This is a genomic window from Nonomuraea sp. NPDC049400 (assembly GCF_044466425.1).
GTDB lineage: Bacteria > Actinomycetota > Actinomycetes > Streptosporangiales > Streptosporangiaceae > Nonomuraea.
This window is the reverse complement of the sequence record NZ_JBITMP010000004.1, coordinates 227479-338347: the sequence shown is the minus strand read 5'-3', so window position 1 is coordinate 338347 and position 110869 is coordinate 227479. Positions and strand designations below refer to the sequence as shown.

Below are 110869 nucleotides of genomic sequence, written 5' to 3'. Positions count from 1 at the left end.
TCGGTCTTGTCCAGCTCGCGCCTGGCGAACAGCTTGAGCAGGTCGTGGAAGCGGTAGCGGCCGGGCGCGGGGGCCTCCAGCAGGCTCGCGTCCACGAGGAACTCCAGCACGGACTCCGCCTCCAACTCGCTCACCGCCAGCACGGCGGCGGCCGCGCCGGTCGAGACGTCGGGTCCGTTGGGCAGCGAGAGCAGGCGGAAGGCGCGTGCCGCGGGGGGCTCCACCTGTCCGTACCCGAGCGCGAACGTGGCCTCGACGGCCAGGTTGCCCACCCGCAGCTCGTCGAGGCGGCGCTGCTCGTCGGCCAGCCTGGGCACCAGCGAGGCGATCGTCCATGAGGGCCGCGCGGCCAGCCTGGAGGCCACGATCCGCACCGCCAGCGGCAGGAACCCGCAGGCCGCCACCACGTCCATGGCCGCCCCGTGCTCGGCCGACACGCGCTCGGCCCCGGCCACCGACGCGAACAGCGACAGCGCCTCGCCCGGCTCCATCACGTCGAGATCGATCAGCCTTGCGGAGGGCAGATCAGCCAGTTTGCCGCGGCTCGTCACGATCGCCGCGCACCCGGGCGAGCCCGGCAGCAGCGGGCTGACCTGCTCGGCGTCGCGGGCGTTGTCCAGCAGTACGAGGATGCGGCGCTCGGCCAGGATCGACCGGTAGAGGGCGGAACGTTCCTGCAGCCCCGCGGGGATGACGTCAGGCGGGATGCCGAGCGCGCGCAGGAACCCGCCGAGCGCCGACTCGGGCGCGGTGGGCTCGTCGGTGTAGCCGCGCAGGTCGGCGTAGAGCTGGCCGTCCGGATACAGGTCATCGGCCAGGTGGGCGACGTGCACGGCCAGCGCGGTCTTGCCGACGCCGCCGATGCCGGAGATCGCCACCAGAGGCACGCCCTCAGGCGTCGACAGCTGGGCACGCAGGCGTGCGGCGAGCTCCTGGCGGCCGGTGAAGTCGCTGACGGCGGCGGGGAGCTGCGCGGGGCGCGGAAGCTGGGGCACCGGCCGCGGCTCTTGAGCTTCGGCGGGCTGCTCCTCCTCGGTCACCCCGGAGTCGGCCGGCACAGGAGCGGCCAGCGTGGGGTCGGCGGCCAGGATGCGCTGGTGCAGCGCGGCCAGCTCCGGGCCGGGCTCGATGCCCAGCTCGTCGATCAGGGCCTCGCGCGTCTCCGTGAAGACGTTGAGTGCGTCGCCCTGCCGCCCGCACCGGTAGTAGGCCAGCATGAGCTGGGCACGCAGCTTCTCGCGCAGCGGGTGGTCGGCGGTCAGCGCGATCAGCTCCGAGACGATCTTCGCGTGGTTGCCCAGCTCGAGGTCCACGTCCATGAGCGTCTCGACGACGTTGATGCGGCGCTCGACCAGCCGGTCGCGCTGGTGCTCGGCGTACGGGCCGACGGTCCCGGCCAGCGGCTCGCCCTCGAACAGCGACAACGCGGTCCGCAGCGCCCGGGCGGCCTCGGACAGCCGGCCCGCCTTGCGCGCGCTCTCGGCCTCCTGGACGCCGCGTTCGAAGCGGACCAGGTCGAGCGAGCCGTCGGGCAGTCGCAGCGCGTAGCCCCTGCCGATGGACGTGAGCAGCTCCGGGCGGGAACGGGCGGGCCTGTCCGGCTCGAGCACCGTGCGGAGCCTGGAGACGTAGGTGCGCAGCGCGCCGAGTGCCCGCGGCGGCGCCTCCTCGCCCCACACCGCGTCGATCATCTCGTTGGGAGTGACCGCATGGCCCTCGCGCAGGAGCAGCATGCCGAGAATGGAACGCTGCAGCGGGGTGCCCAGATCGAGCTCCTGGCCGTCACGCCACGCGCGGACAGGACCGAGCACGGCGAACCTGAGTCCGCCCTCAACGCTCTGACCAGCCATGCCGTATGTCTCCAAGCCAATGGATCGTTTTGTGGCCAAATGATAGATCCAATGTCGTTTGTCACCTAGATTCGGACTGATCGTTAAATGTGCCGTTAATCCGTCTTTGATCTGGTGTTGAGCGCGCCCCTGGATGCTGAAGGTCGGCTAGGCATGACTCACATCGCGGGGGCGTGTCATGTAGAGCACCTGCAGGCAGGAAAAAATACGGCCCCGCCCAAAGTTTCTGGGGCGGGGCCGTGGCGGACGTGTTCTCAGGCTGCCTCGACCAGTCCGAGCCGCATGGCCAGCCGCTCACGCACTGCCGGCCATTCGGAGTTCAGGATCGAGTAGAAGGCGGTATCTCGGACCGTGTTGTCGGCGCCTCGGCTATCCGCTCGCCGCACCCCGTCGAAGTGTGCGCCGAGGGCCTCGATGGCGGCCCGGGATCTGGTGTTGCGTACGTCTGCCTTGAGGGTGATGCGGTGGACGTTCCATGTCTCGAAGGCGAGTGAGAGCATCAGGAACTTGCTCTCCCGGTTGACACCCGTGCCCTGGGCGCCGGCGCCCAGCCAGGTGTAGCCGATGTCCGCCACGGACGGGATCTCGCCCACCGCACCGCGTGTACCCGGTGGCCAGGGCATGGGGCCCTGCCAGTACTCCAGGTGCATGAGACGGGTGGCACCGACCACGCGGTCGGTGTTCAGCCACCGGATGGCGAAGGGCATACAGCGGCCCTCCGCCTGCTCAGCCATGGCGGCCTCCACGTAGGAGACCATCTCGTCCCGGCCATCCGGGACACGAGTGAAGGCGTAAGTGGAGCGGTCTTCACTCGCCGCGGCGACGAGGTCGTCGATCACCGCGAGGCTGAGAGGTTCCAGGCGCACGGAGCGCCCGGACAAGGTGACAAGAGCGGGCATGTGCACATGATGAGGGGAAGGAGGGGCGCACGTAACCATGCCATCAGGAAGATCTTTTGCAGGTTTCTGCAGATGGGGTGTTTCCGCAGGTCAGAGGCCCCTTTTGGGGGACGGTAAACCAGCCCTTGGGGAAAGATTCGCCTAACTGTGACATGGCGTCGGCACGAACGCGAGATGCCGTTCACGCACCGCGCCGTGCCGCACGAGGGCCAGCTCTTTCAGGCCCCTCGACAGGAAGTCCAGATTGGCGGAGATCCAGGGGAGTTGGAGCGGATTTGGGCTGTTCAGGGCGGTCAGTCGCTCTTCGGCCGTGTCGCCGTAGAGCAGGCTCACCGCGACCCGCACCCTGGCCGCCGCGGGATCGTCACCGAACGCGTGTCCCGGCAGGACGCCGATGCCGTGCTCCTCCAAAAGGATCTTGGTGATCTCGGCGGAGCCGCCGAGTCGCAGATGGCTCAGATCGGGGTAGAGGTAGAAGCCGCCTTGAGGCATGGGCGCGACGGCCCCGATCTCGGCGAACCTCTCGTGTACGGCCCTCGCGACCGTGCCGTGCAGCCTGCGGCTGCGCTCGATGCGGTCGGTCAGCTCGGGCGGCTCGCTGAAGGCGTACGCCGCGGCCTCCTGTACGGGGGCGGCGGGCGCCGACCAGATCTCGCTGGCCACCGCGAGCAGGCTCCTGCGCAGCGTGTGGGCGCCCGCAGGCAGCCTGGCCACGCCGATCCGCCAGCCGCCCAGCGCCAGGCTCTTGCTCAGCCCGGTGGTGATGATCGTGCGCTCCGGCGCGAGATCGGCAGGCGAGGTGTACGGCAGGTCCGGGTCGTGAACGAGGTCGCGGTAGATCTCGTCCGAGATGATCATCAGATCGAGCTCGCGGGCGATCTCCGCCAGGCGGCCGATGGTCTCGGGCCTGGCCAGGCGACCTGTCGGGTTGTCCGGAAGCGTCACCAGCAGCGAGTTCACGGTCCTGCCCTGCGCTCTGGCGCGCCTGACCTCGTCGGCCACCAGATCGGGATCGGGCGCCCCGCCCTCTCCTGGCGGTGCGGGCACCAGGATGGGGCGCGAGCCCACCAGATCTGCCTGCGCTGCGTAGCTGACCCAGCTGGGCACGGGCAAGACGATGTCTCCCCCGATCGCCAGGAGCAGGCCGTACAGCAGCGACTTGCTGCCGGGCCCGCAGACGACCAGGTCGGGGTCGGTGATGAGCCCCCGTCGTGTCCAGTAGCCCGCCGCCGCCGTCCTGAGCTCGGACGCCCCCGCGACCGGCCCGTAGCCGTTGCGTTCTGATGCGGCGGCCAGCCTGTCGCGCAGCGCCGGGTGGACGGGCAGCCCTGCCTCACCGAAGGCGAGGTGCAGCACGCGTTCCCCGGCGCGCCGTCTTCGATCGATGTCTTCGTTTGCCGCCAATGTGGCGGAGAGGGTAACGGCCATGTTTGTCACGTTCCCAGGGTGGTTGGATGAAGGCATCAGCACAAGCGAGGCTTTTTGTGGGTAGGCATAAGGAAGACTGATGCTGGAATTGAGACGTTTGGTCCTGATCTGCGAGTTCGCTCGTCGCGGCAGCATCGCCGCGGCCGCCGCTTCGCTGGGGTACAGTCCGTCGGCGGTCTCGCAACAACTCGTCGCGCTCGAACGCGAGACAGGCACGGCCCTCATCGACAGGACCGCGCGCAGCGCCGAGCTCACCGACGCGGGGCGGCGGCTGGTGGCGCACGCGGAGCGCATCCTGTCCATGGTCGAGGAGGCCGAATCGGACCTGTCCGCCCACGCGGGCACCCCCGCGGGACGGGTCGTGGTCACCGCTTTCCCGACGGCCGCGGTGGCGTTCGCGCCGGCGCTGGCACGCTCGCTGCGCCGCCACACGGAGCTGACCCTCCGGCTGGGGCAGAGCAGGTCGGGACGGGGCATGCGGGAGGTGCAGTCGGGAGAGGTGGACATCGCGCTCGTGGACGACTGGTACGGGCGGGCGCGCGACAGCGAGAGCCTGCGGGTGTTCCCGCTGCTGCGCGACCCGCTGGTGCTCGTGGTGCCGCGAAAGCACCGCCTCGCCGACCCCGACGTGCCGCTGGACCTGCGGGAGCTGCGGGACGAGCCGTGGATGGCGACGCCCGACGGTGAGCCGTCGCGGCTGGCGGTGGACCGGATCTTCGCGGACGTGGGCGGCGCCCGGCCCACGCCGTGGGAGTTCGAGGGCCTGGGAACGATCCTTTCGCTCGTGGCCAAGGGGATCGGCATCGCGGCCGTGCCCGCTCTCGCGCTGGCGGCCGGGGTGCGGGGCCTGGCCGTGCGCCACTTCCCCGGTAACCCGGTGGGACGTGACGTGCACGCGGTCGTCCGCCGCTCCAGCGTGCACCGGCCCTCGGTGTCGGTGACGCTCCGGGCCATCCACGTGGCCGCCCGCTACATCGCCGCCGACCTGGATCCGGTACGCGCCGCGGAACGCCGCCCACCGGAGGACCCTCTGGACGGGTAGCGTTTACCGTCATGGCGCCGACGTACGACATCGAGCACCTCCTGCTCTCCCAGCCCAGCATCCGGACGGTCGCGGGCATCGACGAGGTGGGCCGCGGCGCCTGGGCGGGGCCCGTCACGGTGTGTGCGGTCGTCACCGACCTGTCAGAGCCGCCGGCCGGCCTGACGGACTCCAAGCAGCTCTCGGCCGCCAGGCGCGCCCCGCTCGCCGAGGAACTGGCCGCCTGGGCGATCGGCATCGGCTACGGCGAGGCCACCCACACGGAGATCGACACGGTGGGCATGACGGAGGCCCTGCGCAGGGCGGCCTGCAGGGCGCTTGAGGCGCTGCCGGTCCGCCCGGACGTGGTGATCCTCGACGGCAAGCACGACTACATCGGCCCGCCCTGGCCGGTGCGCCTCGAGGTCAAGGGGGATGCCGCGAGCATCTCGGTCGCGGCCGCGTCCGTCCTGGCGAAGGTCCGCCGCGACACGTACATGGGGACGATCGGCTGCGACGAGTACGGCTTCGCCGAGAACGCCGGCTACCCGTCACCCCTGCACCAGGAGGCCCTCGCCCGGCTGGGCCCGACCGCCCATCATCGGCTGTCGTGGTCATACCTGGACGACCTGCCCCAATGGCGGCACCTCAAGCATCATCGGGACCCGCTGGTGGGCGAGGGCCAGGAAGCGCTTTTCGGCTGACATGCGGATCGGCGTCTTTGTCGTCGCGGCGCAGTTCCCGGGCCAGGAGTCCGGGCACGTGCTGGCGAACGCCGTCGAACTGATCGTGGCGGCGGAAGAGGCGGGGTTCGACGACGCGTGGATCGCCGAGCACCACTTCATGTCCTACGGCGTGTGCCCCTCCGCCACCACCCTGGCCGCGGTCGCGCTCGGCAGGACCTCGAGGATCGGGCTCGGCACGGCTGTCAGCGTGTTGTCCACACACCATCCCGTGGCGCTGGCCGAGCAGGCGGCCATGCTGCACCATCTGTCCGGCGGGCGGTTCACGCTGGGGGTCGGCAGGGGCGGGCCGTGGGTGGATCTGGAGGTGTTCGGGACCGGGCTGGAGCGGTTCGAGCGGGGGTTCGGGGAGTCGCTCGATCTGCTGCTCGACGCGCTCTCTGGAGATCCCGTGGCCGCCGGCGGGGAGTTCTTCCGCTTCAGGGAGGTCCAGGTGGTGCCCGGCGCGCGGATGCGGCCCGTGGTGGCGTGCACCTCCGAGGCGACCGTGGGGATCGCGGCCGAGCGCGGGCTGCCGATGTTGCTGGGGATGCACATCGGGGACGCGGAGAAGGCCGCTCTGGTCGGGGATTACGCGGCCCGCGGCGGCACGGCTCGCGATCATCTCGCCGCCGGGGTCGCCTACGTGGCCGACTCCACGGCGCAGGCGGTTCGGGAGCTCAAGGGGTCCTTGCCTCGGTGGCTGGAGCCGGGGCTGGCCGGGTACGTGCCGGTGGACGGTCGGCGCAGACCTTCACGAAATATCCCGGCATATGCGGATCTGTTGACCAGCATTCATCCCGTCGGGTCCGCTGAGCATTGTGCTGAGACGATTCTGCGTACCGCGGAGAACACCGGGATAGAGCGGTTCATTTTGCTGGTGGAGGGCCTGGGGGAGCATCGGCGGACATTGGAGAACGTGCGGCGGTTCGGGGCAGAGGTGCTGCCGATGCTGCGCCGGTGACCCACGAGCGGGCCACCGGCGCGCGGGTTCAGCAGTCCACCAGCTCCGGCTTCTGGTTCAGGAGCTGAGCCCTCGGCGTGACGAAGTCGCTCAGGGCCTTCGTGGCCGTCGGGTCGAAGACGGCGACCCGGTGGCAGTTCTGGAAGGCCAGGCGTACCCCGTAGTGGCGCTCGAGCGCGCCGCGCATCGCGTCGCTGGCCAGGCAGCGCAGGAGCTGGCCGCGGGCCTCCTCCGACGGCGGCGGCACCTGGTTGTCGGCGAACTCTGCTCCCGTCTTCTCGCGCTGCTCGGCCAGCTCGCTGATCAGCGACCACGCGTACGGGAGCGAGTCGCGGACGCACGCGAGAAATGCCGCGTCGTCCACGTCACCGGCTCTGGCCTGGTCGAGCAGATCGTTCGGAACGGTCAGCGACATGCTGTCTCCTCTCGAAAGGGATCAAATGTGACGCTATGCGGGGATACGTTTCTGCTCCAGATGGCTTGAGGGGGGCACTCAGGGGCCGTACACGAAATCCGGGTCTATCTGCGAGGCCAGGTCGGAGCCGGTCCGCTCGTTGCCCCACGCGCGGGCGTTGCGCAGGTGGAACTCCACGGTCTGCCGGCCGAAGCGCTCCCAGTCCTTGTCCTGCTCGTCGAGGGCCTTGTGCAGCACGGCCAGCGCGTCGGCGTTGGCCGGCTCCAGGTCGTCAAGGGTGAAGTGGCGGCCCTGCTCCATGGCGCGCACGGCGGCCGAGTGCTCCATCCAGGTGAGCAGGTCGTCGCCCACGTGCTCGCGCAGGAAGTCGACGTCGGACTGGCTGTGGACCTTGTTGCCGACCACGGCGAGCGCGACGCCGTAGGAGGCGGCGTGGTCGCGGTACTGCTGGTAGACGCTCACGCCCTGCCTGGTCGGCTCGGCGACGAGGAAGGTCAGGTCGAAACGGGTGAAGAGCCCGGAGGCGAAGGAGTCGGCCCCCGCGGTCATGTCGACCACGACGTACTCGCCGGGACCGTCGACCAGGTGGTTGAGCAGCAGCTCCACCGCGCCCACCTTCGAGTGGTAGCAGGCCACGCCCAGGTCGTCCTCGCTGAACGGGCCCGTCGCCAGCAGGCGCAGGCCCTCGGGGGTGGTCAGCGCGTACGGGTCGGCGGCCAGGTCGTCGAAGCTCAGCAGCCGGGAGCCGCGACCGGGCGGGGTCGTCTTGATCATGGCGTCGGCGGAGGGGATGCGCGGGTTGTCGCCGCGCAGCCGCTCCTTGATCTCGGTGAGACGGGCGCCGAGCGGCTCCGGCTGCCGGTCGAGGCCGAGCACCATGGCCAGGTGCTGGTTGATGTCGGCGTCGATGGCCACCACCGGCCCGCCCTGCCTCGCCACGTGCCGGGCGAACAGCGCGGACATCGTCGTCTTGCCGCTGCCGCCCTTTCCGACGAACGCCACCCTCACGGCCCCTCCAGATGAGCATGAAAACCGTTACCGTTTCTGGTCGGCACCATCATGCCACACTGCGTGCATGAGAGATGACGAATTGGCTCGGGGAACGCGACTGCGGGAGGAGGGCAAGCCGGAGGAGGCCAGGCAGGTGCTGGTCGAGCTGGCGCGCCGGCATCCGGACGACGCCGAGGTGGCCTACCAGACGGCCTGGGTCCACGACGTGCTCGGCCTGGAGGCCGAGGCGGTGCCTTATTACGAGACGGCCCTGGCGGGCAAGGAGCTGAGCGACCGGCTCGGGGCCTACACCGGGTTCGGCAGCACGCTGCGCGTGCTCGGGCGGTACGACCAGGCGTTGGAGACGTTCGTCAGCGCGCTGGCAGAGTTCCCCGGCGACCCGGGGCTGCGGACGTTCATGGCGATGACGCTGTACAACCTCGGCCGCCCGCAGGAGGCGGTCTCCACGTTGCTCAAGGTGGTCGCCGAGTCGGGGCAGGTCGGCGGTTACCGGCGGGCCGTCGAGTACTACGCGGACAACCTGGACGAGACAATCTAGGTGCAGGTCGCGTCGAGGTTGACCGGGCTGTCCAGGCCCGGCGTCCGTGCCGGGCGGCCGGCCGGATGGCGCTCCTCCAGGGCGTCGGCGACCTTGCGGCGGATCAGGGACCAGTCGGGGTACACCGTGTCGATCAGCGGCGGCACGAAGTTGAGGCTGCGGATCTTCGCGTCCTTGACCTTCTGTGCCAGCTCCACGACGGCCGGCAGCAGCTCCTGCGGGAGGTCGGTCGAGATGGCCCGCTTGGTGGCCGCGGCCAGCCGCTCGAAGCTGTTGAGCACGGTCATCGGGTCGGCCTGCTTGGCGACCGCGTTGAGCAGGCACTTCTGGCGTCCCATGCGGACGTAGTCGTCGCTGTCGGTGCGCGAGCGGCCGTACCAGAGGGCTTCCTCGCCGGACAGCCTGCGGGTGCCGGCGGGCAGCAGGCCCTCGCGGTACTTGCCGTAGACGATGGGCTCCTTGACGGTGACCTTCACGCCTCCCATGGCGTCGACGATCTCCGCGAACCCCTTCATGTCCACCAGGGCGTAGTAGTCCACGTCGATGCCGAGGATGCCGCCGATCGTCTGCTTCAGCAGGGTCGAGCCGCGCTTGCCCTTCGCCACGCCCGGCACCATGTCCGGATTGTCCTCGGCGAACTGGTAGACCTCGTTGAGCAGGCCGGGAGCGTCCGTGCCGCTGCCGGTGAAGCCGAAGGGGAAGCGCGCCCGTGCCGGGCCGTCGGGGAACTCGATGTGCTGGAGGTTGCGCGGCAGGCCGAATAGGGTAGTGGCGCCGGTCTCGATGTCCACGCTGGCCACGGTCATGCTGTCGGTACGCACTCCGGGCCGGCTCGGCGCCGCGTCCCCGCCCAGGAGCAGGAAGTTGACCCGGCGGGCGCCGTTCCACGGGTCCTGGGCCATGACGGGCGCGCTGCTCGCGGGGGCGAACAGGGTGTTCACGACGTCCCGCGACAGGTACGCCAGCCTGGCGGCGTACACGGTCGGGGCCAGGACCAGCGCGCACAGGGCCATGGTCAGCGCGGTGGTCAGGAAGCGGCCCACGGTGTCCGCGCGCGGCGGGCGTACCAGGAGGAAAGACCAGACGATCACACCGGTCCAGGCGAGCGCGAGCACCACCAGCGCCACGGTGAGCCCGATGAGCCAGCGGGGCTGCACCGCCAGCGACAGCAGGTTGGCGCTGTACGCGGTGAACATGGTGAGGGTGCCGGCGAGCATCGCGATGTAGCCGAACATGAGCGCCAGGCCCGTCTTGCTGCGTTCGGTGGCGAGATGCGCGACCCCCCACAGCAGAGCGGAGGCGAACGTGATTGCCAGGCCCGCCCCCAGGCCGAATCCCCGCCGGTTCTCTGTCATGCCTGGTCAAACCCCCATTGCGCGCTTATCCAGGTCACCGTAGTAATGCGCTGTGCGGGAAAGACGGTAGGAAGGAGAGAAGTTCGGTCAATTCCATGTCAAGACCACCTTGAGATATAACGTGAATGTGCGCAAGCGACACGGAAGCTATGGATTCGACGCACCCGGGGCGCTGGCCGGTTTGCTCTTGGGCGCGATCGCGCTGCTGGCTCTCGCGGTGATCTCCTTCCTGCTCGACATCCCCGTGGCGGGGATCGCGTTCCTGTTCGGCGGGCTCTACACGCTGGCCAGCGCGGCCAGCTACCTCTACACGACGCGGCGTGGCAAGTTCCGGGTGTGGGCCGAGGAGCTCCAGCAGCTGGAAGGTGACGAGCGGCTGCTCGACCTCGGCTGCGGCCGTGGCGCGGTGCTGCTGATGGCGGCCGAACGGCTCGAGCACGGCAGGGCGACCGGCATCGACCTGTGGCGCTCCAAGGACCAGTCAGGCAACCGCGACTCCACGACCAGGGCGAACGCCGAGGCCGAGGGCGTCTCCGACCGGGTCGAGCTGGTGACCGGCGACATGCGCGACCTGCCGTTCGGCGACGGCGCGTTCGACGTGATCGTGTCGAGCCTGGCCATCCACAACATCCCCGACGCCGAAGGGCGCGCGCAGGCCGTGTGCGAGGCGCACCGGGTGCTGCGTCCCGGCGGGCTGATGGTGCTCGCCGACTTCCAGCACACGCCCGCGTACGAGGACACCCTGCGCTCGCTCGGCGTGGTCGACGTGCGAAGACGCGACGCGGGCTGGCGGTTCTGGTACGGCGGGCCGTGGTTCAGCACGGGCATCGTGGAAGCCAGGAAGCGTCTCTGATCAGCGTAGCGATCCTGTGTCCCGCATGGGATCTGGGATCGGTTGCCACCGGGGTGGGGTGGCGTGGGCGTTCAGGTGGAAACCTGCGCCTAACGCTCCTCCTCGTGGTCGGTGCCGGTGGGTGGGTGTGCTGATCGCCTGTCCGTCCTGGTGCCGGTGGGCTGCGCGGGGCAGCCGGTGCCGGTCCGTTGGTGCGGGTCCCTCCGGACGCTGGCCAGCAGGGCGGGTGGGCCGTGCTGGGGAGGGTGCCCTGCGTCGCCTGGGCGCGGGGCGTGTGGTGCGGCGCCGGGTGGGTGCGGTCTTGGACCGATCCCGCCGGCGAGTCTTCGCAGAGGGCGGGGTGATGACCGCCTTGGCTTCGAGGGTGTCTATGACCGAGCGGATGACCATGGCTCCGCTGGCACGGTCGGTGACGGTCTTGGCTTGGTGGGTGAGGCCGCGGGCGGCGATGCGGCGCCAGGCGCCGTGGTCGCGGTCGCCTTGCCAGCGGCATCCGGGGTTGGGGCAGATGGCCCATTTCCAGCCCGCGATCGTCGGTTGGTCAGGGGCTTGGCGGTGCCGCAGCGGGGTGAGGCAGTGCGGGCAGTGCCGGGAGGTGCCGCGGGCCGGGACGGTCACGACGGCGATGCCAACCTCGGCGGCCAGGTGCTGGATGTGGTCGGCGATGCGGCCGCGCACTTGCTGTGACAGGCGGGTGTTGAGGGTGCGGCCCATCCCGCGGGCTTCCAGCGAGCGCAGGTCTTCCAGGTAGATGACGCTGGCCCGGGCGGCGATGGCCTGGTCGACGGTCCAGCGTGCGGCGGCCCAGGCCAGGGCGTCGTTGAGGTTGGAGCGGCGCTTGGATACGTGCCGGATCTCGTCGCGTAGCACGGTGTGTTTGCCGGTCAGCTCGTGCTGGGCGTCTGTGGCGATGAGCCGCTGGTGGTGGCCGGCTTTGGCGTGCAGGTGCTCGGACAGGCGGCGTAGCCGGTGCTGTTTGGCCAGGACTCCGGCGGCCCGGAACTGGGCGCCGGAGCCCAGCGCGCTGATCCGCCCGTCGGGGTGCAGCCGGGTCGTGCCCGCGCTGAGCAGGGTGTTCAGGCCCCAGTCCACGCCGAGAGCGACCGTATGACCGGTATGGCTGGTCGTGGGAACGGCGTGGGTGTAGGCCATATCAGCCTGCACCCGGCCGCCCGCAAGGCGAAGGGTGGGCAGGTGCAGGACCGCCGAGGCGGGGACCGTGGGCGGCAGGGTGATGGGGTAGGCCACCCACGTCCAATCCGCATACGAGAGCGGGTCGGGCCGGGTGGGCAGCTGCAGCTGCAGCACAGCCCGCCGCGGGTCGCTCTCGCTGCGCTCGACGGTGGCCTGCTGACGGTCGCAGGCGGCCAGCAGCAGCATCCCCACCACCCGAGGCACGTCCTCCAGCTCGAACACATCGGCCGGCAGCCGGCCGTTGGCTCGCAGGTAGGTGGCGATCTGCCGGGTGCGGGACTTGATGACGCTGGAAGGCAGGTGCCGGCCGTCGGGGACTGCGGCGCGCACGGCGTCCCATTCCTCAGCTGTGCGCTTGAGCGGGTCGGCGGGCCAGGTGGCCAGCACGCCGCTGGTCACCTCGGCCCGCCAATGCGCGGAGCGCAGCAGCCGCCCGGCCTGCTCCTGGGCCATCCGCACGATCCGGTCGTTGACCCTCACGCCCTCCGGTACGGTGGCCGTCCAGCCCAGCCGCCGGACTGCCATCCAGGCGTTCGACGGCAGGCGTCGCCCGCCCGCATCCACCCCGCCCGCCAGCAATCCGACGTCAGCGCTGCTCCAGTGCTCGGCCATCAGCCCCGCGGCCATGGCCGACACCAGTCCTGCACACCAGCCGACCCGCATCGCCAGCACACCCGCAGACACCAACTCGCCGGTCTTGTCCTCCACCCCGCCACGCAGCAAGACACGAACGCACGCCGTCCGGGCACCCTCGCCCTCGGCCAGGGCAAGCCTCCGACTCACTGGCTACCTCCGCGGTGACGGCCTTGACGGCATCCCCGCAGAGCGCCGCGCCGGACCCGCGCTGACGTCATCCCTTTCAAGAATCGGGCAAAGCCGGTGAGCATAGGGGCTGACAGCGTGCCGACCCAACCCCGATTGCGAACGCAGCGGCAAGTCGGCACCACCCGCACTCAGTCTCCCGACTTTCACGTTGAGTGACCGTTAGATTACATCATTTAAGGCTGTCATAGAACATGCGAGCGATATATGGCCGCGGCCACCCAGCGCGCCACCACGATCTTCTCTCCAGCTACTTCGCAGACAAAGCCTCACTCAGCCCCCATAGCACGGGGCAGTCGAACGAGCCCAGCCATCACGCCGCTCAAGATCCCCAGGGATCTCTAGCAATTCATTGAACCTGACACTGTGTGAGGCTGTATGCCGGTGTGAGCCGACTTCGGGAGGAACATCGTGGCATTGGCTGAACAGGTGGACGAGATCCTGCGTGCGGGCAAAGCGCCGCACTTCCACGGACTCGTGGTGATGCGGAGTGGGGAGGTCGTTCTCGAGCGGTACGGCTCCGGGCCTGACTACCGGCTGGGCGACTCGCTGGGGCACGTCGAGTTCGACCGGGACACCTTGCACGACCTCAGGTCCGTGTCCAAGAGCGTGGTGGCGCTGCTGTACGGCATCGCGCTGGGCGAGGGGCTGGTGCCGGAGCCGGGGGCGGGACTGGTGGCGCAGTTCCCGGAATATCAGGACCTGGCGGCGGATCCCGCGCGGGCCCATCTCACCATCGAGCACGCCCTGACCATGACGCTCGGCCTCGAATGGAACGAGGACGCCCCCTACACCAGCCCCGCCAACAGCGAGATCGCGATGGAGCTGGCGCCCGACAGGTACCGGTACGTGCTGGAACGGCCGATCATCGAGGAGGCGGGGAAGCGATGGCTCTACTGCGGCGGCGCGACCGCGCTGATCGGCGGGATCATCGCGCGTGGCGCGGGGAAACCGCTGGAGGAGTACGCCGCGACCGCGCTCTTCGAGCCCCTCGGGACAGGCGCCTTCGAGTGGTCCAAGGGCGAGCACGGGACGGTGAGCGCGGCGGCGGGGCTCCGGCTGCGGCCGGTCGACCTGGCCGCCATCGGGCAGCTGGTGCTCGACGGCGGCCGGGGCATCGTGCCCGGTGAGTGGCTCAAGGAGCTGCTACGGCCGCGGGTCGTGCTCGGCGAGGGCTTCGAGTACGGCTACCAGTGGTACGTGAGCACCGGGGAGCGCCGCTGGGCCGGTGGCATGGGGAACGGCGGGCAGCGCCTGCTCATCCGGCCGGAGGACGAGCTGGTCGTGGCGGTGACCGCCGGTGAGTACGACCAGGGCGGGTCGAGCACGGCAGCCGTGCTCGACGCGGTGCTCGACGCCTGACGCTCACGGGAGGAGCAGGATCCGGCCCGTGACCGCCCGGCTCTCCAGGAGGCGGTGGGCCTGCGCCGCCTCCTCCAGCCGCAGCGTACGGTCGACATAGGCCCTGCTCGTCCCGGCGGCGAGCCGGTCGAGGATCGCCGGGAGGTGCGTCGCGAACACCTCCCCGGCCCACCCAGGACCGCTGCAGCCGGTCACCGTCACCCCGCGCTCCATCAGGTCGGCGGCCGTGACGGCGGCGGGTTCCCCGCTCAGCAGGCCGTAGTAGAGCATCCGGCCGGTGCCTGGAGTGAGGTGGTCGAGCACCCGCCTGGCCACCGTGCCGCCGACGGACTCGAAGACGACGTCCACGTCCGGCAGCTCGCCGGGCCAGCCGGGCGAGCTGTGGTCGATCACGAGGTCCGCGCCCATGAGAGCGGCCCGGTCCCGCTTGGCGGCCGAGCCGGCGGTGGCGATCACCCGCCCGGCCCCGAACTCCTTCGCGTGCTCGACCAGATAGGTCCCCACCGAGCTGCCGCCCGCCTCCACCAGCACCGTCTCTCCGCCGTCGAGGCGCGCTTTGTGCAGCAGGGCGAGGGCTATCGCACCGGGCGCCGCCACGGCCAGCGCGTCCACCGCGCTCACGCCGTCCGGCACAGGGGCCGTCATGGCGGCCGGGAGCAGGGCGTACTCGGCGTACGACCCGAGCCCGCCGGTCACCCCCACGAGCGTGCTCCCGAGCAGCTTCGCGTCCACTCCCTCTCCCGCCTCGACCACCTCCCCGGCCGCCTCCGCGCCGAGCACGGCGGGCAGCGGCAGCGGGAAGGGCAGCGTGCCCGCCCGGATCTGCGTCTCGGCGTAGCTGACGCCGATGGCCTGCGTGCGGATGAGGACCTGGCCCGCCCCGGGACCCGGCTGCGGCAGGTCAGCCACTTCGAGCCGCTCCGGGCCGCCCTTCTCGGACAGGACGATCGCGCGCATGTTGGACTCCTTAAACCGAACCAGTGGTCCAGTTAATATATGGACCACTGGTCAAGTTTGTCCATGGGAAAGAATGTCCGGATGGAACGTCGAGAGCGGGCCGACGCCGCGCGCAACAGGCAGGCCATCCTGCGGGCGGCCGAGGAGCTGCTACGGCGGCACCCGCCCGAGCAGGTCTCCGTCGAGCGCGTCGCAGCCGCCGCCGGCGTGGGCAAGGGGACGGTGTTCCACCGGTTCGGGAGCCGTACGGGGCTCATGCTCGAGCTGATGAGCGAGCGGGCGCGCGAGCTCGAGCAGGCCTTCACCGAAGGGCCGCCGCCGCTGGGCCCGGGCGCGGATCCGGCCGCGCGGCTGCTCGCGTTCTTCACCGCGCTGGCCGAGCTGGCGGCCCGCAACGGAAACCTGATGAGCGCCATCGAGCACGCCATGGTCACCAGCAAGAGCCACGGCGAGCAGCCCAGGGAGAGCAACCCGATCTACCTGTCCTGGCACCGGCACGTGTCCGGGCTGATCGCCGAGGGGCGGCCCGACGTGGACGCCGAGCAGATCGCTCACATGCTGCTCGGCACGCTCCACATGGAGCCGATCGCGAGCCGGTTGCGGGCCGGTGAGCACGAACGCCTGGCCGCCGCCTTCGCCGACCTGGTCAACGGGCTGCTCAGAGGGGGAGGTGGGTGATCGCCCCGTGGAAGGCGGCGACGGCCGCCCTGATCGCGGGGTGCTCGCCGTTCCCCCGCCGGAACGCCGCCAGCGTGCGGCGGCTCAACGGCAGGCGGGTGAGCGTCACCCCCTCGGGCGGGTCGATCGCCGCCAGCCGGGGCACGAGCGCGACCCCCTGACCGGCCGCGACGAAGGCGAGCACGGTGTCGAAGTCGTCGATGTGGTGGCGTACGAGCGGCTCGAACCCGGCCGCCTGGCACGCCCTGATCGCCATGGTGTGGCAGAGGGTGCCCGGCCTGTCGGTGATCCACGAGTCGGCGCGGGCGGCGGCGATCGAGGGCCGGTCGGTGAGGTACATCGGCTCGGTGAACAGCGGCTCCGTCTCGATGGACGCGTCGGTCACCGGCGGCACGAAGTCGTACTCGTGCACGAGCGCCACGTCCAGCTCCCCGGCCCGCAGCGCGGCCGAGACGTCGGCGGGGTCGATCTCGGAGACCATCGGCACCAGCCCGGGATGCGCCTCCGTCAGGTCGACAAGGGCCGGGGGGAGGAGCACGCGGGCCGCCGTCGGGAACGCCCCGATCCGCAGCGGCCCCGAGGGCCCGCCACGAGCGGCGGCGAGCGCCGCCGACGCGCGTTCGAGCTGCTCCAGCACGGCGTGCGCGTGCTCGACCAGGAGGCGGCCCGCGGGGGTCAGCGACACGGTACGGCCCGTGCGCTCGAGCAGCGGCACCCCCGCCTCCCGCTCCAGAGCGCTGAGCTGCTGCGAGACGGCCGAAGGCGTGAACGTGACCGCCTCCGCGACGGCGGCGATCGTGCCGCGCCTGGCGAGTTCGCGGAGAAGGTGAAGCTTGCGCGGGTCGAGCATAAGTGCAGCTTAAGCTCGACCGAAGAAATCCGCGCTGGACCTAACGTATCGGGGCAAGGCACGCTCGAAGCATGCTGAGAGGAATCCACGTACCGCTGGTCACCCCGTTCACCTCGTCCGGAGAGGTGGCCGTGGACACGATCGAGAAGCTCGCCTTCCACATGCTTGACCAGGGCGCCGCCGGGTTGGTGGCCCTGGGCACGACGGGCGAGGTGGCCGCGCTCGACCCTGACGAGCGGGCCCGGGTGATCGAGACGTGCGCGCGGGTCTGCGCGGAGCGGCAGGCGCTGCTCACGGTCGGGGTGACGGGCAACGACACGCGTTCGACGGCTCGGGCCCTGCGCGACCTGCCCGAGGGGGTGGGTGCCGCGCTGGTGACGGTGCCGTACTTCCTGCGGCCCGGGGAGCGCGGCGTGATCGCGCACTTCGAGGCGCTGGCGGAGCAGACGCCGGTGCCGCTGGTGATCTACCACATCCCGTACCGGACGGGGCAGGCGGTCGGGGCCGCGGCGTACCGGCACCTCGGCGCCCACCCCATGATCGCGGGCATGAAGTACGCGGCGGGCGGGATCGACCAGGACGCGGTGGACCTGCTGGGCGACCTGCCCGAGGGGTTCGAGGTGGTGGGCGGTGACGACGTGTTCATCTCGCCGCTGCTCGCGCTGGGGGCCGCCGGCGGGATCCTCGCCTCCGCGCACCTGGAGACCGGGAGCTACGTCGAGCTGGCGGACGCCTGGCACGCGGGCGACGTGACCAGGGCGAGGACGCTCGGGCACCGGCTGGCCCGGCTCGCGGCCGCGCTCTTCGCCGAGCCCAACCCCACCGTGATCAAGGGAGTGCTGCACGCCCAGGGCCTGATCCCGACCCCGGACGTGCGGTTGCCGCTGCTGCCCGCCAGTGAGGCGGCCGTGTCGCGCGCTCTCCTGGGCGATTGACGTATCAGCGGTCGGACTCCCGGATGGCCGTGCCCACGTCGCTCACGCGGTCGGCCAGCAGGCCGAGCGCGCCCACGGCCCTGGTCATCGGGTCGTCGTCCGCGCCGCCGAGCGCCTTGGCCCTGAGATACGCGGCCTTGATCTCCGCCCACCGTCCGGCCTGGGCCGGGGTGAGGCGGCCGCGGAGCTCGGCCAGCTTGAGGAGGTTGGCCTCGGCGTCCGTGGCCAGGGTCTGGGCCTCACCCAGGTAGTGGTCGTCGATCACCGCCTCCAGCTCGGCGTCGTTCATGGCGGGGACGATGCGCTCGGCCAGCTTGTTCATGTTCCGGTACGACCCCTGCAGCCGGTACGGAGGCTCCGTGCGGGCGGCGTCGGACTGGGCGGCGGAGGCGATGTAGGCCTGGTTGTTGGCCAGCACGACCTCCTGGACGCGCACCAGCTTGGCCAGCACGCTGAGGATCTGGTCCAGCTCCGGCTTGCTGTACGGGTGCCGGAGCTGGTCCGGCCTGACGGTGGTGTCGCCCTTGGCGAGCCGTACGAGGAGCTCGACGTCCGCGCGGTCGCGGCCGGAGAGCGGCGCGAGCACGGGGTTCGAGGTGAGGGCGTTGTCGATGTAGCTCAGCGCGAACAGGTCGTCCTTGCCCGACAGCACGTCGCCCAGGTTCCACACGTCGGCGCGGTTGGCCAGCATGTCGGGAATGCGGAAGCGCCGGCCGGACTCGGTGTACGGGTTGCCCGCCATGCACACCGCGAACCGCTTCCCGCGCAGGTCGTAGGTGCGGGTGCGGCCGTTCCAGACCCCTTCGATGCGGCGCTGGGCGTCGCAGAGGGAGATGAACTTCTGCAGCAGCTCCGGCGAGGTGTGCTGGATGTCGTCGAGGTAGAGCAGCGTGTTGTTGCCCGTCTCCAGCGCGAACGAGATCTTCTCCACCTCCTGCCTGGCCGTCGCGTCGGGCGCGTCCGCCGGGTCCAGCGAGGTCACCCCGTGGCCCAGCGCCGGGCCGTTCACCTTGACGAACATCAGGCCGAGGCGGCTGGCGACGTACTCCATGAGGGTCGTCTTGCCGTAGCCGGGCGGTGAGATGAGCAGGAGCAGGCCCATCTGGTCGGTACGCTTGCCCGCGCCCGCCGCGCCGAGCTGCTTGGCCAGGTTGTCGCCGATCAGCGGCAGGTACACCTCGTCGAGGAGGCGGTTGCGGACGAAGGCGCTCATGACCTTGGGCTTGTACTCGTCCAGGCGCAGGCGGCGCCGCTCCGCCTCGACCAGCTCGCCCCTGCGCCGCTGGTAGGCCCGGTATGCGGGGACCCGCTCCTGCCTGAACTGGCGCGTCCTGGCGAGGAGCTCGTCCAGCCTGATGTCCAGCTTGCGGTCTTTGACGCGGGGGTGGCTGCCCAGGAGGCCGCCCACGGTCTCCTGGGTGGCGGCGCTGGAGTCGTGGCGGGGGACCTCGCACAGCTGCACGGCGATGGCCTCCGCCACCTCGGGGCCCTGGTGGTAGGCGGCCATCCAGGCGTGGGCCAGCTGCAGCCGCTCGGCGAGCGGCACGCTCTTGAGCTCCTCCTCGAACTCCCGCACCTTGGCCGGACCCAGGGTCTTCCTGAACCCGTCGAGGACGTCGCGGGCCGCTTTGCTCGTCACGAACCCGAACGGGCTGCTGCCCAGCTCCTCGACGAGGTACTCGCCCGCGAGCCCCGCCGCCACCGGCACACTTGGCCGGAGCCCGTCCAAGAAGTCCGCGATCAGCGTCCCCAGCTCGGCGGCCAGCGAGTCCAAGGCCGGAGTGGGGCCGAAGACGGCGCGGACGCGGGCCAGCGACACGGCCCGCGTGGCGAATGTTTTACGTGAAACGTCGTCCACACCGAAGGCCCAGAACAGCTGAGCCGCCGCCCGCACGTCGGCCGGATACCGCAGCAGCCCCGCCCCCGACCGCAGCCGCACCAGCACGTCCAGGATGGCCACGGCGTCATGGTCGTGGACCCCGCGCTCGTACCCCTCGTCATAGCGCGACTCCGCCGCCTGCCGGACCACGTCCTCGAGAGAGGTCCCGGGAGCCAGGGAGTCGAGGAGCGAGGCCGCCAGGTGCTCGGCCCGGTAGACCTCGGGCGTCTCCGACACCAGCAACTGGTCCCAGAAGGGCCGGGTGTCGGCGAAGGAGGCGGGCACCGGCGACCGGTAGTCGGTGCCCGTGATCGCGAAGTGCACAGAGCCGTCATGCGGCACGAGGGTCAGGTCGATGGGCTGGGTGTTGACGGCGAAGCGGTGGTGGCCGAGCCGCAGCGTCTCGCCGCCGTCCGAGAAGAGGTCGAGCCGGTCGCGGAGGGCCCGCGAAGCCTCCTGCTGGGCGGACTTGACGCGCCCGTCCAGCTCCTCGGCCCGTACGGCGTCCCCGAGCGAACGCAGCTCCGCGGCGGCCGAGCGGACCTTGGCCACCATCGGGTCCGTCGCGAAGTACGTGTTGACCTCGTCCGCGGAGCCGAGGGAGCCGAGGCGGCGCGTGATGCTGCCCAGGATGCGCTCGGCCGAGGCGAAGACGCGGTCGGCGCGCCGGGCCAGGGCGTCGAGCTGCGACTGCTTGCGCGCCGAGAAGGCCTCGTAGACGTCGTCCCGCTTGGCCGACAGCTGCGCCGCGAAGTCGTCGAACTCGCCGAAGCGCGACTCCAGGGTCTCCAGCTGCAGCATCAGCCGCCCGAGCTGCTCATCGCATTCAGCGGGGGTGCCCGCCATGGCCAGCGCACCCGTGATGGCCTGGCCGAGCAGCGCGAACTCGGCGGCGAACGCGGCCCGCCCCTCCGCGCCGAGCAGCTCGCGCCGCCGCCCGTCCAGGATGGCGCGCGCCCGGTTGACCCCGCCGAGTACCTCGGCGATGCGGCCCAGGATGGACGTGCGTACGGTGGCGTCGGCGATGTCCAGCGAGCCGACGACCTCCGTCACCACCTCCACCCCCTCCGCCTGCTCGGCCAGCCGGTCCGACACGGGGGCGGCCTCCGCGACCGTCGCGATCGCGGCGGCGGAGGCGGCGAGCTCCTCGACGGCCGCGTGATAGGCGGTGAACGCCTCCGCGCCCTGCAGGAACGCGACCGCCCGCGTTCCGACCGACGCGAGCTCCTCCGTCACGGAAGCGGACAGCGCGTCCAGGGCGGCCAGATCGAGGTAGCGGGTCTCGCGCAACGTCACCAGGCGGCCCTGGGCCCGGCGCAGCGTGGCCAGCATGGTGACCCAGGCGTCCGCGGTGACCGGATTGTCGGCCCGCGCCTGGCGTACCAGCTGGGTGGTCTCCTCGGCGGCGCCGGCCAGCGCCTCGGCGGCCTGGCGGGTGAGCTGCTCGACGTTCTCGTACTCGTCCAGCACCTGCTCGGCCGTGGCCCGCACGTCGGCGAGCGGCTCGCGCAGGCCGTGCTCCCCGAGCCAGTGGTAGGAGTCGAACGCCCGCGTGCAGGCGGCGATCAGCGCCTCGAACGTCCCCGTCGAGGGCGCCATCTCCTCGATCATCCGGGACACGGACAGGCAGTCGGAGATGCCGCGGACCAGCTCCGCGTTGCCGATGCGCTCAAGCGGTCCCGTCCCGGCGGGCTGGGCGGCGGCGTACGTGTCGGAGACGTACGGCGTCTGCCAGACCTGCATCGGGTGGACCCGGGTCGGCTCGTCGGAGGTCGCGCGGAAGACCACCATCGTGCCGTCGTCGAACAGCGAGTAGCCGTGGCAGACGATGGGGTTGGCGACCTCTTTCCTGATCACGTTGTACGGCAGCAGCAGCGAGCGCCCGTCGCCCCTGGCGTGGAAGACGTACAGGACGTCCTCGCCGTTGGGCGAGCGGACCACCCGCTCGAACTCCAGGTCCGTCACGTCCGTGTCGAACGTCTTGCTGACCCCGGTCGCCAGGTAGTAGCCGCCGGGGAAGATCAGCCCCTGGTCCTCCGGCAGCCGCTGGCACGCCTGGCCGATGCCGTCGAGCCGGATGACGGCCTTGGTGCGGAGGTTGAAGACCAGATGGCGCCAGTCGCTCTCCTTGTACGGCCTGATCCGCATGAGGATCAGCGGCCCCACCCTGGCGTACTCGACGTCGGCGTCCGCCAGGCTCTGCAGTGGCTCGGCGACCGGCTCGGCGTAGATGCCGGCGCCGGTCTCCGTGTTGTTCTCGATCTTGATGGTGAGGTCGCCGCCGACGGTCTCGACGAACACCTCGTCCTCGATCGAGATGTGCGGGTGCCGGCCGAGGACGTGGTCGTCGCGGGTGGTCGGCGTCCACTCGAAGTCGTGGGACGGGGGGAAGACGTGGTCCCGCTCCCCCCTGTTGTCCAAATATTTCGGGACCCCGCCGCTGTTGACCGCCCACCGCAGCACCCGCAGGTCCGCCGGACCCGTCTGGAACACCGCCAGCAGCTTGCCCTCGACCCGCCGGAGTTGCTGCAGCCTGGTCTCCTTGTAGTACCGGTACAGCTCGGCGAAGTCCTTCTTGAACGCCGGATCGTCCAGCGTCTCCAGCTTGTCGGCGTCGAACCTGAACGCGTCGCCGTCCCTGGAGAACCGGTGCACCGCGAACACGTCCGCCACCGCAGTCTCCGGCTTGAGCCCGATGAAGACGTTGTAGCCGAAGAGCATCACGTCACCCAGGGAGACGATGTCCCTGGGGACGCAGTTGTTCTCGGTACGGATCCGCTCGGTGCCCAGCAGGCGCAGCTCCGCGCCGCCGAAGACCTTCAGCCGCTCGCCGTTGAGCCGCTCGGCCGCCGCCGTCAGTGCCTTGGCCTGCGTCTGGAGGCGGTTCCTGAGGACCTCGTACGTCCCCGCTTCCAGATCGGTCACCGACCAGCTCCGGCCAGGGCCGCCACCGGGGAGTCGGCCACGCCCAGCCGGCGGGCGGTCTCCAGCAGCTCGCCGAGCGCCGTCGCCTGCGGACCGCCGTCCTGGATGAGCCGCATGAGCAGGGCGGAGACGGTCAGGTTCTTGATGTCCTCGGTGCGTACGCCGCTGACCACGCTCGCCAGGTCGGCCGCCAGGCTCGCCGTCCCGTTGACGTACGGCGAGACCAGCGCCCCGGCCACCTCGGAGTGGTCCACGAAGCCGTCGACCACCTTCCCGGCGGTGATGGAGCCGACCACCTTGTCGAAGAACATCGTGTCGCCGCCGACGATGTCGATGTTGGCCTTGGCCAGCCCGGCGGCAAGCACGCTCGCCTGCGACTCCGCCACCTGCCGCGACACGTCGATGTGCTTGAGCCTGATCTCCTTGTCGGCCTCCAGGCGCAGGCGGTACTCCTCGTGCTCCCTGCTGGCCTCGTCCAGCGCCGCCATCGCGGCCGCCTTCGCCGTGAGCCCCTCGGCCTCGGCCTTCAGCTTCTCGCCCACCGTGGCCGCGCCGGCCAGCGCCATCGCCTGCTCGCCCTCGGCCTGCGCCTTGATCCGGTCGCCCTCGACCAGGGCCATGGCCTTGGCGCCCTCGGCCTCGGCGGCCAGCTTCTCCTTCAGCACCAGGGCCTCCGCGCGGCCGACCTTCTCGATGGCCTCGGCGTCGCGCTCCTTGACCTGCACCTGCGCCAGTCCCGCCGCGGCCGACTCCGCCTGGACGCCCTCGGCCAGCCGGATCTTGGCGCGGGCCTCCAGCTCGGCGGCCTGCTGCCTGGCCTCGGCGAGCACCAATTCCTCACGCGCCTTGAACTTGGACGCGGCCTCCGCGGCCTCGGCCGCCTTGATGTCCTTGACCAGGTTCTCCTGGGCCTCGGCCTCGGCGGCGATGATCACGCTCTGGCGGGTGCGCTCGGCCTCCTCGACCACGCGCAGCCGCTTGATGCTCTCCTCCTGCTCGGCCACGGTCTTGTCGACCGCGATGCGCTCGCGGATGACCTCGGCGATGGCCCGCTTCTCGGTCTCGACCTCTTTGTCCTTGGCGATGCGCGACAGCTCGGTCTCCCGCTCGCGGGCGATGACCTCCAGCACGCGGTCCTTCTCGATCCGCTCGGACTCGATGGCGATCACGCGCTCGCGGTTCTTCTCGGCGACGGCGACCTCGCGGGCCCGGTTCTCGTTCTGGATGCCGAGCTGCTCGTCGGTCTTGATGTGCGCGGCCTGGGCGCGCAGCCGCTCCTCTGCCTGCACGCGGGCGATCTCCGCCTCCTCGCGGGCCTTGACGGTCTCGATCTCGCGCTTCTGCTTCAGCTCGGCGTCGGCCTGGCGGCGCTGCAGCTCGAGGATGGCCTCGCGGGCGTCCACGTTCTGGCGGGTGATCTCCTTCTCCTCGTTGCGCTGGAACTCGTTCGTGCGCACGTGCTCGATCGCCGTCAGCTCGGTGATCTTGCGGATGCCCTGCGCGTCGAGGATGTTGCTCTTGTCGAGCTGCATCAGCGAGGTCTGCTCGAGGTAGTCGATGGCGGCGTCCTCGAGGCTGTAGCCGTTCAGGTCGGTGCCGATGAGCCGGACGATCTCGTCCCTGAACTCGTCGCGCTTGGTGTAGAGGTCCACGAAGTCGAGCTGCTTGCCGGCGGTCTTGAGCGCCTCTGAGAACTTCGCGTTGAACAGCGCCTGCAGCGTCGTCTCGTCGCTGGCTCTGGCGGTGCCGATGGCCTGGGCGACCTTGATGACGTCCTCGGCGGTCTTGTTCACGCGGACGAAGAACGTGATCTTGATATCGGCCCTGATGTTGTCCCGGCAGATCAGGCCCTCGCGACCGGTCCGCTCGATCTCGATGGTCTTGACCGAGATGTCCATGATCTCGGACTTGTGGATGACCGGCAGGACCACGGCGCCGGTGAATGTCACGTCCACCTTGTTGACTTTGGAGACGATCAGCGCCTTACCTTGCTCCACCTTGCGGAAAAGGCGGCCGATGACGGCGAGCAGGCCAATCACGATGACCAGGATGACGGCGAGAAATACGCCGAAGCCGGTGGAGATGATGTCCATCAATGCTCACTTTCGTAGGGCATGACCCAGAAGAATTCGCCGTCTTTGTCGTATTCGAAGATGAGGGCGTTGTCGCCGCGGGCCAGCCGGTCCTTGCCGGTCGTGCGCACCTGCACGACCGCGGACGAGCCGTCGGCGGCGGTGACCTCGGCCTGGCCGAAGTCGGGGGTGGCCGCGCCGGTGCGGATCATGCACATCTGGCCGACGAAGTCGCCACGCGAGTGGCGATCCCCTTCAGGCAACAGCCGGCGCAGCGGAACCAGCAGGCCACGGGTGGCGAGCCAGCCCCCGCCCAGGGCGGCGACAGGGACGGCGAACAGCAGGCCGCCACTCGCCACCAGCACACTGCCGATCAGGCAGAGCAGCCAGGCCAGCGCGATGAACAGCGAGAGCGCGATTCCGGCGGGGACTCCCCCGAGGCCCAGCCAGACGGCGTCATCTTCCAGCTCGAACAGCCCGGTGATCACGGTCAGCCAATAACCGATGACCACCACGAGAAGGAAAGTGAAAATGATGGTCGGAAAGCTCAGTACGGTGTCTAAGAACTCGGTCATCCCGCCTCGGTTTGCGATCCCCCGTTGACGTCCTGACGGACTATATACAGATAAAGCGCGGGTAAAGCGGAAAGTTCCCAGCGAGTCTGGCGATTTTTCCGGCTTGACCTCAACTTCGCTTGAGGTTGCAGGCTGGTGCCCATGACTGAAGTGATGAGAGCGGCCGCCTTCGCCGAGCCGGGCGGTCCCGAGGTGCTGAAGGTGATGGAGCTGCCCGCGCCCCAGGCGGGTCCGGGACAGGTGCGGGTGCGGGTGCGGGCGGCCGGCGTGCAGCCGTTCGACACGGCCATACGGCAGGGGTGGCTGCCGCCGTACATCTCCTCGGCCCCCTACCCGCGCATTCCCGGCAACGAGTTCGCGGGCGTGGTGGACCAGGTGGGTGACGGAGTCACCGGGGTGTCGGTGGGTGACGAGGTGCTCGGGTTCTCGGCGCTGCACGCGTACGCCGAGTACATCGTGGTGCCGGGGACAGACGTGGCGCCCAAGCCCGCGGAGGTGCCGTGGGAGGTGGCGGGCGGGCTGACCGCCGGCGTGCAGACCGCCGAGCTGGCGATCGACGGGTTCGGCCTGGCAGAGGGCGAGACGCTGCTCGTGCACGGCGCGGCCGGGTCCGTGGGCACCGCGGCGGTGCAGATCGCCCGGCGGCGCGGGGCCACCGTGATCGGCACCGCCCGCGAGGTCAACCACGACTACCTGCGCGACCTCGGCGCCGTACCGGTGGCCTACGGCGAAGGGCTCGCTGACCGGGTGCGCGCGCTCGCCCCTGGCGGCGTGCACGCGGCGCTGGACGGCGCCGGGGGGCACGCGCTGGAGGTCTCGCTCGAGCTGGTCAAGGACCCCGGGCGGATCGTCACCCTGGTCGAGCACGGGAAGGCGGCCGAGCTGGGCGTCCGGGTCGTCCAGGGGACCCGCACCGCCGAGCGGCTCGGGCGCTACGCCGCCCTGATCGCCGAGGGGGCCTTCAAGTTCGCGGTACGCAGGACGTACGCGCTGGAGGACGCCGCGGAGGCGCACAGGGAGATCGAGGCCGGCCACGGCCAGGGCAAGGTCGTCCTTCAGGTCCGCTGACGTACGGCCTCGGCGACGGCGAGACCGACCTCGTTGAGCTCGCTCTCACCGTCCTCGACGTCCCACAGGGCGTTCTGCAGCACCCGGCCGAGCGTCCACCCGGCCGCCCGCTGCGGGTCGAGGCCGAGCCGGTCCACCATGAAGTCGAAGCGGCGCAGCACCGCACGCGTCACGTCGCCGGTCGCGAGCACGTCGTCCCACCGGTTGTGCAGGGCGGGCAAGAGGTCGAAGCACGGGTCGCCGGCCAGCGGCTTGGGGTCGATGCTGAGCCACGGCTCCCGGTCGGCGGCCAGCACGTTGTCATAGTGCAGGTCCCAGTGCAGCAGCCGGTCGCCGGGCTCGGAGACGAGCTCGGCGACGGCCGACGCGCACCACTTCATCCAGTGGCGGTCCCGCTCCCGCGGCAGGCTCTTCACCGCCTGGTCCACGTCGTCCAGCATGGCCTGCGCGATGTCGCCCAACCGGCGCAGCCCCTCTGGCGCCGGATAGGACACCAGGCGGGCCAGCAGTTCGGCGAGGATGCCCAGCGCCTCCATGTCGTCCGGCAGGCTCGACAGCGACCGGTCCGCCTCCAGCCGCTCCAGCAGCAGGGTGCCGGTGGCGGGGTCCGAGTCGAGCAGGAGCACGGAGCCGTCGCCCGCCCAGGCCCGCAGTCCGTGGGCCTCGGTGGCGTTCTCGTCGGTGACGGGCTGGAGCTTGAGCGCGGCCTTCGTCCCGTCCTCGCGCACGACGGGCAGCACCAGGGACACCACCCCGTGCCTGGGCTCCCCGTCGAGCCGCAGCCCCCACTCCTCCAGGTAGCGCTCGCCCAGCGCGGGCAGCCCGGCCGACCACGCGCGGCCGGCCTCCCCGTCGTACTTCACATGCGACTCGGTCAACGCCGTCGGCACCTTGATCCTCATGGCCCCAGTCTGCCCGCCGCCATCGGCACTTTCAGTAGTGCCAGGGGAACGGCGACCAGTCGGGCTCGCGCTTCTCCAGGAACGAGTCGCGCCCCTCGGCCGCCTCCTCCGTCATGTATGCCAGCCGCGTCGCCTCTCCCGCGAACACCTGCTGCCCGACCAGCCCGTCGTCGATCGCGTTGAAGGCGAACTTGAGCATCCGCTGCGCCGTCGGCGACTTGCCGTTGACCTTGCGCGCCCACTCCAGGGCGGTCCGTTCCAGCTCCTCGTGCGGGACCACGGCGTTGACCATGCCCATGCGGTGGGCTTCGGCCGCCGTGTAGGTCTCGCCGAGGAAGAAGATCTCGCGGGCGAACTTCTGCCCGACCTGCCGCGCGAGGTAGGCGGAGCCGAAGCCGCCGTCGAAGCTGGCCACGTCGGCGTCGGTCTGCTTGAAGCGGGCGTGCTCGGCGCTGGCCAGTGTGAGATCCGCCACGACGTGCAGGCTGTGGCCGCCGCCCGCGGCCCAGCCGGGCACCACGCAGATGACGATCTTGGGCATGAACCGGATGAGCCGCTGCACCTCCAGGATGTGCAGGCGGCCCGTCGAGGGCGTGCCGTCGGCGTACTGGTAGCCGTCCTTGCCCCTGATGCGCTGGTCGCCGCCCGAGCAGAAGGCCCAGCCGCCGTCCTTGGGCGAGGGGCCGTTGCCGGTGAGCAGCACGCAGCCGACGTCGGTGGTCTGCCGGGCGTGGTCGAGCGCGCGGTAGAGCTCGTCGACGGTCTGCGGGCGGAACGCGTTGCGCACCTCGGGGCGGTTGAACGCGATCCGCACCGTGCCCTGGTCGACCGCCCGGTGGTAGGTGATGTCGGTGAAGTCGAATCCCTCGACCGCCTGCCACGCCTTGGGATCGAACAGCTCGGAGACCATGGGCCAGAGCCTAACGGATCTGACCTTCGGCCCATTCGGCCCACTCCACTTGCGTTTTGCCCAGGCGAAGGCCGTATTCGAGGGTCATGCGCCCGTACACCGAGAGGTTGTCCTCGCGGTTCTCGAGGAACTCGCGGATGCCCTCCAGGTGCTCCAGCTGCTTGCGGACGTGCTCGGCCTGGTGGCGGAGGTATCCGCGGGCCTGCTCGGGCGAGACCTGGGCCAGGAAGAACACGCGGAGCAGCATGTCGCTGCGCAGGACCCTGGTCGGCTCCACCTCGGTGATCCACTTACGCAGCTCGGCCAGGCCCTCCTCGGTGATCGCGTACTCCTTGCGGCCGCGCGGTCCCTCGGCCGACACGTCCACGAGGCCCGCATCGGCCAGTTTGCCGAGCTCCGCATAGAGCTGGCTCTGCGTGGCGGGCCAGACGTTCGACAGCGAGATGTCGAACATCTTCAGCAGGTCGTATCCGCTCGCGGGCCCCTCGGAGAGCAGTCCCAGCACGGCATGTCGAAGGCTCATATTCCTATGTTGACATATCGTCATAGGAAGTTCTAGCTTCGACATGTCACTAATGGAATGTGAAGGGACACCCCACCATGCGCGGCCTGCTCGGCTTCCTGCCCTGGATCGTCTACGCGGTCATCGCCACCGGCGACGAGTGGCGCTGGGGCGCGATCGCCGGCCTGGTCATCGCCCTCGCCCTCGTCGCCGTCGACCGCCGGGGGGCAAGGCGTGGGACGAGATGGTGATCGAGAGCAGCGCGGCGGTGTTCTTCGTCTGCCTCACGGTGCTCTCGCTGGTGGACCCGCACTCGGCGCTCACGCCGTACGGGCCCGCGCTGGTCAACGTCTGGCTGGCGGGCACCGCGTGGGGCTCGCTGGCCATCCGCAAGCCGTTCACGCTGGGCATCGCGCGCACGATGGCACCGAAGGAGGTCTGGGAGACCCCGCGGTTCTACCGCGTCAACGCGATCATCACCACGGTCTGGGCGGCGGCCTTCACCGTCGCCGCGGTCTCCCTGACGCTCGTGCTCAACGTCTCGCCCCGGGCGACGACGCCGGTCATCGCCATCAAGGTGCTCACGTTCGTTCTGCCCGCCGTCTTCACCGCCTGGTACCCCAAGCGCGTGCGGCGGGCGCTCGCTAGGTGACCTCTGCTCGCAGCTCCGCGAGCAGCTCCCCCTGGTCGGCGAGCATGTCGGTGAGTATCCGGCGGGCAGCCCCGAGCAGATCGGCCAGCTCGGGGGTGGCCAGCGTGTAGACGACGGTGCTGCCCTCGCGAATCGCGCTCACGATCCCGGCCCTGCGCAGGACGGCGAGCTGCTGGGAGAGGCTCGAGGCCTCGATGTCGATCTGGGCCAGCAGATCCCTGACGGGGAGCGGCCCTTCCTGGAGTAGCTCCAACACTCGGATGCGAGCGGGGTGGCCGAGCGTTCGGAAGAAGTCGGCCTTGGCCTGGTGGACCTCCACGTGCATATAGCCCAGACTAATCCAGCGGAGTTGCATAATTCTTCAAGTCGTAACGTTGTTGGATAGCATGACAGCGGGGACTAGGGAGTAGCCATGGGCCGAGGAAGAGCCAAGGCGAAGCAGACGAAGGTCGCTCGCCAGCTGAAGTACACCAACCACCACATCGACTACGACAGGCTCCGCGAGGAGCTGGGCGCGGACACACGGGGAGCGGAGGAGATCTACCCGCCTACCGCGTCCGAGCAGGAGTCCGAGCGCGCGCAATGACGCGGGTCAGGTTCGCGGGTGCGAGGGTGACGTTCTTCAGCCGCCTGGCCTCCGGCGCCTGATCGGGCGCCGCGAGCTCCAGGCGGTGCAGCACCTCGCGGATGATGACGCGCATCTCCAGCAGGGCCAGTTGTGCGCCGACGCAGAAGCGCCGGCCGCCGCCGAACGGCATCCAGGCCCGGTTCTGGGGCCCGTCAAGAAAGCGCTCCGGGCGAAACTCCTCCGGCTCGGGGAAGGCGGCGGGGTCGCGGTGCACCAGCGGGATGTACGGTCCGGCGTACCATCCGGCCGGGATCTCGTACCCACCCAGTTCGAGCGGGGCGTCGAGCAGCCTCGGCGCCTCATAGACGACGGGCCGGACCCGCAGCACCTCCTTGACCACCGCGTCGAGGTAGGCCTCGTCGTCGGGCAGCCGTTCGAGGATCTCGGGCATGCGCAAGATGCGCTCGAATGCCCAGGCCAGGCCGGTGGCGGTGGTTTCGTGCCCGGCGATGAGCATGGTGATCAGCTCGTCGCGGATCTCCTGGTCGGCCAGCTCCGTGTCCAGCAGGCGGCCGAGCACGTCGGTGCCTCCCGGCGCGGTCCGGCGACGGCGGATCTCGTCGAACAGGATCGCGTCCACCTGGGCGCGCAGCCGTACGAACCGGGCGTAGGGCCCGTACGGCACCCTGCGCAGCTTCTCCGGGAGCATGGTGGCCAGCATGGAGCCACCGGTCTCGATCAGCTCGGGAAGCAGCGCGCGTAGCCGGTCGACGCGCCCGGCGTCCCGAATGCCGAAGATCAGCCGAATGATGATCTCCAGCGTGATGTCCTGCATGCGATCGCGCAGCGCGAACGGCCTGCCCAGCGGCCACGTCGCGATCTTCTCGGCGGCGATGGCCGCGATGTCGTCGTGGTAGCCGGCGACCTGCTTGGCGCGGAGCGGCGGGTTGAGCAGCTTGCGGTGCCGCCACCACGGGTCGCCGTCCAGCGTGAGCACGGAGTGGGAGCCCACGATGTGCTCCAGGAAGTCGCGCCGCGCCTCGCCCGCGCGCCCGCCGCCCTGGTCGGTCCGGTAGACCTGCTCGGCGAGCTCCGCGGTGGTCACGTAGACCTCCGGCGGGAAGCCGGTGTAGCGCACCGCGAAGATCGGGCCGTACCTGCGCTGAAAGCGGGCGAGCATGCCGGGCGCGTCCCGCATGAACCACGCGGTCTGCACCACCGAGGGAAGCCTAGGCCCGGGAGGGATCATCTTCATGCCCTTCATGTAGATGTACGTACGTCATATACATTTGTATATATCAGTAGCATGGATCCCGTGGCACGAACAGAGGCCGGTGGATACCGGGAGAGATTGCTGGCGGGAGCGATGGCCTGCCTGCAGGAGAAGGGCTACGCCCGCACGACTGCCCGTGACCTGGTCGCCGCCTCGGGCACCAACCTGGCCTCCATCGGCTACCACTTCGGCAGCAAGGACGCGCTGCTCCACGAGGCCATCGCCGGGTTCTTCGACCGGTGGATCGCCCGGGTCGAGCGGTCGATGTTCGGAACGGAGGCGGGCAGCCCCAGGGAGATGCTGGAGCGCGCCATGACGGAGCTGGTCGACGCGTTCGAGGAGTTGCGGCCGCAGCTCACGGTCTTCGTCGAGGCCTATCCTGCGGCGCTGCGCGAGGCCGCGCTGCGGGAGAAGCTGGCCGACTCGTACGCGCGCTGCCGCGAGGTGGGCGCCGACATGGTGCGCCGGGCGGTCGCCCAACTGGGCGTCGAGCTGCCGATGGCGCCGGAGGTCATCGTGTCGGTGCTGGTGGCCATCACTGACGGGCTGCTGCTGCAGTGGCTGCTCGACCCCGCCGCCACGCCGGACGCCCGCCAGGTCGTGGACGCCCTCGCGGCGCTCTCGGTGCTCTTCGCGTAGCGAGCATCCGGCAAGGGGAGGAATGTCACCAGCCCCTCTGGGCAGTTCCCGGTTTCGAGGTGATCAAGGCATGCGTGTGGGAATCGTGGGTTCTGGGAGGCTCGGCGTGCCGCTCGGACGCCTGCTCTCGATGGCCGGACACGACGTCTTCTTCAGCGACGCCGACCCCGCCCGGGTGGAGGCGGCCACCCTGGCGGCGGACGGCCAGGCCAGGGGCGGCTCGCCCCTCGAGGCCACGCGGTTCGGCGACGTCGTCATCATGGCGGTGGGCTGGGAGGCGTTCCCCGCCGTGGTCGCGGACCTCGGGGGCACGCTCTCCGGCAAGATCGTCATCGATCCCAGCAACCCGATCGCCGAGCGCGACGGCCTCTCCGTCGTGGTGGCGGTCCCCGGCGGGCTGACGAGTCCGCAGTACCAGCAGCGCGTGCTGGGCGCCGATGTGCGGCTGGTGCGCACGTTCAACACGAAGTACCCGCGGGAGCTGCTGGAGCTCGGCACGGCGGGGCAGCGGGGCGGGTCTCGTGCCGACATGCCTTACTGGGGCGACGACGACGAGGCCAAGAAGGCGGTGATGCCGCTGATCGAGGACGCCGGTTTCACCGCCATCGACGGCGGCGGTCTGTCCGGCGCCCGCTGACCCCGGGGTCAGGCGGCGCAGGTGTCGTGGGTGGCGTCGAAGCCCTTGATGGACTCCGTGTCGTCGGCGCGCAGGGGCTTCAGCCCCTTCCAGTCGTCGCCGATCACCAGCACCAGCCGGTTGGTACGCGCCGCGGCGACCTCACGGGTGGCGGCGGAGAGCAGGTCGTTGGTGAGCGTGGGCACGCGGGTCTCGCCGCCCGGCCCGTACAGGATGGTGGTCCTGGGTTGCGGCTTGCGGGCCGAGTCGCCGATCTTGGTGATGTGGTAGCCGCGCTGCTCCAGAAAGGCGGCCACCTGGGTGCCGAGGCCGCTGCGCCAGGTGCCGTTGCGCAGCTCGATCTGGATCTTCGTGCGGCCCACCTTGGCCTGACCGCCCTTGACGCCCTGGATGCTCTCGTCCTTGGCCACGATCTGGAACAGCCGCCCGGCCTGCGGCTCCACCCACTCCACCCGCCCTGGCTGGGTGAGCGAGTAGTGCCACGGGGTGGTGATGAAGCGGATCTGCCCGGCGTTCAGGCCCTGGAGGCTGGTCGCGAGGTCCTTCATGACGCCGAAGGTCAGGCCGCGGTCGGTGGTGACCGCCTTGGTGCCGGCGTCCAGGATGCCGAGCAGCTTGGCCGGGTCGGTGAGCGTCTCGCCGCTCATCACCTTCTTGACCATCGACGCGATGAACATCTGCTGCCGCTGGATGCGCCCGATGTCCGAGCCGTCGCCCATGCTGTAGCGGGCGCGGACGTAGCCGAGCGCCTGCTCGCCGTTGAGCGTCTGCCGCCCGGCGGGCAGGTGCAGCAGGGCCTTCTTGTCGTTCACCGGCTCGGGCAGGCAGATCTCGACGCCGCCGACGGCGTTCACCATGCTCTTGAACCCGGTGAAGTCGACCTTCACGAAGTGGTCGATGCGGATGTGGGTGAGCGACTCGATCGTCTTCCAGGTGCAGGCGATGCCGCCGGAGTTGAACGACTCGTTGATCATGCCGAGGTGCGGCCGCTGGCCCGGCAAGGTGCCGGTGGCGCGGCAGGCGGGCAGTTGTACGAGCGAGTCGCGCGGGAAGCTGACGACCATCGCGCCGTCGCGCTTGGACGACACGTGGACCAGCATGATCGTGTCGGTGCGCTCGCCCGCGATGTGGTGGCCGTACTTGGCATTCTTGCCGTCGCGCTGGTCGGAGCCGACCACCAGGACGTTCATGGCGGTGCCCGCGACCTTGGGCGGGCGGGTGGCGCCGAGGTCGTCATCGGTGACGTCGACGTGCTTGACGTTGCCGTTCAGCTTCGCCAGCACGCCCACGGCGACGCCCGCGATCAGGAGCACGACGGTAACGGTGACCGCGATCACCCAGCGCAGCCAGCGGCGGCGACGCCGGGATGGCGCGCTCGGCTCGGAAGGCGGCGCGTCGACAAGCCCGCTGCTCACGTGACTCCAGATGGACGGGGCCGAGGGCAGCCGCCCATGGCCAAGAGCCTCGCCGTACAGATCTCGGCCGGTTGAACGTGCCCGAGTGTACTCAGTCGGGCACCCTCGTACGGAGAAACCCGGTCAGTCAGGCAGGTTAACGCGGAGTGACACCGTGCCGCGCAGGTTGGTGGTGTAGCCGCCGTACACATGCCCCCCGTCAGCCCCGACGCGGAGTGACCAGACCCGACTCGTACGCGAAGACCACCAGCTGCGCCCGGTCGCGCGCGCCCAATTTGGTCATCGCCCTGCTGACGTGCGTCTTCGCGGTGGTCGGGCTGATCACCATGTGGGCGGCGATCTCGTCGTTGGACATGCCGCGGGCGACCAGGGCGGTCACCTCGCGTTCGCGGTTGGTGAGCACGTCCAGGCCCTCCGGCTCGGGCGACGGGCGGCGGGAGACGTACTCGCCGATCAGGCGGCGGGTGATGGCGGGCGCGAGCAGCGCGTCGCCGCGGGCCGCGACCCTGACTCCCTGGACGAGGTCGGCGGGCTCGGTGTCCTTGACCAGGAACCCGCCCGCGCCGGCCCTGAGCGCGTTGAAGACGTACTCGTCGAGGCCGTAGTTGGTGAGGATCACGACGTGGACCTCGCTCAGCCGCTCGTCGGCCGCGATGCGCCTGGTCGCCTCGATGCCGTCCATCACCGGCATCTGCACGTCGATGAGCGCCACGTCCGGCAGGTGCTCGAGGGCGAGGGCGACGGCCTGCTCGCCGTTCGCGGCCTCGGCGACGACCTCGATGTCGTCCTCGGCCTCCAGCAGCGCGCGGAAGCCGCCGCGGATGAGTGCCTGGTCGTCCACGAGCAGCACGCGGATCACGTCAGTTCCCCTTGCGGAAGCTCTGCGCCGAGCGGGGGCTCCGCGCGTTCGGTGAAAGGTCCTGTGAGCGGGAGCTCCGCGCGTACGGTGAAGCCGCCCTCCGGGCGGGGCTCGGCCAGCAGCCGGCCGCCGAGCGCCGTGACGCGCTCGCGCATGCCGAGCAGGCCGACGCCGGGCACGGGCGGCGCGTCCCTGCTCGCCCGCCCGTCGTCGTCCACCTGCACGACCAGCTCGTCGCCGCCGTAGTCGATGCGCACCGACGCCGCCGCCCCGCCCGCGTGCCTGGAGACGTTGGTGAGCGCCTCCTGCACGATCCGGTACGCGGCCCGGTCCACCTCGGGCGGCAGCTCCCGGCGTGCCCCCGAGATCGTCACCATGGCGGGCAGCCCGGTCGAGCGGGCCCGCTCCACCAGGTCGTCGAGCCGGTCCAGGCCGCTGGCCTGCGGTTCGCCGTCGTCGGAGTCGCGCAGCACCTCCAGCGTGGCGCGCAGCTCGCGCATGGCGTCGCCGCTGGCCTCCTGGATGGCCAGCAGCGCGGCGGGCACCTCCTCGCCGCGCTTGCGGGCCAGGTGGACGGCCACCCCTGCCTGCACCTTGATGATCGAGATGCTGTGGGTGAGCGAGTCGTGCAGCTCCCTCGCGATCCTGAGCCGCTCCTCGCCCGCGCGGCGGCGCGCGACCTCCTCCCGGGTGCGCTCGGCCTCGGCGGCCCGCTGTTCGGCCTGCTCCACGTACGCCTGCCGGTGCCGGGCGACCGTCGCCGTCACGCCCGAGGCCAGGAACCAGCCGAGCAGCAACGTCGTCGCCTGGACGATGTCCTGGAGGTTGCGCCCGTCGGGGGCGGCCAGGTTCCCGGCCAGGCCGGTGCCCAGGAACACCGCGCTCGCCAGTGCCGGCAGGAGCAGGTGGCCGGCCCGTACCGACCCGAAGACCGACACCAGGACGGGGAACATGGCGGGCGGGCCCGGCTGGGCGTGCACCGAGTAGACGAGCATGCAGGCGGTGCTGACCAGCAGCGACACCAGAGGCGCCCGCCGCCAGGCGACCAGGGCGAACGAGCCGACGAGCACGGCGGCGAGGTCGAGGGCGCCCGCCTTCGGGGTGACCAGCACGGTGGCCGACAGCATGACGGCCACGACGGCGGCGAGCATGCCGTCAAGGGCGAGCGGCGGCCATCCGCGCAGAGAGGTCATTCCTGCACATTAGAGCCTTCACCCGGACACGGTCCTCGGCAGCCGGTGGTAATTCGGCGCTACTCCCGGCGAAGTACTTCGCACGGTCCTGCGACCGGGGCGGTAGGTGCAGGAGTCTCCTCGGGCACGACGCCCCGGCGCGGCGAGAAGACCACGATTTCCGGCTATGGAGACGATCCGAAAGAAGCGCCGGTGATGGCCGGCCAGTTCCGCTATGTCACTCCCGTTGAGGCGCAGGGCGCGACCGGACGGGTCGCCCGGATCTACGCGCAGCTCGCGGACGACTTCGGCATGGCGCGCATGCCCGTCTTCCTCACCCTGTCGCCTGCCGCGGAGGTGCTCGCCGCGACCTGGGCCATGCTGCGCGAGTCGCTGCTGGGCGCGGAGACCCTCATCACCACCACCACAGCACGAGCGTTCTCGGGAGATCGGACATGACCGCACAGCACACGCTCGCCGCCCGGCCCGTGACCTGGCCCATGTGGGCGCTCAAGGTCGTGGCGCCCCTGCACGTCGTCGCGCTGCTGTTCCAGGCGGTGGCGGCGGGCCTGCTGCTCTCCACGCCCGGCGGCCGGGCGCTGCACATGGCCACGGCCGTCGCCCTGCTCGTCATAGGGGTCGTCCACCTCGTCGCGGCGATCCTCGTCCGCCGGCCCGGCGGTGGGCAGGCCAAGTTCATCCTGCCGGCAGCGATCCTCCTGGTGGCCACGGTGGTGCAGGCGATTCTCGGAGTCGCCGGGCTGAAGGTCCTGCACGTGCCCTTGGGGGTGCTGATGTTCCACGGAGGCGTCGAGCAGCTCAACCGGGTCATGGCGCGGCCATGACCCCCACACGACGTGATGTGCTGCGGCTGCTGGGACTGGGCGCGGTGGCGGTGGCCGGGGTGCCCGGCTGCTCGCTGCTCGCCGGGACCCCGCAGCCGCAGCTCCTGGCCAGCAAGGCGCCGCTGCCCAAGCCCTTCACGGTGCCGCTGCCGGTCCCTGAGGTGGCCAAGCCGGTGCGCAGCGCGGGCGGGGCCGACTTCTACGAGCTGACCGAGCGGGCGGCCGAGGTGGAGCTGCTGCCCGGCCTGCGTACCGGCGTCTGGGGGTACGGGGGCACGTTCCCCGGCCCGACCATCGAGGCACGCAGCGGGCGGCGAACCGTCGTGAAGCTGGTCAACCAGCTCGGCGAGCCGACTGTCCTGCACCTGCACGGCGGGCACAACCCGCCGGAGTCCGACGGCTTCCCCACCGACCTGGTGGCGCCCGGAGCCTCGCGCGAGTACGTGTTCCCGCTGGAGCAACGGGCCGCCACGCTCTGGTACCACGACCATCGCATGGACTACACGGGGCCGCAGGTCTGGCGCGGTCTGGCCGGGATGTTCCTGGTGCGGGACGCGGAGGAGGAGTCGCTGCCGCTGCCCGCCGGGGAGCGCGACCTGCCGCTGCTGATCTGCGACCGGTCGTTCGCCGCCGACGGGACGATGTTGTATCCGGGGCTGGAGGGCCGGCCGGGGGTGCTGGAGGCGTACATGGGGGGTGTGCTCGGGGACGTGATCCTGGTCAACGGGGCGCCGTGGCCGGAGCTGCGGGTCTCCAGGTCCCGGTACCGGCTGCGGCTGTGCAACGCCTCCAACGCCCGGGCGTACGAGCTGTCCACCGGCGGGGCGATGATCCAGATCGGCAGTGACGGCGGGCTGCTGGCTCGGCCGCGAACGGTGCGGCAGCTCCGGCTGGCCCCCGGCGAGCGAGCCGACGTGGTGATCGACTTCTCCGCGTACAAGCTGGGCCAGCACGTCGAGCTGCGGAACCTGGCGGGGGAGGGGGCACAGGGCAAGGTCCTGCGGTTCGCCGTGGAGCGGGACGAGACCGACGAATCATCCGTGCCCGCGCGGCTGTCCACGGTCGAGGCGCTCGATCCGGCGAAGGCGACCGTGACGCGGGACTTCGAGTTCAGCAGCGGCAGCATGCACGGGGGGACCGGCTGGCTGATCAACGGCAAGCCGTTCGACCCCAAGCGGATGGAGGCCAGGCCCAAGCTCGGCGACATCGAGGTCTGGCGGCTGACCAGCGACGTCGCCCACCCCGTTCACCTGCACCTCGACGCCTTTCAGGTGCTGACGGTCAACGGCGAGCGCCCGCAGGGGCCGCCCGAGTGGAAGGACACCGTCGAGCTGCGCGACGCGCAGACCGTCGAGATCGTCACCCGCTTCACCGACTATCGCGGGCGGTACGTCCTGCACTGCCACAACCTGGAGCATGAGGATATGGCCATGATGGCCGCCTTCGAAGTCGTTTGACTTCCTCCCCTTCCTAAAGGAGGGGGAGTCCAGCCCTCACGGGCGGGGTTTCCTGTTTCACAGCTGACTGCGGAAGGGAGGACCCTTGCCGGCTGACACCAGCTCCACAGGCATCGCCAGGGTTGTCCCTGGCTACGGCTCGACCAGCCGCAAGGATGTTCTTGGCCGCGTTGATGTCCCGGTCGTGCCGGGTGCGGCAGGCGGGGCACGTCCATGCCCTGGTGGAAAGGCTCAGCTCGGCGAGCAGGTGCCCGCAGTTCGAGCAGGTCTTGGAGCTGGGATACCAGCGGTCGACCACCACCAGGTGGCGGCCGTCCCGTGCGCTCTTGTACTCCAGTTGGCGGCGGAACTCGCCCCACCCGCAGTCGGAGATCGCTTTGGCCAGGCAACGGTTCTTGACCATACCGGCGACGTTGAGGTCTTCGATCGCGATGAGGTCGGCCTGGCGGACGAGGTTGGTGCTGAGGCGGTGCAGGAAGTCGGCGCGGGCGTTGCGGACCTTGCGGTGCGCGCGGGCGATCTTGGCTTTGAGCTTCCTGCGGTTGTTGCTGCCGGGTTGTTTTCGGGCCATGCGCCGCTGGTAGCGGGCCAGGTTGCGGGCCTTTCGCTCCAGGTGCTTCGGGTTGGCGATCCGCTGGCCGTCCGAGGTCACGGCGAAGTCTTTCACGCCGAGGTCCACGCCGATGTCGTGCCGGGCTGGCTTGACCGGTTCGGGGGTGTCGGCATCGACGGCGAAGGTCACGTACCAGCGGCCGTCCGGGTCGCGGGAGATCACCACCATGGTCGGGTTCAGCGTGGTCACGTCGATGTCGCTGAAGGACCAGACGAGCTCCAGCGGAGAGTCGGTCTTGGCGAGTGTCAGTTTCCCGTCCCGCATCCGGAACGCCGAGCGGGTGTAGTGCGCGGACTGCCGGGAGTTGCGGTTCTTGAACCGCGGGTAGCGGGCTCGTCCGGCGAAGAAGTTCGCGAATGCCGTGTGCTGGTGGCGCAGGGTCTGCTGCAACGGAACCGAGGACACCTCGGACAGGAATGCCAGGTCCTCGGTCCTCTTCCACGCGGTCAACGCGGCGTCGGTCTCCTTGTAGGAGGTCCGCCGGCCCTCGACGTGGAAGGCGCGGTGCCGCTCGGCGAGGGTCTTGTTCCATACCAGGCGTACGCAGCCGAAGGTGCGGTTCAGCACCGCCGCCTGCTGCGGGGTCGGGTAGGCCCGACACTTGTACGCCGTCCTCACGCCGATCATTTAACAGCAGACGTTGTCATGTGTAAGCAGAACGCTGGATGAGGTTCCGCGTTTCCTCCCCGCTCTGAAGGACGGGCCTCCACGCTGTAGGTGTTCGGCGAAGGGTGGTCCTCGACAGGTCGGCGGGCTGCGCTCAGTATCGGGACCATGGGTGAGCCTTATGTCGGCGCCAGGACGCCGCGACGCGAAGACGCCAGGCTGTTGACCGGGAAAGGCAGGTACGTCGGTGCGGTGCGGTTGCCCGGCATGGTCCACGCGTACGTGGTGCGCAGCCCCATCGCCCACGGGCGGCTGATCGGCTGCGACGCCAAGGCCGCCTGGGCGGTCGAGGGCGTGCTCGACGTCATCACTCCCGCCGACGCCGCCGGCCTGAGCCTGCCCTGCGTGAGCCTGGCCCCCGGCCAGCGCATGACGTCGTACCCGGTGCTGGACGAGGCCATCAAGTACGCGGGCCAGCCCCTCGCGGTCGTCGTCGCCAGCACCCCCGAGGCCGCCAGGGACGCCGCCGAGCTCGTCGATCTCTCACTGGCGGAGCAGCCCGCGGCGGTCGGGGCGGAGCGGGCCATGGAGGACGGGGCGCCGCTGCTGTACCCGGAGTGGGGCACGAACGTGGTCACCGACTTCACCCTGGGCGACGCGGACTGCGCCTCGGCCATCGAGCAGGCCGCGCACGTCGTCGAGATGACGTTCACGATGGGGCGGGTCTCCCCGTACCCGATCGAGCCGCGCGGGGTGGTGGCGTCGTACGCCGACGACGAGCTGACCGTGCACATCTCCTCGCAGGCCCCCCACCACGTGCGCGAGCACCTGGCGGACACGTTGGGGCTCTCCCACGACCGGGTACGCGTCATCAGCGGCGACACGGGCGGCGGTTTCGGCGGCAAGGAGCACGTCTACCCCGACGAGGCCCTCATCTGCCTGGCCGCGATGCGCCTGGGCCGGCCGGTGAGCTGGTCGGAGTCGCCGGGCGACCGGCTGGTCGCCACGCTGCCGGCGCGGGCCGCCGTGCACCGGGCGCGGCTGGCGCTCTCCGCCGACGGGCGCTTCCTGGCGCTGCACGCCGACGTGCTCGGTGACATGGGCGCCCATCCCTCCAACGTGGGCGTGTCGACCTTCGCGGTGACGGCCACGCTGCTGCCCGGGCCGTACCGGTTCGACCGGGTGGCGGTACGCGTGCGCGGCGTCGTCACGAACACCACGCCGACCGGCTCCTACCGCGGCTTCGGCCAGCCGGAGGGCAGCCTGACCAGGGAGCGGCTGATCGACGAGGCGGCACGCAGGCTGGGGATCGACCGGCTCGAGCTGCGGCTGCGGAACATGCTGGAGCCGGAGGAGCTGCCGTACACGACGCGCGTCTACCAGCGGTACGACTCCGGCGACTACCCGCTCGCCCTGCGCACCCTGCGCGACCTGGTCACGCCCGTCGAGAAGCCCGACGGGCGCAGGCGCGGCATCGGCTACTCCTGCCATGTGGAGAGCACCGGCATGGGCCCGTCGATGGATCTCAAGACCACCGCCATCCAGGCGGGCGGCTACGAGACGGTGGTCGTGCGGATGGAGCAGGACGGGTCCGTGGTCGTCTCGTCCGGCGTGGTGTCGATCGGGCAGGGCATCGAGACGGCGCTGGCCCAGCTGGCGGCCGACCGGGTGGGGGTGCCGATCGAGCGGGTCAGGGTGGTGCTTGGGGACACGGCGACCACGCCGTACTCGTCGATCGGGTCGATCGCGAGCCGCTCGCTGGCGGTCGGGGGCGGTGCGCTCACCCGGGCCGCCGACCAGCTGCGCGGCAAGCTCGTGGCCCTCGCCGCGCACCGGCTGGAGGCGTCACCCGACGACCTGGAGATCGCCGATGGCTCGGTACGGGTGAAGGGCGACCCCGCCGCGTCGGTCAGCCTGCGGGAGCTGGCCACGTCGGCGTGGCGCGGCTGGGACCTGCCGGACGGCGTCGCACCCGGTCTGGAGGAACGCGTCAGCTACGACCCGGCCGGCTACACGTTCGCCTACGGTGCGCACGCGGCCGCCGTGGCCGTGGATCCGGAGACCGGGGCCGTGGAGGTCGAGCGCTACTGGGTGGTCAACGACGCGGGCGTGCTGGTCAACCCGGCCGTGGTGGAGGGGCAGCTCCGCGGCGGCGTGGCACAGAGCATCGGCATGGCACTGACCGAGGAGATCGTCTACACCCCCGAAGGCCAGCCCATCACCGACTACCTGCCGCCGACGACGCGCGAGGTGCCGGACATCGAGGTCGTGATGCTGGAGACGCCCTCACCGCTGACGCCGGGCGGTATGAAGGGCGTCGGGGAGGCAGGCACGATCGGCCCACCGGCCGCCATCGCCAACGCGGTGGCCGCCGCCCTCCCGGAGATCGCGGACCAGATCACCGAGGTCCCGCTGACCCCGTCCCGTCTCTGGTCCCTGCTCGCGGCCGCACCGCCCCGCTGACGGGCTCAGGGACGGCGGCGGCCGGGCTCAGGTGAGGTCCTTCAGTTCCTTGCCCGCCTTCGACAGCGCCTGCTCCAGCGCCTTCATCCCAGCGGGTTTGGGCTCCGGGGGCGGCTCCCCGCGCCTGCCCCGGCGGCGGCCGTCGCCGGGGCGCGGCCGCGTGTCTTTCTTGGGTGCGTTCTCGTCAGCACTGCTCATGGCACTGCCCATACCCGTCGTTTCGGGCGCCGGATAAAAAGAATTGCGATTTCTCGCCGAAGATTCGACCCAAAAGCCTTCCTCGTGCGTACACGTTTCGACAGCCGTGTACGTCAACTCATAGGCAGGTCCTCTTGTTGAGCGAAACGCGTATTCGCTGCCCCTCGGTGCGGGAAGCCCGGGAAGCACAGGAAAGAGATGCCATGACCATGCTGCGGTCAGCTCGCCGGAGCCGGATGCAGTACGTGTGGCCGCTGCGCGACGACGCCCAGACGGTCCGTCACGCCAGAGCGATCATCCGCGATGAATTGTCGGCACTCTCCCTCTGTTCGGATCTCGTTGACGACGCCGTCCTCATGGTGAGCGAACTGATCACCAATGCCCTCATGTACGGCGACGGTCCGTACGAACTGGCCCTGCACATCGACGCCAAGGAGATCATGTGCGTGGTCGTGGACAGCAGTCCGCTGTTGCCGCAGCCGTCGCCGCCGGACCTGGGCGCCGAGCACGGGCGCGGGCTGCGGATCATCGCCAGGCTCTCCGACGGCTTCTACGGCCACCATCCTCAGCGCTACGTCACACATCCTGACCTGGTCGGAAAGGCGACCTGGTTCGCGTTGCCGCGAAGCGGGGCGACGGGGAACGTGGTGCCGCTCCGGGCGGGGACTTAATGGGCGGACTTTAAGCCAGGAAAAATCGGGACTTTTCATAACAAGGCCGGTTAGATCAGGTTAAGGTGTCAGCCGCAAGCCGGGGATGATCTTCGTTGCGTGACGAAGCCCTGGCCAGTTCTGGAGGCTGAATGTCAGGCTGGAACCTGCGGACCGGCGCCACGGCAGCGGCGCTCGCACTCGCCGCCACCACCCTCGCCACAGGCACCGCATCGGCGGCTGCCGACGTCTACTACGTGGACTCCGTCAACGGCAACGACTCCGCCGCGGGCACCACTGAGTCGACCGCGTGGAAGACCCTCACCAGGGCGTCGACGGCCGAATTGGCCCCCGGCTCCAAACTGCTGCTGAAGCGCGGCAGCACGTGGAACGGGCAGCAGCTCAGCATCACCGAATCGGGCGACGACAACGCCCCGATCGTCGTCGACACCTACGGCACGAGCACCGCCAAGCCGATCGTCGCCGGGGACTCCGAGGCATGCGTGAGCCTGGAAGGCTCCTGGATCCACGTCTACAACCTGCAGGTCGGCCTGCCCCAGGACAACGGCCGCTGCGAGTGGGCCGGAGTCAAGGTGACGGGCAACGACAACGTCATCGAGCGCAACTACATCACCGGCGCCGCGGCAGGCGTCTTCATCGCGCCCAAGGCGCAGAACACCGCGGTGACGGCCAACGAGTTCGTGGACAACAACCACATGAGCAAGCTCACCGAGGAGCCGGGCAACGACGACTCGGGCGCGTTCGCGATCCTCGTCCAGGGCGACAGCTCCGACATCGGCTGGAACGAGATCCGCGGTTCGATCGCGTTCAGCTATGACTACGAAATGGACGGCGCAGCCGTGGAGATCTTCCTCGGCTCGGACAACTACGTTCACCACAACATCGCGGTGGACAACGACACCTTCACCGAGCTGGGGACCAGCAAGGAGGTCAACCAGGACGGCAGCCCCGCCGACCCGGACGGCACCTCGGGCAACGTCTTCGAGTACAACGTGATCGCCGGCCCCAAGACCCGCGCGGCCATGGTGACCCGCGGCCCGCAGGAGCCCGGCAACGAGCCCGACCCGAACGGTCCCGTGTTCTCCACGGCTTTCCGCAACAACTCGGTGCGACTGACCCACACCGACTCCGAGGGGGTCGTCTGCGACGCGGGTTGCACCAACGCCCACCTGTCGATGTCGCAGAACGTCATCCAGGTCGTGAAGAAGACCGCGTACGGCCCGAACGTCACCGACAGCCACCACAACGTGTTCTTCGGCGCCCAGCAGCACCAGATGGGCGGCTCGAACAACGTCACGGCCGACCCGCGGTTCGACCTCACGAACACGGAGCACCCGCTGAGCCTGCGCGCCGGCAGCCCGGCCATCGACCTCGGCGTCACGAAGTTCAGTGACGAGGACGTGACCGGGCGGGCGATCGACGGCAGCGACGGCGCTGTCGACGCGGGAGCCTACGAGTACGACAAGTAAGACTCCGCGATTTGTCGCCGCCGTCCTCTACTCTCCCGACCAGTTGATCAAGACGGGAGAAGTACGGACATGACCTACCTGGAGCTGTCGGAGGACGGCGGCGGATCGCACAAGTTCTACGACGTGAGCGTGGCCGGCACCCGCGTCACCATCACCTACGGACGCATCGGCGAGGCCGGCCAGACCAAGGTCACCGACTTCCCCACCGAGGCCAAGGCCCACGCCGCGGCGGCCAAGAAGATCAGCGAGAAGACCCGCAAGGGGTACGCACCGGCGGTACGCGGGGTGCGCCAGCGCCGGGCCATCACCCACCGGGCCATCGCCAGCACCCGCTCGACCGCCCAGCAGGCTCCGGTCCTGTGGCGCTTCGACAGCGGGGCGGCGGCGTTCGGCATCTTCGTGGACGGCGAGCGCTGCTGGGTCGGCAACCAGCGCGGCGACGTCTACACCGTCACCCACTCCGGCACCGTGACCGGCCGCTTCAGGCTGCCGGACGGCGTCAAGTGCATCGTGGCCGACGACTTCTGGATCTACGCGGGCTGCGACGACGGCCGCGTGTACGACCTGAGCGGCAAGGTCCCGAGGGCCGCGTACGAGATCGCCGCGGACGTGGACATCTACTGGCTCGACATCCACGACGGCGTGCTCGGCGTCTCCGACCGTGCCGGCGGGATCACCACGATCGACTACGAGGACGAGTTCCAGTGGTCGCGCAAGGGCGCCGGCGACTCCGCCTGGATGGTCAGGTGCGACGAGGACTCCGTCTTCCACGGGCACTCGAAGGGCGTCGCCCGCTACGACACGCAGGACGGCACGCCCGTCTGGCAGACCGACCTCCGCGAGCAGGTGCTGTTCGGCTGGCAGGAGGCGCACTCCGTCTACGCCGGCACCGCCCGCGGCTCCGTGGGCAGCGTGATCCGCCTGGCCAAGGGCGACGGCCGGGTCGAGGCGGTCTACCAGTGCGACGGCGCCGTCTACTCCTGCGCCACCTCGCCGGGCGGGCGCCACGTCTTCGCCGGCGACAACCACTCGTCGGTCTACTGCTTCGACGCCTCGGGCGAGCGGCTGTGGAAGCTCGGCACCGGTTGCGGCTCCGCGTTCTCCATGCAGTTCCTGGACGACCGGCTCTACATCGTCACCACCGACGGCTCGCTGGCCTGCATCGACGCCAGTGAGGCGGCCATCGCCGCGGCCCGCGCGGGCAGCGTGCCGCAGCCGGTGGACGTCAAGGCGGCGGCGTCGTTGCAGGTGGTCGAGCCGTCGGTCACGGTGGAGACCACCACGGACGCGGGCGACGGCGTCGTGGTGGAGTGCGTCAAGGACGGCGAGCGGCTGCGGATCCGCGTGGTCAGCCCCGGCTACGAGTCCTGGAATGTGCAGTTCCCCAAGGACATCAGAGAGCCGGGCGCCCGATACCTGGTCGAGGGCGTGCGCTCGGCCGGGCGCGGCGGCTTCTACCGCGCGTACGGGGAGATCCGCCGGCTGCTCTGAAGCTTCACGCGCGCCTGCCCGAACGGACCGAGGCCAGCACCAGCAGCCCCGCGACCAGCCCCATGACGGCACATGCCAGGTAGACGTCGTTCAGCGCCGCGTACGGGGCCAGGTCGCGCTGGTACAGGATGCCGAGCACGGCGATGCCGAGCGCGTAGCCGAGCTGCCTGACCGTGTTGACCGTGCCCGCGGCCATGCCCGCGCGCTGCGGCGGCACGTACAGCATGGCAGCGGAGTTGAGCGGTGGGAGGGCCAGCCCCACACCGAGGCCCGTCACGACCAGGCCGGGCGCCAGCGCGGTCCAGGTCGAGTGCTGGTCGAGAGTGCCCTGGAGGAACGCGCCCGCGCCGATCAGCAGCAGCCCGCAGCCGATCGAGGCACGGGCGGGCAACCGGGGGAACAGGCGGGAGACGGCCACCGAGACCACGAGGGAGGTGGCGGCCATCGGCGTCAGCGCCAGCCCCGCGTCCACCGGGCCGAGCCGGAGGACCTCCTGCAGCCAGATCGAGGTGAAGGCCAAGCAGGCGAATGCGGCCGGTGTCACCAGCGTGGCCCCCGCCATGATGCCGCTGAACGACCGATCGGCGAACAACCGCAGGTCCAGCATGGGGTGATCGCTACGCGTCTCGATGACGACGAAGGCCACGAGCGCGACCGCGGCCGCGGCCAGCGGCACGAGCGCCTGCGCCGCCGTCCAGCCGTGCTGCCCGGTCTCGATGAGCCCGTACGTGAGCGCGCCCGCGGCGATCGTGAACGTGACCATGCCCGGCCAGTCGAGCCGACCCTGGCCCGGCAGGCGCGACTCCTCGACCGTGCGCAGGGTGAGCCAGCCGGCGGCCAGGCTGATGGGCAGGTTCACCAGGAAGATGGCCCGCCAGTGCAGGTGCTCGGTGAGCAGGCCGCCGAGCACGGGGGCGACGGCCGCGGCGGCGCCGTTGACGCCGCCCCACACGCCGAACGCGATGCCGCGCTGCCTGCCGTGGTAGGTGGCGCTGACGACGGCCAGCGTCGTGGCCATCATGGCGGCCGCGCCCACGCCCTGGACCACGCGGGCCGCCAGCAGCACGCCGCCGCTGGGCGCCAGGCCGCACGCCAGCGAGGCCAGCGCGAACACGGCCAGGGCGCCCAGGTACACCCTTCGCCGCCCGGCGTGGTCGGCGAAGGAGCCGGCGGCGAGCAGCAGGGCCGCCAGGGCCAGCGCATAGCCGTCCAGCAGCCATTGAATGCCGGTGAAGGTCATGCCGAGATCGCTGGTGATGTCGGGGAGCGCGACCATGACGATGGTCACGTCGACGAGTTCCATGAAGGCGCCGAGGCAGGCGGCCACCAGGGGCCACCAACTGGTCGACGTCGCCTCGGAGGTCTGGGTCATGGCGACCAAGGTCGGCCACGCCTGCGGGTATTCGCCAGCAGATACCGAGATCCTGGCGTTTTTCCGTGCGAGATAGCCTGAGATGGTGGAAAACATCGAGCTGGACGAGGTGGACCGGGGCCTGCTGCACGCGTTGCAGGTGGACGGGCGCGCCTCGTTCAGCCGCATCGGCGAGGTGCTCGGCGTGTCCGACCAGCGGGTGGCACGCCGCTACCGGCGGCTGCGCGCCAGCGGCATGGCACGTGTGGTCGGCGCCGTGAACGGGCAGCGGCTCGGCTACGAGTCATGGGTGATCAGGCTGCGGTGCACGCCTGACGCGGCGGTCCCGATCGCCGAGGCGCTCGGACGGCGCCCCGACACGTCCTGGGTGCACCTGCTGTCCGGCGGCACCGAGATCTCCTGCAGCACGATCCAGCGCACGGTGAAGGAGCGCCAGTCGCTGCTGCTCGGCAGGCTGGCGCGGACGGACCGCGTGCTGTCGGTCACGGCGCACAGGAGGCTGCACATGTTCATGGGCGGCCTGGTCGGCTGGGCGGGGCTGGCCGCGCTCTCGCCCGAGCAGGAGGCGGCCCTGGCGGCGGGGCGCATGTCCGCCCGCCACGGCGGGGACGAGCCGATCACCCTGGGGCCCGGCGACGAAGCACTGCTGGAGGCGCTGTCGCGGGACGGCCGCACGGGCTACGCGGACCTGGCGGCGGTGACGGGCTGGTCGGAGTCGACGGTCAGACGCCGCATGGAGCAGCTCTGCGCGGCGGGCGCGATCTTCTTCCACCTCGACGTACTGCCCGCGCTGGTGGGCAAGCGGGTGGAGGCGCAGCTGTGGATGTCGGTGCCGCCGGCTGAGCTGGACAGGACCGGGCAGGCGATGGCCAGGCATCCGGAGGCCGCGTTCGTGGGCGCGACGACGGGCCCCGCCAACCTGATCGCCACCATCGTGTGCGACGACGACGCGGCGTTCTACCGCTACCTGACCGAGAGCCTGGGCGCGCTGCCCGCGATCGGGCACACCGAGAGCGCGCCGATCATCAGGACCATCAAGCGGTTCGGGGCCGTGCTCCCTCTCCGAACGGCGGGCGGTGCGACAGCGTGATAATCGAGGCGTGCACCGGCCAACCAGGCGCTCGTTCCTCCAGGTCGGCGGCGTGGCCGCGGCGGGGGCGCTCGGCGCGCTGGTGCCCGCCGAGGCGGCCCACACCCCCGACGACTCCTTCCTGCGATTACGCCGCCGCTGGCGGGAGGTGACCGCCGGCTCCGGGAAATACGACCCGGCGGTGGAGCCGTACCGGACCTGGCTGGCCGAGCTGGGCAGGAGGGCCGCTCGCCAGCGCGACACCATGGCGCCCGCGCGCACCTCGCTCTGGCCGGACCAGGCGTTCCCGTCCTTCGTGGCGACGCCGCGGCGGTTGCGCGACATGGCGCACGCGTACGTGCTGGAGGGCACCGGCCTGGCCGGCGATCCGGGCCTGGCGGCGGCCGTCGTGGCAGGGGTGGACCACTACCGGCGGCACGTGTACGCGGCGGGCGCCGAGCCGGCGGGCAACTGGTGGCACTGGCGCGAACGCCGCACCGGCGGCGGCGTGACCCGCGACTACGTGACGCTCTGGCTCGACCATGGCGTCGATCCCCGCTCGGCCGGATACGTCTACCTGCTCCTGCCCGGCGCGAGCCAGGAGGAGACCCGCCGCAGGGCCGCCGACCCCGGCTGGGTGCGGGTGCTCGCCAACACCGCCCGCGTCCAGGCCGTCCACGTGCCCTCGCTGGGGATCGTCGCGGCCAACTTCTGGACCGCCGGGACCGTGGGCGGGCTGACCGCCTCGGCCCCGTGCGCGGTGCTGGTGCGTGAGGACACGCTGACCGTGTCCGATCCCCGGTGCGAACTCGACGAGCTGACCGTGACCTGGGCCACGGCCGGCGCCCGCCTGACCGGTTCCGCGTTCACGTTCCGCGGGCTGGCCGATCAGGAGGGCGCCTCGAAAACGATCAGGCTGCGTTGACGCCCGCCCGGTCAGGACACGGTTCGGCGGGGTCAGGCGTGCTCGACCTCCAGATCGCCGGAGTCGGTGGTCAGCTCGATCTGCCGAGCGGCCGAGGCGTCGGTGGGCACCGTGATGTTCTTTCCACCCGAGTCGGTCTTGGCAACGATGTTGTACGGCCCCTGCGGCACGTGGATCGAGATGTTGCCCGAGTCCGAGGAGGTCACGACCTTGTCCGGCGGCCCGCCGAAGGCCAGGTCGACGTCGCCCGAGTCGGTCTCCGCCGTGACCCGCTTGGCCGCCAGCCCGTCGGTCTTGATCGCCCCGGAGTCGGTGCGGGCGTTGAGCTCGCCGGACAGCCCCTTCAGCGTCAGGTCGCCGGAGTCGGAGCTGACATTGACGCGGAGCCCCTTGGGCACCTCCACCTTGTAACTGACCTCGCAGGCAGCGCCGCCGCTGCCCAGCCCCCAGGTGTTGGCGCACTTGAACGACAGCGTCAGCGTGTCGCCCTGCACCTTGTGGCTGGTCTCCGGCTTGGTCTTGCGCCAGCTGAGCTCCTCGGTCACGCGGATGCCCTGGCGGTCCGACTCCACCACCGCGACGGTGCCGGAGTCGGCCTCCACCCGCACTCCCGCCACCTTGTCGGTCACGTCGTAGGACGCGGTGTCCTCATTGAGTGGGCCGGCGAGGCCACACCCGGCTGACAGCGCCGCGAGCCCCACAAGCCCCGCGATCATGCCCGCTCTTCTCATCCCCATGACTCCGAAGTCTGGGCCAACCGGGTATGCCCGGGCGTCGGGGAATTCCCTGAACGGTCCCTGAAGTTCCCGGTTGCCCGTCTCTGAGTTGTCACTCGTCGCGGGCGTCGAGCAGGTCCAGGTAGCCCTGGACCGCCTCCCACAGGTGATGCTCGGGATACCGGCTCAGGCTGCGATGCTTCCTGCGCCACTGGCGGTCCCAGTACGAGTCGCGTACGGCACGCAGATGGTCCAGCGCCGCCTGCAGCTCCCCGGCGACCTGGGCGCGCTCCTCCCGAGGCTGGGGCGCCGCCCCGCCCAGCAGGTCGAAGCGGCGTTCGGCGAGCGCGTCGAGCACGCCCTTGTCCGGGCCGTCGAGAGACCAGAACCGGACCGGGTCATGGATGCGGTGGTTGGACACCGGGTCCTGGTGGGAGCGCCACCAGTAGGCGATCCCGCCCTGGTCCAGCCGCAGGAAGTCGACCAGCCACGCGGTGCCGGGCGGATGGGTGCCCCAGCTCACCTCGTCCGGCGGGAGGTTCAGCACCAGGACGATCTCGAGGTGATCGATCGGGTCGGCGCCCGTGAGCACGTCGCCGAACACATGGGCCTCGCGAAGGAACGGCTCGTCCGCCGGCACTCGCCGGGTCTGCTCGCACGCCTGGGCGAGCTGCCGCAGCCTCTCCACCGCCCGCCGGTAACGCATCACTCTGCCGTCCTTCCTCGCGACCAGCGTACGGGCTCGGCCGCCATGCGCGGGCTCAGCTCTGACGGGCCGGCGACGGCGCCTGATAGGCCCACTGCCAGGCCAGTTCCAGCGGCCCGCGGCTGAACCTGCGCAGCCACAGCGAGGACAGCACCATGAACAGCAGGCAGATACCGCCCCACGCCACCGGCACCCACCACGGACGGAACCCGTCGAGCCGGTCGGCCAGCCCCAGGCCCCAGCCGTAGCAGAGGACGCTGGCCGCCAGGTTCTGGAAGACGTAGCAGGACAGCGCCGTGCGGCCGACGCCCGCGATCCCCCGGCGGAGCACGCCCGGCGCGCCGCGCATGCCGAGCACGATCGAGGTGATCAGCCCGAGCAGGCCCAGGGCGACCATCGGCGCCAGGAGGTAGCGGTCGACGGCGAACCACTCCGGACCGGCGAACGAGGTGACCAGGTTGAGCGGCACACCGAGCCCGAGGCCGACGGCGATCAGCTTCCTGCGCAGGCCCGCGCCGTGCTCCTCGAAGACCCCCGCGCGCAGCAGGCGCGCGCCGAGGAGGAACAGGACGATCCCCATGGGGACGATGAAGACCAGCTCGATGCGGAAGACGACGACGTTCTGGAGGCGGAACGCCACCTGGTCGAGCCAGCCGAGCCGGGCGTAGGGGAGGGTGTCGCCGCCGCCCGGCCCGATCATCAGGGCCGCGGTGGTCAGCGCCACCATGGCGACGTGCAGCGTCCCGGCCGCGACCATCCACGCGGTGACCGCCCGCCGGCTCCTGCCGATGAGGTACGCGACGATCACCGACGTGATCGCGTAGCCCATCAGCACGTCGAACTCGAAGACCAGGACGAAGTGCAGGGCGCCCTCGACGAAGAGCAGCGTCGCGCGCCACAGATACCTGCCGGGCCAGGCCAGGCCCTTGCGGAGCGCGCTGCGGTGCTGCAGTTCGAGGCCGACGCCGAAGAGCAGGGTCAGCAGGCCGAGGAACTTGCCGTTGGACAGGAAGCGCAGGAACGTCTCCACCACACCGGTGTCGCCGCCGAGCCGCAGGAACTCCGCCGGCCCGCCCGGCGCGGTGAAGATCCAGATGTTCGTGCCGAGCGTGCCCATGATGGCCACGCCACGCAGCACGTCGAGGGCGTCAATGCGTCTGGTCACGCTTTCAAGCCTGCTGGCGCGAACGCCGTACCTGATCGTCCCGTCAGGGGAAATTGCCCGTACATCGATCGATGTACGGCTTACATCTTTAGTCAGCGAGAGCGTCGTCCAGAGAACTGTTTCGTGCTCTCGGAGGACCACAGCGGCATGTCGGCTTATGCGGTCGGCCGGTATTCCACGCAGAGGACGCCGGCCAGGTCGTGCAGGCATTCCTCGAAGACGGGCTCCAGGTCGGTGTAGGCGAAGTCCAGCTGGTGCAGGACTTCCATGCACAGCAGGCCGTACAGCCGGGTCCAGCAGGACAGAAAGACGTGCGCGGCCTCGGGCGGCAGGCGTTCGCCGATGGTGGCGGAGTAGGTGGTCAGCTGATCGCGCAGGGACGCGGGCAGGTCAGGCACCGGGAACGGCTGCGTCTGCCACAGCTCCACGGTCAGGTCCAGCAGGACCTGCTCGAACCGCACGGCGGCCTGGTGTCGTGCCGAGTCCGGGCGCTGGTTCGGCGGGGCTATCGGGTTGGCGAAGATCCAGCCGAACTCGGCGGGATGGGCGATCGCCCAGGCCCGCATGGCACGGCAGACGGCCAGTATGCGGTCGCCGACCGGCGCGCCGGCGCAGGCGTCGCGGGCCTGTCCCATCGTGGCGGCCAGCTCGCGGAAGAAGTCCGCGGTCACCGCGCCGACCAGCTCGTCGTGACCGGCGTAGTAGTGGTAGAGAGCCGGGCCGCTCATGCCCACCTCCCTGGCGACCGCGTTGATGGTCACCGCGGCCGATCCCCGCTCGACCAGCAGTCTGCGCGCGGCCGTGTGGATCTCCTCCAGGGTCGCCTGGCGCAGCCTCTCCCGTCTGCTGGTGCGTGCGGACATCGTCACCCCTCTTGTCGCTCCTCCGGTGCCGTTGACATCTTAGGGCATCTATGTTTCCTTAATAGCTCTAAGGAATCTAGAGGCAATAGAAAAACTTATGGACTCTCAGTGAGGGGAAGGACTCCTGACATGGCCCGTACGATGCGCAACCCCTTATCCGCTGTCTTCGGCAAGTACGCGATGGAGGCGACCGTCACTGTCGCCGAGCAGGTCACGCCCGCGATGCGGCGCGTCAGGCTGGAGACCGACTCGCCCGTCGCCTTCCCCCACACCCCCGGTCAGCACATCAGGATCCAGTTGACGGACCCGCTGTCGGTGCCGGGCATCCTGCGTCCGTCCGAGACGCTGCGCACCTACACGATCTGGGATCTCGATGCCGGCAATCGGGCCATCGAGCTGCGCATCCACCTGTATGCGGGTGACGGCATCGGGTTGCGCTGGGCGCGGGCGGCCAGGCACGGCGACCGCGTGACCTTCTGGTGGCCACAGGGCGACTTCTTCACCCGTGAGGCGGACTACCACGTCTTCATCGGGGAGGAGACCGCCAGCGCCGCCTTCGGGCCGATGATCCGGGCGCTGGACCCCTCAGCCGAGGTGTACGGGGTCCTGGAGAGCGAGGCTCCCGAGCACGACCTGCCCATGCCCGAGGCCCGGCCGCTGCGCCGCGTCTATCGCCGTGGCGCGCCCGCCGCCTCCTCCCGGGTTCTGCTCGGCGCCGTGGCCGAGCTCGATCTGCCGGGCAACACCGGGGCCGCCTACGTGGCCGGGGAGGCCAGGACCTGCCAGCTGGTGCGCGACTTCCTGGTACGCGAGCGCAACTGGCCACGAACCTCCATCAAGGTCAAGCCGTTCTGGACCCCGGGCAAGCGGGGCCTGCACTAACCGACACAAGGAGACCGGCAATGAAAGCGATCATCGTGGGAGGCGGTATCGGCGGGCTCGCCGCAGCCGTCGCCCTTCATCAGCGTGGCTGGCGGGTGGAGGTTCTCGAACGCGCTGCAGCGTTCACCGAAGTGGGCGCGGGACTGGCCATCCAGCCCAACGGCCTGCGCGCCCTGGATGCCCTCGGCCTGGGCGAGCTCGTGCGCGCCGGTGGACCGGCCGATCCGCCTGCAGGCATCCGCCGCACGAACGGGGACTGGCTGATCCGCAACGACGTCGACGACCTGAAACGCCGCTTCGGCACGTGGCTGACCGTGCACAGGGCCGCCCTGGTGGATCTGCTGCGCGCGGCCGTGCCCGCCCAGGCTCTGCGGCCCGGCACCGACGTGCGCCACGTGCGACCCGACGGCACTGTCGTGCACAGCGGCGGCACCTCCAGCGCGGATCTCGTGGTGGGCGCCGACGGCGTGCACAGCGTCACACGACGCTCCATGTGGCCGCACCTTCCCGGGCCGCGCTACGTCGGCTACACCGCCTGGCGCCTCATCGCTCCGCCCCAGCCCGTCGAAGGAAGCGCGGAAACGTGGGGCAGGGGCCAACGGTTCGGGCACGTGCCGATGCCCGACGGCCGCGTCTACTGCTACCTGATGGCCAACGCGCCGATCGGCTCCCGGGTGGGCCTGGAGGAGCTACGCGAGCGCTTCGCGCACTGGCACGACCCCATCCCCGCGCTGCTGAACTCCGCGCAAAGCGCGGCGGTGCTGCAACACGACACCTACGAGCTGCCGAAGCTGCCCTCCTACGTCCGCGGAAACGTCGCCGTCCTCGGGGACGCCGCGCATGCCATGACCCCCAACCTGGGGCAGGGCGCCTGCCAGGCACTCGAGGACGCGGTCACGCTCGCGCACGCCGTGGACACGCTCGGCGTGCGGGCGGGGCTGGAGGCGTACGACCGCGCCCGCAGGCCGCGTACCCAGATGATCGTCCGCCGCTCCCGCCAGGCCGGCGCCGCCGCGCACTGGACGTCCACGTCGCTGACCACCCTGCGCGACGCGGTCCTCCCCCTCCTGCCCAACGCGCTCTTCGAGCGCTCACTCACTCCCGCCTACACCTGGACGATCTGACACGCCCGTCCCTATCAACGCCTGCAGAAAGCCCGGTCTCATGCCCCTTCTACGAATCCCTTCACCGCCCCCTGCGCTTGTAGGCACGGAGCGACAGCGGAACGAAGATCACCAGCAGCGCGGCCGACCAGAGCAGGACGGCGGCTACCGGATGCGCGAGCGGCCAGGCCACGTCTCCGGACCTCACACCCGGGTTGCCGAACAGCTCCCGTGAGGCGGCGGTGAGCGCGCTCACCGGGTTCCAGTCGGCCAGGAAGCGCAGCCAGCCCGGCATGCCGTCGGTCGGGACGAACGCGTTCGACAGCATCGTGAACGGCAGGAACAGCGGCACCATCGCGTCGGCGACCTGGTCGTTCTTCACCGCCAGGCCCACATAGACGCCCACCCAGCTCAACGCGTACCGCAGCACGATCATCAGCAGGAACGCCTGGGCCGTGGGGATCAGGCCGCGGTGCGGCTGCCAGCCCACCAGCAGGCCCGCGCCCACCATGATGGCCAGCATCAGCAGGCCGATCAGCAGGTCGGCGCCGGTCTGCCCGAACGGCACCGCCAAGCGCGCCATCGGCATGGAGCGGAACCGGTCCATCACACCGCGGGAGGCGTCGGCGGCCATCCTCGTCATGACCCCCATCACCGCGGAGAAGGTCACCATCGCGAACAGGCCGGGCATGAGGTACTCGCGGTAGTCGCCGCCGTCCGGCACCTGGATCGCGCTGCCGAAGACGTACCCGAACAGCACCACCATGACGGCCGGGAAGATCAGCGCCGCGATGAGTTCGCCGGGATCGTGTCGCAGCCGTCCCAGCTCGCGGCCGACCAGGGTCAGCCCGTCGGTGAACGTCCACCGCAGGCGGCGGCCCAGCGGCGGGGCGAGGTCGGTCATGAGCCCTCCTTCGTCGGTCTCATGACCAAGGTGCTGTGCTCATCGATGACCTCGACAAGCTCGGTCATGCGCCCTCCTTCGTCGGTCTCATGACCAAGGTGCTGTGCTCATCGATGACCTCGACAAGCTCGGTCATCAGACCAGCTCCTTCCGGTCGGTGAGGCGCAGGAACACCTCGTCGAGGGTGGGGCGGCGCAGCCGCACGTCGGCCGCGGCGACCCCGGCGCGGTCGAGCTCGCGCACGATGTCGGCGAGCCGGAAGCCGCCGCCCGGCAGGGCGACGCTGAGCCGGTCGTCGCCGGTCATCGTGGGATCGGCCCCGGCCAGGGCTTCCAGCACGGTCGCCGCCGGACGCAGGGCCGCGGGGTCTTCGAGTACGACGTCGAGGCGGTCGCCGATCGTGGCCTTCAGCTCGTCGGGTGTGCCCGTGGCGATCACCTGTCCGTGGTCCACGACGGCGATGTCGTCGGCCAGCTGGTCGGCCTCGTCCAGGTACTGCGTGGTGAGCAGCACCGTGGTGCCGTCCGCCACCAGCTCGCGGACGCTGTCCCAGATCTCGCCGCGGCTGCGCGGGTCCAGGCCAGTGGTCGGCTCATCCAGGAAGAGCACCTCGGGGCGCAGGATGAGGCTGGCGATCAGGTCGAGGCGGCGCCGCATGCCACCGGAGTAGCCGGTGACCTGCCGATCGGCGGCGTCCATCAGGCCGAAGCGTTCGAGCAGCTCGTCGGCCCGCCGGTGCGCCTCGCGCCGGGACAGGCGGGAGAGGCGCCCGAACATGCGCAGGTTGCCACGGCCGGTGAGCTTCTCGTCCACGGCGGCGTACTGGCCCGCGAGCCCGATCCTGGCGCGCACCTTGCCGGCCTCGCGGACGACGTCGTATCCGGCGATGCGGGCGTGCCCGGCATCGGGATCGGACAAGGTCGCCAGGATGCGCACCGCGGTCGTCTTCCCCGCGCCGTTGGGCCCCAGCACGCCGCAGACCGTTCCTCTCGGGACGCTCAGGTCCAGCCCCCGCAGCGCATGGGTGTCGCCGAAGGACTTGTGCAGCCCTTCGGCGACCACGATCGGATCAGGCATGACCCCTCCACTGAGTACGTTGTACGCGGTTTCGGGTCAGGTTAGATTACTGGGTACCATGTACGCAACTGGGAGGGAGGAGACGGTGGCCGACGCCGAGTACGTGAACATCTGGATGCGGCCCGAGCGCCCCGCCCGCGGGCCCAAGCCGGCCTACAGCCGCGCGCAGATCACCGAGGCGGCCGTCCGGATCGCCGACGCCGAGGGGCTGGAGGCCGCCACCATGCGGCGGATCGCCGCCGAGATCGGCGCCGGCGCGATGTCCCTCTACCGGTACGTCCCGAGCCGCGACAACCTGGTCGAGCTCATGGCCGACCGGCTGATGGGCGAGATCGACGTCACGGGCATGCCCTCGGGCGACTGGCGCGCCGACCTGACCCGCTACGCCGACGGGCTGCGGGCCATGTGGCTGAGGCACCCGTGGGCCGCCACCATGCAGCGGTCACTCCCCAGCTTCGGCCCCAACCAGCTGCTCTTGATCGAACGGCTGATGGGAGTGCTCGACGCCTTCGTCTCCATCGACGAGAACCTCGGCCTCATGGCCATCCTGAACGGCTACGTCGAGGGCACCGTCCGCGAGGAGATCAGCTCGGCCGAGGAATTCCGCCGCAGCGGGCTCAGCAAGTCGGAGTGGATGGCGAGGAGCTACTCGTACGTCGACCGGCTGGTGAAGAGCGGGGAGTACCCGATCTTCACCAAGATCGTGATGGAGGCGCGCCAGCCGCACCTGAGCCGCGAGGACCAGTTCCGGCACGGGCTGGAACGCGTCCTCGACTGCATCGCCGCGGCCATCCCGCCAACGGCCGAGCCTCCGGCGTAGGTCATCTGACGCGACCAGCCCCCGGCCACGCGGCGTCCCCCATCGTTATCGAGCCGGCGGCCATGGCCTTCTTGCCATCGGGCGTGCTGTGGATCAGCGCCCCGCAGCCGTTGTGGTTGAAGACGGTGCCGACGCAGCCCGGGCCCAGGTCCTGCGCGTACAGCCCCTATGCCGCGATCACGCGTCCCAGGTGACCGGGAGGCTCTTGACCCCGTAGATGTCGGCGGTCTCCGGGCGCAGGGCGACCTCTTCTGCCGGTACGGCCAGGCGCAGGGTGGGGAAGCGGTTGAGCAGCGCGGGGAGCGCGACGCGCAGCTCGACTCTTGCCAGCTGCTGGCCCAGGCACTGGTGGATGCCGTGGCTGAAGGCCAGGTGTCCGCCCTCCTGCCTGCGCAGGTCGAGCACGTGGGGGTCGGTGAAGCGCTCGGGGTCGCGGTTGGCGGTGGCGTACGACAGGATGAGCGTCGAGCCGGCCTTGATGGTGTGGCCGCCCAGCTCGACGTCCTCCAGCGCGACCCTCGTGAACTGCTTGGCGACGGTCAGATACCGCAGCAGCTCCTCCACGGCCTGGTCGGTGAGCGCGGGGTCAGCGCGCAGCGCCGCGAGCTGCTCCGGGTTCTGCAGCAGCGCGAAGGTGCCCAGCGCCAGCATGTTCGCGGTGGTGTCGAACCCGGCTGACAGCAGGATCAGGGCGATCCCCTTCAGCTCCTCATCGGTCAGGTCGCTGTCGAGCAGGTCGCTGAGCACGTCGTCAGTGGGGTTGGCGCGCTTGGTGGCCACCAGCTCCGCGAGGTACTGCTGGGTCGCGAGGTAGGCCGCGATCAGCTCCTCGTCACTGACTTCCCCGCCGAGGAACTTGTCGATGTTCTCCTGGAAGGAGTCCCGGTCCTCGTAGGGCACGCCGAGCAATTCGCAGATGATGACGGCGGGGATGGGCTTGGCGAACGCGGTGACCAGGTCCACCGACGGCCCGGCCTGTTCCATGGCGTCCAGGTGTTCGGCGGTGACCTGCTCGACGCGCTCGGTGAGCAGTCGCATCCGCCGTACGGTGAACTTGCCCACCAGCGGTTTGCGGTAGCGGCTGTGCTGCGGATCGTCCATCAGCAGGAACTCGCCGGGCGGCGCCGGGGGGACCTCGATGTCGCCGTAGTCGACCAGCGGGTGGTGGCGCATGAGCTCCTTGCGTGAGCTGAACCGCGGGTCGGCCAGGACCGACCGGACCAGGTCGTAGCCGGTGACCAGCCAGCCCTGGTGTCCGTCGGGGAAGGGGAAGCGGCTGATCGGGCTCTGCTCGCGGGCGTCGATCAGCTCCTTGGGCGGGTCGAAGGGACAGCCGGGCTGCCGCGCGGTCGGCAGCGCGGTGACGACGTGTTCCATGGTCATTCCTCTCAACGGCCTGGGTCCAGATCGCGATACGGCTGAGCCGCTCGTGGCGTCCACCATCGCCGACCGCCCTGATATGGGGCCGTTGCCGTGCTGACACGGCCGCTGACACGACACCGAGTCAGCGCACGTACTGCCTCAGAAGCACGTCCTCTCGTTCATCGGGGGCTCCGGTGCGGCGGCTAGCGCTCGTCGACGGGAAAGTCCGCAGAGCGGCTCACGTCGGCCCATTTCTCGGTTTCCGCGGCGCGGATCTCGGCGGCTTTCTGGGCGGAGGCGACGGCGTCGCTGCCGAGGAGGAGTCGTCGGGGCGGGTCGTCGTCGCGGACGACGTCGATGATGATCTTGGCGGCGCGGGCCGGGTCGCCGGGCTGGGTGCCGTCGGTGTCGCGCCGGTAGCGGTGGATGGCGCCCACGGTCTGCTCGTAGTCGGGCCCGACGGGGTGGAGCTCCATGGAGGAGCCTTGCCAGTCGGTGCGGAACGCGCCCGGCTCGACGATGATGACCTTGATGCCGAAGGGCGCGACTTCGTTGGCGAGGACTTCGGAGAAGCCTTCGACGGCGAACTTCGCGGTCTGGTAGGCGCCCATCCCGGGGGTGCCGCCGACGCGTCCTCCGATGGAGGAGAACTGTACGAAGACTCCCGAGCGCTGGGTGCGCAGGACGGGCAGGGCCGCCCGTGTGACGTTCACGACGCCGAAGAGGTTGGTCTCGATCTGGGCGCGGAAGTCGTCTTCGGCCATCTCTTCGATCGGCGCGCTGTTGCCGTAGCCGGCGTTGTTGACGACCACGTCGAGGCTGCCGAAGGTGTCGGTGGCCGCCTTGACCGCCCGGGAGGCTGCGGCGGCGTCGGTGACGTCGAGTGCGACCGCCCGTATCCGGTCGCCGTGGCGGGCCACCAGGTCGTCGAGTTGCTTGGGGCTGCGTGCGGTGGCGATGACCTGGTCGCCTGCTTCGAGGACGGCTTCGGCGAGGCGACGTCCGAAGCCGCGCGATGCTCCGGTGATGAGCCATGTCTTGGCCATGGGTGTCTCCTTTGTGATGGATGTTCGCTCTAACTGTCTCATCAATGTAGCACTTATGGGCTCAATGTTCGCGTCTGTGTGACACGAATCATCGGCTGCGCTGGTTGTCTTCGGTGGTCACTGCTCCTCCACGGTGTTGCCGTGTCTCGGGGACGCCGTCGGTCAGCGGCCGGGCAGCCGTTGGGTGATCTCCTGCAGGAGCCAGCGGTTGCCGTCGGGGTCGGTGTCGGATACGGGCAGGACGACGACTTCGAGCTTCATGCCCATGGTCGTGATCTTTCTTTCGCTCGGCGGGGCTATCGGGTGGCGCGCGCGGCCTTCTCGATGACGCCGGCCACGGTCTTGGGCCGGGAGACGGCGACGGAGTGGGAGGCGCGTACTTCGACGGCGTGTGCGTGGGCACGCTTGGCCATGAAGCGCTGGACCCTGGCGGGGATGTTGAGGTCCTGCGTCGTGATGATGGCCCAGCTGGGCTTGTCCTTCCAGGCGGCGGCCTCGGTCTTCTCCTCCAGGGCGGACTGGGCGATCGGCCGCTGGGTGGCGGCCATGAGGGCCGCGGTGCCGGCCGGTACGTCGGCGGCGAACTGGCGGTGGAACTTGCCGGGCTTGATGTACAGGTCGGTTCCGCTGGTGCCGTCGGGGAGGGTGAAGGGGGTCGGGTCGAGAGTGCCCGGGAGGGTGGAGCCGGGGTACTTGTTCGTCAGCTCCAGGGCGGTCTCGCCGGGGGCGGGCAGGAAGGCGGCGACGTACACGAGGGCCTTGACCTGGGGGTCGTTCGCGCCGGCGACGCTGATGACCGAGCCGCCGTAGGAGTGCCCGACGAGGATCTTGGGTCCTGCGACGTGGTCGAGGACGCTGCGGAGTGCGGCCGCGTCGTTGGCCGGTCCGCGCAGCGGGTTGGCCGCGGCGACGACGGGGTAGCCGTCCGCGCGCAGCTCTTCGATCACCGCGTTCCAGCTGGAGGCGTCGGCGAAGGCGCCGTGCTCCAGCACGATCGTCGGCTTGGCGGGCTTGTCCGCCGCGAGGGCGGGCGTGGCGGCGGAGGTGGCGAGGAGACCGACCGCGACCGCCGACAGGGCGCCCAACGTGAGCCGCCGGCGGCGTACGCCCTTGCTGCTGACCATGATTTTCCCCCTTCAGAAGGCTTCAGAGATCTGGCGCCATCACTGTCGTCCGGGGAGGGCCGCGGTCACATCAGTCAGTTGACGGTCAGTCGCGACGAGTCGGGTGGGCCGTTGTGACGTGAGCACGGGGGCACCGCTCGGCCATGGGCGGCGAGCTGCGCGCATGTCCCCGTATGCGGCCGCTGACGTGCGCCTGGAGCGGCTCGCCGGTGCTGACCGTCAACTGACTGATGTGCCGGGTGTCGGCCGCGAACGACAGTGAGACGCACCGCAACAGCTGACAACCCCGTACTTCAGCGAGAGGAACGCATGAAGCGCCTTCTGATCATCATCGCGGCCGGAGTGCCGCTGGTGGCGGCGTGCCTGCCGGCCGCGGCCTCGGCCGGCGCCGCGAGCCCCGCCGCCGTCCCGTTCACGTGCTCGTCCGTCTCCGTGAACGCCCCCGCCGGCACCGCGGTGGAGTCCGTGACGGCGGTGCGCCGGGAGGCGGGCACCTTGACCATCCAGCCCGTGCCGCCGTTCACCGAAGTGGTGCAGATCCCGGACGTGCCGGCCTACTGCGATGTCACGGTCACGCTCACCCATCCGGGCGTCGGCGACCACGCCAAGGTGCGGGTCTGGCTGCCCGAGACGGGCTGGACCGGCCGTTTCCAGGCGGTGGGCGGCAGCGCCTTCGCCGCCGGCGACTACGGCGCGGGGCTGGCCGGCGCGATCAAGAGCGGCTACGCCGCCGCGACCACCGACGCCGGTGTCAGCACGTACCTGGACACCGGCTGGGCCCTTAACAGTGCCGGCGAGGTCAACACGGCGCTGCTGAAGAACTTCGCCGACCGGTCACAGCACGAGATGGCGGTCGTCGGCAAGCAGGTCGTCAACGAGGTCTACGGCAGGCCGGTCTCCTACTCGTACTGGAACGGCTGCTCGACCGGCGGCCGCCAGGGCTACATGGAGGCCCAGCGCCACCCTGGCGACTTCGACGGCATCCTGGCCACCGCGCCGGCGATCAACTGGGACGAGTTCGAGGTCGCGACCCTGTGGCCGCAGGTGGTGATGAACGAGGAGAACACCTTCCCCTCCCCTTGTGAGTTCAACGCCTTCAACGAGGCCGCCGTCAAGGCGTGCGACCCGCTCGACGGCGCTCCCGACGGGCTGATCGGCGACCCCGCCAGGTGCGCCTTCGACCCGCGGCAACTCATCGGCAAGAGCGTCGAATGCGAGGGCGAGCAGGAGACCATCACCGCGGCCGACGCCGCCGTCGTACGCAAGATCTGGGACGGCCCGCGCACCCCGTCCGGGAAGAGGTTGTGGTCCGGCGTCCCGATCGGAGCCGGCTTCGACCTCGCCGGAACCCGCCTCGACGCGGCCGGGAACCGCGTGGGGGCGCCGTTCCCCGTACCTGCCAGGTGGGTCTCGACGTTCCTGAAGCGGCAGCCCTCCTACGACCTCTCGACGATCACCTACGCCGAGTTCGCCGAGCTGTTCGAGCAGTCCCAGGCCGAGTACGACACCATCATCGGCACCGACGACCCCGACCTGTCGGCGTTCCGCAGGTCCGGCGGCAAGCTCCTCACCTGGCACGGTCTGGCCGACCAGCTGATCCCCGCCCAGGGCACCGTGGACTACCGCCGGCGGGTGGAGCTGGCCATGGGCGGTGCGGCCCGGGTCGACGACTTCTACCGGCTGTTCCTGGCGCCGGGAGTCTCCCACTGCGCCGGCCCCACGAGCACCGGCCCCGCGCCCACCGACGCCCTCGGCGCCCTGACGGCCTGGGTCGAACAGGGCAAGGCCCCGCAGACGCTGAGCGCCGCCATCACGGACTCCTCCGGCAAGACGGTGACGCGCGAGTTGTGCCGATACCCGTCCGTCTCCCGCTACAGCGGCCACGGCGACCCGGCTGACGCCGGCAGCTACTACTGCGCCCCCGTCCGGCACTGACAACCGTCCCTCGGCGACGACGCCTCGCTCGACGTGCTGTCGGTCTATGCCACCGGCGGCGGCGTGTTCTTCATCATCCAGGCCGCGCTGCTGGCCTGGCGCGCCCGCCGGCCGCGGACGCGGACCGTCTGACGGCAATCGGCCACGAACGCACCGACAGCCTGCCGGATCGTATCCGGCAGGCTGTTCTTGGTATCGCAGGTGGTGGACCGGCCGTCGCGTTCGTCAGAAGTGGTCCACGTCGACCACGGCTTGGGCGAAGGCCGTGGGCGCTTCCTGCGGCAGGTTGTGGCCGATGCCCTTCAGGATGCGGTGTTCGTAGGGGCCGGTGAACATATTGCGGTACGACGAGCCGTCGCCCGGCGGCGCCGTGAAGGGGTCGCGCTCGGCGTCCAGGGTGATGGTCGGCACCTTGATGGCCGGCCGTGCGGCGAGCCGCTTCTCCAGACCGTCGTAACGGCGCTCCCCGTCGGCCAGGCTGAGCCGCCACCGGTAGTTGTGGATCACGATGGCGGCGTAGTCGGGGTTGTCGAAGGCCGCGGCCGTGCGCTCGAAGGTGGCGTCGTCGAAGTCCCACGTCGGGGAGACGGTGTCCCAGACGAGCCGGTTCAGGTCGTGGCGCTTGTCCTTGTTCTCCATGGCCTTCCGGCCGCGCTCGGTGGCGAAGTAGTACTGGTACCACCAGGCGTACTCGGCCTTCGGCGGCAGCGGCTCGAGGTTGGCCTCGAGGTTCGTGATGAGGTATCCGCTCACCGACACCAGGGCCTTGCATCGCTGCGGCCACAGGGCCGCGATGATGTCGGCGGTCCGCGACCCCCAGTCGAAGCCGGCGAGCACGGCCTTGTCGATTTTGAGCGCGTCCATCAGGGCGATGATGTCGAGCGCGATCGCCGACTGCTGGGCGTTGCGGAACGTCTTCGACGACAGGAACCGCGTCGTGCCGTGACCGCGCAGGTAGGGCACGATCACCCGGTAACCCTGTGCTGCCAGCAGCGGAGCGACGTCGACGAAGCTGTGGATGTCGTACGGCCAGCCGTGCAGGCAGATGACCACGGGCCCGCGGGCCGGGCCGGCCTCGGCGTAACCGATGTCCAGCACCCCGGCCTTGACCTGCTTCAGCGAGGCGAAGGACGTGTGCGTGCCCGGCGTGACCGGCGGCAACGTCGGGGCCGCCCCACGCGTGGCGGCGGAGGCGGCCGGGAAGACCGGCAAGCCCGCCAGCGAGGCGACGGTCGCGCCGGTGGCCAGACCGACGGCCTTGCCGAAGGTGCGCCTGTTGATCATGTGGAGTCCTCCGTGTCGTGTCACAAGAAATGCGGCATTTCTTACTGTTTCGGGCAAGGGAATCCGGCACATCAGTCAGATGACGGCGAGACACGGCGCACGGCAGCCGTGCCGCCACGCGAAACCCTCTCCCGGAGCGCGGCGTCCCCGGCAGACCGCTCCGGACCAGCGATGCAAGGCGGACGGGAACATTCAGTCATTCGACTGTTCCCGCCAGGGCGCATCCGGACAATCCTTGATCAGACCTGGTCCTGAGCCTTTCCGGAGGATCCGTGAACCCCACTCCCGTCGTCTTCATCCACGGCGCGTGGCTCCACGCGTCGTCGTGGGAGTCATGGAACGAGCGCTTCTCCAGTTTCGGGTTCGCCGTCTGCGCGCCGGGCTGGCCAGGAGAACCCGCCACGGTGGGCGAGGCCCGCCGGCATCCCGAGAGGCTCCACGAGCTGGGGCTCGACGCGCTCACGGAGCACTACGCGCGCATCGTCCGTTCCTTCGACACCCCGCCCGTGATCGTCGGCCATTCGGTGGGCGGGCTCATCGCGCAGCACCTCCTCGGCGCGAACGCGGGCCGTGCCGCGGTCGCCATCGCCCCCGCCCCGGTCGATCACGCGACCGCCCTGGCGCCCGCGGAGCCGTGGCCGGTGTCGATGGACGCCGGGAGGTTCCGGCGGCTGTTCGCCAACGCGGTCACCGAGCAGGAGTCGGCCGAGCTGTTCGAACGCCACGTCGTCCCCGGGTCACGCCGGCTGCTGGCCGAGCTGGGACATGGCGGGGCCGTACGGCACCCGCGGGCGGTCGTGGACCACGGCAACGCCGGCCGCGGCCCGCTGCTGCTGATCTCGGGTCAGGAGGACCGGCTGGTGCCCGACCACGTCACCCGGGCCGTGTACAAGCTGTACGGCGACTCCACGGCCACCAGCAGCCTCAAGCAGTTCCCGGACCGGGCCCATTCGCTGGTCGTCGACAGCGGCTGGCGGGCGGTCGCCGACTACGTGCTGGTCTGGCTCGCCGAGCGAGGGGTACGCGCGTGAGGGGTGTCACGTGTCGCCGGTCTTGCCCAGAGCGTCGCGCAGCGCGGCACGCGAGGTGATGCCCAGTTTCGGGAAGACGCGGTAGAGATGGGAGCTGACGGTGCGCGGGGACAGGTGCATGCGCTCGCCGATCTCCTTGTTCGTCAGCCCGCCTGCGGCCAGCTCCGCGATGCGGCGTTCCTGCCAGGTCAGCGCGGTCAGGTACGACAGCGAGGCGCGGGCGGGCGCCCCTGAGGCGCGCAGCTCGGCCTGGGCACGTTCGGCCCAGCCTCGGGCGCCGAGCCGTTCGAAGGTCTCGGCGGCACGGACCAGGACGGGCCGTGCGGCCTTGGGCCCCTGAGTGTGCCTGAGCCGGACGCCGTGGGCCAGGCGGATGCGCGCCAGCTCGAACGGGAAGCCGGCTCCGGCCGGGTGGGCCTCGGCCCGGGCGTACATGTCCTCGGCCTCCTTCTCGTCGGCGGCCGTCATCGCCAGGGCGCCGTACGTGATGAGGGCCAGCCGGGGGGAGACGCCGGGCAGGCCGGCGTCGGAGGCGGCCTCGGCGTGCCGGCGGGCCTGCTCCAGGCGCCCGGTGTGCACGGCGGCCTCGACCAGGTCGAGCAGCGTGCGTGCGGCCTGGTGGGCGTAGCGCTGGAACGATCCCGGCGGCGTGATGCCGATGGCGTACAGGTAGGCAGCCTCGTAGTCACCCTCGCTCAGGGCCGCCGCCGTGCCGATGGCGTCGGCGATCTGGGTCAGGAATCCCACGCCGCGCGGGCGGGCCCAGGCGTCCAGGACGGCCTGCGACTCCCGGGCCCGCTCGACCTGGCCGCGCATGGCGGCCAGGAGCCCCAGGTAGGCGCGGGTGTGGTGGGTGAACAGCGCGTTTCCGTGGGACGTGGTCAGCTCGAGCGCGCGTTGTCCCGTCCGTTCGGCGTCGTCCCACTCGCCGGCCGCCAGCTGGTCGAGCATGATCAGGTGCAGCATGGTCATGCCGCTGGCCACGGCGCCCGTCTCCACCTCGCGGTCGACGGCGCGCTGCAGGTAGGGGCGGTACTGGCTCAGCGTGTCGACGTGGTACGCGGCGACGGCCAGGCGCGAGACGTCCCACGGTTCCAGGTCGGAGACCCCGGCGAACGCCCGCTCGACGCGCTCGTGCACGCCCGCGCCGTGACGGACGACGTCGCTCCACGCGTCGCGGTAGATCGCCGAGCGTGTGTCGACCCGGTCCCCCAGAGAGTCCATGAGCTGCTCGGTGCGGTCCCACAGTGCGGCGTCGCCGGCGTACTGGCTGATGGCCAGCAGCACGTTCACCAGCCGGGAGAGTGTTGCGGCGGGCTCGTGCGCGCCGTCTTTTCGCAGGCTCTCGATCGCCGCCGCGACGTGGCGATGCGCGGAGCGCACGTCGCCGTCTTCGTACAGGGCCACGTAGGCGGAGGTGACGACAGTGGCGGGGGACCCGCTCGCGCCCGGCGGCAGGTCCGAGCGGACGAGTTTCTGTGCCTGGTCCAGGAGCGCGGCATGTCCGGCGATGAAGGCGGCGTCGCCGAGCCGCCTGGAGCGGTCGGCGGGGGTCTCGCTCAGCTCCGCCGCGCGGGTCAGCCAGGCCACGGCCGCGACCGCGCCGCCGCGCCGGGTCGCCGAGTCGGCCGCGGCCTCCAGCGCGGCCGCCACCCCCTCGTCGGGATCCACGGTCGAGGCCGCCAGGTGGCGGGCGCGCCGCTCGACGTCGTGGCGATGCACCCGTGCGAGCTCGGCGTGCGCCGCGCGGCGCTGGTTGGGGGTCGCCAGCTGAACGACGGTGGCGCGGATCAGCGGGTGCCGGAAGACGAGCTCGCCGGTGGCGGGGTCGGTGTCCAGGAGTCCCGCCGCGACCGCTTCGTCGGCCTCGCGCATGCGGTAGCGGGCGCCGGGAGCGCGGTTGCCGCCCGGTCCCGCCCCGACACCGTCGAGCGCGCCGCGCAGCAGCTCCTCGCGTACGGGACCGGCCAGGCGTTCGATGCGGGTGCCGTAGACGTGCTGCAGACGGCGCGACAGCGGGATGTTGCCGAATCCGAGCAGCTCCTCGGTCGGGCCGCCGTTCAGGTAGGCGGGCAGCTCCAAGAGTGCCAGGGGGTTGCCCATGGCCTGCTCCATGACGATGAGCCGGGTCTGCGTGTGGAGCTGCGGATGACGCAGGTCCAGCAGTTGCCCGGCGGCCTGCTCCGACAGGGCCGTCACGGGGAGCTCGGGGAGCGCGGCCGTGTCGAACCGCGAGCCGACGTCGGACCGTACGGCGATGAGCATCTTCACGGAGCTGCCGGTGAGCCGGCGCCCCACGAACCCGCACACCTCGGCGCTGGAGGCGTCCATCCACTGGCCGTCGTCGAGCAAGAGCAGCAGCGGTTTCTCCGACGCCGCCAAGGACAGCAGGTCGAGGACGGCGATGCCGAGGGACATGACCGACGGCGCCCTGCCCTCGCGCAACCCGAAGACGACGTCGAAGACGGCACGGTGGGCCTCGTCGAGCCCTGCCGCGTGGGGCAGCAGCGAGTACAGCAGCTGGTGCAGCCCGGCGAAGGGGAGCTCCGCCTCCGCCTCGACCCCGGCGGCGCGGATCACCCGGTGGTGCTCCGAGGCGGCGAAGCCGGCCACGTGGTCGAGCAGGGTGCTCTTGCCGACCCCGGTGTCGCCCCTGAGGATGAGGGCCTGGCCCCCGGTGGCCGTCATGAACGCGGACAGCTCCCCTTGGACGTCCTCCCGGCCCACCACTGTCGAGACGAGCGACTCCACGCTTCCCTCACTCCTTCAGGTATGGCCGTGAAGCGCTACAACTGCCTCACGAAAGTAGCGGTTAATATCGCAACTTTCCCATACATGTGACACAAAATTGCTTCTTCTGCTACGTGACAGGGGTACGTTGGGCAGGTGAGAGCAGACGCGACACGCAACCTGGAACGCGTCCTGAGCACGGGCGCCCGCATGCTCGCCGACGACCCCTCGGCGACCATCGCCGCCATCGCCGCCGCGGCAGGGGTGGACCGCCGCACGGTCTACCGCCGCTTCGCCTCCCGCGAGGACCTCATGGCCGCCGTCTACGGAGCACGCTACGACGCGGTCGAGCAGGCCATCGAGGCCGCCAGGCTACGCGAGGCACCGGTCGCGGTCGCACTGCATCGCTACGTCGAGGGCATCATCGCCGTCAACCGCAGATGGCCCGTGGAAACGAGCCGCATGCTCCGCGAGGTGACGCTCCGCGAACGCCGCCGCCTCCTGATCGACGAGGTCGACGCCTTCCTGCGGCGCGCCACCGACGAGGGCCTGCTGCGCTCCGACCTGCCGCCCGGCTGGGTGGCCACGGTCCTGCCGCCGCTGATGGAACACGCCGCCGAGGACCTGCCCGAGCTGAGCGCCGCACAGGCTGCCGACGTCGTGGTCGACACACTGCTGCGGGGCGCCGGCACCCCGCAGGCGCGCTGACCCCTGCCTACGAACGGTTGACGACGCGTATACACGCCATGGCAGGGCTCGACGTACACCATGGTCAGGTGCTCCTCTGCCGCCGGCATCCGCAGGTACTCCCACGACAGCCCCGGGCCGCCCGGGTGGGCCAGGCAGACAGGCCCAGTCCCGGCGACGTGGTAGCGCTGGACGACGCCACCGACGTCGACAGTGTGCGTGCCAGGCGACAGCGGGGTCGTGACGGCGGTGTTCATGCGTCTCCCTTGCGTACGGTGCGATGGCCGGAACTGCCGGTGGCTCCAGCGGTTCGCGAGATCTCGGGGTGACTCGACATGGCGCACGACCATAGGGGCCGCCTGCATGCGAAACGTTGACGACGCGTACACGCCGTGGCCGGACAGCCTCCGGCGGCTGCTATGGTGAAAAACGCTGAGATCGGAAGCTAGGAGACCAGACGTGGCAGGTGACGACGACATCTCCGGGTGATACCGGAGGTTGATCGGCCCCGGCAGGCGCACATGACCGCCGCCGATGTGGCCCTGGTCGTCGTTCCCCGAATCCCTGTCCCCTTTGCCGGGCGGCTTCGGCACGCCCGCGTTCTCGTACGAGGTCTTCTCGCATGTCCGATGCGTTCATCGTCTGTTCCGACCTGTCCTTCTCCTGGCCTGACGACACGCCCGTCTTCAGCGACCTGTCCTTCACCGTGGGCGGCGGTCGCACCGGCCTCGTCGCCCCGAACGGCGCGGGCAAGAGCACGCTGCTCAAGCTGATCGCCGGCGAACACCGGCCTCGTGGCGGCAGTGTGTCCGTTCACGGCGTGCTCGGCTACCTGCCGCAGAGCCTGCCCCTCACCGGCGACCTGACCGTGGCCGAGGTTCTCGGCATCGCCCCGGTGATCGCCGCGCTGGACGCCATCGAATCGGGCGACACCGACGTGGAGCACTTCACCACCATCGGCAACGACTGGGACATCGAGGAGCGCACCCGTGCCCAGCTCGACCGGCTAGGACTCGGCGAGCTCGCGTTCGACCGCACCCTGGGCACGCTGAGCGGCGGCCAGGTCGTCTCGCTCGGCCTCGCCGCGCAGCTACTCAAGCAGCCTGACGTCCTGCTGCTCGACGAGCCGACGAACAACCTCGACCTCGGGGCCCGTCGCAGGCTCTACGACGTTCTCGGCGACTGGAACGGCTGCCTGCTCCTGGTCAGCCATGACCGGGCCCTGCTCGACCGCATGGACCGCATCGCCGAGCTCGACCGCGGCGAGATCCGCTTCTACGGCGGCGACTTCACCGCGTACGAGGAAGCCGTCCGCACCGAGCAGGAGGCCGCCGAACGCAACGTGCGCAGCGCCGAGCAGGAGCTCAAGCGCGAGAAGCGGGAGATGCAGCAGGCCCGCGAGCGCGCCGAGCGCCGGGCCGGCAACGCCGCCCGCAACCTCAAGAGCGCCGGGCTGCCGCGGATCTTCGCCGGGAACATGAAGCGCGGCGCGCAGGAATCGGCCGGGCGGGCGGGCCAGATGCACGCCGCCCGCGTCAGCGACGCCAAGGCCAGGCTCGACGAGGCCGGGCGGGCGCTGCGCGACGACCAGAAGATCGCGCTGGAGCTGCCGGCGACCAACGTGCCCGCCGGGCGCACCGTCTTCCACGGCGAACACCTTCAGGCCCGCGGCCTGTTCGCCGAGCCGGGCATCGACCTGACCGTCCGCGGGCCCGAGCGGATCGCGCTGACCGGCCCCAACGGCGCGGGCAAGTCAACCCTGCTGCGCCTGATCAGCGGCGACCTGGAGCCCGACGGCGGCACGACCAGGCGGGCCGACGGCCGGGTCGCGTACCTGTCGCAGCGGCTCGACCTGCTCGACGTCGAGCGCACCGTGGCCGAGAACCTGGCCGCGTTCGCCCCGAGCATGCTGGAAGCGGAGCGGATGAACCTGCTCGCCCGCTTCCTGTTCCGCGGCTCCCGTGCCCACCTGCCAGTAGGCGTGCTGTCGGGCGGCGAACGGCTGCGCGCCACCCTGGCTTGCGTGTTGTGCGCCGAGCCGGCGCCCCAGCTCCTCCTGCTCGACGAGCCCACCAACAACCTGGACCTGGTCAGCGTGGGGCAGCTGGAGAGCGCGCTCGGCGCGTACGAGGGGGCCTTCGTGGTGGTCAGCCACGACGAGCGGTTCCTCGCGGAGATCAAGGTGGAGCGCTGGCTGGAGCTGTCCGGCGGGCGGCTGCTGGAGACGGGACGGCCCGCCGGTGAGTGACGCGCCGCTCGCCCGGTCTCGGGCGGGTGCGGTCGGCTTTGCCTGCTGGGTTCATTGCTGGAGGGTCTGGCTGCGGTCAATGATGTCCAGCACGGCGTCCCTGGTCTGGCGGAAGACGGCGACGGTGTCGTCGGCGGCCGCGGTGACGGCCTGCCCGGCGGATGCGACCGCGGGTTCGAGCAGCAGGGCCACGGTGTCGGCGAGGACGTCGCCGGGGTCGCCGGCGCTGGGCGGGGCGGAGTCCGGGTGGGACATGGCGGTGCCGAAGCCGGTAAGCATGGCGTGCATGGCGTAGGACTGGTCGGCAAGCGGGCGGTCCTGGCGGATCAGGCCGTGCCGGCGCAGGATCGGCATGACCGCCTCGCACATGGCGCTGGGCTGAGTGCGGTCGAACAGGTCACGGTCGCCGGCCTGCTCGATGAGCAGCCGCAGCAGTTCGGCGTCCTTGGCGGTGAGGCGGCGGGCCAGCGGGGATCGCAGCCCGGTGCGGATCAGCAGCGGGGCCAGGTGGCGCGGCAGCACGGCGGTGGGGTCGGCGGTGATGCGGGCGATGACCTCGTCCAGGAAGGCCAGCAGTTCGCGGGCGAACAGGCCGAGGATGAGGTCCTCCTTGGTGGGCCAGTACAGGTAGACGGTGCCCTTGCCGACCCCGGCAGCGCCGGCGATCTCGCTGACGGTGACCTTGCGCACGCCGTGATCGGCCACCAGCTCGCGCGCGCTGTCCAGGATGCGGGCGGCTTTGTGCGAGTGGTGTTCGATCAGCTGGCTCACCGTGCTGTCCTCCGTTGTCGTGCTGCTGTTGTCAGGGGGCGGCGACGTCGATGTTCTTGGCCCGCATGTCCTTGTTGTCGAACATTCTCCTGCCCATGGCCCTGCCGACGCCCGGCATCCGCATCAGACGCATCATCCCTGCACGCAGGAGATGCTCCTTGCGGTCATGCGAGGTGAAGACACGGCGGCCGGGCAGGGCGCTGTCTTGCTGCTGGTGGATGAACGGCCTCATGCGCGCCTCCCATGCCCGTAGCGCGCCGGGAAGATCGCCGGGATGGCGCTGCAGCATGGTGCCCAGCAGTTCGCCTCCGGCCAGGCCGCTGGAGGCGCCCATACCCGCATAGAGGGTGACGCACCAGGCGGAGTCGCCGATCAGGACGACCCGGCCGCGGTGCCAGCGCGGCATCTTGACCTGCTGCACCGAGTCGAACAGCGCGTCGGGTGCCTGCTCGTAGCGCGTCAGCAGCTCTTCCAGCAGGGGACCGGGGGGTTCGGGGCCGAAGGCGGCGCGGATGGACTCGATCGGCGGGCGGCGGAACTCCGCGTCGATGTCGTGCGTGCGGTAGGAGAACAGCAGGCTCGGGGCGTGATCGGCGAACGGGAAGGCCCACACCGAGCGGCCGGGTTCGGCCAGGACCAGGCCCTCCTCCTGGCGGAAGCCCTCGATCGGCTCGTCCAGGACGGTGGCGCCGATCATGTAGTTCAACGGGTGCAGGTACTCCTCGGGACCGAAGGCGAGCTTGCGCACCGTGGAGCGCATCCCGTCGGTGCCGATCACCAGGTCGAAGCGCTCGGTGACGGTGGTGTCCGCGGCGGTGTCGTGCAGCGTCACCTCCGCCGCGGCGTCGTCCTGGTCGATGCGGATGGGCACGGTGGAGTAGCGGATCTCCACATCGTCCGGCAGCGCCGCGAACAAACCTCGCTCCACATCGCCGCGCAGCAGCGGGCGAGGGCCTGCGGTCATGGCGAAGGGGTTCATGCCGGGACGGCGGCGCCCCGCGCGGTCCACCTCGTAGCTGGTGACATGGGGACCGCTGCGGTCGCCGATGGCCTCCAGCACGCCCAGCCGCCGGGCCGAGGCGATGCCGGCGCCGAACAGGGCGATGAAGTATCCGCCGGAGCGGCGCGCCGGCGCCCGCTCCACCACCACCGGCTCCCACCCGACCTGGCGCAGCCGCAACGCGGTGGCGATGCCGGCGATCCCCAGCCCGACCACCAGCGCCCGGCCGGCCTTGCCGACGTCGGTCATGGCGACTCCTCTCGTAGGCTTCCAGACCAGGTTAGCCGACGAACTGACCAATTTAGTTCTCTTGGTCAGTAGAGACGCGTACTGCTCCGCGATGCGTGTCAGGAGGGCCTGACACGCACGCGCCTGTCAACCCAGCTTTTTCAGCCTGACGGCCTCTTTGAGGAAGACGATGCCGTCGATCATGTCGAGCTGGGCCGGGTCCAGCGGGAAATACGCGAAATCGTGGGAGATGCGTGGGGCGGGGTTCGTGATGGCCTCGGCCAGGCGGGGGGCCTCGATGAGAGAGTGGTCCCACGGGAGCGTGGACAGGATGCCCTCGACGGTGTCCGGGGGCGGGGTGTCGTCGCCGGCCGTGCCGAGGGCCGAGGCCAGGAAGGCGTACCGGTCGCCCAGGTGCGCCGCGGTGATCGCCCCCGCGCTCCACCACTCCAGCGTCTGGTCGCCGAACGGCATGAAGGTCTTGTTCCGCTGCAGGTGGAGGTTGCTGGAGAAGACCAGGGCCGGGCCGTGCTCGGCGACGGCACGCAGGTTGGCGGCCATCATGGCGTCCCGCAGGGCCGACAGCCGGGTCCACCGTGCCGGGGACGTGTCGGCCATCCAGTAGTGGTAGCGGAGCAGGCCGGTGGCGGTGCGCCCGTACAGCGCCGCCAGCTCCCTGTCCTTCGCGTTCAGTCGCGGCGCCTGTGTGTCGAGCAGCGCCACCAGGTCGTCGGCGATCAGGCGCAGCTGCTGGGCGTCGGCGGACTGGCCGATCGACTGGGACGGATCCATGGCCGTGGCCTCGTTCGACCACCGGTCGTCCGGGCCGAGCAGCGTGTCGAGGGTTTCCGTCGTCCAGGGGAGCGGGCCGTCGAGCAGGTTGTAGAGGGAGGTGAGCGCCTGGCGCGGGCTCTCGGCCCAGTACTCCAGCGGGCCGTCGAAGCCGAAGAACCGGAGCTTTTCCTCATGCTCCTGGTTGTACGCCCGCATCCAGCGCACGAGCTCGCGGTTGGCCGGTGCCGCGCCGAAGCTGTGGCTGAAGCCGCGTTCCATGACGTCGTCGAGCGTGCCCGCGCCCGTCGTGATGTAGTCGTCCACCACGAGGCCCTTGAGGCAGTCGCTCTCGATGGCGAACGACCGGTAGCCCTCGTGCTCGACCAGATGCCGGAAGATCTCGTTGCGCAGCTCGCCCAGCTCCTCCACGAAGTGCCTGGCCTCGCCCAGGCCGAGCAGCAGGGGCTTGGCGGGCAGCGACCGGAGGAACGCCGAGATGCCCGCGCCGTCGCACGTACGGGCTGTGTCCTTGATGTCCATGCCTTCAACGGTATCGTTGAACCTTCGGTGTAAACTTTGCCACGGAAATTGCCGCCCCACACGCCATGGACCTTCAATCGGCGATGCATCCATGGCCAGTGGACCCGGTGGGAACCACGCGTCCGGCATCATCCGCCGGGGGTGCCGGCTCCTGGCCCGGGAGTCTGCCCGGCCCTCGCGGCACGCCGCCCAGCCCCGCGCGCCAGGATGAGGGACAGCGCGGCGAGGCCGAAGGCGGCCAGCATGATGACGGCCATGGAGATCGTGCCGTCGCCGAGGAGACCCGACAGGGGTGAGGCGGCCGCGCCGAGGATGAACTGGCTGCCGCCGAGCAGCCCGGAGGCCGCTCCGGGAGCGTCGTGGCCGAGTGACTGGACGATGGTGGTGGTGGCGGGCAGCGCCGTGCCGAGGCCGGCGACGGTGACGAACAGGCAGGCCCAGGTGGCGGCGACGGAACCGCCGGTCGTGACCAGCGACGCGACCAGCGCCGCCCGAAGAGGACGCTGGAGGCCAGCATGCCGAGGGCGTTGACGGCGAAGACGAGGCTGTACCGCGTGGCCGAGAGGCCGTAGACGTCCTGGAAGACGAACGTCGAGCCGGCGATGGCTCCCGGCTGACCGCGGCTCGTCAGCCGGGATGTGTCGCACGCGCCGCCTGGGCTGCCTGGGCGGCGATACCGGCGATACCGGAGGTGATGAACGGACCGCCCCCGGCGAAGTCCCCCACCACGTCCAGGCGCGGATCGGCCGGGACCAGCCCACCGGCGGGGTGCAGCACCGCCAAGCCGCCGGCCACCAGGGACGCCACCAGCGGCCCTGCCGCGTCCGGCACGGCCTGTGGCGGCGGGTTCACGGCATTGATGACGACGTCCGCGCGCCAAGTGCCATCATCGCAGCGCGGCAGGAAGCAGCCCTGCGCCGCCTCGATCCCGCGGATGCCGGCGGCCACGCTGAGCTGCCCGCTGTCCAGCAGCCGCATCAAGACAGCCGCATTCACCGGCACCATGGGCGAAGCCAGGCTGGTCGCCAGGCGGAAATGGCGCCGCAGCCGCACGCGGTCGGGCTCGGCCAGCAGCCGCCAGGCGTAGGGGCCGACGGTGTGCGCGGTCTCCTGCAGGACACGGCGGCCGATCGCGAGGTCGTCCACGGCGGCCAACTGCCGCCGCAACCGCCCCGCGGGCTCCTCCACCCCGGCCGCCAGCAGGTCGGCTGCGAAGTCGCCGAAGTCCTCACCGGCCAGCGCCAGCTCGGCACGCAGCAGCCGGATCAGGCCATCGAGCGTGACCGCGCCATGTTCGCGATGCAGCGCCGCCACCCGCTCGGCGGTCACCTGCCGCGGCCGGTGATCGAGGGGGCGCTGCCAGACGTGCGGCAGCAGACCGCTGCGCGACACCAGCGTGATCGGCCCGGCGTGCCCGCGTGCGGCGAGCGAGACGACGACGTCGACCGCCGTCAGGCCACTGCCGATGACCGCCACCGTGCTCTCGGCCGGGACCCGCTCGAGCGTGCGCGCCAGCGGGTACGGATCGGCCACGAACCCGGAGGCTTCGCGGAGCCCGTAGTGGTCCTGAGGCGTCCCCCCGCCCACGCACAGAGCCGCACGATCGGCTTCGTACCGTTTCCCGTCCTCGGCACGCAACACCAGCCGGTCTCCGGAGCGGGCCATGGCGGTGACGCGGGCAGCGAGCACGCGTACGTGCCAGCCGCGCTCGCGCAGCGTGGCCAACGCCGTCTCGGCGGTGTGCTCGAGGTAGTCGCCGTAGAGCGCGCGGGGAACCAACGGTTGTCCCAGCTGTTCATCGACGTGGGCCGCACCACGCTCGCCCAGCCAAGCCGCGTAGTGCCCCCGGTCCTGATGACGGATCGACATGAGCGCGGGTGGGGCGTTGACCAGCACACTGTCCAGGTCCGGCCCGTACGGGCGGCCCCGCCACAGGTGCGCCGACGGCTCGAACACGGTGATACCGCCGGGTTCCACGGCGGTGGCCGCCAGCGCGTCCAGCAGTCCGACTGCGGCAGCGCCCGCTCCGACAATGGCGATATCCATGTCTTCCCTTCGTGGTGTTTCGGGCTTCGAGCCTGACCGTGGCCGGAGCCGGGTCCCATCCCCCGCCGGCGGGCCGATCGGCTGGGAACAACCCCCTCAAACGAGGGGTTGGCGAGGAGCGGGGGATGGGGCAGGCTCGCCGGCGTCCCGACTACAGGAGGAAGCCCAAGTGACCGACCCGCGCCGTCATGCGGAAGTGATGTCGGCCGCCGAGCGAGCCGGCGACGCGCTGGAACTCTTCGGCCGCGTCTCAGCCAGACTGCGGCGGCTGGTGCCGTTCGACGCGGCGGTGTGGACGGCCACAGATCCGGAGACCGGCCTCGTCACCGCGCCCATGCTGGTGGAGAACCTCGGCTCCGGTGAAGGCTGCGGCGCCTACTGGGAGAGCGAGCTCCTGGAGGAGAACGTCCTGCCGTTCCGGGACCTCACCCACGCCGCGGTTCCGGCGGCCGGCCTGCGAGCGGCCACGGGTGACCTGCCGGCGCGCAGCGCACGCTTTCGCCGCCTGCTCGGGGACCAAGGCGTGGACGACGAGCTCCGTGCCGTACTGCGAATCGGCGGGCGGCCCTGGGGCGTGGTGAGCCTTTTCCGCATGCGGGGAAGAACGGCGTTCGGCCAGAACGAGATCGCGTTGCTCGCCACTCTGTCCGGCCCGCTCGCCGACCGGCTGCGCCGGTTCGCCCGTCCCTCGGGATCGGGCCGCCAAGGCGGCGCATCCGCGCCCGGCCTGCTGCTCTTCGACGACTACGGTGAGGCCACGTCGATCAATGAGGAGGCGCGGCGACATCTTGCGCTGCTGCCGGACGGCCCGTCCATCCCGTCGGCACTGGGCCTGAGCCTGCCCATCTGGGTGGTCGGCACGGCCCTGCAGGCGCAGGCCATCGCCCGGGGCCGCGATCGAGGCAGCGCCCGGATACGCATCCGCACCGTTGACGGTCAGTGGCTGACCTGCCACGCCTCATGTCTCAGCGGCCCCGGCGGGCGGCCTGGCCCAGTGGCGCTCGTCATCGAGCCCGCGGCCCCCGCCGACCTGGCGGGCATCGTCGCCCAAGCGTACGGCCTGACAACGCGAGAGCTTGAGATCGCCCAGCTCGTGGCACGCGGCCTGCCCACCACCGAGATCGCCGCGGCATTGTTCATCTCCCCGCACACCGTCCGTGATCACCTCAAGGCCGTCTTCGGCAAGGCCGGGGTCTCCAGCCGTGGTGAGCTCGTCGCCCAACTGTTCACCGAGTGACGGCGCCGGTAGAGGTCGGCCGCGATGGTGATCCCGTACCGGTTCTTGTACGACACCGGCGTCCGGGTGCCGTTGATCGTGCTCGGTCCAGGCGGTAGGTCAGGAGCCGGTTGCGGCGGCCGCCTCGATCAGGACCGTGGCGTGCTTGTCCGCGTCGGCGAGCCTGTCCAGGCCCGCCTCGACGACCCCGAGGGGGACCAGGCCCGGGTCGGGCACCGCCTGGCCGAGGTCGTCGTAGTAGATGGCGATCACTCCGCTCGGGGGCCAGAAGTAGATGCCGCCCGGAGTGGGATCGTGGATCGGCGTGCCGCCCTCGACCGTGAGCGTCTGCGGCAGTCGCCCAGCCCTCGCCTGCCCCCACACGTCCCTCAGCTGCACGGTCAACGGCAGCATCGCGACCAACTGCCGCGACGGCGGCGTATCGGTCAACGTCGCGGCGACGGCATGGTCACCCAACCGCAGCACCACCGGCATCCCCGATGCGGCGCTCGCCGTGCCCGACGGTGGCCGCGGCGATGACTGCGACGGTGGCAGCGGCCGGGTGCGCGGGTCTGTCGGAAGCGAGCATCCGGCCGAGGCAGCGACCACCGAGGCGGTCAGCAGGGCAGCCGTTAGGCGGCGGGTCCACCCGGCGACGGTCACGGTCACGACATCGGTCATGACATCCAGCACATCCGGGCCGCCCCAGGGTGAGGAAGTCACTGACGATGGATGTACTCCCAGTACATCCCAACCTGCCGGGGGCTTGTCGTAGCCTCGTGCCATGGACAACCGGTCCGAAGTGCGCGAATTCCTCACCTCGCGGCGCGCCAGGATCACCCCTGAGCAGGTGGGCCTGCCGGTCGCCGGCGCCACCCACGAGCACACCGACCAGCCAAGACACAGATCGCCCGCACCGGCACCCCCTCTAGAACGGCCCCTCGCCGGAGAAAGGGTAGCTCTTCACGGTCTCCATCGTGATGCCGAGATCCTCGGCGGCCTGGGCGTTCGTCCAGCCAAGGGCGACGCAGGCGAGGACGTCCAGCTCGCGCGCTGACAGTGCCAGGCCCGGTCCCGCCCCTTGGCCGCCCGACAGCTTCCTGCAGACAGCCTCGACCCGTTTCCTGATGGCGGGCGTCCCGGACGAACTGCGCGGAGAGGTCCTGGTCGCGTACGTCGTGCCGAAGCCTGGAGCGGTCGCGTCCGGTGATCTGGCCGGCGAGCTCCAGCGGTTCCTGCTGCGCGAAGGCGGCCGGGCATGACGGGCGGGGTCGCGGTCCTGCACCAGGGCCGCGTCGTCGAGCAGGGCCCAGCGGCGCAAATCTCGGCAGAGCCTGCGCACCCCTGTACCCGCACATTGTGGCGGCGGCCGTGCAGCGCTCCCGCCGAACCCTCATCGCCGGCAGCGCCATGATCCCGTTCGCGACCTCCGTGACCCAGCACGAGGTCAGCCCGGGTGGTGGAAGGTGCGCGGTCAGCCGGCGGATATCGAGCGGTCACCGGCTGCTGGTTGAGTGAACGCCTACGCCGGTACGGGAGGTACGGTGCGGATCGAGTTCGCGCTGTTGGGAGAGCTTCGCACGTGGGCGGATGGCGCGGCAATCGATCTGGGCCCCGCGCGGCAGCGGTGTGTACTGGCGGCCCTGCTCGCGACGCCAACCGGCCCTCTGGACGCCGGTGAAGCCCCCGCCAGCCTCAGAGCTGTCTTTTCCTGGTCGTCCCGCACCCTCAGCCAGGAAGCCGGTCGGCTCTTCCGCCTCCTGGGCCTCCACCCAGGCCCCGACTTCACCGCCCGCCCGTCACAGTGGAGTAGTCCACCATTCCGATGCGATGGAGAGCCCGGCCAAGCGGAGCGCCTCGCGTTTCATTTCGTCCGCGTGGCCGCACACCACCACGACCTGGGCCGCGCCTTGCCGGCGTGCCTCTTCCGTGACCGCGCGAAGGAGATCGACGCCGATCGTGGCCCAATCGTGGTCGTCCACGACGGCGTAGTCGTCGAGCATGCATGTTGGGCCGCCGGGGTCGTACACCGGAGGTGAGGGCACGAGCGAGCCGATTGCGAACCCAGCGAAGTGGTGCTCTCGTTCGGCCACCCGGCAGATGACCTTCGGGTCGTCCACCAGCGTGGCGAGGAAGGCGGTGTGGCGAGCCTGAGCATCGGCCGCGCCGCGCCAGAAGACCGGCTGGTGTTGTTCGTACCTTTCGCGGCGACGGGCCATCAGCGCGGCGATCGCTGCCACATCGCCGGGCGCGGCACACCGGATGGCAAGCATGATCCCCATGCTAGATGGGGCAAACGGCCGCCGCACCCAACTGATCGCCAACAGCAAGATCAAAGTTCACGGCCAGGGCCTGGACTGGTTCGGCAAATCGAGGCGATCAGCGTGATGGAACGCTGCGAACTGGTCGCGGAGCCCTCGGCGAGCACGTCTACGACTTCTTCCTCCGCAACAAGAGGGCGGAGCGGGAGGAATACCGCCGCCAGGTCACCGAGTTCGAGCCCGGCCGCTACCTGCTGGTGCTGTAGCCGCAGGTCAGCGGCGTTTTGTAGAGCGCGACGGCATGGGCGCAACGACGGCGAACCGTTGCGCCCCATGCTTCTGATCACTCCTGGGCCGTCTACCTGCTGATGTCGAGATAGCCGATCGGGTCGGCCGCCTGGCTCAGCGCCTTCACCGAGACCGTGTGGTTGCCGTTGGTGCGGTTGTTGGCCGGATCCCACACGGTGACCGTGCGCTTGACCTTGTCGTACCCGCGCACGGTGACCATGTGGGTGTTCGGCGCGCCCGCCACCTTCCCGTACGGCATGCGGTCGGCGTCCACGATGATGGCGGTCGCGCGCTTCAGCACGCCCACGTCATAGGCGATGTTGTTCAGCAGGGCCCCGGGGTCCTTGGTCTCGCCCCAGGCCATGGTGAAGCCCTTCTTGTTGACGTAGGCGTTGAAGACCAGTCGGATGTTCTTGCTCGGCGTACCCTTCTTGTTGTCGGTCTTCATCTGCCTGGCCAGCTGCTCCTGGGTGCGGCTGTAGCCGTAGGTCCGCAGGATGACGCTCATGGTGGCGGGGGCGCACCACATGCCGTACTTCTGCCGTACCGCGGGGTGCGAGACAGAGGCCTTGGCCGGGGCGAGCAGCCCGAGGTCCTGCTTCGGCGAGACGCTGGGCGAGGCACTGGGCGTGGGGGTCGGTACGGCGTGTGCGGGAGAGGCCGTCAGCAGCGCCCCGGAAGCGGAGGCGGCGACGGCGGCGATGGCCAGGGCACGTGCGGTGGTGCGCAAGGGGGAATCTCCAGAGGAACTCGACTGACTTGGCCGGGCCGGTCGACCCGGCAGAGGACTAGAAGTAGGCGGAGAACCGGTCGGTGGCCGGCCATGTCGTGACCGCGTTCGCGGCCTGGTTGAGAAGCGGGCCGATGCCGGATAAGCCGCGCGTGCTGCCCTCCTGCCTCCGGTTGGAGAGCGCGGCGAAGGCGAAGGCGTTCACGCCGTTCTCGGGAATGGCGGACATCCGGTCGATGGAGGTGGCGTTCAGGATGCCCTCGTGACGTTCGCCAGCCGCGGGTCGGCGGCGGTCGGGAGACGGAGCAGCGAGGCGATCTTCGCGCCCAGGCTGGTCGGGACGAGGGCGGCGTCACCCGCCACGAGGAGCTGCCGACAGCTCAGCTCGGTCACGTTTTGCCCTTCCGAATTGCGTGGAACGTGAGCAAAGTTACCAGTGATACTTATGTCAATCCACGTGAACCACGTCTCTCCAGTGAACCCTTGGGTGATCGGTGTGATCTGGCAACAGCGATCCGCCTGGCCGGACGGGAGCGGCACGCGCGGCCGGATGTGAGGTGATTGCATGGCTATGCGGCGAACATATATCTATGCGCCTTAGCGAGACTCAGGCAGGACCAGCGCACAGCGTGGGCTCGCTGTCGTGCCTTCCATGTCACGAACTGGGTGGCTGATTCGTCTCCGAGACAGAGACCAACGTCGAGAAGGAGATGGTCATGCGGGTGGTAGCCCAGGCCCGGCCGGACGTCATCGTGCACCAGATGACCGCGATCTCCGTGAAGCGCGCCGGCAAGGCCGACATGAAGCACATGGACCGGTGGTTCGCCGGCATCAACCGGCTGCGCACCGAGGGAACGGATCACCTGCTGGTCGCCGCCGAGGCGACTGACGTCCCCCACTTCGTCGCGCAGGCCCACGGCGCCTGGAACGGCCTCCGCTACCGTCCTGGCCCTCGAGCAGCAGGCCCGCGGCGTGTTCACCACGACGAACCGGCGCCGGCGAACGAGCGGCTGTTTCACCTGGCGGCATGCGCGGGCGCGAAGCGGCCGATGTGGGTCCCCGCATGGCTGGCCCGGCCGCTAGCCGGAGATGTAGCGGTGCTGATGATGGCGGAGGGGCGTGGCTTCTCCAACGCCAAGGCCAAGGCCGAGCTCGGCTGGCAGCTGCGTCATCCCTCCTGGCGACAGGGTTTCAAGGAGGAATTGGCGTGACCCGGCGTCGAGGCCTCCGCTGATCGTGCTGGCCGGCTCAGCGATCGTGGGAGTCTCCCTCCGGCCGGCCCGGGTCAACGGCAGGCCCGGGGCCGTCCTCCGACAAGCACGCCAGATTGGAATGGCTTCCGATCTGCTGAGTGGCAGAGCCGTACTCCGTTCCGGCACATGCCCTGACGCCGGACCAGCTCGCTCCAAGAACGGCAGCCCGTCCCCGACGTTGGATGGGCACTCTGAGCCGAGAGCATCCGACACGAGGAGGTGATGATGGGCCTGGGCAGCCTCGGGTTGACCACCGAGCAGGAACGTCTCTATCGCCGGCTGCTCCGCGACCCGCGCGCCGACCTCGACCCGGCCGAGGTCGGCCCGGTGCTGGCTGAGCTGCGCGCGCTGGGCCTGGTGGACGAGTCGCGGACCGCGCTCCCCCCGGCCGCCGCCATCGACGTGCTGGTCCGGCGGCGCATCGAGCAGACGCAGCGCCAGCTCACCGAGCTCACCCTCGCCTGGGACGTGCTCACCGAACTGGCCGAGGAGCACCGCAGCGGTCGCCCGGTCCAGATGGTCGAGCACCTGCTGGACGGAAAGGCCGTCACCCGGCGCATGTTCGGGCTGCTGGCCGATGAGCGGGCGAGTTCGTGCATCTGAAGGAGCGGGCCTTCTACGAGAAGACCGAGTACAGCGTCGAGCCCTTCAAGCGCTTCCTGGCCCGCGGGCTGCGCAGCCGTACCCTCTTCTCCGCCCACGCCCTGCGAGATCCCGCCCAGGAGCCATACGCCCGGAGCTGGCATGATTTGGGCGACTTGCACCGCGTCACCACCGAGCCGATCCACCACCTGGCCATCGTCAACCGCCGGTTCGCCTTCATCCAGGCCGACCCCACCGACCCGACGGCCGGAGCCCTGCAGATCCGCCAGCCCGACGTGGTCGCCATGCTGGCCGACCTCTTCGACGGCATGTGGGCGCGCGCCCGGGACCTGGACGACCTGCCGCTGTCCCCCGTCGAGCAGCGCGTCCTGTACGCGCTGACCTGCCACGAAACCGACACCGCCGCGGCAGGCTCGCTCAACGTCTCGGTCCGCAAGTTCCGCGGCCACGTCGCCGACCTCATGGCGCGCCTGGGCGCCCAGACACGTTTCCAGGCCGCCCTGCTCGCCCAAAAACGCGGCTGGCTGTAACTTCAGGACGCCGTGCTCAGGGCCGCGCCGGGCCCTCGCCCACGCCGGTCTGGAGGATCGCCCGGCCGATGGCCGCGACATCCTCGCCGGTCAACTCCAGCGTGGCCGCGTCGATCCACCCGGCCACCTGCTCGGGCCGCCGCGCCCCAACCAGCCCTGCCGCCTCTTCCTCCGCGTTGGTGAACGCCACCACTGCGAGGAGGTCACGTGTAGGCGACCACGCCCACCCAGGATGCCAGGGAGATCTCCCGCCGCCGCTCTGGCCGCCACCGGGGTGGGCGCCGACGTCCCAGGTGCGGACCAGGCGGTTGGCTGGGGGCGTGCTCGGCGCGGTGAGCTGGTGGATCACCACATCGGCGGAGATGCCCTCCACAGCGCGCAGCAGGGCAGGGGCCGTGGCCAGGGGTCAACCTGCGTGAGGGTCAGCTGACGTGGGGCTTGGGGTGGGCCTCCTCGGCGGGCCGGGCGCCGATCACCGGGGCGGGTGTCTCCGGAGCCTGCTCCTGGGCAGCGGCCGGGAGGGTGGCGAGGGCGTGGCGGAAGTCTTCGCCGGGGCGTTCCAGGGTGCCCAACTGGATGACCTCGCGCTGGAAGAACAGCGCCAGCGTCCAGTCGGCCAGCACCCGCGCCTTGTGGCTGAGCGTCGGCACCCACATCAGGTGGTAGGCGCGGTGCGCCAGCCAGCCGAGGAATCCCGTCAGCCTCAGTTGGTACACCTGCGCCACACCCTGGTGGTGCCCCAGCCCGGCGACCGAACCCAGGTATTTGTGCCGGTAGGTCTTCAGCTTCTCCCCGCGCACGTAGCGGACGACGTTCTTGGCCAGGTGCTTGGCCTGCCGTACGGCGTGCTGGGCGTTCGGGGCGGTGAACTCGCCGGGGCGGGTCACGTCCGGGACGGCGGCGCCGTCGCCGGCGGTGAACGCGTCGGGCGTGTCCTCCACCGTCAAGTACTCGGTGGCCCGGAGGTGCCCCTTGGCGGTCAGCGGCAGGTCGGTCCTGGCGTTGACCGGGTGGGGCTTGACCCCGGCGGCCCATACGAGCGTGTTGGTGTCGAGCTCGGTGCCGTCGCCCAGCACGACGTGGCCGTCGACCGCCGACTCCAGTGTGGTGTGCAGGTGGATGTTGACGCCGCGCTTGCGCAGCGTGCGGATGGTCCACTCGCCCAGGCTCGGGTGCAGCTCGGGGAAGATCCGGCCAGTGGCCTCAACCAGCGTCCAGTTCACCTCCGCGGGCGAGAGCTCCGGGTAGTGCTTGAGCGCGGCGTCGGCCATGCCCTGAAGCTCGGCCAGCGCTTCCACCCCGGCGAAGCCGCCACCCACGAAGACGAAGGTGAGCGCGCGCCGCCGTACGTCCGGGTCGTGGGTCGACGAGGCGACGGCGAGTTGGGCGAGCACGTGGTTGCGCAGGTGGATGGCCTCGCCGAGCGTCTTGAAGCCGACGCCGTGCTCGGCCAGCCCGGGGATGGGCAGCGGGCGGCTGATCGAGCCGAGCGCCATGATCAGGATGTCGTAGTGGAGGGTACGGCCCGGACCCTTGTGCGGCGCGAACTCTGCGGTCCGCTCGGCGTGGTTCACGCTGAGGACGTTCCCGTTCAGAACACACACGCCCGGCAGGACCCGAACCAGCGGAGCCACGACGTGGCGCGGTTCGACGGTGCCCGCGGCGGCCTCAGCCAGGAAAGGCTGGTAGGTCATGTAGCCGCGAGGGTCGACGACCGTGACGTCGGCCTCACCGGTGATGATCAGCTTGCGAAGCCCCACAGCGGCGTACATCCCGACATATCCGCCACCGATGATCAAGATTTGCTTCTTCATGACCAACACCCCTTTCGCGATTTCCATCCCATAGACGTGACTGAACTGTGCGTTTGTGACAGTGAAGTGGATGACATTCCGTCTGGGGCGCCCAGACCAGGTCGTTGGTCATGAAGTAGTCAGGCGACGGGGGCCCGTGCCAGCCCGAGGCTTCCTTCTCGCTCACTCGACGAGCCGCCCCTCCAGGTCAGGCTCGGCAGTCTTGCTCCTGCAGGGCCAGGCAGATGCGGCGGGCCGACTCGAAGGGCCGGCGGCGGCGGTCATCGTGGCCGGCCCTACGACCAGCCTGCGCGACATCCTGGTCGCGGCAGGCGTCTTCGACGGCATGTGGCAGCGCGCCGGCGGCGTGGACGACCTGCCCCTGTCCCTGGCGCGGCGATTGTCATCGGATGCGCCCACGCATGCCCCACCCTGCGGACCGGTACGCGTGCCCTCCGGCCATGCCGGCGGATCTGGACGCCAGGGGTGGAGGCTGCCGGTGAGAAAGCCGGCGAGGGGCTGTCAGCCGCGAGGGGCGCGTACGCCTTCCCGGTAGGTGGGCAGCGTGGGTGTCCATCCCAGCTCGGCCTTCGCCTTGGCGTTCGACACCCGCATGGACGTGTCGATCATGAGAGCGGCGAAGTACGGCGCGGCCAGCCGGATCACCCAGCCGGGCAGGCGCCGGGGTGGTCGGGTCCCCGCCACCCTGGCGTGCTCGGCGAACATCCGACCCCAGGTGACGGGCTGGTCGTCCACGATGTTGTACGCCTGGCCCGCGGCCCCCTTGTCCATGGCGGCCACGGCCGCCGCCGCGGCGTCGGTCAGGTGGATCCACGACATGGTGCCCCCGCCGTCGCGTGGCACGGGCAGCTTGCCGTTCCGCAGCGCGGCGACGAACCCCTCGGAACCGGTCAGGCCGTAGAAGGCGCCATAGCGCAGGGCGATCCCCTCGATGCCGTCGGCGGTGAACACCTGCTGCTCGGTCGACCGCATGGCGGCCACGATGGGATCCACCTTGCCGCCGCGCGGCCGGCCGAACGGGTCTGCCTCGGTGAGCGGACGCGTGCCGTGGTCGACATATCCGTAGCCGGGCACCATCGACTGGGTCAGGAAGCGGCGTGCGCCCACGGCTCGCGCGGCCTCCAACAGGTGGGTGGTGCCGATGGTGCGCAGCGTGTTGGTCATCTCCATGTCGGCGTACTTGGCGGGAGGCTTGCTCAGCGCGGTGAGCTGGTGGATCACCACATCGGCGGAGATCCCCTCCACCGCGCGCAGCAGGGCGTCCCGGTCGAGCACGTCGGCGACCACCAGGCGCGCGCCGGGCGCCTGAGCGGTGGCTCCCCGGGTGAGGGCGAGAACCTCGTGTCCCGCCGCACGCAATGCTTTCAGCAGCGGGCGGCCGATCGCACCGGTGGCTCCGGCGAGGAGGACTCTCATGCTTCCTTCTTTCGCAGACGCAGATAGACAGTGGCCAGGGCGATCAAGGTGAAGAGGCCGAGGATCGGGACGTCGGTGCCGTGGCCGCCCAGATGCCGGTCCATGAAGTGCGTCATGGTGTGCAGGCCGCTGGCGACGGCGAATCCGGCCAGCGAGACGACGATCGCGTCCGACCAGATCAGGGAGAAGATCAAGGTAGCGCCGATGCCGATCTGGAAGGCGCCCGCGTCATGCGCCAGGTGCTCGTTCACGGGGTGGTAGTTCACGTAGTCGATGAAGCTGGTGGGCGACAGCAGTGCCCAGAAACCGAACACCAGCATGCTGGCCGCGCTCAGCAATACGCCGGTCATGACCAGGGGTTTGGGGCTGCTTCTCATTTTGGATCTCCATTTCAACAAAGTCGCAGGGCAGCTACGGTGGCCACGATCCGGCGGACCCGTCGCAGACCCTGGAGGTTCTCGGCCGGGTTACGCCAGCCCCTCCTTGAAGCCCTGCCGCCATGAGGGGTAGCGCAGCCGCCAGCCCAGTTCCCGCTTGGCCTTGGCGTTGGAGAAGCCGCGCCCCTCGGTCATCATCGTCACCGCCACCTGTCCGGCCAGCGGCCGGGCCAGCCAGGCAGGGACCCGCATCGGCGGCTTCGCTCCCGCGCACGCGGCCAGGTAGGGCAGCCACTCGCGGGCCGGGGCCGGTTCGTCGTCGACGATGTTGAACACGCCCCTCGCCTTGAGCTCCACGGCCAGGACGGTGGCGCTCGCCGCGTCGTCGAGATGCACCCACGAGCTGTGGCCGGCGCCGTCCCCGACGAGCGGGTACTGCCGCTTGCGCACGAGTTCGACTTGATCGTCGGTGGCGCCCGGCCCGTAGAACGCGCCGTACCGCAGGACCGCGCCGCCGGCCTTGACGACCACGTCCTCCAGGTGGCGGATCGCCGCCGCCCCCTCGCCCGTGCTTGTCGGGTCCAGCGGGTCCTCCTCGGTCTTCACCCAGCCGCCCTGGCGGATGCCGTTCCACGAGGCGTAGCTCTGCGCGACGAAGTAGGACACGCCGGTCGCTTCGGCGGCGGCCAGCAGGTGGTCCGTCCCCTCGGAACGCAGCCGGTTAGTGGTGGCGAACCAGCGGTCGAAGTTCTTGAAATCCGGCTTGCCGGAGATGGCGGTCATCTGGTGCACAATCACCTCCGGCCGCGCCTGGGCCACCGCCTCGCCGACCGAGATCGCATCCAGTCCATCCATCACGACCGCCTCGGCGCCCATCTGCTCCAGCAGGCCCAGCCTGGATGCGCTCGTCGTCGTCGCCGTCACCTCATGGCCCCGGGCCACAAGCTGCGGCACCAGCCGGCGCCCCAGCATGCCGGCCCCGCCCGCTACGAACACCCTCATGACCATCTCCTTTTCGACGCAGGTGACTACTTCCGAGACGAACAGCTCGGCCGGTTTGTGACACGGAAGGCACGACGTCGGGAAAGGGACGATCGTCGCGCCGGCCCTGCCTGCGCCCGGCCTGAGCCTCGCCTAGACAGTTCACTGATGTGCATTCGATGCACATCAGTGCAATTACTGCATCAGGATATACTCAGCTGGTGATCGGCCGTCAACACCGCCACCGGCTGACCCGACCGAGCTGAGGGATGAAAGGACACGATGACCAGTGGAGACCCTGTCCGTCGCGGCGGACGCGAAGCGCAGCGCCGCCGTACCCGCAAAGCGATCGTCGACGCAGCGGCACGGCTGAGCGCGGGCGGCGCGACGCCGTCCATCGACGAGATCGCCGCCGCTGCTGACGTGTCACGTCGCACGATCTACATGCATTTCCCGTCCCTCGACCACCTGCTGATCGACGCAACCGCCGGCGCGATCAACGACCCCCCGGTCGAGCAGGCACTGGCCGACCCCGCGCTCGCAGGCGATGCCGCAGCCCGCGTAGACGCCCTCATCCAGACCCTGCTGGAGTACTCACCGCAATCCTTGCCCCTGGGCCGCCGACTGATCCGCCTGACCGTCGATATGCCAGTGAACGACACCCAAGAGCCGCCCACCCCACGCCGGACCCAACGCCGGGTGGCATGGCTGGAGCGGGCCTGCGAACCGCTCCGCGACACCGTGAGCGAGCAATCCTTCCAGCGCCTGATCTCGGCCCTGACCGTCGTGGTCGGCTGGGAGGCGCAGATCGCCCTGCGCGACGTCCGCGGCCTCGACCCCCAAGCTGAACAGGAGACCATCAGGTGGGCCGCACGTGTCCTGGTGGAGGCGGCGATCAAAGAAGAGTGACCCCCGTCCTTGCTGCTACGTGGCCGATTGTTCGCATCCGGTGCGACTGACGGCGGTTGCGACAGCGGAACGGCCAGTGGCGGTAACAGGCGGCTGAAGAGCGCCGGATCATCGCCACTGGCCGTTCGGGTGTCCGCTGGTCGGCGTCATGCGGAAATGCGTTCCGGACGGACGCCCATGCCGACGAAACGGCCCATCAGGTGACGCAACGGTGGCAGCATCCGGAACGCTGCGAAGATCGGCGGCACATGCTGAGTCGTGTCGTCGCTCAGGTTCTTGGGATAGAGGTCTCGCAGGATGCCGAGTTGGAAGGCTTGGGTGACCCTCGCGGCGCGTTCCCTGCGTGACTGCACCCGGGCCAGATCGGCGGCCTCTGGTTTGCCTCCCCTGGCAAGCAGCGGGCCCAGCAGGTTGGCGGTGGCCACCGCGTCCTGCACGGCCAGGTTGATGCCTACGCCGCCGGCGGGTGACATGGCGTGGGCGGCGTCGCCGATGCACAGCAGTCCTGGCCGATGCCACTGGGGCAGCCGGTCAACCCGGACGCTCAGGTGGTGCACCGTCTCCCAGTCGATCTGGTCGACGCGGTCGTGCAGGGCGGGCGCCAGCTGCGCCACCCGGTCCCGGAACGCCGGCAGCCCGGCGGTCTTGAGTTCGCCGAAGGCGTTCGCCGGGATCGTGTAGGCGATCTGCCAGTAGTCGCCGCGGTCGATGGAAATCAGCGCCCCCTTGCCGCCCTGGAAGAAGGGCACCCGATCCTGTGGACGGCGGGGCAGGTGGAACCACAGCACGTCCATGGGGGGCGAGGCGCTCACGGGGGAGAGGCCGGCGCGTGCCCGTACGGTGGAGTGGCGGCCGTCGGCCCCGATCACCAGGTCGGCCCGCACCTCCACGGGGCCGTCCTCGGTGTCGGCCAGGACTCCGGTCACCCGTCCTTGTTCGATGAGGAGTTGTGTCGCCTGGGCGCGGTGCTGAAGGCGGAAGGTGGGGTAGGCCGCGGCCTTGCCCGCCAGGAAGTCCAGCACGTCCCACTGTGGCATGAACGCGATGTAGGGGCAGTGCACGTTCAACCGGCTGAAGTCGGCGAAAGTGACGTCCCGGCCGCCCATGTTGACCGTTACCTGGGGCATCTTGCTGTGCGGGAGGTTGAGGAACTCCTCAATCCATCCCAGCTCGGCGATCAGTTCCAGCGTGGAGGGGTGGACGGTGTCGCCGCGGAAATCCCGCAGGAAGTCCGCGTGTTTCTCCAGTACGACCACCTCCACGCCCTGGCGGGCCAGCAGCAGCCCGGCCATCATGCCCGCGGGGCCGCCCCCGACAACGCAGCACTGTGCACGCATCTCATCCCTCTTCCGGAAACAGCAGCCCGACCAGGGCCGCGACGTCGATGGGGGCGCCCAACCGCCGGTTGACGGCGACGGTGGCGAACACGGTTCTGGCCGCCGTGGCCGTGTCGTGCGGGCGCAGCTCGCCGGCATCGACCCGCTCGGCCAGGAAGTCGCCGATGAGCCGCTGGCCCTCGCTCACCAGCGTCGCCAGCGGCGCGCGGGCCTGGGCGGCGCCGAAGAACACCGCCATCAGCTCGGCGTTGTCGGCCAGCAGCCGATCGAACGCCCCCAGCAGCTCGGTCAGCACCTCGGTGGCCGGACGGGCGTCGTGACATTGGGCCCGCAACTCCCGCAGCCGGGGCAGGAAGCCGCGCTCCGACAGCAGGGTCTCCACCATCGCCTCTTTGCTGTCGAAGTAGCGATACAGCAGGCCGGGCGTCACGCCGGCGGCCTGGGCCACGTCCTTGACCGTGGCCCCGTCCACGCCCTTGGCAGCGAACACGCGCAGGGCCGCGTCAAGCAGTTGCTCCCGGCGCCATGCCGCCTGCTCACTTCGTGTCCTGGACATCGCCCCACCTCATTGAGTAAACGTTTATTCAACGTATCACGCGCGTGGTCCTCCCGTGCGACGCCGGGCGGTCTCGAGTTCCGCGTGGTCGCCGTGTCACATCGCTGGGATGTTGTCCGGCGGGGACGCGGAATTAGTCATGCCTGACCGATTGAGCGAGTGGCAAGCGGCCATGCGGGCCATCGCTCAGACCGCGTGAAGAGCGGCCGGCCCACCTCCAGCAGCGCTGGACAAAGGCGTCGGGCAGGGCGGCCAGCGGCTCGGAGGCGATCAGGCCCGCGACACTGGTTCTGATCACGGCATCAGGGGAACGCCAGGCCGTTGTCGAGGGTGAGGCCGCTGAGCTTGTCGGGGTTGACCTGGAAGCGCAGATTCTGGATGTGGCCGTCGACGAGGTCGAACGACAGGGCGCCGACGGTGTGGCCGTCGAGGGTGGCCAGGATGCCGAGCTCGCCGTTGATGACGGCGGGCTCCATGGTCAGGGCGGCCAGCTCGGGCTTGGCCAGGAAGCCCACGAGCCAGCGCGCGACGTGGTCGGTGCCGTGGAGGGGGCGGCGGGCGGCGGTGACCTTGCCGCCGCCGTCGGACCAGGCGGTGACATCGGGGGCGAGCAGTTCCATCACGGCGTTCAGGTCGCCGCCCGCGCAGGCCTTCATGAATTGCGCGGTGACCTGCCGGCGTTGTGCCTCGTCGGTGTCGAAGCGGGGGCGGCGGGCCTGGACGTGCTCGCGGGCGCGGTGGGCGATCTGGCGGACCGTCGGCTCGGGGCGTTCGAGGGTCTCGGCGATCTCGGCGTGCGAGTAGCCGAAGACGTCGCGGAGCAGGAAAACGGCGCGTTCGACGGGGCTGAGGGTTTCCAGGACGACCATCATCGCGATGGAGACGGTGTCGGCCAATTCGGTCTCCGTGGCGATGTCGGGGGAGGTCAGGAGCGGTTCGGGGAGCCACGGGCCGACGTAGGTCTCGCGCGTGGCCCGTGCTGAGGTGAGGCGGTTCAGCGACAGGTTGGTGACCGTTCGCACCAGGTAGGCCTTGGGGTGGTGGATCGCGTCGCGGTCGGCGGTGCTCCAGGTGACCCAGGCGTCCTGGAGGACGTCCTCGGCGTCGGTGACGCTGCCCAGCATGCGGTAGGCGGTGGCGAACAGCAGGCGCCGGTGTTCGAAGTAGGGGTCCTGCTCGGCCTTGTCGTCGATCACGATCACCGGCTCATGTTTCCAGCGCCGTCACCTGGGCGGCAAGACTCAGATCACGGCGCTGGGAGTCGGTGCCCGTCATGCCGCGAGCTTGCGGGTGATGCGGCCGCCCTTGGAGACGATGGTGGTGACGTTGATGTGCTTGTTGAGCCGGTAGGTCGTGAGGGGGCTGCCGCTGACCATCTCCTTGTAGGCGACGGCGGCCCGTCCGGTGAGGTACCAGCGGCCGGGGGTGTCGTCGGCCTTGGTGAACTGGATGACCGCGTCGCGGCGGCCCAGGCTGACCGGCTGGTGGAAGTAGCCGAAGCGGAACGGCTGGACGGCCTTGCCGCGCAGCAGCCGCGCGATGGTGTCGGCGGTGTACTGGGCGGTGGGCAGGCCGCTCTGGCAGGTCCCGTGGATCTGCCCCCAGGCCAGGCGGACCGCTGCGGCGTCGCCGACGGCGTGGATCTCCGGGTGGGACACTGATCGTAGCGTGGCGTCGACCAGGATGAGGCCGCGGTCGTCGGTGGCGATCCCGGCGTCGGCGGCGAGCGGCGACACCTTGACGCCGGTGGTCCACAGGCAGGCGTCGGAGTGGAGGAGCCGGCCGTCGGCCAGTTCGACGGCGTCGGGCAGCACCTTGGTGACGCGGGCGCCGGTCTCCAGGGTGACGCCGAGGCGTTCCAGCGCGCGGTAGAGATAGGCGCGGGCCTTGGCGCCCATCATGCCGCCGGGCTCGTCCAAGCTGATCAGCGTGACGTTCAGGCTCGGGTGGCTCTCGGCGATCTCGGTGGCCGCCTCGATGCCGGTCAGGCCGCCGCCGCAGACGGTGACGGTGCCGCCGGCGTGGGCGATCTCGGTGAGCCGCTTGGCGAACCGGCCGGCGATCTGCGGGCTGTTGAGGGTGAACGTGTGGATGTCGGCGCCGGGGACCTTGCTGGTGTCGGTCGAGCTGCCCAGCGCGTAGACGAGCGTGTCGTACCCGAGGGTCCGGGCACCGTCGACGGTGATCTGCCGAGCCTCGGGGTCGATGGCGGTGGCGGCGCCCTGGACGAACGTGACGCCGGTCCCGGCGAGCAGGTCGGGGATCTGGTGGTCGGCCAGTTCCTGCCCGGCTGCGATCTGGTGCATCCGCAGCCGTTCGACGAACCGGCTCGAAGGGTTGACCAGCGTGATCTTCACGCCGGTCCGGCGGGTGCGGTGGGCCAGCCGGATGGCGCTGAACATGCCCGTGTAGCCGGCGCCGAGGACGACGATGCGGTGGCCGTTGCTCATTTCGTTCTCCCAAGGTCGGGCACCGGTTTCGGTGCCGGTGACGTCCATGGGACAAACAACCCGTACCAGGCGTGACAGGTCGCAGATGTGAACCACATCACATCGCGCGCAGCTCCACGGAGGGGATTCCGAGGCCTCGCGTGCTTGGCAGCTGAATCGCCCCAGGCGGTCAGGCGCCATCCCGAAACGGCTCACCGAGGAGGAGATCGCCGCCACGGCAGCCACATCAGGAGACCTGTGCCGGGCGTTGCGCGGGACAGATCCGTTGGACAAGGCAGAGGTGTACGGCGAGCTCGGACTGCGCCTGACCTGCGAACCGGCCCCAGAATGCAGTAATCGCCCGAGCTGAGCTCGGGCGATTACGTAACAAGGTGTGTCCGAGGGGGGACTTGAACCCCCATGCCCATCACTGGGCACTAGCACCTCAAGCTAGCGCGTCTGCCTATTCCGCCACCCGGACTTGGTGCCTGCACGCGAGACCGTCATCCCGCGTCGGCTCAGTAAGGTTAGCAAACTCTGAGGACTGCGTCATACCGAGAATCTCCGGGGCTGAGGAGTGGCTCAGTGATGGGTGTGGCTGGAGGTTCTGATGGGGCTTTGGTGGCGTGCGGCTGGTGTACGCCAGAGGGTATTGGGGCAGTTGGGGGCGGTTTGGGCTAAGGGGAGTTGGTGAATTTCTGGCTCTCAGGTGAAAAGCCCTTGCGACAACCTTGAGTGCTGCTACGGTTACGGACCGTTGAGGGGTGAGTCCACGGACCGGCCTCACGGCATGAGGCCGGTTCTGGGATCGCGGGAGGTCACGTGGCACGCACGGTGGTGTTGCAGCTGGGGGCGAAGGCCCTCGGTGCGCATCGCCTGCCCGTGACCGTCCCGGCGCAGGGCGCGACCACCGATCGGGTTGACCGGATGGCGCGGTTCGCGGCCGGTGCCCGTCGGCTCGTCGTGCGGGCAGTCACGATTGGTGCCCTGGTGGCCGCCGGGTGGCTGCTTGCTGTCGTGTTCGGCATGCTCATCGCCGACCCGGCGGCCGCCGAAACAGCGGTGACTGCCAAATCAGCGGCGTCTGCTCAAGCGGCGACGTCAGCCGAAACAGCGGTGGCCGCAGATGTGGCTGCGGTGGGTGACGCCGCGGCGCCTCAATCCCTCATCCGCCCGGACCGTGTCTCGGAGTCGGACAACGCCGAGGCCATGGCCGGGCGTACGGTTGACGGGCTCAACAGCCAGCAGGATCCTGGCCTGCCAGCACCATCCACCGCCGGAAAGATCCTGGACACCAACGGCTTGGTGCCCAACGGCGGTGCCGGCGGCCTTTTCGGGGCCGCTCCGGGGGACGTCGCGAGGTCCGTGTTCGACCCGCGGCTCCAGGCGCAGCGCGCCCTCCTGGCGCGTGTGCTGCCCCCCGTTGTCCGCACAGCGGCGGACGACCCCTCCTTCTCGCCTGACTGACCCCCGCCCCCAGGTGCCGGTCTTCTTCCAGAACCGGTCACGAATCACGAAGTAGTGCGGCGGAGCGTGGTCTGACACCCCTTCGCCAGCGGGTGAAACACGTCAGTTCAGCTGGTTCGCGAAGTTGATCCGAGGTCTCCGCTGTGCGCGAAACCTCGTACGACCTCGGCTGCCCGCGAACCGTTCAGCTATCTCCCAAGTTCAGGTATCCCCCCAAGAAGAACCACTAGGAGCATTCATCATGCGTACGTGGGCAAAGGCATCTACTCCTGCGGCTCTGCTCGCCGTGGCCGCCATGTCGTTCGGCAGCGGCGGCACCGCGCTGGCCGACACCTCGGGCGACGGGTCCGTCGGCGGCGGCAACCAGGTCAACCTGCCGATCTCCCTCCCCATCGACATCAGCGGCAACTCCGTCGCCGCGGTCGGCTCGTCCGAGGCCTCCTCGCAGGGCGGCGCGACGGTCGTCAACAGGGGCGGCAACTCCAACAGGACCTCGGGCGACGGGAGCGTGCTCGGCGGCAACCAGGTGAACGCGCCCATCAGCGCCCCGATCAACGCCTGCGGCAACGCCGTCTCGCTGATCGGCAAGTCCGACGCGGGCTGCAAGGGCGGCACCACCGTCCGTAACCAGGGCAAGGGCGGCGCGGGCGGCAACCGCACCTCGGGCGACGGGAGCGTGCTCGGCGGCAACCAGGTCACCGCGCCGATCTCCGCGCCGCTGAACGTCTGCGGCAACGCGGTGGCGATCTTCGGCAGCGCGACGGCGGGCTGCCGGGGCGGCTCCAGCGTCCACAACACCGGGACGGGCGCGGGCGGCAACCGCACCTCAGGCAACGGGAGCGTGCTCGGCGGCAACCAGGTCATCGCGCCCATCAGCGCCCCGATCAACATCTGCGGCAACTCCGTGGCGGTGGTCGGACGGGCGTTCTCGGGCTGCAAGGGCGGCTCCAGCGTGACCAACAACGGCGGCTCGCACGGCTACCACAAGGCCGTGGGCTCGACCGGCAACGACACCGACGGGCGCTTCGGGGTCGGCAGCGGCAACCAGGTCATCGCCCCGGTCAGCCTGCCCGTGGAGGTCTGCGGCAACGCCGTCGGCAACGCGGCCGCCGGGTGCAAGGGCGGCGCCAAGGTCACGAACAGCGGCGGCGGCTCAGGGGCGGGCGGCAACGTCACCTCGGGCCGGGGCGGTGTGCTGAGCGGCAACCAGGTGATCGCGCCGATCAGCGCCCCGGTCAACGTCTGCGGGAACGCGGCGGCCGTGCTCGGCCACGCGTTCGCCGGCTGCAAGGGCGGCGCCCGCGTGAAGAACGGCGGCAGTGGCGCGGGCGGCAACTACACGTCCGGCCGGGGCGGTGTGCTGAGCGGCAACCAGGTGATCGCGCCGATCAGCGCCCCGATCAACGTCTGCGGCAACGCGGCCGCGGTGCTCGGCAAGTCCGAGGCCCACTGCAAGGGCGGGGCCAAGGTCAACAGCACCGGGGGCGGCGGAAACTACACCTCCGGCCGCGGTGGAGTGCTCGCCGGCAACCAGGTCATCGCGCCGATCGCCGCTCCGGTCAACGTCTGCGGCAACGCGGCGGCCGTGCTGGGCGACGCCGCCGCCGGGTGCCTCGGCGGGGCGAACGTCGGCAAGCCGGAGCACGGGTACAACCACCTCGCCGGCGCCACCGCGACCAAGGAGGCCAAGCGCGGGCTGCTGCCCATGCTCCCCGCCGTCCCCGCGCTGGGCGGCATGCAGGACGTCGCCGGCGTCACGCAGAAGGTGCACGGCGTCCCCCAGGAACTGGGCGTGACCTCGCTCCCGCTGGTCGAGGACGTCTCCAGGACGTTCGGCCTGCCGCAGCTGCCCGAGCTGCCCGGCCTGCCCGCCCAGGCGCAGGCCCCGGCCCAGCCGAAGAAGACCCGCGTCGCCGGCACCGCTGACGGCGCCCGGCGTCCCGCCACCTCGACCGGCGCCGTGGCCGTGCTCGACCCGGCGACCCAGCTGGTGGCCTCCACCCCGGTCGGCGGCGCGGTCACCTCGGCCGCCCGCGGCCTGCCGGTCAGCGGCCTGGGCCTGATGAGCGCCGAGCAGCCCGCCGGCCTCACCGGGATGAACTCGAGCTCCTTGCTGGCCCTGGTGCTCGGCTCGATGTTCGCCGCCTCGGCCGCGCTGTTCGGGACCGCCCGCCGGTTCCGGTTCGGCCGCAAGTAAGGGAATCAGACAGTACACATACAAGGTTCGGCTACTGCTCACAGCCTGTGAGTAGTCAGCGATAGACGCTTTGCCCGTTCCGGGGGCGCGGCCCGGGACGGGCAAAGCCATACCCATGTTCAGAGCGTGCTGCGTACCCGCATGACCTTGCGACGTAGCCGTACGTGACGGCTCCCGTCGGGGTGCACGCGTACGCGGGCGAGCTCCCACTGACCGTACTCTGCGTGTTCGGTCAGCAGTTGACGTGCTGCTTCGCGAGTGAGGTCGCGTGGAATGAAGATATCCATGTAGGAGTAGTCGAGCACAACGATTAGTCTCCAGGGTGAGTCAGGGCGCCATGCCGCTCGATGGGCCTTATTCTGCGTGCTTGTGGGTGGACCCGGAAGGTAGTGGGTAGCCCGCGGGGGAAGGAAATTTCCGCGAGTCGGGTTACCTTTCAGTCTGTGCCGACTCCCGGCAGGGGGATTTTGCAAGCGAACAGCGAGGTAGGAAGCAGCGTGCCAGCCAAGAACGGCAGCGCCGGCGGAACACGCCTGGTGATCGTCGAGTCGCCGGCCAAGGCGAAGACGATCGCCGGGTACCTCGGGCGCGGCTACATCGTCGAATCGAGCATCGGCCACATCCGCGACCTGCCGGAGAAGGCCGACGACATCCCCGAGAAGTACAAGGGCGCGCCATGGGCGCGGCTCGGGGTCAACGTCGAGCACGAGTTCGAGCCGCTGTACGTCGTCAACCCCGACAAGCGGTCGCAGGTCAACAAACTGCGGCAGTTGCTCAAGGACGCTGACGAGCTCTATCTGGCCACTGACGAGGACCGCGAGGGCGAGGCCATCGCCTGGCACCTGCGCGAGGTGCTCAAGCCCAAGGTCCCCGTGCACCGCATGGTGTTCCACGAAATCACCCCCCAGGCCATCCAGGATGCCGTGGCCAACCCCCGTGACCTCAACCTACGCCTCGTGGACGCCCAGGAGACGCGGCGCATCCTCGACCGTCTCTACGGTTACGAGGTCAGCCCGGTCCTGTGGAAGAAGGTCAAGCCCCGCCTGTCGGCGGGTCGGGTGCAGTCGGTGGCGACGAGGCTGGTGGTGGAGCGGGAGCGGGAGCGCATGGCGTTCACGCCTGCGCATTACTGGGACCTGCAGGCGCTCTTCGACACCAACAAGCCCGAGGAGCGGCCGCGCGACTTCACGGCGACGCTGACCGGGGTGAACGGCAAGCGGGTGGCGCAGGGCCGCGACTTCTCCAGCACGGGGCAGCTCAAGAACGCCGACGTGCTCCACCTGACCGAGGCCGCCGCGGGCGAGCTGGCCGGCAGGCTCAGGGATTCGTCGTTCGCGGTCAAGTCCGTCGAGCGCAAGCCGTACACGCGTAAGCCCTATGCGCCGTTCCGGACGACCACATTGCAGCAGGAGGCCAGCCGGAAGCTGGGGTTCTCCGCGAAATACACGATGCAGGTGGCGCAGCGGCTCTATGAGAACGGCTTCATCACCTACATGCGTACCGACAGCATCACGCTGTCGGAGACCGCGGTGGCGGCCGCGCGGTCGCAGGCGATCAAGCTGTACGGCGCCGCGTACGTGCCCGACAAGCCGCGCGTCTACAGCAGCAAGGTGAAGAGCGCGCAGGAGGCGCACGAGGCGATCCGGCCGTCGGGTGAGGAGTTCCGCACACCGGGCGAGACCGGGCTGTCCGGCGACATGTTCCGGCTGTACGAGCTGATCTGGCAGCGGACCGTGTCCTCGCAGATGAAGGACGCGGTCGGCGAGTCGGTCACGGTCAAGGTGAGCGGCAGGTCGTCCGCGGGCGAGGACGTCGAGTTCAGCGCGTCCGGACGGACGATCACGTTCTACGGGTTCCTCAAGGCGTACGTCGAGGGGGCCGACGACCCCTCGACCGACCGCGACGACTCCGAGAAGCGGCTGCCGAACCTGGAGGAAGGCGACGCGCTCAGCGTGTCCAGGCTCGACGTGGCGGGCCACTCGACCAAGCCGCCCGCGCGTTACACCGAGGCGTCGCTGGTCAAGGAGCTGGAGGACCGGGAGATCGGGCGGCCTTCGACGTACGCCTCGATCATCGGGACCATCCTCGACCGCGGCTACGTGTTCAAGAAGGGCACGGCGCTGGTGCCGTCGTTCCTGGCGTTCGCCGTGGTCAACCTGCTCGAGCAGCATTTCGGCAACCTCGTCGACTACGACTTCACGGCCGAGATGGAGAAGGTGCTCGACGACATCGCCAACGACCGGGCGGAGCGGGTGCCAGAGCTGCACCGCTTCTACTACGGTTCCGACGGCGACGAGGGGCTGAAGGAGATGGTCACCGATCTCGGTGACATCGACGCCAAGGAGATCAGCTCGTTCCCGGTCAAGGGCACGGACATCGTCCTGCGGGTCGGACGGTACGGCCCGTACCTGGACAGGGACGGCGCGCGGGTCAACGTGCCCGAGGACATGACGCCCGACGAGCTGACGGCCGAGAAGGCCGAGGAGCTGTTCTCGCGGCCGACGGGCGACCGGCAGCTGGGGCACGACCCGGTGACCGGCAACATGATCGTGGCCAAGGACGGCCGGTACGGGCCTTACGTGACGGAGATCCTGCCCGAGGCGCCGGAGGAGGAGACGCCCAAGAGGAGGACGAAGAAGGCCGACGCGCCAAAGCCGCGCACCAGCTCGCTGTTCAAGACGATGTCGCTGGACACCATCACGCTGGAGGACGCGCTCAAGCTGCTGACGATCCCCAGGACCGTGGGCGAGCTGGAGGGCGAGGAGGTCGTGGCGTACAACGGGAAGTTCGGCCCGTACCTGAAGAAGGGGACGGACTCCCGGTCGCTGGCCTCGGAAGAAGACCTGCTGACCGTCACGATCGACCAGGCCAAGGAGCTGTTCGCGCAGCCCAAGCAGCGCGGGCGGCGGGCCGCCGCCGCGGCGCCGCTGCGCGAGCTGGGCGACGACCCCAACTCCAAGAAGCCCGTCGTGGTGAAGGAGGGGCGGTTCGGGCCTTACGTGACCGACGGCGAGACGAACGCGTCGCTGCGCAAGGGCGACACGGTCGAGGACATCACGATCGAGCGGGCGGCCGAGCTGCTGGCCGAGCGTCGTGAGCGGGCGCCGGCGCCCAAGAAGACCACTCGGAAGGCGCCCGCGAAGAAGCCCGCGGCGAAGAAGCCGGCGGCCAAGTCGTAGTGCACACTCCGCTACTGCGGCGACGGCTGGGCGCGGCCGCTGTAGTGCGCTACTGCGGCGACCGCTGGGCGCGGCCGCTGTAGTGCACACTCCGTTGCTGCGGCGACCGCGGGAGCGCGTGGCTCGCGGCTTTCGGATTTCGGAGCCGCGGGCCCCGGTCGCAGGGAGAACGCGACTTCCCGAGGCGCCAGCAGCGGCTGCCGGAAAGTAGCATCAATGACGTGATCGTCTTGGTGTTCGCGGGGTTGATCCTGCTTGCGCACTTTTATCTGTGGCATCGGATGGTGCGCTCCACGACCGGCCCGGGGCGGCTGCGTAAGGCGCTGACCTGGGGCGTGGTGGGTCTGGCCGTCCTCGTGGTGGCGACGTTCGCGGGCACCCGGATGGAGCTCGGCCACTGGCTGGCCTGGCCCGGATACGTCTGGCTGGCCCTGATGTTCTACCTGCTGGTCTTCCTCGCGGTGCTGGAGGTGCCGCGGGCGGTGGCCGCGTTCTTCGTACGCCGAGCCGAGCGGCGGGCGGCGCCCGCCGAGCCGGAGCCCGTGTCGGCCATGGCCGGCGGCCCGGCGCTTGCCGAGCAGGAGCCCGTGCCGACCGTGGCGGGTGGCACGGCGCTCCCCGAGCCGGGGCTTTCCGAGCCGGTGCTTCCCGAGCCGCCGCTTCCCGAGCCCGCGCCTGAGACGCCCCCGATGAGCAGGAGGCTCTTCATCGGGCGGGCCACCGCCGCCGTCGCGGGCGTGGGGGCGTTGGGCACGGTCGGGTACGGCATGACGAGCGCACTCGGCGACCCCGTGATCGAACGGGTGAAGGTGGCGCTGCCGAAGCTGGATGCACGGCTCAGCGGCCTGCGGTTCGCCGTGGTGAGCGACATCCACCTGGGGCCGCTGACGGGCAGGGGGCACACCGAGCGGATCGTCCGCATGATCAACGGTCTCGAGGCCGACGTGGTGGCGATCGTGGGCGACCTGGTGGACGGGTCGGTCGCCCAGCTGGGGGCGCTGGCGCAGCCGCTGAAGAGCCTTGAGTCCCGCTATGGGGCATATTTCGTGACCGGCAACCACGAATACTTCGCCCCGAGCGGCCCCATGGAGTGGATCGAGGAGCTCGGCCAGCTCGGCGTACGCTCGCTGCGAAACGAGCGGGTGGAGATCAAGCACCAGGGCGCCGTGCTCGACCTGGCCGGCGTGAACGACCTCAACGGCGAGTCCTCGGGCGACGGCCCCGACTTCGACAAGGCGCTGGGCGGCCGGGACACCGGCCGGTCCACCGTGCTGCTCGCGCACCAGCCGCTCCAGGTGGAGCAGGCCGCACGGCACGGCGTCGACCTGCAGCTGTCCGGCCACACTCACGGCGGGCAGATCGTGCCGTTCAACCTGGTGGTGGGGCTGCAGCAGCCCGTGGTCTCCGGCCTGGCCACGGTCGACGGGGTGCAGGTCTACGTCACCAGGGGTGCGGGGTTCTGGGGCCCGCCCGTACGCGTCGGCGCGCCGCCGGAGATCACAATGCTTGAGTTGAGCACCTGACTTTCCGCGATCCGCTAGCCACATGCTGTCATCGTGGCGTAGAGTATCCGACCGGATACCAAGCGGAGGTGGGCATGGTCTCTTCGCCGATGGAGGCGGCGCACGCCGCCTTCTGGGCCAAGCGTGGCGGGCTGCTGTTCAGGCAGGCCAGGCATGCGGCGAGCATGAACCAGCGGCTCCTGGCAAGCGTGAGCGGCACGTCGAGGACCACACTGTCGGCTTACGAGCACGGCAGGAAGTCGCCGACGCTCGAGACCGCGGGGCGCATTCTCGACGCGGCGGGGTTCCGGCTGGCGCTGGAGGCGAAGATCGAGTTCGCGGCTCGCGTGAGCGAGGGTCGGACGTTCTACGTGCCGAGCCGGTTGCGGCGGCTGCCGGTCGGGGCGGCGCTGGGCGTCGTGCGGCTCCGGGAACGGGTCTACGACCTGGCCGACCGGGACGCGCGCCGGGCCGCCTACACCCTGCTGCTGTGCGAGGGCGGGCCCCAGGAGCTGCTCGACCACGTGGACGGGGTGCTGCTCGTCGAGCTGTGGGACGAGCTGGCGCTGCCCGCGGTCATCCGCGCCGAGTGGGAGCCATTGGTGGAAGAGGCCAGACATGAGGCCGGAGTTATCAATTGATGACCTTTTTGGTGACCTATTCGAGGCGGGTAGCCTGCGCGCGAGCCCGCGGACGTAATACCCTCGGCCCGGAATATCCGGCTCGTCTGTTGTCCGCCCTCTCCCTGGATACGCTGAACTCATGACTGCCCTTGGCCGACGCCGCCCGACCCATGTGCTGGCCAATGCGCCGTTTCGACGGCTGTGGATGGCCATGTCGGTGTGCAGTCTGGGCGACTGGCTCAACCTCCTGGCCCTGACCGCCCTGGCCGCCAACATCACGCAGGGCGACTACCGGGTGCAGTCGCTCGCCGTCGGCGGTGTGTTCATCGCCAAGATGTTGCCGGCTGTGCTGCTCGGGCCGCTCGCGGGCGTGTTCGCCGACCGGTTCGACCGGCGGCTGACGATGTTCGTGGCCGATCTGGCCAGGTTCGCCGTGGTGCTGTCGATCCCGTTGATCTACAGCTTCGAGTGGGTGATCGGCTACCAATGGGTGATCATCGCGACCATCCTGGTCGAGTGCATCAACCTGTTCTGGGTCCCGGCCAAGGAAGCCACCGTCCCCAACCTGGTGCCCAAGGAGCAGCTCGAGTCGGCCAACCGGCTCAACCTGCTGGTCACGTACGGCACCGCGCCGGTCGCGGCCATGCTGTTCGCCGCGCTGTCCGTGCTGGGCGACACGTTCGAGAGCCTGATGCCCTTCGCGTCCGGCACGGACGCCACGGGGCTGGCTCTGATCGTCAACGCCTGCGCCTACCTCGTCTCGGCCTTCCTGATCTTCACGCTGCGTGACATCCCCAAGCGCGACGGCGCGATCTCGACGCCTTCCGTGCTCAAGCAGATCGTCGAGGGCTGGCGCTACGTCGGCGGCAACCGGCTGGTGCGCGGGCTGATCATCGGCATGCTGGGGGCGTTCGCGGCGGGCGGTGCCGTGGTCGGGGTCGCGAAGATCTACGTGGGCGCGCTCGGCGGCGGTGACGCGGCCTACGGCGTGGTGTTCGGCGCGGTGTTCTCCGGCATGGCGCTGGGCATGTTCTTCGGGCTCAGGCTGCTCCGCGAGCTGTCGAGGCGGCGGCTGTTCGGCCTGGTCATCACGGTCGCCGGCCTGGTGCTCGTGGCCACCGCGCTGGTGCACAACCTGGTGATCGTGGTCATGCTGACCGTGCTGCTGGGGGCGTGCGCGGGCATCGCCTGGATCATCGGCTACACGTTGATCGGGCTCGAGGTCGAAGACGGGCTGCGCGGCCGTACGTTCTCGTTCCTGCAGTCCACGGCGCGGGTGACGTTGCTGCTGGTGGTCGCCGTGGCCAACCCGCTGGCGGCGATCTTCGGCGTGCACGTGCTGCGGGTGGGCGAGGTCGCCTACCGGTTCGACGGCTCCAACCTGGTGCTGGTGATCGGCGGGGTGCTCGCGATGGTCGTGGGCATCCTGGCGCTGCGGCACATGGACGACAGGAAGGGCGTTCCCCTGTCGGCCGACCTGATCGCGACGGTGCGGGGCGAACGGTTCCCGGCGGAGGCGGCCGAGCACGTGCCCGGGCTGTTCGTGGCGTTCGAGGGCGGTGAGGGGTCGGGCAAGACGACCCAGTCGCGGCTGATCGCCATCTGGCTGCGCGACCAGGGTTACGACGTGGTGCAGACGCGCGAGCCGGGCTCGACCAAGGTGGGCATGCGACTGCGGGCGATCCTGCTCGACGCGGCCGAGCGCGGGCTGTCGGCGCGGTCCGAGGCGCTGCTCTACGCCGCCGACCGGGCCGAGCACGTGGAGAAGGTGATCCGGCCCGCCCTCTACCGGGGCGCGCTGGTGATCACCGATCGCTACGTCGACTCTTCGCTGGCCTACCAGGGGGCGGGGCGGGCGCTCGACCCCAAGGACGTGTCCAAGATCAACGCTTGGGCCACGGGCGGGCTGGTGCCGCATCTGACCGTGCTCATCGACACGCCTCCCAAGGTGGGGCTGACCCGGCTGGGCGGGGCCGCCGACCGGATCGAGGCGGAGCCGCTGGAGTTCCACGAGCGGGTGCGCAAGGAGTTCCGCGCGCTGGCCGCGGCGGCGCCCGAGCGTTACCTCGTGGTGGACGGCACGCTGGCAGCCGAGCTGATCACCCGCCAGATCCAGGACCGGATCCGCGAGATCCTGCCGGATCCGGTGCCGCAGGAGTCGGAGGACGCCACGGGCACGATGCCCGCCATCACCGACACCATGTTCTCCACACGCCGGCGCGACTGATCTGCCCACGGCCGCGCTTCGGCGATGGTCCTTTGGGAGGAGGGCGCGGGAAACGGTGGCGCCGTAGCCGGGGGGCGGGGCGGCGCTCGTGATCGGCGGGGGCGTTGTCGGCGGTCGGTACGGGCGTAAGGGGATGTGCGGCTAGCCTTACGTCGTGGCAGTTTTCGATGACCTCATCGGGCAGGACCAGGCGGTGGCCGTGTTGTCGCGGGCCGCGGCGGCGGCCGGAGAGGTCGTCGAGGGCGGGCGCGGCGCGGGCATGACGCACGCGTGGCTGTTCACCGGGCCGCCGGGCTCGGGCAGGGAGGACGCCGCCCGCGCCTTCGCCGCGGCGCTGTTGTGCCCCGACGGGGGTTGCGGCCACTGCGACCAGTGCCACCAGGTGTTCATCGGCTCGCATCCCGACCTGGAGTCCGTACGCCCCCAGGGTCTGTCCTACAGCGTCAAGCAGACCCGCGAGCTCATCCTGCGGGCGGCCGGGGCGCCGACGCAGGGGCGGTGGCGCGTCATCCTGTTCGAGGACGCCGACCGGGCCACGGAGTCCGCCGCGAACGCCCTGCTCAAGGCCATCGAGGAGCCGCCGCCCCGTACGGTGTGGCTGCTGTGCGCGCCGGCGCCGGACGACTTGATGATCACCATCAGATCGCGCTGCCGGGTGGTCAACCTGACCACCCCCGCCACGGAGGCCGTCGCCCACGTGCTGGCCACGCGCGACAGCGTGCCGCCGGAGGTGGCCAGGTTCGCCGCCAGGGCCGCCCAGGGGCACGTCAGCAGGGCGCGGGCGCTGGCGCTCGACGAGGGCGTCAGGCGGCGTCGTGAGGCGGTGCTGAGCATTCCACGCTCGCTGACCGGCGTGGGGGAGTGCGTTTCTGCGGCCGAGCGGCTGGTGAAGACGGCGGAGGAGGAGGCCGCCGCGGCCACGGCCATGCTCAACGAGAGCGAGACCGCCGAGCTGCGCAAGCTCTACGGTGAGGGGTCCACAGGGAAGGGGCTCAACCGGGGGCTGGTACGCGGCGGGGCCGGGGCGTTGAAGGAGCTGGAGGACCGGCAGAAGTCGCGGGCCACCCGGATCAAGCGCGATTCGCTGGACTCGGCGCTGCTGGAGCTGGTGTCGTTCTATCGGGACGTGCTGGCCATGCAGTTCGGGGCCGGCGTCGAGCTGGCCAATGACGACCTCCGCTTCGATCTCGACCAGCTGGCCAAGGCATCCACGCCGGAGGAGACCTTGCGGCGGGTCGACGCGATCATGCAGTGCCGGGAACGGCTGGCGGCGAACGTCAATCCGCAGATGGCCGTCGAGGCGATGATGCTGGCGCTGCGTTCCTGATCCACGCTCCTCCGAAACGGACCCGTGACGCGAGCAGCAGATGAGGCTGTGAGGCGTCTCTGATACGTGGAAGTCGAACTACTCACCCAACAAGAGGCCCTGGCGCGGCAGCGGGTCGACGTGGCGTCGATCTTCGCCGAGCACCACGTGGGTCTCGTCCGGCTGGCCCTGATCATGGTCGGCGATCAGGCGAGCGCGGAAGACGTCGTGCAGGAGGCGTTCGCGCGCACTCACGCGGGCCGCGGCCGGTTACGCGATGCCGACAAGGCGCTGGCCTACGTGCGTTCCGCGGTGCTCAACGGGTGCCGGTCCGTGCTGCGCAGGCGGGCTACGGTGTTCCGGCGCGCGGTGCCGTACGAGCCGCCCGTCTGGTCGGCGGAGAGCGCCGCGCTCATGGGCGAGGAGCACCGCGAGGTGCTGCTGGCCCTGCGCGAACTGCCGCGCAGGCAGCGCGAGGCGCTGACGCTGCGCTACTACTTCGACCTGTCCGACCAGGAGATCGCCGACACCATGGGGATCGGCGCCAGCACGGTCAGGTCCACGGTCGCACGAGGGCTGGCGGCCCTCGCCCGGGTGCTTGGGGAGGATTCATGACCAGCCGTGTGGAAGACAGACTGCGCGAGGCCCTCGTCGAAGTGGGGGCGACGGTCGACGCCGGCGCGCTCAGGCCGTTGCGGGAGCCGCAGCGGACGCGGTTCCGGGTGGACTTCCGGCTCGTGACGGCGGCGGCGGCGGTCGTGGTGCTCGCGGGGGCGGCGACCGCCGTGTGGCTGAGTGGCCCGGGCGCCGAGGATCGTGCGGTGGCGGCCGACCCCGCGCCCGCCGAGAGCACGGAGGTAGCCGTCTTCCTGTGTACGAAGTCGGCGCCGAAGAATTCGTCGTGCCAGGGGCGCGACGCCAGCCGTGCGGAGAGGGAGGCGATCGAGCGGACGCTGAAGGAGTTGCCGCAGCTCAAAGAGGTGCTCTACACAGACCAGACCGCCGCCTACACGAATTTCCGAGCCGCTTTCGCGCACAACAAGGCGGTGCTGGACGCGGTCAAGCCCGCCGACCTGCCGGCGTCGTTCAGGTTGAAGTTCAAGAAGGGGGCCGACCCGAAGGAGGTGGAGAAGGCGCTTCGGGGAATGTCCGGCGTGCGGAGCGTCAGGCCGCAGGCTCTTCCCTCGGCCGAGCAACGGAAGCCGCTGATCAGCGTGTTCCTCTGCGGCAAGGGATCCGCCATGCCGGCGTGTGGTGCCGAGCGCGAGTCCCGGGGGAAGGACGGCTTCAAGGTCACCAAGGACGGAAAGGCGGCGACGGCCGCCCAGACGCGGGCCATCGAGAAGACGATCAAGGCCATGCCTGGAGTACAAGAGGTCGTCTTCGAGGACCAGGCGGCGGCGTACGAGAACTTCATGCGCACGTACCGGGGCAGAAAGGAGCTCGTCAAGGTGACGGACCTGCCGGAATCGTTCAGAGTGATGATGAAGCCCGAGGCGGAGTGGGTCCCGGTGGTCCGCCAAATGAGGCGGCAGCCCGGGGTGAGTCAGGTCATCTACGCCCCGTGTTACGCAGATTTGAGCGAGTTGCAAACCGCCTATGAGTTGTTACTGCCGGACGACAAGGTGTGCCCGACAGGCAAGTGATCCCGCTCCGCCCTCACTCTCCGCGCGCGGCACACGTAATGTGGCAGGGAAGGCCGTACAACCCCCTAGGCCGTCAGGAGGCGAGCTCGAGCCCATGGGAATGATCATGGCTGTGAGCTTCACCCGCTACGGGAGGCTCTACTACCTCGACCCCGGCGAGCACAGCCCGAAGGTGGGCGACAAGGTGCTCGTCCCGACCGACTCGGGTCCCGAGGTGGCGGAGTGCGTGTGGGCGCCGCAGTACTCGAGCGAGGACATTGACGGGCTACCGGTGTGCGCGGGCCTCGCGGGCGAGGAGCATCTCGCCCGCGACGAGGCCAACAAGCGGCGCAGGGCCGAGGCGCGCAGCGTGTCCAAGCGGCTGATCAAACGGCACACGCTGCCGATGAAGGTCGTCGGGATCGACTACCTCGACGAGGACAACGTCTACACCGTCTACTTCTCGGCCCCGCACCGGGTCGACTTCCGTGCCCTGGTGCGCGATCTCGCCCGCAACCTCCGGGCCAGGGTCGAGCTGCGGCAGATCGGGCCGAGGGACGAGGCGCGGCTGCAGGGCGGCATCGGACCCTGCGGTCGCGACCTGTGCTGCGCCACGTTCCTGAAGGACTTCGAGCCGGTTTCGGTGCGGATGGCCAAGGACCAGGACCTTCCCGTCAATCCGCTGCGGATCGCGGGGGCGTGCGGGCGGCTCATGTGCTGCCTCAAGTACGAGCACCCGTTGTACGTCGAGACGCGTTACCGGATGCCCCGCAACGGAAGCCGCGTGAGCACCCCGCAGGGCGACGGAACCGTGGTCGGGCACAACGTGCCCTCCGACACGGTGACGGTGCGCCTGGACGACGGCGGAAGGCGCTGCGCGTGCCCCTCGGCGTCGGTGTGCTCGCCTCGTATCCAGCACGAGACGATGTACGGCAAAGGACAGGAATCAGCCGATCAACCCCCTTCTGAATAACGAACAAATCAGGATTTAGCAGCACGATCAGGTATAAGTCAGGAAGATTCCTTCGGTCTGTTGTGGGAGCTAGATGACAGCGTGGCCAAAAAGTTTTCGCGGTCCCGATCCCGTACGTCGTGTCGTGTGGGAGTATCTTCGAGCGGGCATGACACTTATCCCGTCGGCACCCGAAGCGCGTACAGGATCGGATGAAAATGATCACGGTTGAGGACGGGGAGCTGGTCTCCGAGGTCAAGGACCTGCGCGATGTTCCCTTCGGCGATATCGGGGCCCCGGGGGAGCGGATGCTCGAAGACAATCTGCGCCGCGTGCTGCCAGACCGTTCCGCAACGCCTCCGGTGCCGGTCGCGGCCTTCTCGAACTTCGTCTAGCTTCTAGCCAGGGATGGCTGAGTGGAGTGGTTACTCCTTTCCGGCAGTTCGTTCTTAAAGTACACAGTAGATGCGATCTCGCCTGTAACCACTGTTACGTATATGAGCATGCCGATCAGAGCTGGCGTAGCCGTCCCAAAGTCATATCCGCACACACTGTTGGCCGCGTCGCCGCGCGGATAGCCGAGCACGTGCGGCGGCACGATGTGGACAAGATCGATGTCGTGCTGCACGGCGGTGAGCCGTTGCTCGCCGGACACGAGCGCCTGGACGAGATCGCTCGGGTGCTGCGTGGTGCGCTCGACGGAGCCTGTCAGGTCGACCTCCACATCCAGACCAACGGGATCCTGCTCGACGAGCGCCACTGCGATCTGTTCGCCGAGCACGGCATCCAGGTCGGTGTCTCGCTGGACGGCGACAAGGCGGCCAATGACCGCCATCGCCTCTACGCGTCGGGCAGGAGCAGTTACGACCAGGTCCTCCGAGCCGTGGAGCTGCTCAGGAAGCGGCCGGAGATCTATGCGGGCCTCCTGTGCACGATCGACGTGGCCAACGAGCCGATCACTGTGTACGAGGCGCTGCGGGAGCTCCAGCCGCCCAGGATCGACTTCCTGCTGCCCTACGCCACCTGGGACAACCCCCCTGAGCGGCCGTCCCCGACCGCGTACGCCGACTGGTTGATCGCCGTCTTCGAGCGCTGGAACGCGGACGGCCGGCCGATGTCCGTGCGCCTGTTCGAGTCGATCATCCGGACGACCAGAGGCGATGCGAGTCTGTCCGAGGCCGTCGGGCTCGAGCCGAGCACCATGATCGTCATCGACACCGACGGCTCGTACGAGCTCGTCGACTCGCTGAAGGTCGCATATGACGGCGCTCCGGCGACCGGCCACGACGTCTTCCAGCACGCGCTGGACGAGGTCGCCACGCATCCCGGCGTCCTCGCCAGGCAGGGCGGGCTGGAGAACCTGTCGGCCACCTGCCGGGAATGCCCCATCGTCACGAGTTGCGGGGGCGGGCTCTACACGCACAGGTTCCGCGCGGGATCGTTCGACAACCCCAGTGTCTACTGCGCGGACCTCGTCAAGCTGATCTCTCACATCCGGGACGAGACCGAGATGCCCGCGCACAAGATCCCCTACGCCGGCCTGGACTCGCTCGCGACCGGCTCCGGCAGCGCGGCCGACATGGAGCGGCTGGCGGACGCGCAGCTCAGCCTGCGGCGAGCGCTGATCGCCGCGCTGCGTCCGCGTGCCGCCGATGAGGTGTGGGAGCTGTTCACCAGGCTCGACCGGCACCACCGCGAAGCGCTGGAAGCCGTGCTGGCGCATCCGTATGTCCGGGTGTGGGCCGTGGAGCGCCTGCAGGGTGAGGGCGAGGCCACGTACCTCGCGAACGTCGCCGCGGCGGCGATGATCCGCGCGGGCCAGGACGTGACTCTGCGGGTGGCCGCCGGCCACGGCGCCGTCCACCTGCCGACCGTGGGCACGCTGCACGGCGTCGACGGGGACACGGTGACGCTCGTCGCGCAGGCCGGCGAAATCGGGACGGACGGAACCGCGAAGCACGAGTGGCGGCCGGTTCGTACGGTGAGCTGTGGCGACTTCTCGCTCGTGCTGGAGGACGCCGATCCCCATCGTGACTGCCACCAGTGGCCGGCGGCGGACCGGCTGGACGCGAGCGCCCTGAGCGCCTGGCGGCACTCGTTCGAGGCGGCGTGGTTCCTCATCGAGAAGGAATACCCGCAATACGCCCAGGGCCTGCGCGGCGGGCTCACCACGCTGACGCCGCTGGCCCCCGCGCCCACCGGGCGCGACGTGAGCTCCACCGCCCGCCACGCCTTCGGCGCCGTCGCGGCGGCGCTGCCCGCCGATCCCGCGACGCTCGCCCTGCTGCTCATTCACGAGTTCCAGCACGTCAAGCTGGGCGCCGTGCTCGACCTGTTCGACCTGTTCGACAAGAGCGACACCCGGCTCTACCACGCACCCTGGCGGGAGGATCCCAGGCCGCTGGAGGGGCTGCTCCAGGGGACGTACGCACACATCGGGGTGACCGATTTCTGGCGGACGCGGCGAAACGTCGTACGAGGTGCGGCGCAGGTCAAGGCGGAGGAAGAGTTCGCCCGCTGGTGTGGGCACACCCTGGCGGCCACCGGCACGCTGGCGGGCAGCCAGGCGCTGACTCCGCTGGGTGAGAGGTTCGTCGCCCGGATGCGAGAGACGGTGGCGGCGTGGCAGGCGGGCGAGGAAGCCCCGTGGTCGTAACCGGCTAAAGGCTCGCGGCCTATTCTCCATGCGGCGATATGTGCCGTGACTGCGCACGATTTTGAAAAGCCCGAATGTGTGACAGCTGGGCGTGCCTGGTGAGGGCACGTGCTTGATGTCCCATTCGGTAGACAGCCCGGATTACGTCCTCCACGCGGCAGGCCGGTCAGATGAATAGCGCGAGATAGGAGCTTTCTCCGAAGCTGCCCGAGTGTATAGTGAATCGTTCCGCAGTGAGGGAGGTTGATGTCAAGAATGTCGCCTTCCGGGGGGATCGGGCAAGTACCGTATTTTTTCCTTAGTTATGCGCAT

General features: G+C 70.1%; 103 protein-coding genes and 1 tRNA gene (1 of these 104 cut by a window edge). 48 read left to right on the top strand and 56 right to left on the bottom strand.

Annotated features, from left to right (window positions below; translation table 11 throughout):
- The 3 genes from ACIBVN_RS07565 to ACIBVN_RS07555 all read right to left on the bottom strand — a co-directional run.
- Window positions 1-1850 carry the 5' portion of an AfsR/SARP family transcriptional regulator gene (locus tag ACIBVN_RS07565; RefSeq protein WP_397133743.1) on the bottom strand. Its footprint begins 1162 nt before the window's first position, so 1850 of the gene's 3012 nt are visible here — the first part of the coding sequence; the start codon lies at window positions 1848-1850; the stop codon falls past the left edge of the window.
- A gap of 254 nt (window positions 1851-2104) precedes the next feature.
- The gene (locus ACIBVN_RS07560) at window positions 2105-2749 is read right to left on the bottom strand and encodes a GNAT family N-acetyltransferase (RefSeq protein WP_397133741.1); all 645 of its coding nucleotides are present in this window, start codon (window positions 2747-2749) and stop codon (window positions 2105-2107) included.
- A 141-nt stretch (window positions 2750-2890) separates the two neighbouring features.
- Window positions 2891-4177, bottom strand: coding sequence for a pyridoxal phosphate-dependent aminotransferase (locus ACIBVN_RS07555; RefSeq protein ID WP_397133739.1), 1287 nt, complete (start codon window positions 4175-4177; stop codon window positions 2891-2893).
- Between the two features lie 79 nt (window positions 4178-4256).
- Here ACIBVN_RS07555 and ACIBVN_RS07550 point away from each other — a divergent pair, with 79 nt between their 5' ends.
- Genes ACIBVN_RS07550 through ACIBVN_RS07540 form a run of 3 tightly spaced genes read left to right on the top strand, consistent with a single transcriptional unit; the run spans window position 4257 to window position 6884 of the window.
- A complete protein-coding gene (locus ACIBVN_RS07550) occupies window positions 4257-5219 on the top strand; it encodes a LysR family transcriptional regulator (protein ID WP_397133737.1) in 963 nt (320 codons plus the stop codon).
- Between the two features lie 11 nt (window positions 5220-5230).
- Window positions 5231-5902 carry a ribonuclease HII gene (locus ACIBVN_RS07545; protein WP_397133735.1) on the top strand — a complete coding sequence of 224 codons (672 nt, stop codon included), beginning with the start codon at window positions 5231-5233 and terminating at the stop codon, window positions 5900-5902.
- 1 nt (window position 5903) lies between these two features.
- Window positions 5904-6884 carry an LLM class flavin-dependent oxidoreductase gene (locus ACIBVN_RS07540; RefSeq protein WP_397133733.1) on the top strand — a complete coding sequence of 327 codons (981 nt, stop codon included), beginning with the start codon at window positions 5904-5906 and terminating at the stop codon, window positions 6882-6884.
- Between the two features lie 28 nt (window positions 6885-6912).
- Here ACIBVN_RS07540 and ACIBVN_RS07535 read toward each other — a convergent pair whose 3' ends face one another.
- Window positions 6913-7299, bottom strand: a complete 387-nt coding sequence (locus tag ACIBVN_RS07535) for an SCO5389 family protein (RefSeq protein ID WP_397133731.1) — start codon at window positions 7297-7299, stop codon at window positions 6913-6915.
- Window positions 7300-7377: 78 nt separating this feature from the next.
- Window positions 7378-8307, bottom strand: coding sequence for an ATP-binding protein (locus ACIBVN_RS07530; protein WP_397133729.1), 930 nt, complete (start codon window positions 8305-8307; stop codon window positions 7378-7380).
- A 67-nt stretch (window positions 8308-8374) separates the two neighbouring features.
- On the opposite strand from ACIBVN_RS07530, the gene ACIBVN_RS07525 reads away from it, so the two are divergent.
- Complete coding sequence (locus tag ACIBVN_RS07525; RefSeq protein ID WP_397133727.1) at window positions 8375-8848, top strand: tetratricopeptide repeat protein; 474 nt, start codon at window positions 8375-8377, stop codon at window positions 8846-8848.
- Here the strand turns inward: ACIBVN_RS07525 and ACIBVN_RS07520 are convergent.
- Entirely contained in the window at window positions 8845-10203 is a 1359-nt protein-coding gene (locus ACIBVN_RS07520; RefSeq protein WP_397133725.1) for an LCP family protein, read from the bottom strand. The two genes, ACIBVN_RS07525 and ACIBVN_RS07520, sit on opposite strands and share 4 nt — an antisense overlap.
- A gap of 127 nt (window positions 10204-10330) precedes the next feature.
- On the opposite strand from ACIBVN_RS07520, the gene ACIBVN_RS07515 reads away from it, so the two are divergent.
- Window positions 10331-11056, top strand: coding sequence for a class I SAM-dependent methyltransferase (locus ACIBVN_RS07515; protein WP_397133723.1), 726 nt, complete (start codon window positions 10331-10333; stop codon window positions 11054-11056).
- Here ACIBVN_RS07515 and ACIBVN_RS07510 read toward each other — a convergent pair whose 3' ends face one another.
- A complete protein-coding gene (locus ACIBVN_RS07510) occupies window positions 11057-13033 on the bottom strand; it encodes a transposase (RefSeq protein WP_397133721.1) in 1977 nt (658 codons plus the stop codon).
- A gap of 450 nt (window positions 13034-13483) precedes the next feature.
- On the opposite strand from ACIBVN_RS07510, the gene ACIBVN_RS07505 reads away from it, so the two are divergent.
- Window positions 13484-14434, top strand: coding sequence for a serine hydrolase domain-containing protein (locus ACIBVN_RS07505; RefSeq protein WP_397133719.1), 951 nt, complete (start codon window positions 13484-13486; stop codon window positions 14432-14434).
- 3 nt (window positions 14435-14437) lie between these two features.
- Here ACIBVN_RS07505 and ACIBVN_RS07500 read toward each other — a convergent pair whose 3' ends face one another.
- Window positions 14438-15391 carry a zinc-binding alcohol dehydrogenase family protein gene (locus tag ACIBVN_RS07500; RefSeq protein ID WP_397133717.1) on the bottom strand — a complete coding sequence of 318 codons (954 nt, stop codon included), beginning with the start codon at window positions 15389-15391 and terminating at the stop codon, window positions 14438-14440.
- A gap of 81 nt (window positions 15392-15472) precedes the next feature.
- Here ACIBVN_RS07500 and ACIBVN_RS07495 point away from each other — a divergent pair, with 81 nt between their 5' ends.
- Entirely contained in the window at window positions 15473-16069 is a 597-nt protein-coding gene (locus tag ACIBVN_RS07495) for a TetR/AcrR family transcriptional regulator (protein ID WP_397133715.1), read from the top strand.
- Here ACIBVN_RS07495 and ACIBVN_RS07490 read toward each other — a convergent pair.
- A complete protein-coding gene (locus ACIBVN_RS07490; protein ID WP_397133713.1) occupies window positions 16050-16919 on the bottom strand; it encodes a LysR family transcriptional regulator in 870 nt (289 codons plus the stop codon). The genes ACIBVN_RS07495 and ACIBVN_RS07490 overlap by 20 nt on opposite strands.
- Window positions 16920-16990: 71 nt before the next feature.
- On the opposite strand from ACIBVN_RS07490, the gene ACIBVN_RS07485 reads away from it, so the two are divergent.
- Window positions 16991-17854, top strand: coding sequence for a dihydrodipicolinate synthase family protein (locus ACIBVN_RS07485; protein WP_397133711.1), 864 nt, complete (start codon window positions 16991-16993; stop codon window positions 17852-17854).
- Window positions 17855-17858: 4 nt separating this feature from the next.
- Here ACIBVN_RS07485 and ACIBVN_RS07480 read toward each other — a convergent pair whose 3' ends face one another.
- Genes ACIBVN_RS07480 through ACIBVN_RS07470 form a run of 3 tightly spaced genes read right to left on the bottom strand, consistent with a single transcriptional unit; the run spans window position 17859 to window position 25305 of the window.
- Window positions 17859-22658, bottom strand: coding sequence for a DNA repair ATPase (locus tag ACIBVN_RS07480; protein WP_397133709.1), 4800 nt, complete (start codon window positions 22656-22658; stop codon window positions 17859-17861).
- Window positions 22655-24751 carry a flotillin family protein gene (locus ACIBVN_RS07475; protein ID WP_397133707.1) on the bottom strand — a complete coding sequence of 699 codons (2097 nt, stop codon included), beginning with the start codon at window positions 24749-24751 and terminating at the stop codon, window positions 22655-22657. The genes ACIBVN_RS07480 and ACIBVN_RS07475 overlap by 4 nt, the downstream gene beginning before the upstream one ends.
- The gene (locus ACIBVN_RS07470; protein ID WP_397133705.1) at window positions 24751-25305 is read right to left on the bottom strand and encodes a hypothetical protein; all 555 of its coding nucleotides are present in this window, start codon (window positions 25303-25305) and stop codon (window positions 24751-24753) included. The genes ACIBVN_RS07475 and ACIBVN_RS07470 overlap by 1 nt, the downstream gene beginning before the upstream one ends.
- Before the next feature lie 141 nt (window positions 25306-25446).
- On the opposite strand from ACIBVN_RS07470, the gene ACIBVN_RS07465 reads away from it, so the two are divergent.
- Window positions 25447-26373, top strand: coding sequence for an NADP-dependent oxidoreductase (locus ACIBVN_RS07465; RefSeq protein WP_397133703.1), 927 nt, complete (start codon window positions 25447-25449; stop codon window positions 26371-26373).
- On the opposite strand, the gene ACIBVN_RS07460 is transcribed toward ACIBVN_RS07465, so the two are convergent.
- From ACIBVN_RS07460 to ACIBVN_RS07450, 3 genes are read right to left on the bottom strand one after another with little or no spacing between them, the layout of a single operon-like run.
- A complete protein-coding gene (locus ACIBVN_RS07460) occupies window positions 26361-27275 on the bottom strand; it encodes an aminoglycoside phosphotransferase family protein (RefSeq protein ID WP_397133701.1) in 915 nt (304 codons plus the stop codon). The two genes, ACIBVN_RS07465 and ACIBVN_RS07460, sit on opposite strands and share 13 nt — an antisense overlap.
- A 31-nt stretch (window positions 27276-27306) precedes the next feature.
- A complete protein-coding gene (locus ACIBVN_RS07455) occupies window positions 27307-28185 on the bottom strand; it encodes a 1,4-dihydroxy-2-naphthoyl-CoA synthase (RefSeq protein ID WP_397133699.1) in 879 nt (292 codons plus the stop codon).
- 10 nt (window positions 28186-28195) lie between these two features.
- Window positions 28196-28708, bottom strand: coding sequence for a PadR family transcriptional regulator (locus tag ACIBVN_RS07450; RefSeq protein WP_397133697.1), 513 nt, complete (start codon window positions 28706-28708; stop codon window positions 28196-28198).
- 59 nt (window positions 28709-28767) lie between these two features.
- Here ACIBVN_RS07450 and ACIBVN_RS07445 point away from each other — a divergent pair, with 59 nt between their 5' ends.
- A complete protein-coding gene (locus ACIBVN_RS07445) occupies window positions 28768-28938 on the top strand; it encodes a hypothetical protein (protein ID WP_397133695.1) in 171 nt (56 codons plus the stop codon).
- Window positions 28932-29339 carry a hypothetical protein gene (locus ACIBVN_RS07440; RefSeq protein ID WP_397133693.1) on the top strand — a complete coding sequence of 136 codons (408 nt, stop codon included), beginning with the start codon at window positions 28932-28934 and terminating at the stop codon, window positions 29337-29339. Before ACIBVN_RS07445 ends, ACIBVN_RS07440 begins: the two co-directional genes overlap by 7 nt.
- Here the strand turns inward: ACIBVN_RS07440 and ACIBVN_RS07435 are convergent.
- Window positions 29332-29664, bottom strand: coding sequence for a helix-turn-helix transcriptional regulator (locus tag ACIBVN_RS07435; protein WP_090938046.1), 333 nt, complete (start codon window positions 29662-29664; stop codon window positions 29332-29334). The genes ACIBVN_RS07440 and ACIBVN_RS07435 overlap by 8 nt on opposite strands.
- Before the next feature lie 87 nt (window positions 29665-29751).
- Here ACIBVN_RS07435 and ACIBVN_RS07430 point away from each other — a divergent pair, with 87 nt between their 5' ends.
- Window positions 29752-29925, top strand: coding sequence for a DUF3073 domain-containing protein (locus ACIBVN_RS07430; protein WP_397133691.1), 174 nt, complete (start codon window positions 29752-29754; stop codon window positions 29923-29925).
- Here the strand turns inward: ACIBVN_RS07430 and ACIBVN_RS07425 are convergent.
- The gene (locus ACIBVN_RS07425; protein ID WP_397133916.1) at window positions 29888-31156 is read right to left on the bottom strand and encodes a cytochrome P450; all 1269 of its coding nucleotides are present in this window, start codon (window positions 31154-31156) and stop codon (window positions 29888-29890) included. The two genes, ACIBVN_RS07430 and ACIBVN_RS07425, sit on opposite strands and share 38 nt — an antisense overlap.
- 66 nt (window positions 31157-31222) lie before the next feature.
- On the opposite strand from ACIBVN_RS07425, the gene ACIBVN_RS07420 reads away from it, so the two are divergent.
- A complete protein-coding gene (locus tag ACIBVN_RS07420) occupies window positions 31223-31819 on the top strand; it encodes a TetR/AcrR family transcriptional regulator (RefSeq protein WP_397133689.1) in 597 nt (198 codons plus the stop codon).
- 70 nt (window positions 31820-31889) lie between these two features.
- Complete coding sequence (locus tag ACIBVN_RS07415) at window positions 31890-32456, top strand: NADPH-dependent F420 reductase (protein WP_397133687.1); 567 nt, start codon at window positions 31890-31892, stop codon at window positions 32454-32456.
- 8 nt (window positions 32457-32464) lie between these two features.
- Here ACIBVN_RS07415 and ACIBVN_RS07410 read toward each other — a convergent pair whose 3' ends face one another.
- From ACIBVN_RS07410 to ACIBVN_RS07400, 3 genes are all read right to left on the bottom strand, one after another.
- A complete protein-coding gene (locus ACIBVN_RS07410; RefSeq protein ID WP_397133685.1) occupies window positions 32465-33871 on the bottom strand; it encodes an LCP family protein in 1407 nt (468 codons plus the stop codon).
- Between the two features lie 199 nt (window positions 33872-34070).
- The gene (locus ACIBVN_RS07405) at window positions 34071-34730 is read right to left on the bottom strand and encodes a response regulator (protein ID WP_397133683.1); all 660 of its coding nucleotides are present in this window, start codon (window positions 34728-34730) and stop codon (window positions 34071-34073) included.
- On the bottom strand, window positions 34727-35923 hold the full coding sequence (locus tag ACIBVN_RS07400; RefSeq protein ID WP_397133681.1) for a sensor histidine kinase: 1197 nt from the start codon (window positions 35921-35923) through the stop codon (window positions 34727-34729). The genes ACIBVN_RS07405 and ACIBVN_RS07400 overlap by 4 nt, the downstream gene beginning before the upstream one ends.
- A 195-nt stretch (window positions 35924-36118) precedes the next feature.
- Here ACIBVN_RS07400 and ACIBVN_RS07395 point away from each other — a divergent pair, with 195 nt between their 5' ends.
- Genes ACIBVN_RS07395 through ACIBVN_RS07385 form a run of 3 tightly spaced genes read left to right on the top strand, consistent with a single transcriptional unit; the run spans window position 36119 to window position 38204 of the window.
- On the top strand, window positions 36119-36361 hold the full coding sequence (locus tag ACIBVN_RS07395) for a hypothetical protein (RefSeq protein ID WP_397133679.1): 243 nt from the start codon (window positions 36119-36121) through the stop codon (window positions 36359-36361).
- Window positions 36358-36747 (top strand): hypothetical protein, encoded by a 390-nt coding sequence (locus tag ACIBVN_RS07390; protein WP_397133677.1) that lies wholly within the window; start codon window positions 36358-36360, stop codon window positions 36745-36747. The genes ACIBVN_RS07395 and ACIBVN_RS07390 overlap by 4 nt, the downstream gene beginning before the upstream one ends.
- Entirely contained in the window at window positions 36744-38204 is a 1461-nt protein-coding gene (locus ACIBVN_RS07385; RefSeq protein WP_397133675.1) for a multicopper oxidase family protein, read from the top strand. Before ACIBVN_RS07390 ends, ACIBVN_RS07385 begins: the two co-directional genes overlap by 4 nt.
- A 13-nt stretch (window positions 38205-38217) precedes the next feature.
- On the opposite strand, the gene ACIBVN_RS07380 is transcribed toward ACIBVN_RS07385, so the two are convergent.
- Window positions 38218-39435 carry an RNA-guided endonuclease InsQ/TnpB family protein gene (locus ACIBVN_RS07380; protein WP_397133673.1) on the bottom strand — a complete coding sequence of 406 codons (1218 nt, stop codon included), beginning with the start codon at window positions 39433-39435 and terminating at the stop codon, window positions 38218-38220.
- Window positions 39436-39591: 156 nt separating this feature from the next.
- On the opposite strand from ACIBVN_RS07380, the gene ACIBVN_RS07375 reads away from it, so the two are divergent.
- Window positions 39592-41886: a xanthine dehydrogenase family protein molybdopterin-binding subunit gene (locus tag ACIBVN_RS07375; RefSeq protein ID WP_397133671.1), complete on the top strand. Its 2295-nt coding sequence runs from the start codon at window positions 39592-39594 to the stop codon at window positions 41884-41886.
- Between the two features lie 27 nt (window positions 41887-41913).
- Here ACIBVN_RS07375 and ACIBVN_RS07370 read toward each other — a convergent pair whose 3' ends face one another.
- Complete coding sequence (locus ACIBVN_RS07370; RefSeq protein ID WP_397133670.1) at window positions 41914-42084, bottom strand: hypothetical protein; 171 nt, start codon at window positions 42082-42084, stop codon at window positions 41914-41916.
- A gap of 203 nt (window positions 42085-42287) precedes the next feature.
- Between ACIBVN_RS07370 and ACIBVN_RS07365 the strand changes: the two genes are divergently transcribed.
- The 3 genes from ACIBVN_RS07365 to ACIBVN_RS07355 all read left to right on the top strand — a co-directional run bounded on the left by ACIBVN_RS07365 (window position 42288) and on the right by ACIBVN_RS07355 (window position 45715).
- Window positions 42288-42755: an ATP-binding protein gene (locus ACIBVN_RS07365; RefSeq protein ID WP_397133668.1), complete on the top strand. Its 468-nt coding sequence runs from the start codon at window positions 42288-42290 to the stop codon at window positions 42753-42755.
- 131 nt (window positions 42756-42886) lie between these two features.
- Window positions 42887-44224, top strand: a complete 1338-nt coding sequence (locus ACIBVN_RS07360; protein WP_397133666.1) for a choice-of-anchor Q domain-containing protein — start codon at window positions 42887-42889, stop codon at window positions 44222-44224.
- A gap of 69 nt (window positions 44225-44293) precedes the next feature.
- Entirely contained in the window at window positions 44294-45715 is a 1422-nt protein-coding gene (locus ACIBVN_RS07355) for a WGR domain-containing protein (RefSeq protein WP_397133664.1), read from the top strand.
- Window positions 45716-45719: 4 nt separating this feature from the next.
- Here the strand turns inward: ACIBVN_RS07355 and ACIBVN_RS07350 are convergent, their stop codons facing one another.
- Window positions 45720-47087, bottom strand: a complete 1368-nt coding sequence (locus ACIBVN_RS07350) for an MFS transporter (protein ID WP_397133662.1) — start codon at window positions 47085-47087, stop codon at window positions 45720-45722.
- Window positions 47088-47169: 82 nt separating this feature from the next.
- Between ACIBVN_RS07350 and ACIBVN_RS07345 the strand changes: the two genes are divergently transcribed.
- Both ACIBVN_RS07345 and ACIBVN_RS07340 read left to right on the top strand, forming a co-directional pair.
- Window positions 47170-48177: an Lrp/AsnC family transcriptional regulator gene (locus tag ACIBVN_RS07345; protein WP_397133660.1), complete on the top strand. Its 1008-nt coding sequence runs from the start codon at window positions 47170-47172 to the stop codon at window positions 48175-48177.
- A 10-nt stretch (window positions 48178-48187) separates the two neighbouring features.
- Window positions 48188-49081 (top strand): polysaccharide lyase beta-sandwich domain-containing protein, encoded by an 894-nt coding sequence (locus tag ACIBVN_RS07340; RefSeq protein WP_397133658.1) that lies wholly within the window; start codon window positions 48188-48190, stop codon window positions 49079-49081.
- Window positions 49082-49113: 32 nt separating this feature from the next.
- Here the strand turns inward: ACIBVN_RS07340 and ACIBVN_RS07335 are convergent, their stop codons facing one another.
- From ACIBVN_RS07335 to ACIBVN_RS07320, 4 genes are all read right to left on the bottom strand, one after another.
- A complete protein-coding gene (locus tag ACIBVN_RS07335) occupies window positions 49114-49797 on the bottom strand; it encodes a DUF4097 family beta strand repeat-containing protein (protein ID WP_397133656.1) in 684 nt (227 codons plus the stop codon).
- 112 nt (window positions 49798-49909) lie between these two features.
- Window positions 49910-50503 (bottom strand): hypothetical protein, encoded by a 594-nt coding sequence (locus tag ACIBVN_RS07330; RefSeq protein ID WP_397133654.1) that lies wholly within the window; start codon window positions 50501-50503, stop codon window positions 49910-49912.
- A gap of 55 nt (window positions 50504-50558) precedes the next feature.
- On the bottom strand, window positions 50559-51668 hold the full coding sequence (locus ACIBVN_RS07325; protein WP_397133652.1) for a DUF418 domain-containing protein: 1110 nt from the start codon (window positions 51666-51668) through the stop codon (window positions 50559-50561).
- A 155-nt stretch (window positions 51669-51823) separates the two neighbouring features.
- Window positions 51824-52531: a TetR/AcrR family transcriptional regulator gene (locus ACIBVN_RS07320; protein WP_397133650.1), complete on the bottom strand. Its 708-nt coding sequence runs from the start codon at window positions 52529-52531 to the stop codon at window positions 51824-51826.
- Window positions 52532-52660: 129 nt separating this feature from the next.
- On the opposite strand from ACIBVN_RS07320, the gene ACIBVN_RS07315 reads away from it, so the two are divergent.
- Window positions 52661-53413, top strand: coding sequence for a siderophore-interacting protein (locus ACIBVN_RS07315; RefSeq protein WP_397133648.1), 753 nt, complete (start codon window positions 52661-52663; stop codon window positions 53411-53413).
- A gap of 20 nt (window positions 53414-53433) precedes the next feature.
- Window positions 53434-54537 carry an FAD-dependent monooxygenase gene (locus ACIBVN_RS07310; RefSeq protein WP_397133646.1) on the top strand — a complete coding sequence of 368 codons (1104 nt, stop codon included), beginning with the start codon at window positions 53434-53436 and terminating at the stop codon, window positions 54535-54537.
- Between the two features lie 61 nt (window positions 54538-54598).
- Here the strand turns inward: ACIBVN_RS07310 and ACIBVN_RS07305 are convergent, their stop codons facing one another.
- On the bottom strand, window positions 54599-55420 hold the full coding sequence (locus ACIBVN_RS07305) for an ABC transporter permease (protein ID WP_397133644.1): 822 nt from the start codon (window positions 55418-55420) through the stop codon (window positions 54599-54601).
- A 135-nt stretch (window positions 55421-55555) separates the two neighbouring features.
- The gene (locus tag ACIBVN_RS07300; RefSeq protein WP_397133642.1) at window positions 55556-56497 is read right to left on the bottom strand and encodes an ATP-binding cassette domain-containing protein; all 942 of its coding nucleotides are present in this window, start codon (window positions 56495-56497) and stop codon (window positions 55556-55558) included.
- A gap of 58 nt (window positions 56498-56555) precedes the next feature.
- Between ACIBVN_RS07300 and ACIBVN_RS07295 the strand changes: the two genes are divergently transcribed.
- On the top strand, window positions 56556-57317 hold the full coding sequence (locus ACIBVN_RS07295) for a TetR/AcrR family transcriptional regulator (protein WP_397133640.1): 762 nt from the start codon (window positions 56556-56558) through the stop codon (window positions 57315-57317).
- A 177-nt stretch (window positions 57318-57494) separates the two neighbouring features.
- On the opposite strand, the gene ACIBVN_RS07290 is transcribed toward ACIBVN_RS07295, so the two are convergent.
- The 3 genes from ACIBVN_RS07290 to ACIBVN_RS07280 form a co-directional block, all read right to left on the bottom strand.
- The gene (locus tag ACIBVN_RS07290) at window positions 57495-58694 is read right to left on the bottom strand and encodes a cytochrome P450 (protein ID WP_397133638.1); all 1200 of its coding nucleotides are present in this window, start codon (window positions 58692-58694) and stop codon (window positions 57495-57497) included.
- 188 nt (window positions 58695-58882) lie between these two features.
- Window positions 58883-59725 (bottom strand): oxidoreductase, encoded by an 843-nt coding sequence (locus ACIBVN_RS07285; protein ID WP_397133636.1) that lies wholly within the window; start codon window positions 59723-59725, stop codon window positions 58883-58885.
- A 296-nt stretch (window positions 59726-60021) separates the two neighbouring features.
- The gene (locus ACIBVN_RS07280; protein ID WP_397133634.1) at window positions 60022-60849 is read right to left on the bottom strand and encodes an alpha/beta fold hydrolase; all 828 of its coding nucleotides are present in this window, start codon (window positions 60847-60849) and stop codon (window positions 60022-60024) included.
- Between the two features lie 309 nt (window positions 60850-61158).
- On the opposite strand from ACIBVN_RS07280, the gene ACIBVN_RS07275 reads away from it, so the two are divergent.
- Window positions 61159-62784, top strand: a complete 1626-nt coding sequence (locus ACIBVN_RS07275; RefSeq protein WP_397133632.1) for a DUF6351 family protein — start codon at window positions 61159-61161, stop codon at window positions 62782-62784.
- A gap of 225 nt (window positions 62785-63009) precedes the next feature.
- On the opposite strand, the gene ACIBVN_RS07270 is transcribed toward ACIBVN_RS07275, so the two are convergent.
- Complete coding sequence (locus tag ACIBVN_RS07270) at window positions 63010-64068, bottom strand: alpha/beta fold hydrolase (protein WP_397133630.1); 1059 nt, start codon at window positions 64066-64068, stop codon at window positions 63010-63012.
- Between the two features lie 272 nt (window positions 64069-64340).
- Here ACIBVN_RS07270 and ACIBVN_RS07265 point away from each other — a divergent pair, with 272 nt between their 5' ends.
- Window positions 64341-65099 carry an alpha/beta hydrolase gene (locus ACIBVN_RS07265; protein WP_397133628.1) on the top strand — a complete coding sequence of 253 codons (759 nt, stop codon included), beginning with the start codon at window positions 64341-64343 and terminating at the stop codon, window positions 65097-65099.
- 6 nt (window positions 65100-65105) lie between these two features.
- Here the strand turns inward: ACIBVN_RS07265 and ACIBVN_RS07260 are convergent, their stop codons facing one another.
- Entirely contained in the window at window positions 65106-67850 is a 2745-nt protein-coding gene (locus tag ACIBVN_RS07260; protein WP_397133626.1) for an AAA family ATPase, read from the bottom strand.
- A gap of 135 nt (window positions 67851-67985) precedes the next feature.
- On the opposite strand from ACIBVN_RS07260, the gene ACIBVN_RS07255 reads away from it, so the two are divergent.
- Together ACIBVN_RS07255 and ACIBVN_RS07250 are read left to right on the top strand one after the other, a co-directional pair.
- The gene (locus ACIBVN_RS07255; protein ID WP_397133624.1) at window positions 67986-68537 is read left to right on the top strand and encodes a TetR/AcrR family transcriptional regulator; all 552 of its coding nucleotides are present in this window, start codon (window positions 67986-67988) and stop codon (window positions 68535-68537) included.
- Between the two features lie 601 nt (window positions 68538-69138).
- Window positions 69139-70764 carry an ABC-F family ATP-binding cassette domain-containing protein gene (locus ACIBVN_RS07250; RefSeq protein WP_397133622.1) on the top strand — a complete coding sequence of 542 codons (1626 nt, stop codon included), beginning with the start codon at window positions 69139-69141 and terminating at the stop codon, window positions 70762-70764.
- A gap of 51 nt (window positions 70765-70815) precedes the next feature.
- On the opposite strand, the gene ACIBVN_RS07245 is transcribed toward ACIBVN_RS07250, so the two are convergent.
- From ACIBVN_RS07245 to ACIBVN_RS07225, 5 genes are all read right to left on the bottom strand, one after another.
- On the bottom strand, window positions 70816-71535 hold the full coding sequence (locus ACIBVN_RS07245; protein ID WP_397133620.1) for a TetR/AcrR family transcriptional regulator: 720 nt from the start codon (window positions 71533-71535) through the stop codon (window positions 70816-70818).
- Between the two features lie 31 nt (window positions 71536-71566).
- Complete coding sequence (locus ACIBVN_RS07240; RefSeq protein WP_397133618.1) at window positions 71567-72784, bottom strand: FAD-dependent monooxygenase; 1218 nt, start codon at window positions 72782-72784, stop codon at window positions 71567-71569.
- Between the two features lie 126 nt (window positions 72785-72910).
- Complete coding sequence (locus tag ACIBVN_RS07235; protein ID WP_397133616.1) at window positions 72911-74077, bottom strand: erythromycin esterase family protein; 1167 nt, start codon at window positions 74075-74077, stop codon at window positions 72911-72913.
- A 128-nt stretch (window positions 74078-74205) separates the two neighbouring features.
- The gene (locus tag ACIBVN_RS07230) at window positions 74206-74724 is read right to left on the bottom strand and encodes a hypothetical protein (protein ID WP_397133614.1); all 519 of its coding nucleotides are present in this window, start codon (window positions 74722-74724) and stop codon (window positions 74206-74208) included.
- Window positions 74705-76123: an FAD/NAD(P)-binding protein gene (locus ACIBVN_RS07225; protein WP_397133612.1), complete on the bottom strand. Its 1419-nt coding sequence runs from the start codon at window positions 76121-76123 to the stop codon at window positions 74705-74707. The genes ACIBVN_RS07230 and ACIBVN_RS07225 overlap by 20 nt, the downstream gene beginning before the upstream one ends.
- 169 nt (window positions 76124-76292) lie before the next feature.
- On the opposite strand from ACIBVN_RS07225, the gene ACIBVN_RS07220 reads away from it, so the two are divergent.
- Window positions 76293-77360, top strand: a complete 1068-nt coding sequence (locus tag ACIBVN_RS07220; RefSeq protein ID WP_397133610.1) for a response regulator transcription factor — start codon at window positions 76293-76295, stop codon at window positions 77358-77360.
- Between the two features lie 99 nt (window positions 77361-77459).
- Here ACIBVN_RS07220 and ACIBVN_RS07215 read toward each other — a convergent pair whose 3' ends face one another.
- The gene (locus ACIBVN_RS07215) at window positions 77460-78020 is read right to left on the bottom strand and encodes a cyclophilin-like fold protein (protein WP_397133608.1); all 561 of its coding nucleotides are present in this window, start codon (window positions 78018-78020) and stop codon (window positions 77460-77462) included.
- 247 nt (window positions 78021-78267) lie between these two features.
- Window positions 78268-78399, bottom strand: coding sequence for a LuxR C-terminal-related transcriptional regulator (locus ACIBVN_RS07210; RefSeq protein ID WP_397133914.1), 132 nt, complete (start codon window positions 78397-78399; stop codon window positions 78268-78270).
- Between the two features lie 67 nt (window positions 78400-78466).
- On the opposite strand from ACIBVN_RS07210, the gene ACIBVN_RS07205 reads away from it, so the two are divergent.
- Window positions 78467-78601, top strand: coding sequence for a hypothetical protein (locus tag ACIBVN_RS07205; RefSeq protein ID WP_397133912.1), 135 nt, complete (start codon window positions 78467-78469; stop codon window positions 78599-78601).
- A 537-nt stretch (window positions 78602-79138) separates the two neighbouring features.
- Here the strand turns inward: ACIBVN_RS07205 and ACIBVN_RS07200 are convergent.
- The 4 genes from ACIBVN_RS07200 to ACIBVN_RS07185 all read right to left on the bottom strand — a co-directional run bounded on the left by ACIBVN_RS07200 (window position 79139) and on the right by ACIBVN_RS07185 (window position 81011).
- Window positions 79139-79669 (bottom strand): GNAT family N-acetyltransferase, encoded by a 531-nt coding sequence (locus tag ACIBVN_RS07200; RefSeq protein ID WP_397133606.1) that lies wholly within the window; start codon window positions 79667-79669, stop codon window positions 79139-79141.
- Between the two features lie 289 nt (window positions 79670-79958).
- Complete coding sequence (locus ACIBVN_RS07195; RefSeq protein ID WP_397133604.1) at window positions 79959-80618, bottom strand: C39 family peptidase; 660 nt, start codon at window positions 80616-80618, stop codon at window positions 79959-79961.
- A 58-nt stretch (window positions 80619-80676) separates the two neighbouring features.
- Complete coding sequence (locus tag ACIBVN_RS07190) at window positions 80677-80847, bottom strand: hypothetical protein (protein ID WP_397133602.1); 171 nt, start codon at window positions 80845-80847, stop codon at window positions 80677-80679.
- A 20-nt stretch (window positions 80848-80867) separates the two neighbouring features.
- Complete coding sequence (locus tag ACIBVN_RS07185) at window positions 80868-81011, bottom strand: hypothetical protein (RefSeq protein WP_397133600.1); 144 nt, start codon at window positions 81009-81011, stop codon at window positions 80868-80870.
- A 323-nt stretch (window positions 81012-81334) separates the two neighbouring features.
- On the opposite strand from ACIBVN_RS07185, the gene ACIBVN_RS07180 reads away from it, so the two are divergent.
- From ACIBVN_RS07180 to ACIBVN_RS07170, 3 genes are all read left to right on the top strand, one after another.
- Entirely contained in the window at window positions 81335-81829 is a 495-nt protein-coding gene (locus tag ACIBVN_RS07180; RefSeq protein ID WP_397133598.1) for a hypothetical protein, read from the top strand.
- Between the two features lie 264 nt (window positions 81830-82093).
- Complete coding sequence (locus ACIBVN_RS07175) at window positions 82094-82474, top strand: hypothetical protein (protein ID WP_397133596.1); 381 nt, start codon at window positions 82094-82096, stop codon at window positions 82472-82474.
- Window positions 82465-83004 carry a hypothetical protein gene (locus tag ACIBVN_RS07170; protein WP_397133594.1) on the top strand — a complete coding sequence of 180 codons (540 nt, stop codon included), beginning with the start codon at window positions 82465-82467 and terminating at the stop codon, window positions 83002-83004. The genes ACIBVN_RS07175 and ACIBVN_RS07170 overlap by 10 nt, the downstream gene beginning before the upstream one ends.
- Window positions 83005-83020: 16 nt before the next feature.
- Here ACIBVN_RS07170 and ACIBVN_RS07165 read toward each other — a convergent pair whose 3' ends face one another.
- The 5 genes from ACIBVN_RS07165 to ACIBVN_RS07145 all read right to left on the bottom strand — a co-directional run bounded on the left by ACIBVN_RS07165 (window position 83021) and on the right by ACIBVN_RS07145 (window position 87613).
- Window positions 83021-83377: a hypothetical protein gene (locus ACIBVN_RS07165; protein WP_397133592.1), complete on the bottom strand. Its 357-nt coding sequence runs from the start codon at window positions 83375-83377 to the stop codon at window positions 83021-83023.
- A 49-nt stretch (window positions 83378-83426) separates the two neighbouring features.
- Window positions 83427-84818 (bottom strand): NAD(P)/FAD-dependent oxidoreductase, encoded by a 1392-nt coding sequence (locus ACIBVN_RS07160; protein WP_397133590.1) that lies wholly within the window; start codon window positions 84816-84818, stop codon window positions 83427-83429.
- Window positions 84819-85319: 501 nt separating this feature from the next.
- Window positions 85320-86234: an NAD-dependent epimerase/dehydratase family protein gene (locus ACIBVN_RS07155; protein ID WP_397133588.1), complete on the bottom strand. Its 915-nt coding sequence runs from the start codon at window positions 86232-86234 to the stop codon at window positions 85320-85322.
- A complete protein-coding gene (locus ACIBVN_RS07150; protein ID WP_397133586.1) occupies window positions 86231-86611 on the bottom strand; it encodes a hypothetical protein in 381 nt (126 codons plus the stop codon). The genes ACIBVN_RS07155 and ACIBVN_RS07150 overlap by 4 nt, the downstream gene beginning before the upstream one ends.
- A gap of 90 nt (window positions 86612-86701) precedes the next feature.
- Entirely contained in the window at window positions 86702-87613 is a 912-nt protein-coding gene (locus ACIBVN_RS07145; RefSeq protein WP_397133585.1) for an NAD-dependent epimerase/dehydratase family protein, read from the bottom strand.
- 261 nt (window positions 87614-87874) lie between these two features.
- Here ACIBVN_RS07145 and ACIBVN_RS07140 point away from each other — a divergent pair, with 261 nt between their 5' ends.
- Window positions 87875-88501: a TetR/AcrR family transcriptional regulator gene (locus tag ACIBVN_RS07140; protein WP_397133583.1), complete on the top strand. Its 627-nt coding sequence runs from the start codon at window positions 87875-87877 to the stop codon at window positions 88499-88501.
- 146 nt (window positions 88502-88647) lie between these two features.
- On the opposite strand, the gene ACIBVN_RS07135 is transcribed toward ACIBVN_RS07140, so the two are convergent.
- From ACIBVN_RS07135 to ACIBVN_RS07115, 5 genes are all read right to left on the bottom strand, one after another.
- Window positions 88648-89838, bottom strand: a complete 1191-nt coding sequence (locus ACIBVN_RS07135) for an FAD-dependent oxidoreductase (protein ID WP_397133581.1) — start codon at window positions 89836-89838, stop codon at window positions 88648-88650.
- A gap of 1 nt (window position 89839) precedes the next feature.
- Window positions 89840-90394: a TetR/AcrR family transcriptional regulator gene (locus ACIBVN_RS07130; RefSeq protein ID WP_397133580.1), complete on the bottom strand. Its 555-nt coding sequence runs from the start codon at window positions 90392-90394 to the stop codon at window positions 89840-89842.
- Window positions 90395-90696: 302 nt separating this feature from the next.
- Entirely contained in the window at window positions 90697-91596 is a 900-nt protein-coding gene (locus tag ACIBVN_RS07125) for an RNA polymerase sigma-70 factor (protein ID WP_397133578.1), read from the bottom strand.
- Between the two features lie 69 nt (window positions 91597-91665).
- Window positions 91666-92844 (bottom strand): NAD(P)/FAD-dependent oxidoreductase, encoded by a 1179-nt coding sequence (locus ACIBVN_RS07120; protein ID WP_397133576.1) that lies wholly within the window; start codon window positions 92842-92844, stop codon window positions 91666-91668.
- Window positions 92845-93218: 374 nt separating this feature from the next.
- Window positions 93219-93304: transfer RNA gene (locus ACIBVN_RS07115), tRNA-Leu, on the bottom strand.
- 341 nt (window positions 93305-93645) lie between these two features.
- Here ACIBVN_RS07115 and ACIBVN_RS07110 point away from each other — a divergent pair.
- Together ACIBVN_RS07110 and ACIBVN_RS07105 are read left to right on the top strand one after the other, a co-directional pair.
- The gene (locus ACIBVN_RS07110; RefSeq protein WP_397133574.1) at window positions 93646-94290 is read left to right on the top strand and encodes a hypothetical protein; all 645 of its coding nucleotides are present in this window, start codon (window positions 93646-93648) and stop codon (window positions 94288-94290) included.
- A gap of 241 nt (window positions 94291-94531) precedes the next feature.
- Window positions 94532-96487 (top strand): chaplin family protein, encoded by a 1956-nt coding sequence (locus ACIBVN_RS07105; RefSeq protein ID WP_397133572.1) that lies wholly within the window; start codon window positions 94532-94534, stop codon window positions 96485-96487.
- Window positions 96488-96606: 119 nt separating this feature from the next.
- On the opposite strand, the gene ACIBVN_RS07100 is transcribed toward ACIBVN_RS07105, so the two are convergent.
- Entirely contained in the window at window positions 96607-96774 is a 168-nt protein-coding gene (locus ACIBVN_RS07100) for a DUF5703 family protein (protein ID WP_207755854.1), read from the bottom strand.
- Window positions 96775-96984: 210 nt separating this feature from the next.
- Between ACIBVN_RS07100 and topA the strand changes: the two genes are divergently transcribed.
- From topA to ACIBVN_RS07050, 10 genes are all read left to right on the top strand, one after another.
- Window positions 96985-99666 (top strand): type I DNA topoisomerase, encoded by a 2682-nt coding sequence (topA, locus tag ACIBVN_RS07095; RefSeq protein ID WP_397133570.1) that lies wholly within the window; start codon window positions 96985-96987, stop codon window positions 99664-99666.
- Window positions 99667-99887: 221 nt separating this feature from the next.
- The gene (locus ACIBVN_RS07090; protein WP_397133569.1) at window positions 99888-101189 is read left to right on the top strand and encodes a metallophosphoesterase; all 1302 of its coding nucleotides are present in this window, start codon (window positions 99888-99890) and stop codon (window positions 101187-101189) included.
- 74 nt (window positions 101190-101263) lie between these two features.
- The gene (locus tag ACIBVN_RS07085; protein ID WP_397133567.1) at window positions 101264-101809 is read left to right on the top strand and encodes a helix-turn-helix transcriptional regulator; all 546 of its coding nucleotides are present in this window, start codon (window positions 101264-101266) and stop codon (window positions 101807-101809) included.
- A 121-nt stretch (window positions 101810-101930) separates the two neighbouring features.
- Complete coding sequence (tmk, locus tag ACIBVN_RS07080) at window positions 101931-104018, top strand: dTMP kinase (RefSeq protein WP_397133565.1); 2088 nt, start codon at window positions 101931-101933, stop codon at window positions 104016-104018.
- A gap of 154 nt (window positions 104019-104172) precedes the next feature.
- Entirely contained in the window at window positions 104173-105345 is a 1173-nt protein-coding gene (locus ACIBVN_RS07075; RefSeq protein WP_397133563.1) for a DNA polymerase III subunit delta', read from the top strand.
- Window positions 105346-105411: 66 nt separating this feature from the next.
- Window positions 105412-105939 carry a SigE family RNA polymerase sigma factor gene (locus ACIBVN_RS07070; protein WP_397133561.1) on the top strand — a complete coding sequence of 176 codons (528 nt, stop codon included), beginning with the start codon at window positions 105412-105414 and terminating at the stop codon, window positions 105937-105939.
- On the top strand, window positions 105936-106970 hold the full coding sequence (locus tag ACIBVN_RS07065) for a permease-like cell division protein FtsX (protein ID WP_397133560.1): 1035 nt from the start codon (window positions 105936-105938) through the stop codon (window positions 106968-106970). The genes ACIBVN_RS07070 and ACIBVN_RS07065 overlap by 4 nt, the downstream gene beginning before the upstream one ends.
- Before the next feature lie 106 nt (window positions 106971-107076).
- Window positions 107077-107922, top strand: a complete 846-nt coding sequence (locus ACIBVN_RS07060; RefSeq protein ID WP_397133558.1) for a stage 0 sporulation family protein — start codon at window positions 107077-107079, stop codon at window positions 107920-107922.
- 197 nt (window positions 107923-108119) lie between these two features.
- The gene (locus tag ACIBVN_RS07055) at window positions 108120-108296 is read left to right on the top strand and encodes a hypothetical protein (protein WP_397133556.1); all 177 of its coding nucleotides are present in this window, start codon (window positions 108120-108122) and stop codon (window positions 108294-108296) included.
- A gap of 26 nt (window positions 108297-108322) precedes the next feature.
- A complete protein-coding gene (locus ACIBVN_RS07050) occupies window positions 108323-110557 on the top strand; it encodes an FxsB family cyclophane-forming radical SAM/SPASM peptide maturase (protein ID WP_397133554.1) in 2235 nt (744 codons plus the stop codon).
- The last annotated feature ends 312 nt before the right edge of the window (window positions 110558-110869 follow it).

Excerpts from the sequence above, each read along its gene's own strand:
- ACIBVN_RS07240 (WP_397133618.1), bottom strand. The coding sequence starts at position 72,784 with ATGACCGACGTCGGCAAGGCCGGCCGGGCGCTGGTGGTCGGGCTGGGG.
- ACIBVN_RS07435 (WP_090938046.1), bottom strand. The coding sequence starts at position 29,664 with ATGCACGTGGAGGTCCACCAGGCCAAGGCCGACTTCTTCCGAACGCTC.
- ACIBVN_RS07495 (WP_397133715.1), top strand. The coding sequence starts at position 15,473 with ATGGAACGTCGAGAGCGGGCCGACGCCGCGCGCAACAGGCAGGCCATC.
- ACIBVN_RS07465 (WP_397133703.1), top strand. The coding sequence starts at position 25,447 with ATGACTGAAGTGATGAGAGCGGCCGCCTTCGCCGAGCCGGGCGGTCCC.
- ACIBVN_RS07305 (WP_397133644.1), bottom strand. The coding sequence starts at position 55,420 with ATGACCGACCTCGCCCCGCCGCTGGGCCGCCGCCTGCGGTGGACGTTC.
- ACIBVN_RS07475 (WP_397133707.1), bottom strand. The coding sequence starts at position 24,751 with ATGGACATCATCTCCACCGGCTTCGGCGTATTTCTCGCCGTCATCCTG.
- ACIBVN_RS07155 (WP_397133588.1), bottom strand. The coding sequence starts at position 86,234 with ATGAGAGTCCTCCTCGCCGGAGCCACCGGTGCGATCGGCCGCCCGCTG.
- ACIBVN_RS07345 (WP_397133660.1), top strand. The coding sequence starts at position 47,170 with ATGGTGGAAAACATCGAGCTGGACGAGGTGGACCGGGGCCTGCTGCAC.
- ACIBVN_RS07385 (WP_397133675.1), top strand. The coding sequence starts at position 36,744 with ATGACCCCCACACGACGTGATGTGCTGCGGCTGCTGGGACTGGGCGCG.
- ACIBVN_RS07295 (WP_397133640.1), top strand. The coding sequence starts at position 56,556 with ATGTACGCAACTGGGAGGGAGGAGACGGTGGCCGACGCCGAGTACGTG.
- ACIBVN_RS07335 (WP_397133656.1), bottom strand. The coding sequence starts at position 49,797 with ATGATCGCGGGGCTTGTGGGGCTCGCGGCGCTGTCAGCCGGGTGTGGC.
- ACIBVN_RS07555 (WP_397133739.1), bottom strand. The coding sequence starts at position 4,177 with ATGGCCGTTACCCTCTCCGCCACATTGGCGGCAAACGAAGACATCGAT.
- ACIBVN_RS07175 (WP_397133596.1), top strand. The coding sequence starts at position 82,094 with ATGATGGGCCTGGGCAGCCTCGGGTTGACCACCGAGCAGGAACGTCTC.
- ACIBVN_RS07150 (WP_397133586.1), bottom strand. The coding sequence starts at position 86,611 with ATGAGAAGCAGCCCCAAACCCCTGGTCATGACCGGCGTATTGCTGAGC.
- ACIBVN_RS07500 (WP_397133717.1), bottom strand. The coding sequence starts at position 15,391 with ATGCGCGCGATCGTCCTGTCCGAGAAGGGCGGCCCGGAGCGGCTCGAA.
- ACIBVN_RS07270 (WP_397133630.1), bottom strand. The coding sequence starts at position 64,068 with ATGATCAACAGGCGCACCTTCGGCAAGGCCGTCGGTCTGGCCACCGGC.
- ACIBVN_RS07490 (WP_397133713.1), bottom strand. The coding sequence starts at position 16,919 with ATGCTCGACCCGCGCAAGCTTCACCTTCTCCGCGAACTCGCCAGGCGC.
- ACIBVN_RS07450 (WP_397133697.1), bottom strand. The coding sequence starts at position 28,708 with ATGAGCCTTCGACATGCCGTGCTGGGACTGCTCTCCGAGGGGCCCGCG.
- ACIBVN_RS07160 (WP_397133590.1), bottom strand. The coding sequence starts at position 84,818 with ATGAAGAAGCAAATCTTGATCATCGGTGGCGGATATGTCGGGATGTAC.
- ACIBVN_RS07285 (WP_397133636.1), bottom strand. The coding sequence starts at position 59,725 with ATGGCCAAGACATGGCTCATCACCGGAGCATCGCGCGGCTTCGGACGT.
- tmk (WP_397133565.1), top strand. The coding sequence starts at position 101,931 with ATGACTGCCCTTGGCCGACGCCGCCCGACCCATGTGCTGGCCAATGCG.
- ACIBVN_RS07275 (WP_397133632.1), top strand. The coding sequence starts at position 61,159 with ATGAAGCGCCTTCTGATCATCATCGCGGCCGGAGTGCCGCTGGTGGCG.
- ACIBVN_RS07135 (WP_397133581.1), bottom strand. The coding sequence starts at position 89,838 with ATGCGTGCACAGTGCTGCGTTGTCGGGGGCGGCCCCGCGGGCATGATG.
- ACIBVN_RS07470 (WP_397133705.1), bottom strand. The coding sequence starts at position 25,305 with ATGACCGAGTTCTTAGACACCGTACTGAGCTTTCCGACCATCATTTTC.
- ACIBVN_RS07440 (WP_397133693.1), top strand. The coding sequence starts at position 28,932 with ATGGTGATCGAGAGCAGCGCGGCGGTGTTCTTCGTCTGCCTCACGGTG.
- ACIBVN_RS07430 (WP_397133691.1), top strand. The coding sequence starts at position 29,752 with ATGGGCCGAGGAAGAGCCAAGGCGAAGCAGACGAAGGTCGCTCGCCAG.
- ACIBVN_RS07060 (WP_397133558.1), top strand. The coding sequence starts at position 107,077 with ATGGCTGTGAGCTTCACCCGCTACGGGAGGCTCTACTACCTCGACCCC.
- ACIBVN_RS07540 (WP_397133733.1), top strand. The coding sequence starts at position 5,904 with ATGCGGATCGGCGTCTTTGTCGTCGCGGCGCAGTTCCCGGGCCAGGAG.
- ACIBVN_RS07225 (WP_397133612.1), bottom strand. The coding sequence starts at position 76,123 with ATGGATATCGCCATTGTCGGAGCGGGCGCTGCCGCAGTCGGACTGCTG.
- ACIBVN_RS07415 (WP_397133687.1), top strand. The coding sequence starts at position 31,890 with ATGCGTGTGGGAATCGTGGGTTCTGGGAGGCTCGGCGTGCCGCTCGGA.
- ACIBVN_RS07355 (WP_397133664.1), top strand. The coding sequence starts at position 44,294 with ATGACCTACCTGGAGCTGTCGGAGGACGGCGGCGGATCGCACAAGTTC.
- ACIBVN_RS07390 (WP_397133677.1), top strand. The coding sequence starts at position 36,358 with ATGACCGCACAGCACACGCTCGCCGCCCGGCCCGTGACCTGGCCCATG.
- ACIBVN_RS07395 (WP_397133679.1), top strand. The coding sequence starts at position 36,119 with ATGGCCGGCCAGTTCCGCTATGTCACTCCCGTTGAGGCGCAGGGCGCG.
- ACIBVN_RS07370 (WP_397133670.1), bottom strand. The coding sequence starts at position 42,084 with ATGAGCAGTGCTGACGAGAACGCACCCAAGAAAGACACGCGGCCGCGC.
- ACIBVN_RS07190 (WP_397133602.1), bottom strand. The coding sequence starts at position 80,847 with ATGTCCGCCATTCCCGAGAACGGCGTGAACGCCTTCGCCTTCGCCGCG.
- ACIBVN_RS07280 (WP_397133634.1), bottom strand. The coding sequence starts at position 60,849 with ATGGTCAGCAGCAAGGGCGTACGCCGCCGGCGGCTCACGTTGGGCGCC.
- ACIBVN_RS07105 (WP_397133572.1), top strand. The coding sequence starts at position 94,532 with ATGCGTACGTGGGCAAAGGCATCTACTCCTGCGGCTCTGCTCGCCGTG.
- ACIBVN_RS07300 (WP_397133642.1), bottom strand. The coding sequence starts at position 56,497 with ATGCCTGATCCGATCGTGGTCGCCGAAGGGCTGCACAAGTCCTTCGGC.
- ACIBVN_RS07455 (WP_397133699.1), bottom strand. The coding sequence starts at position 28,185 with ATGGTCTCCGAGCTGTTCGATCCCAAGGCGTGGCAGGCGGTCGAGGGA.
- ACIBVN_RS07250 (WP_397133622.1), top strand. The coding sequence starts at position 69,139 with ATGTCCGATGCGTTCATCGTCTGTTCCGACCTGTCCTTCTCCTGGCCT.
- ACIBVN_RS07310 (WP_397133646.1), top strand. The coding sequence starts at position 53,434 with ATGAAAGCGATCATCGTGGGAGGCGGTATCGGCGGGCTCGCCGCAGCC.
- ACIBVN_RS07145 (WP_397133585.1), bottom strand. The coding sequence starts at position 87,613 with ATGAGGGTGTTCGTAGCGGGCGGGGCCGGCATGCTGGGGCGCCGGCTG.
- ACIBVN_RS07520 (WP_397133725.1), bottom strand. The coding sequence starts at position 10,203 with ATGACAGAGAACCGGCGGGGATTCGGCCTGGGGGCGGGCCTGGCAATC.
- ACIBVN_RS07400 (WP_397133681.1), bottom strand. The coding sequence starts at position 35,923 with ATGACCTCTCTGCGCGGATGGCCGCCGCTCGCCCTTGACGGCATGCTC.
- ACIBVN_RS07560 (WP_397133741.1), bottom strand. The coding sequence starts at position 2,749 with ATGCCCGCTCTTGTCACCTTGTCCGGGCGCTCCGTGCGCCTGGAACCT.
- ACIBVN_RS07290 (WP_397133638.1), bottom strand. The coding sequence starts at position 58,694 with ATGGAACACGTCGTCACCGCGCTGCCGACCGCGCGGCAGCCCGGCTGT.
- ACIBVN_RS07535 (WP_397133731.1), bottom strand. The coding sequence starts at position 7,299 with ATGTCGCTGACCGTTCCGAACGATCTGCTCGACCAGGCCAGAGCCGGT.
- ACIBVN_RS07315 (WP_397133648.1), top strand. The coding sequence starts at position 52,661 with ATGGCCCGTACGATGCGCAACCCCTTATCCGCTGTCTTCGGCAAGTAC.
- ACIBVN_RS07330 (WP_397133654.1), bottom strand. The coding sequence starts at position 50,503 with ATGCGTTACCGGCGGGCGGTGGAGAGGCTGCGGCAGCTCGCCCAGGCG.
- ACIBVN_RS07140 (WP_397133583.1), top strand. The coding sequence starts at position 87,875 with ATGACCAGTGGAGACCCTGTCCGTCGCGGCGGACGCGAAGCGCAGCGC.
- ACIBVN_RS07425 (WP_397133916.1), bottom strand. The coding sequence starts at position 31,156 with ATGATCCCTCCCGGGCCTAGGCTTCCCTCGGTGGTGCAGACCGCGTGG.
- ACIBVN_RS07180 (WP_397133598.1), top strand. The coding sequence starts at position 81,335 with ATGCGGGTGGTAGCCCAGGCCCGGCCGGACGTCATCGTGCACCAGATG.
- ACIBVN_RS07350 (WP_397133662.1), bottom strand. The coding sequence starts at position 47,087 with ATGACCCAGACCTCCGAGGCGACGTCGACCAGTTGGTGGCCCCTGGTG.
- ACIBVN_RS07205 (WP_397133912.1), top strand. The coding sequence starts at position 78,467 with ATGGCGGGCGTCCCGGACGAACTGCGCGGAGAGGTCCTGGTCGCGTAC.
- ACIBVN_RS07360 (WP_397133666.1), top strand. The coding sequence starts at position 42,887 with ATGTCAGGCTGGAACCTGCGGACCGGCGCCACGGCAGCGGCGCTCGCA.
- ACIBVN_RS07375 (WP_397133671.1), top strand. The coding sequence starts at position 39,592 with ATGGGTGAGCCTTATGTCGGCGCCAGGACGCCGCGACGCGAAGACGCC.
- ACIBVN_RS07215 (WP_397133608.1), bottom strand. The coding sequence starts at position 78,020 with ATGACCGATGTCGTGACCGTGACCGTCGCCGGGTGGACCCGCCGCCTA.
- ACIBVN_RS07055 (WP_397133556.1), top strand. The coding sequence starts at position 108,120 with ATGATCACGGTTGAGGACGGGGAGCTGGTCTCCGAGGTCAAGGACCTG.
- ACIBVN_RS07120 (WP_397133576.1), bottom strand. The coding sequence starts at position 92,844 with ATGAGCAACGGCCACCGCATCGTCGTCCTCGGCGCCGGCTACACGGGC.
- ACIBVN_RS07545 (WP_397133735.1), top strand. The coding sequence starts at position 5,231 with ATGGCGCCGACGTACGACATCGAGCACCTCCTGCTCTCCCAGCCCAGC.
- ACIBVN_RS07365 (WP_397133668.1), top strand. The coding sequence starts at position 42,288 with ATGACCATGCTGCGGTCAGCTCGCCGGAGCCGGATGCAGTACGTGTGG.
- ACIBVN_RS07100 (WP_207755854.1), bottom strand. The coding sequence starts at position 96,774 with ATGGATATCTTCATTCCACGCGACCTCACTCGCGAAGCAGCACGTCAA.
- ACIBVN_RS07485 (WP_397133711.1), top strand. The coding sequence starts at position 16,991 with ATGCTGAGAGGAATCCACGTACCGCTGGTCACCCCGTTCACCTCGTCC.
- ACIBVN_RS07460 (WP_397133701.1), bottom strand. The coding sequence starts at position 27,275 with ATGAGGATCAAGGTGCCGACGGCGTTGACCGAGTCGCATGTGAAGTAC.
- ACIBVN_RS07085 (WP_397133567.1), top strand. The coding sequence starts at position 101,264 with ATGGTCTCTTCGCCGATGGAGGCGGCGCACGCCGCCTTCTGGGCCAAG.
- ACIBVN_RS07525 (WP_397133727.1), top strand. The coding sequence starts at position 8,375 with ATGAGAGATGACGAATTGGCTCGGGGAACGCGACTGCGGGAGGAGGGC.
- ACIBVN_RS07320 (WP_397133650.1), bottom strand. The coding sequence starts at position 52,531 with ATGTCCGCACGCACCAGCAGACGGGAGAGGCTGCGCCAGGCGACCCTG.
- ACIBVN_RS07235 (WP_397133616.1), bottom strand. The coding sequence starts at position 74,077 with ATGGACATCAAGGACACAGCCCGTACGTGCGACGGCGCGGGCATCTCG.
- ACIBVN_RS07550 (WP_397133737.1), top strand. The coding sequence starts at position 4,257 with ATGCTGGAATTGAGACGTTTGGTCCTGATCTGCGAGTTCGCTCGTCGC.
- ACIBVN_RS07065 (WP_397133560.1), top strand. The coding sequence starts at position 105,936 with ATGACCAGCCGTGTGGAAGACAGACTGCGCGAGGCCCTCGTCGAAGTG.
- ACIBVN_RS07130 (WP_397133580.1), bottom strand. The coding sequence starts at position 90,394 with ATGTCCAGGACACGAAGTGAGCAGGCGGCATGGCGCCGGGAGCAACTG.